The organism is Modestobacter sp. SYSU DS0875 (assembly GCF_054050915.1).
Window position 1 is genome coordinate 57,480 of record NZ_JBJHAH010000008.1, and the last position, 90,404, is coordinate 147,883.

At 75.9% G+C, this 90,404-nt stretch carries 89 protein-coding genes, 1 tRNA gene and 1 riboswitch (1 of these 91 only partly in view); of the genes, 59 read left to right on the forward strand and 31 right to left on the reverse strand.

Annotation, left to right across the window (positions count from 1 at the left end; all coding sequences use genetic code 11):
* Positions 1-9 carry the start of a PAS and ANTAR domain-containing protein gene (locus ACI79Y_RS06560; protein ID WP_457157696.1) on the reverse strand. 717 nt of this gene lie to the left of the window's left edge, so the window shows 9 of its 726 coding nt (coding positions 1-9); the start codon lies at positions 7-9; its stop codon lies beyond the left edge, outside the window.
* A gap of 220 nt (positions 10-229) precedes the next feature.
* On the reverse strand, positions 230-1,678 hold the full coding sequence (yczR, locus tag ACI79Y_RS06565; RefSeq protein WP_457157697.1) for a MocR-like transcription factor YczR: 1,449 nt from the start codon (positions 1,676-1,678) through the stop codon (positions 230-232).
* Positions 1,679-1,738: 60 nt separating this feature from the next.
* Here yczR and ACI79Y_RS06570 point away from each other — a divergent pair, with 60 nt between their 5' ends.
* A complete protein-coding gene (locus ACI79Y_RS06570) occupies positions 1,739-2,056 on the forward strand; it encodes a hypothetical protein (protein ID WP_457157698.1) in 318 nt (105 codons plus the stop codon).
* Here the strand turns inward: ACI79Y_RS06570 and ACI79Y_RS06575 are convergent.
* On the reverse strand, positions 1,942-2,901 hold the full coding sequence (locus ACI79Y_RS06575) for a cobalamin biosynthesis protein (protein ID WP_457157699.1): 960 nt from the start codon (positions 2,899-2,901) through the stop codon (positions 1,942-1,944). The genes ACI79Y_RS06570 and ACI79Y_RS06575 overlap by 115 nt on opposite strands.
* A 45-nt stretch (positions 2,902-2,946) precedes the next feature.
* Between ACI79Y_RS06575 and def the strand changes: the two genes are divergently transcribed.
* The 3 genes from def to cobM all read left to right on the forward strand — a co-directional run bounded on the left by def (position 2,947) and on the right by cobM (position 5,666).
* Positions 2,947-3,504, forward strand: a complete 558-nt coding sequence (def, locus tag ACI79Y_RS06580; RefSeq protein WP_457157700.1) for a peptide deformylase — start codon at positions 2,947-2,949, stop codon at positions 3,502-3,504.
* A gap of 118 nt (positions 3,505-3,622) precedes the next feature.
* Positions 3,623-4,831, forward strand: coding sequence for a precorrin-6y C5,15-methyltransferase (decarboxylating) subunit CbiE (cbiE, locus tag ACI79Y_RS06585; RefSeq protein ID WP_457157701.1), 1,209 nt, complete (start codon positions 3,623-3,625; stop codon positions 4,829-4,831).
* Between the two features lie 91 nt (positions 4,832-4,922).
* Complete coding sequence (cobM, locus tag ACI79Y_RS06590) at positions 4,923-5,666, forward strand: precorrin-4 C(11)-methyltransferase (RefSeq protein WP_457157702.1); 744 nt, start codon at positions 4,923-4,925, stop codon at positions 5,664-5,666.
* Here the strand turns inward: cobM and ACI79Y_RS06595 are convergent.
* Positions 5,663-6,745, reverse strand: a complete 1,083-nt coding sequence (locus tag ACI79Y_RS06595) for a cobalt-precorrin-5B (C(1))-methyltransferase (RefSeq protein WP_457157703.1) — start codon at positions 6,743-6,745, stop codon at positions 5,663-5,665. The two genes, cobM and ACI79Y_RS06595, sit on opposite strands and share 4 nt — an antisense overlap.
* A gap of 17 nt (positions 6,746-6,762) precedes the next feature.
* On the opposite strand from ACI79Y_RS06595, the gene ACI79Y_RS06600 reads away from it, so the two are divergent.
* The 3 genes from ACI79Y_RS06600 (at position 6,763) to ACI79Y_RS06610 (ending at position 9,153) form a co-directional block, all read left to right on the forward strand.
* The gene (locus ACI79Y_RS06600) at positions 6,763-7,488 is read left to right on the forward strand and encodes a cobalt-precorrin-6A reductase (RefSeq protein WP_457157704.1); all 726 of its coding nucleotides are present in this window, start codon (positions 6,763-6,765) and stop codon (positions 7,486-7,488) included.
* Positions 7,476-8,126 (forward strand): HAD hydrolase-like protein, encoded by a 651-nt coding sequence (locus ACI79Y_RS06605; RefSeq protein ID WP_457157705.1) that lies wholly within the window; start codon positions 7,476-7,478, stop codon positions 8,124-8,126. The genes ACI79Y_RS06600 and ACI79Y_RS06605 overlap by 13 nt, the downstream gene beginning before the upstream one ends.
* Before the next feature lie 580 nt (positions 8,127-8,706).
* A complete protein-coding gene (locus ACI79Y_RS06610) occupies positions 8,707-9,153 on the forward strand; it encodes a hypothetical protein (protein WP_457157706.1) in 447 nt (148 codons plus the stop codon).
* Between the two features lie 79 nt (positions 9,154-9,232).
* Here ACI79Y_RS06610 and ACI79Y_RS06615 read toward each other — a convergent pair whose 3' ends face one another.
* The gene (locus tag ACI79Y_RS06615) at positions 9,233-9,805 is read right to left on the reverse strand and encodes a shikimate kinase (RefSeq protein WP_457157707.1); all 573 of its coding nucleotides are present in this window, start codon (positions 9,803-9,805) and stop codon (positions 9,233-9,235) included.
* A 147-nt stretch (positions 9,806-9,952) separates the two neighbouring features.
* On the opposite strand from ACI79Y_RS06615, the gene ACI79Y_RS06620 reads away from it, so the two are divergent.
* Positions 9,953-10,603 (forward strand): maleylpyruvate isomerase family mycothiol-dependent enzyme, encoded by a 651-nt coding sequence (locus ACI79Y_RS06620; RefSeq protein WP_457157708.1) that lies wholly within the window; start codon positions 9,953-9,955, stop codon positions 10,601-10,603.
* Between the two features lie 16 nt (positions 10,604-10,619).
* Here ACI79Y_RS06620 and ACI79Y_RS06625 read toward each other — a convergent pair whose 3' ends face one another.
* Positions 10,620-11,285, reverse strand: coding sequence for an SDR family NAD(P)-dependent oxidoreductase (locus ACI79Y_RS06625; RefSeq protein WP_457157709.1), 666 nt, complete (start codon positions 11,283-11,285; stop codon positions 10,620-10,622).
* A gap of 53 nt (positions 11,286-11,338) precedes the next feature.
* Here ACI79Y_RS06625 and ACI79Y_RS06630 point away from each other — a divergent pair, with 53 nt between their 5' ends.
* The 3 genes from ACI79Y_RS06630 to ACI79Y_RS06640 are packed head-to-tail and all read left to right on the forward strand — an operon-like array spanning position 11,339 to position 15,014.
* A complete protein-coding gene (locus ACI79Y_RS06630) occupies positions 11,339-11,704 on the forward strand; it encodes a VOC family protein (protein ID WP_457157710.1) in 366 nt (121 codons plus the stop codon).
* Positions 11,705-11,733: 29 nt separating this feature from the next.
* The gene (locus ACI79Y_RS06635) at positions 11,734-13,431 is read left to right on the forward strand and encodes an ABC transporter (RefSeq protein WP_457157711.1); all 1,698 of its coding nucleotides are present in this window, start codon (positions 11,734-11,736) and stop codon (positions 13,429-13,431) included.
* Complete coding sequence (locus tag ACI79Y_RS06640; RefSeq protein WP_457157712.1) at positions 13,428-15,014, forward strand: GTPase; 1,587 nt, start codon at positions 13,428-13,430, stop codon at positions 15,012-15,014. Before ACI79Y_RS06635 ends, ACI79Y_RS06640 begins: the two co-directional genes overlap by 4 nt.
* Positions 15,015-15,204: 190 nt before the next feature.
* Here the strand turns inward: ACI79Y_RS06640 and ACI79Y_RS06645 are convergent, their stop codons facing one another.
* From ACI79Y_RS06645 to ACI79Y_RS06670, 6 genes are all read right to left on the reverse strand, one after another.
* On the reverse strand, positions 15,205-15,603 hold the full coding sequence (locus tag ACI79Y_RS06645) for a VOC family protein (RefSeq protein WP_457157713.1): 399 nt from the start codon (positions 15,601-15,603) through the stop codon (positions 15,205-15,207).
* Positions 15,604-15,642: 39 nt separating this feature from the next.
* Positions 15,643-16,881 (reverse strand): MFS transporter, encoded by a 1,239-nt coding sequence (locus ACI79Y_RS06650; RefSeq protein ID WP_457157714.1) that lies wholly within the window; start codon positions 16,879-16,881, stop codon positions 15,643-15,645.
* 73 nt (positions 16,882-16,954) lie between these two features.
* Positions 16,955-18,448, reverse strand: a complete 1,494-nt coding sequence (locus tag ACI79Y_RS06655) for a precorrin-2 C(20)-methyltransferase (RefSeq protein WP_457157715.1) — start codon at positions 18,446-18,448, stop codon at positions 16,955-16,957.
* Positions 18,449-18,485: 37 nt separating this feature from the next.
* Positions 18,486-19,106: a precorrin-8X methylmutase gene (locus ACI79Y_RS06660; protein ID WP_457157716.1), complete on the reverse strand. Its 621-nt coding sequence runs from the start codon at positions 19,104-19,106 to the stop codon at positions 18,486-18,488.
* Positions 19,106-20,311, reverse strand: coding sequence for a precorrin-3B synthase (gene cobG / locus ACI79Y_RS06665; RefSeq protein ID WP_457157717.1), 1,206 nt, complete (start codon positions 20,309-20,311; stop codon positions 19,106-19,108). The genes ACI79Y_RS06660 and cobG overlap by 1 nt, the downstream gene beginning before the upstream one ends.
* A gap of 74 nt (positions 20,312-20,385) precedes the next feature.
* Entirely contained in the window at positions 20,386-21,108 is a 723-nt protein-coding gene (locus ACI79Y_RS06670) for a DUF4383 domain-containing protein (RefSeq protein WP_457157718.1), read from the reverse strand.
* Between the two features lie 191 nt (positions 21,109-21,299).
* Here ACI79Y_RS06670 and ACI79Y_RS06675 point away from each other — a divergent pair, with 191 nt between their 5' ends.
* Complete coding sequence (locus ACI79Y_RS06675; protein ID WP_457157719.1) at positions 21,300-21,629, forward strand: tetratricopeptide repeat protein; 330 nt, start codon at positions 21,300-21,302, stop codon at positions 21,627-21,629.
* 107 nt (positions 21,630-21,736) lie between these two features.
* Here ACI79Y_RS06675 and ACI79Y_RS06680 read toward each other — a convergent pair whose 3' ends face one another.
* Both ACI79Y_RS06680 and ACI79Y_RS06685 read right to left on the reverse strand, forming a co-directional pair.
* Complete coding sequence (locus tag ACI79Y_RS06680) at positions 21,737-23,236, reverse strand: alanine/glycine:cation symporter family protein (protein WP_457157720.1); 1,500 nt, start codon at positions 23,234-23,236, stop codon at positions 21,737-21,739.
* Positions 23,236-23,676 carry a universal stress protein gene (locus ACI79Y_RS06685; protein ID WP_457157721.1) on the reverse strand — a complete coding sequence of 147 codons (441 nt, stop codon included), beginning with the start codon at positions 23,674-23,676 and terminating at the stop codon, positions 23,236-23,238. The genes ACI79Y_RS06680 and ACI79Y_RS06685 overlap by 1 nt, the downstream gene beginning before the upstream one ends.
* Positions 23,677-23,846: 170 nt before the next feature.
* Between ACI79Y_RS06685 and ACI79Y_RS06690 the strand changes: the two genes are divergently transcribed.
* On the forward strand, positions 23,847-24,332 hold the full coding sequence (locus ACI79Y_RS06690) for an FKBP-type peptidyl-prolyl cis-trans isomerase (RefSeq protein WP_457157722.1): 486 nt from the start codon (positions 23,847-23,849) through the stop codon (positions 24,330-24,332).
* A 5-nt stretch (positions 24,333-24,337) separates the two neighbouring features.
* Here ACI79Y_RS06690 and ACI79Y_RS06695 read toward each other — a convergent pair whose 3' ends face one another.
* The 4 genes from ACI79Y_RS06695 to ACI79Y_RS06710 all read right to left on the reverse strand — a co-directional run bounded on the left by ACI79Y_RS06695 (position 24,338) and on the right by ACI79Y_RS06710 (position 27,457).
* A complete protein-coding gene (locus tag ACI79Y_RS06695; RefSeq protein WP_457157723.1) occupies positions 24,338-24,904 on the reverse strand; it encodes a hypothetical protein in 567 nt (188 codons plus the stop codon).
* Positions 24,905-24,945: 41 nt separating this feature from the next.
* Positions 24,946-26,085 (reverse strand): hypothetical protein, encoded by a 1,140-nt coding sequence (locus ACI79Y_RS06700; RefSeq protein WP_457157724.1) that lies wholly within the window; start codon positions 26,083-26,085, stop codon positions 24,946-24,948.
* A complete protein-coding gene (locus tag ACI79Y_RS06705) occupies positions 26,082-26,615 on the reverse strand; it encodes an RNA polymerase sigma factor (RefSeq protein ID WP_457157725.1) in 534 nt (177 codons plus the stop codon). The genes ACI79Y_RS06700 and ACI79Y_RS06705 overlap by 4 nt, the downstream gene beginning before the upstream one ends.
* Before the next feature lie 62 nt (positions 26,616-26,677).
* On the reverse strand, positions 26,678-27,457 hold the full coding sequence (locus tag ACI79Y_RS06710) for a hypothetical protein (protein ID WP_457157726.1): 780 nt from the start codon (positions 27,455-27,457) through the stop codon (positions 26,678-26,680).
* Positions 27,458-27,551: 94 nt separating this feature from the next.
* Positions 27,552-27,627: riboswitch (cobalamin riboswitch) on the forward strand.
* Positions 27,628-27,680: 53 nt separating this feature from the next.
* On the opposite strand from ACI79Y_RS06710, the gene cobN reads away from it, so the two are divergent.
* The 3 genes from cobN to ACI79Y_RS06725 all read left to right on the forward strand — a co-directional run bounded on the left by cobN (position 27,681) and on the right by ACI79Y_RS06725 (position 32,907).
* Positions 27,681-31,412, forward strand: coding sequence for a cobaltochelatase subunit CobN (gene cobN / locus ACI79Y_RS06715; RefSeq protein WP_457157727.1), 3,732 nt, complete (start codon positions 27,681-27,683; stop codon positions 31,410-31,412).
* 134 nt (positions 31,413-31,546) lie between these two features.
* Positions 31,547-32,626, forward strand: a complete 1,080-nt coding sequence (locus tag ACI79Y_RS06720) for an exo-alpha-sialidase (RefSeq protein ID WP_457157728.1) — start codon at positions 31,547-31,549, stop codon at positions 32,624-32,626.
* Positions 32,623-32,907 carry a MoaD/ThiS family protein gene (locus ACI79Y_RS06725; RefSeq protein ID WP_457157729.1) on the forward strand — a complete coding sequence of 95 codons (285 nt, stop codon included), beginning with the start codon at positions 32,623-32,625 and terminating at the stop codon, positions 32,905-32,907. The genes ACI79Y_RS06720 and ACI79Y_RS06725 overlap by 4 nt, the downstream gene beginning before the upstream one ends.
* A gap of 3 nt (positions 32,908-32,910) precedes the next feature.
* Here ACI79Y_RS06725 and ACI79Y_RS06730 read toward each other — a convergent pair whose 3' ends face one another.
* Genes ACI79Y_RS06730 through ACI79Y_RS06740 form a run of 3 tightly spaced genes read right to left on the reverse strand, consistent with a single transcriptional unit; the run spans position 32,911 to position 34,825 of the window.
* Positions 32,911-33,684, reverse strand: coding sequence for an adenosylcobinamide-GDP ribazoletransferase (locus ACI79Y_RS06730; RefSeq protein WP_457157730.1), 774 nt, complete (start codon positions 33,682-33,684; stop codon positions 32,911-32,913).
* A complete protein-coding gene (gene cobU / locus ACI79Y_RS06735) occupies positions 33,681-34,253 on the reverse strand; it encodes a bifunctional adenosylcobinamide kinase/adenosylcobinamide-phosphate guanylyltransferase (protein WP_457157731.1) in 573 nt (190 codons plus the stop codon). The genes ACI79Y_RS06730 and cobU overlap by 4 nt, the downstream gene beginning before the upstream one ends.
* Positions 34,250-34,825, reverse strand: a complete 576-nt coding sequence (locus ACI79Y_RS06740) for a histidine phosphatase family protein (RefSeq protein ID WP_457157732.1) — start codon at positions 34,823-34,825, stop codon at positions 34,250-34,252. Before ACI79Y_RS06740 ends, cobU begins: the two co-directional genes overlap by 4 nt.
* Before the next feature lie 45 nt (positions 34,826-34,870).
* On the opposite strand from ACI79Y_RS06740, the gene ACI79Y_RS06745 reads away from it, so the two are divergent.
* From ACI79Y_RS06745 to ACI79Y_RS06755, 3 genes are all read left to right on the forward strand, one after another.
* The gene (locus tag ACI79Y_RS06745; protein WP_457157733.1) at positions 34,871-35,266 is read left to right on the forward strand and encodes a cupin domain-containing protein; all 396 of its coding nucleotides are present in this window, start codon (positions 34,871-34,873) and stop codon (positions 35,264-35,266) included.
* A 34-nt stretch (positions 35,267-35,300) separates the two neighbouring features.
* The gene (locus ACI79Y_RS06750) at positions 35,301-36,098 is read left to right on the forward strand and encodes an oxidoreductase (protein WP_457157734.1); all 798 of its coding nucleotides are present in this window, start codon (positions 35,301-35,303) and stop codon (positions 36,096-36,098) included.
* 95 nt (positions 36,099-36,193) lie between these two features.
* Positions 36,194-37,183 carry an aldo/keto reductase gene (locus ACI79Y_RS06755; RefSeq protein WP_457157735.1) on the forward strand — a complete coding sequence of 330 codons (990 nt, stop codon included), beginning with the start codon at positions 36,194-36,196 and terminating at the stop codon, positions 37,181-37,183.
* Between the two features lie 47 nt (positions 37,184-37,230).
* Here the strand turns inward: ACI79Y_RS06755 and ACI79Y_RS06760 are convergent, their stop codons facing one another.
* Positions 37,231-38,079, reverse strand: coding sequence for an HAD family hydrolase (locus ACI79Y_RS06760; RefSeq protein ID WP_457157736.1), 849 nt, complete (start codon positions 38,077-38,079; stop codon positions 37,231-37,233).
* A 125-nt stretch (positions 38,080-38,204) separates the two neighbouring features.
* Between ACI79Y_RS06760 and ssd the strand changes: the two genes are divergently transcribed.
* The 7 genes from ssd (at position 38,205) to ACI79Y_RS06795 (ending at position 43,160) form a co-directional block, all read left to right on the forward strand.
* Positions 38,205-39,296 (forward strand): septum site-determining protein Ssd, encoded by a 1,092-nt coding sequence (gene ssd, locus ACI79Y_RS06765; RefSeq protein ID WP_457157737.1) that lies wholly within the window; start codon positions 38,205-38,207, stop codon positions 39,294-39,296.
* Positions 39,293-40,453, forward strand: a complete 1,161-nt coding sequence (locus tag ACI79Y_RS06770) for a TadA family conjugal transfer-associated ATPase (protein WP_457157738.1) — start codon at positions 39,293-39,295, stop codon at positions 40,451-40,453. The genes ssd and ACI79Y_RS06770 overlap by 4 nt, the downstream gene beginning before the upstream one ends.
* On the forward strand, positions 40,450-41,250 hold the full coding sequence (locus ACI79Y_RS06775) for a type II secretion system F family protein (RefSeq protein ID WP_457157739.1): 801 nt from the start codon (positions 40,450-40,452) through the stop codon (positions 41,248-41,250). Before ACI79Y_RS06770 ends, ACI79Y_RS06775 begins: the two co-directional genes overlap by 4 nt.
* Positions 41,247-42,023, forward strand: coding sequence for a type II secretion system F family protein (locus ACI79Y_RS06780; protein ID WP_457157740.1), 777 nt, complete (start codon positions 41,247-41,249; stop codon positions 42,021-42,023). The genes ACI79Y_RS06775 and ACI79Y_RS06780 overlap by 4 nt, the downstream gene beginning before the upstream one ends.
* 142 nt (positions 42,024-42,165) lie before the next feature.
* Positions 42,166-42,399, forward strand: coding sequence for a DUF4244 domain-containing protein (locus ACI79Y_RS06785; RefSeq protein ID WP_457157741.1), 234 nt, complete (start codon positions 42,166-42,168; stop codon positions 42,397-42,399).
* Between the two features lie 9 nt (positions 42,400-42,408).
* Positions 42,409-42,786 (forward strand): TadE family type IV pilus minor pilin, encoded by a 378-nt coding sequence (locus ACI79Y_RS06790; RefSeq protein WP_457157742.1) that lies wholly within the window; start codon positions 42,409-42,411, stop codon positions 42,784-42,786.
* Positions 42,783-43,160: an Rv3654c family TadE-like protein gene (locus ACI79Y_RS06795; protein WP_457157743.1), complete on the forward strand. Its 378-nt coding sequence runs from the start codon at positions 42,783-42,785 to the stop codon at positions 43,158-43,160. The genes ACI79Y_RS06790 and ACI79Y_RS06795 overlap by 4 nt, the downstream gene beginning before the upstream one ends.
* Before the next feature lie 47 nt (positions 43,161-43,207).
* On the opposite strand, the gene ACI79Y_RS06800 is transcribed toward ACI79Y_RS06795, so the two are convergent.
* The 3 genes from ACI79Y_RS06800 to ACI79Y_RS06810 form a co-directional block, all read right to left on the reverse strand.
* On the reverse strand, positions 43,208-43,852 hold the full coding sequence (locus ACI79Y_RS06800; protein ID WP_457157744.1) for a GPP34 family phosphoprotein: 645 nt from the start codon (positions 43,850-43,852) through the stop codon (positions 43,208-43,210).
* A gap of 81 nt (positions 43,853-43,933) precedes the next feature.
* Entirely contained in the window at positions 43,934-44,389 is a 456-nt protein-coding gene (locus ACI79Y_RS06805) for a hypothetical protein (protein ID WP_457157745.1), read from the reverse strand.
* Positions 44,386-44,670 carry a helix-turn-helix transcriptional regulator gene (locus ACI79Y_RS06810; RefSeq protein ID WP_457157746.1) on the reverse strand — a complete coding sequence of 95 codons (285 nt, stop codon included), beginning with the start codon at positions 44,668-44,670 and terminating at the stop codon, positions 44,386-44,388. Before ACI79Y_RS06810 ends, ACI79Y_RS06805 begins: the two co-directional genes overlap by 4 nt.
* A 108-nt stretch (positions 44,671-44,778) precedes the next feature.
* Between ACI79Y_RS06810 and ACI79Y_RS06815 the strand changes: the two genes are divergently transcribed.
* Both ACI79Y_RS06815 and ACI79Y_RS06820 read left to right on the forward strand, forming a co-directional pair.
* The gene (locus ACI79Y_RS06815; RefSeq protein ID WP_457157747.1) at positions 44,779-45,180 is read left to right on the forward strand and encodes an ABC transporter ATP-binding protein; all 402 of its coding nucleotides are present in this window, start codon (positions 44,779-44,781) and stop codon (positions 45,178-45,180) included.
* A 65-nt stretch (positions 45,181-45,245) separates the two neighbouring features.
* The gene (locus ACI79Y_RS06820; RefSeq protein ID WP_457157748.1) at positions 45,246-45,623 is read left to right on the forward strand and encodes a hypothetical protein; all 378 of its coding nucleotides are present in this window, start codon (positions 45,246-45,248) and stop codon (positions 45,621-45,623) included.
* 37 nt (positions 45,624-45,660) lie between these two features.
* Here ACI79Y_RS06820 and ACI79Y_RS06825 read toward each other — a convergent pair whose 3' ends face one another.
* Complete coding sequence (locus ACI79Y_RS06825) at positions 45,661-48,249, reverse strand: DEAD/DEAH box helicase (RefSeq protein ID WP_457157749.1); 2,589 nt, start codon at positions 48,247-48,249, stop codon at positions 45,661-45,663.
* Between the two features lie 196 nt (positions 48,250-48,445).
* Between ACI79Y_RS06825 and ACI79Y_RS06830 the strand changes: the two genes are divergently transcribed.
* From ACI79Y_RS06830 to ACI79Y_RS06865, 8 genes are all read left to right on the forward strand, one after another.
* A complete protein-coding gene (locus ACI79Y_RS06830) occupies positions 48,446-50,707 on the forward strand; it encodes a sodium-translocating pyrophosphatase (protein WP_457157750.1) in 2,262 nt (753 codons plus the stop codon).
* Between the two features lie 123 nt (positions 50,708-50,830).
* Positions 50,831-51,169, forward strand: coding sequence for a hypothetical protein (locus tag ACI79Y_RS06835; RefSeq protein ID WP_457157751.1), 339 nt, complete (start codon positions 50,831-50,833; stop codon positions 51,167-51,169).
* Positions 51,166-52,710 carry an alpha/beta hydrolase gene (locus tag ACI79Y_RS06840; RefSeq protein WP_457157752.1) on the forward strand — a complete coding sequence of 515 codons (1,545 nt, stop codon included), beginning with the start codon at positions 51,166-51,168 and terminating at the stop codon, positions 52,708-52,710. The genes ACI79Y_RS06835 and ACI79Y_RS06840 overlap by 4 nt, the downstream gene beginning before the upstream one ends.
* A 216-nt stretch (positions 52,711-52,926) precedes the next feature.
* On the forward strand, positions 52,927-55,794 hold the full coding sequence (topA, locus tag ACI79Y_RS06845) for a type I DNA topoisomerase (protein WP_457157753.1): 2,868 nt from the start codon (positions 52,927-52,929) through the stop codon (positions 55,792-55,794).
* A gap of 14 nt (positions 55,795-55,808) precedes the next feature.
* Positions 55,809-56,552, forward strand: coding sequence for a class I SAM-dependent methyltransferase (locus ACI79Y_RS06850; protein ID WP_457157754.1), 744 nt, complete (start codon positions 55,809-55,811; stop codon positions 56,550-56,552).
* Between the two features lie 192 nt (positions 56,553-56,744).
* The gene (gene tmk / locus ACI79Y_RS06855) at positions 56,745-59,066 is read left to right on the forward strand and encodes a dTMP kinase (protein ID WP_457157755.1); all 2,322 of its coding nucleotides are present in this window, start codon (positions 56,745-56,747) and stop codon (positions 59,064-59,066) included.
* 14 nt (positions 59,067-59,080) lie between these two features.
* Entirely contained in the window at positions 59,081-60,268 is a 1,188-nt protein-coding gene (locus ACI79Y_RS06860; protein WP_457157756.1) for a DNA polymerase III subunit delta', read from the forward strand.
* A gap of 59 nt (positions 60,269-60,327) precedes the next feature.
* Positions 60,328-60,400: transfer RNA gene (locus ACI79Y_RS06865), tRNA-Thr, on the forward strand.
* Positions 60,401-60,573: 173 nt separating this feature from the next.
* Here ACI79Y_RS06865 and ACI79Y_RS06870 read toward each other — a convergent pair.
* Positions 60,574-61,065: an inorganic diphosphatase gene (locus ACI79Y_RS06870; protein ID WP_457080366.1), complete on the reverse strand. Its 492-nt coding sequence runs from the start codon at positions 61,063-61,065 to the stop codon at positions 60,574-60,576.
* 162 nt (positions 61,066-61,227) lie between these two features.
* On the opposite strand from ACI79Y_RS06870, the gene dacB reads away from it, so the two are divergent.
* The 10 genes from dacB (at position 61,228) to ACI79Y_RS06920 (ending at position 71,534) form a co-directional block, all read left to right on the forward strand.
* Complete coding sequence (gene dacB, locus ACI79Y_RS06875) at positions 61,228-63,672, forward strand: D-alanyl-D-alanine carboxypeptidase/D-alanyl-D-alanine endopeptidase (RefSeq protein ID WP_457157757.1); 2,445 nt, start codon at positions 61,228-61,230, stop codon at positions 63,670-63,672.
* A 38-nt stretch (positions 63,673-63,710) separates the two neighbouring features.
* The gene (locus ACI79Y_RS06880; RefSeq protein WP_457157758.1) at positions 63,711-64,805 is read left to right on the forward strand and encodes a zinc-dependent metalloprotease; all 1,095 of its coding nucleotides are present in this window, start codon (positions 63,711-63,713) and stop codon (positions 64,803-64,805) included.
* 1 nt (position 64,806) lies between these two features.
* Positions 64,807-65,841, forward strand: a complete 1,035-nt coding sequence (tilS, locus tag ACI79Y_RS06885; RefSeq protein WP_457157759.1) for a tRNA lysidine(34) synthetase TilS — start codon at positions 64,807-64,809, stop codon at positions 65,839-65,841.
* Positions 65,842-65,843: 2 nt separating this feature from the next.
* Entirely contained in the window at positions 65,844-66,443 is a 600-nt protein-coding gene (gene hpt / locus ACI79Y_RS06890; RefSeq protein ID WP_457080372.1) for a hypoxanthine phosphoribosyltransferase, read from the forward strand.
* 219 nt (positions 66,444-66,662) lie between these two features.
* Positions 66,663-68,654: an ATP-dependent zinc metalloprotease FtsH gene (ftsH, locus tag ACI79Y_RS06895; protein ID WP_457157760.1), complete on the forward strand. Its 1,992-nt coding sequence runs from the start codon at positions 66,663-66,665 to the stop codon at positions 68,652-68,654.
* A complete protein-coding gene (gene folE, locus ACI79Y_RS06900; RefSeq protein WP_457157761.1) occupies positions 68,651-69,310 on the forward strand; it encodes a GTP cyclohydrolase I FolE in 660 nt (219 codons plus the stop codon). The genes ftsH and folE overlap by 4 nt, the downstream gene beginning before the upstream one ends.
* A complete protein-coding gene (gene folP, locus ACI79Y_RS06905) occupies positions 69,307-70,164 on the forward strand; it encodes a dihydropteroate synthase (RefSeq protein ID WP_457157762.1) in 858 nt (285 codons plus the stop codon). Before folE ends, folP begins: the two co-directional genes overlap by 4 nt.
* Positions 70,157-70,540 carry a dihydroneopterin aldolase gene (gene folB / locus ACI79Y_RS06910; RefSeq protein ID WP_457157763.1) on the forward strand — a complete coding sequence of 128 codons (384 nt, stop codon included), beginning with the start codon at positions 70,157-70,159 and terminating at the stop codon, positions 70,538-70,540. Before folP ends, folB begins: the two co-directional genes overlap by 8 nt.
* Positions 70,537-71,040: a 2-amino-4-hydroxy-6-hydroxymethyldihydropteridine diphosphokinase gene (folK, locus tag ACI79Y_RS06915; RefSeq protein ID WP_457157764.1), complete on the forward strand. Its 504-nt coding sequence runs from the start codon at positions 70,537-70,539 to the stop codon at positions 71,038-71,040. Before folB ends, folK begins: the two co-directional genes overlap by 4 nt.
* Positions 71,037-71,534, forward strand: coding sequence for a DUF3180 domain-containing protein (locus ACI79Y_RS06920; protein WP_457157765.1), 498 nt, complete (start codon positions 71,037-71,039; stop codon positions 71,532-71,534). Before folK ends, ACI79Y_RS06920 begins: the two co-directional genes overlap by 4 nt.
* Positions 71,535-71,610: 76 nt before the next feature.
* Here the strand turns inward: ACI79Y_RS06920 and ACI79Y_RS06925 are convergent, their stop codons facing one another.
* Positions 71,611-72,795, reverse strand: a complete 1,185-nt coding sequence (locus tag ACI79Y_RS06925; protein WP_457157766.1) for an ABC transporter ATP-binding protein — start codon at positions 72,793-72,795, stop codon at positions 71,611-71,613.
* A 29-nt stretch (positions 72,796-72,824) separates the two neighbouring features.
* Here ACI79Y_RS06925 and ACI79Y_RS06930 point away from each other — a divergent pair, with 29 nt between their 5' ends.
* The 3 genes from ACI79Y_RS06930 (at position 72,825) to ACI79Y_RS06940 (ending at position 75,426) form a co-directional block, all read left to right on the forward strand.
* A complete protein-coding gene (locus ACI79Y_RS06930) occupies positions 72,825-73,520 on the forward strand; it encodes an ABC transporter permease (protein WP_457157767.1) in 696 nt (231 codons plus the stop codon).
* A complete protein-coding gene (locus ACI79Y_RS06935) occupies positions 73,517-74,233 on the forward strand; it encodes an ABC transporter permease (protein WP_457157768.1) in 717 nt (238 codons plus the stop codon). Before ACI79Y_RS06930 ends, ACI79Y_RS06935 begins: the two co-directional genes overlap by 4 nt.
* A 143-nt stretch (positions 74,234-74,376) precedes the next feature.
* Positions 74,377-75,426: a glycine betaine ABC transporter substrate-binding protein gene (locus ACI79Y_RS06940; protein WP_457157769.1), complete on the forward strand. Its 1,050-nt coding sequence runs from the start codon at positions 74,377-74,379 to the stop codon at positions 75,424-75,426.
* Between the two features lie 56 nt (positions 75,427-75,482).
* On the opposite strand, the gene ACI79Y_RS06945 is transcribed toward ACI79Y_RS06940, so the two are convergent.
* On the reverse strand, positions 75,483-76,088 hold the full coding sequence (locus ACI79Y_RS06945; protein ID WP_457157770.1) for a DUF1684 domain-containing protein: 606 nt from the start codon (positions 76,086-76,088) through the stop codon (positions 75,483-75,485).
* 173 nt (positions 76,089-76,261) lie between these two features.
* Between ACI79Y_RS06945 and ACI79Y_RS06950 the strand changes: the two genes are divergently transcribed.
* Positions 76,262-77,704 carry a DUF6779 domain-containing protein gene (locus tag ACI79Y_RS06950; RefSeq protein WP_457157771.1) on the forward strand — a complete coding sequence of 481 codons (1,443 nt, stop codon included), beginning with the start codon at positions 76,262-76,264 and terminating at the stop codon, positions 77,702-77,704.
* 28 nt (positions 77,705-77,732) lie between these two features.
* On the opposite strand, the gene ACI79Y_RS06955 is transcribed toward ACI79Y_RS06950, so the two are convergent.
* The gene (locus tag ACI79Y_RS06955) at positions 77,733-78,488 is read right to left on the reverse strand and encodes an SDR family oxidoreductase (protein ID WP_457157772.1); all 756 of its coding nucleotides are present in this window, start codon (positions 78,486-78,488) and stop codon (positions 77,733-77,735) included.
* 332 nt (positions 78,489-78,820) lie between these two features.
* On the opposite strand from ACI79Y_RS06955, the gene ACI79Y_RS06960 reads away from it, so the two are divergent.
* The 8 genes from ACI79Y_RS06960 (at position 78,821) to ACI79Y_RS06995 (ending at position 86,665) form a co-directional block, all read left to right on the forward strand.
* Entirely contained in the window at positions 78,821-79,801 is a 981-nt protein-coding gene (locus tag ACI79Y_RS06960; RefSeq protein ID WP_457157773.1) for a Rossmann-like and DUF2520 domain-containing protein, read from the forward strand.
* Between the two features lie 71 nt (positions 79,802-79,872).
* Complete coding sequence (panC, locus tag ACI79Y_RS06965; protein WP_457157774.1) at positions 79,873-80,739, forward strand: pantoate--beta-alanine ligase; 867 nt, start codon at positions 79,873-79,875, stop codon at positions 80,737-80,739.
* 8 nt (positions 80,740-80,747) lie between these two features.
* Positions 80,748-81,161 carry an aspartate 1-decarboxylase gene (gene panD, locus ACI79Y_RS06970; protein ID WP_457080405.1) on the forward strand — a complete coding sequence of 138 codons (414 nt, stop codon included), beginning with the start codon at positions 80,748-80,750 and terminating at the stop codon, positions 81,159-81,161.
* Positions 81,158-82,849, forward strand: a complete 1,692-nt coding sequence (locus ACI79Y_RS06975) for an L-aspartate oxidase (RefSeq protein ID WP_457157775.1) — start codon at positions 81,158-81,160, stop codon at positions 82,847-82,849. Before panD ends, ACI79Y_RS06975 begins: the two co-directional genes overlap by 4 nt.
* A complete protein-coding gene (gene nadC / locus ACI79Y_RS06980; RefSeq protein ID WP_457157776.1) occupies positions 82,846-83,835 on the forward strand; it encodes a carboxylating nicotinate-nucleotide diphosphorylase in 990 nt (329 codons plus the stop codon). The genes ACI79Y_RS06975 and nadC overlap by 4 nt, the downstream gene beginning before the upstream one ends.
* A gap of 2 nt (positions 83,836-83,837) precedes the next feature.
* Complete coding sequence (locus ACI79Y_RS06985) at positions 83,838-84,635, forward strand: type III pantothenate kinase (RefSeq protein ID WP_457157777.1); 798 nt, start codon at positions 83,838-83,840, stop codon at positions 84,633-84,635.
* 27 nt (positions 84,636-84,662) lie between these two features.
* Positions 84,663-86,168 (forward strand): lysine--tRNA ligase, encoded by a 1,506-nt coding sequence (gene lysS / locus ACI79Y_RS06990; protein WP_457157778.1) that lies wholly within the window; start codon positions 84,663-84,665, stop codon positions 86,166-86,168.
* A 143-nt stretch (positions 86,169-86,311) separates the two neighbouring features.
* On the forward strand, positions 86,312-86,665 hold the full coding sequence (locus tag ACI79Y_RS06995) for a histone-like nucleoid-structuring protein Lsr2 (RefSeq protein ID WP_457080415.1): 354 nt from the start codon (positions 86,312-86,314) through the stop codon (positions 86,663-86,665).
* Positions 86,666-86,896: 231 nt separating this feature from the next.
* Here the strand turns inward: ACI79Y_RS06995 and ACI79Y_RS07000 are convergent, their stop codons facing one another.
* A complete protein-coding gene (locus tag ACI79Y_RS07000; RefSeq protein WP_457157779.1) occupies positions 86,897-87,397 on the reverse strand; it encodes a putative immunity protein in 501 nt (166 codons plus the stop codon).
* 275 nt (positions 87,398-87,672) lie between these two features.
* Here ACI79Y_RS07000 and ACI79Y_RS07005 point away from each other — a divergent pair, with 275 nt between their 5' ends.
* Complete coding sequence (locus ACI79Y_RS07005; protein ID WP_457157780.1) at positions 87,673-90,213, forward strand: ATP-dependent Clp protease ATP-binding subunit; 2,541 nt, start codon at positions 87,673-87,675, stop codon at positions 90,211-90,213.
* Positions 90,214-90,404: the final 191 nt, after the last annotated feature.

Consider the following 90,404-nt stretch of genomic DNA (forward strand, 5'->3'; position numbering starts at 1 on the left):
GGAGGGCATCGACTCGACCGATCTCGACAGTGCACCTGGGTCCTGCCGGTGGGACCCTCCGCACGCCGTGCTTCCGACGGGGGAGCGCCCATCGCCCCGGTGGGCGACCACGCTGGGAAGTTACCGACCTGAGCCGTTCTGCGCACGGGGAGCCGGAGCGGCGTGCTCCAGCACCCCGGTGCCGTCGTGACCAGCCGTGATGGCGCCGCGACGGTCCGGCGGCGGGACGTCAGACGACGGTGCGCGGCGCGGGCGTCCGGCCGCGCTCACTGCGCAGCTCACCGGCGAGCCCGGCCAGCACGTCGACGGCGGTGCGCAGCTGCTCGGCCGGCCGGGTGAAGGGGAGCCGGAGGTGGTCGTCGAAGGCGTGGCCGGTGCCGAAGACCCGCCCCTCGGCCAGCAGCACCCCCCGTGGCGCGGCGGCGGCCGCCAGCGCGGCGGAGCTGAGCCCGGGCGGCAGGGCGCACCACACCGACAGCCCGCCGCCCGGTGGGTGCACCCGCCACTCCGGCAGCTGCTCGGCCAGGGCGGTCAGCAGTGCGGCGCGCTGGCTGCGCAGCTGCTCGCGCCGCTCGGCGAGCACGGCGTCCAGGTCGCGCACCAGCACGGTGGCGGCCAGTTGGTCGAGCAGGCCGACGGAGAGCTGGCGGCGGCCGAGCACCCCGGCCAGCCGGGTGGCCAGGGCGGCGTCGGTGCGCAGCCAGCCGATCCGCAGCCCGCCCCAGACCGCCTTGGCCAGGCCACCGAGGGTGACCGTGGCGGCGTCGGGGAGCCCTGCCGCGTACGGCGGCAGCGGCCCGTCGTCCAGGTACAGCTCGGCGCACACCTCGTCGACGACGGTGAGCACCCCCTGCTGCCAGAGCGTGGCGGCCAGCCGGCGCCGGCCGGCCGCCGACATCCGCGCCCCGGTCGGGTTGGTGAAGTCCGGCATCAGGTAGGCCAGCCGCGGACCGCTCTGCCGGGCCGCCAGGTGCGCGGCCTCGACCAGCGCGTCGGGGCGCTCCGGGTCGACCGCCACCGGCACCAGCCGCGCGCCGGCGCCCTCGACGACGCGCAGCGCACCGGGGTAGCTGGGGTGCTCGACCAGCACCCGGTCGCCGGGCTCCAGCAGCGCCTCGGCGACGACGGCGGCGGCGTCGCCCACCCCGGCGGTGACCACGATCTGCTCCGGGTCGGTGGGCAGCCCGCGGGCGGTGAACCGGTCGGCGATCGCCGACCGCAGCCCGGGCAGCCCGCCGGGGGCGTAGCCGTGCCCGGCGGTGAGGGCGGGCAGCTGCTCCAGCGCCGCCCGGTAGGCCGGCTCGAGCTGGGAGGTCGCGGCGGGTGCGGCGTGGGCGAGGTCGATGTGGCCGGGAGCGTCGGAAGGCAGCCAGTCGCGAGCCGGGGCGCCGCCGGGCGGCTCCAGGACGGTGCCCGAGCCGTGCCGGGTCCGCGCCCAGCCCTCCTCGCGCAGCACCCGGTAGGCCGAGGCGACGGTGACCCGGCTGGTGGCCAGCGCGGTGGCGAGGTCGCGTTCGGCGGGCAGCCGCGTCCCGGGTGCGAGCCGGCCCGCGTCGACCAGCTCCCGGATGCGCCGGGCCAGCCCGGCGTACCGGGGCGTCGGCAGGGTGGTGACCGCCCCGACCAGGGTGGCCAGCTCCTGCGCCGGAGTGGACTGCTCGACGACCCCGGGTGGCATGGCGCCACCATGCCGGATTGGACCGCTTTGCACCAGCCCGGACGGTGCCACTGTCAGCCCATGAGCCCTGCTGGCGGACTGACCGTCCTGATCGTCCTGTTCCTGGCGCTGGGTGTGCTGGCCGGGCACACCCTGCTGGTCACGCTGCGCGGCGGGCTCGGGCCCGCCGACCCGCCGGCCAGCCACCCGCGCGTCGACCCGGCCGGCTTCCCGGTGCCGCCGGAGCCGCGGGGTGTGCTGCCCCGGCACCCGGCGCAGCCGCGTCAGGCGCGCGGCCCCCGCCGGACCCGGCTGATCGCGGCCAGGGTGGCCGCGGTGGTCCACACCGCGCGGGAGAGCCGGGCGGCGCGGCGGATGTCCGCGCGCACCGGCGGCTGACCGTCGCCGAGGGGAGGCCGCTCCTCGGCCCGGCTGCCGTACACGTTGCGCCCGCCCAGCCGGAGGCCCAGGGCCCCGGCCAGCGCGGCCTCGCAGCGCCCGGCGTTCGGGCTGGGGTGGGCCGCGCCGTCCCGCCGCCAGGACCGCCACGCGCCGGTGGCCGACCCGCCGGCGACCGGCGCGGCGGCCACCGTGAGCGCGGCGGTGAGCCGGGCCGGCACCCAGTTGAGGACGTCGTCCAGCCGGGCCGACGCCCAGCCGAAGCGCTCGTACCGGGCCGAGCGGTACCCGACCATCGCGTCCAGGGTGTTGGCCGCGCGGTAGCCGAGCAGCCCCGGCAGCCCGGCCACCGCGCCCCAGAACAGCGGCGCGACGGCGGCGTCGGAGGTGTTCTCCGCGACCGACTCCACCGTGGCCCGGACCAGCTCCGCCTCGCCCAGCGCGGCCGGGTCGCGGCCGGCCAGGGTGGGCAGGTGCCCGCGCGCCGCCGCCAGGTCGCCGGCGTCGAGGTGCTGCGCCATCGTGGCCGCGGCCCGGTCCAGCGAGGTGCCGCCGAGCACCGCCCAGGTGGCCAGCGCGGTCACCGCCGTCCGGGCGGCCGGGGAGGCGGCGGTGCTCCGGGCCAGGGCGGCGCCCAGCGCGGTCGCCGTCCCGACGCACGCGGCGGTGTACGCCGCTCCCGTGCCCCGGCCGTCGCGCCAGATGCGGTGCTCCAGCGCGCCTGCCGCGCGGCCGAAGCCGGCGACGGGGTGGAAGCGGCGCGGGTCGGCGAGCAGCAGGTCGGCCGCGGCGCCCAGCGCCAGCCCCGCGGCGGTCGCGCGGCGGAGGGCTGAGGGGCGGGACATCGCGGCCACTGTAGGGAACCGGGGCATTCCCTAGGATCGACGGTCATGCGCGTGCCCGGCCGTTACGACGGCGTCGCCCGGCCGATCGTCACCTACGGCAGCAACCCCGTGCTGCACCGCCCCTGTGCCCCGGTCACCGTGTTCGACCGCGCGCTGCGGCACCTGGTGCTGGACATGTTCGCCAGCATGCAGGCCGCCGACGGGGTGGGGCTGGCGGCCAACCAGATCGGGGTCGACGCGCGGGTGTTCGTCATCGACTGCCCGGACGCCCACGGCGAGGACGTCGTGGGCTACGTGGTCAACCCGGAGCTGACGATCCTGCCGCCGGTCGACGAGGAACCGGCGACGGAGACAACCGAGGAGGGGTGCCTGTCGGTGCCCGGCCCGTACGCCGAGCTGCCGCGCGCCTTCCGGGCCCGGGTGGACGGCGTCGACGTGCACGGCGACCCGACCTCGATCGAGGCCACCGGGATGGCCGCCCGCTGCCTGCAGCACGAGGTCGACCACCTCAACGGCACCGTCTACGTCGACCTGCTGCCCGAGGAGCTGCGCGAACGGCTGCTGGCCGAGGCCGCCGGCCCGGAGGGCGAGCTCCCCGCGTGACGACCGTCGCCGGACGGCTCCGAACCGCGCCTTCCACGCTCTTCGCACCCTTTCCACGCACTGCAGCACGGGGGAAGCGCGCGAAGAGCGTGGAAGGCGGGGCGGGTGAGGAGGCCCTGTGAGCTGGACCGTCACCGTGGTCGGGATCGGCGCGGACGGCTGGGACGGCCTCTCCCCGGCCGCGCAGCGCGCGATCGCGGGCGCCCAGGTCCTGCGCGGCAGTGCGCGCCAGCTCGACCTCGTCCCGCCGGCGGTCGAGGCGGACCGGGTGCCCTGGCCCTCGCCGATGACGCCCGCGCTGGCCGAGCTGCCGCGCGCACACCCGGAGCGCCGCGTCGTCGTGCTGGCCAGCGGTGACCCGATGCTCTCCGGCGTCGGCACCTCGCTGGTCCGGCTGTTCGGCGCCGACGTCGTCGACGTGGTGCCGCACCCGTCGTCGGTGACCCTGGCCTGCGCCCGGCTGGGCTGGGCGGTGGAGGAGACCACCGTCGTGACCGTCGTCGGCCGCCCGGTCTCGTCGGTCCTCCCGCACGCGACTCCCGGACGGCGGCTGCTGGTGCTGGGCTCGGACACCCGGACACCGGCGGACCTCGCCGTCCTGCTCGCCGGGGCGGGGTACGGCGCCAGCCGGCTCACGGCCCTCGCCCAGCTCGGCGGCCCCGCCGAGCGGCGGTTCACCGGCACCGCCGCCGGGTGGGCGCACCCGGAGACCGACCCGCTGGTGCTCACCGCCGTCGAGGTGGCCGCCGACCCGGGGACCGTGCCGCTGCCGACCGTGCCGGGCCTGCCCGACGACGCCTACAAGTCCGACGGGCAGCTGACCAAGCGCGACGTCCGGGCGGTCACGCTGGCGCGGCTGGCCCCGCTGCCCGGCCAGCTGCTGTGGGACGTCGGGGCCGGCGCCGGGTCGATCGGCATCGAGTGGATGCGCGTGCACCCGACCTGCCGGGCCGTCGCCGTGGAGGCCGAGCCCGCCCGGGCCGACCGCGTCGGGCAGAACGCGGCGCGGCTCGGTGTCCCCGGCCTGCAGGTGGTGCGCGGCCGGGCACCGGAGGCGCTGGCCGGGCTGCCGGACCCCGATGCCGTCTTCGTCGGCGGCGGGGCCACCGTGCCCGGCGTGCTGGACACCTGCTGGACCGCGCTGCGACCGGGCGGCCGGCTGGTGGTGAACGCGGTGACCCTGGAGAGCGAGGCGCTGGTGGCCCAGTGGCGGGCCCGGGTCGGTGGGGAGCTGACCCGGCTGTCGGTGGCCCACGCCGCCCCGGTCGGGAGCTTCACCACCCTCCGCCCCGCCCTCCCCGTGACGATCTGGAGCGTGACCCGATGACGCGCTTTCTCGCGATCAACCACGCGCGCTTTCTCGCGATCAACCACGCGCGCTTTCTCGCGAGAAAGCGCGGCGGGGGAGGGGCGAAGCGATGACGGTGCACTTCATCGGCGCAGGGCCGGGCGCGGCCGACCTGGTCACCGTGCGGGCGGCCCGGCTCATCGCGTCGGCCCCGGTCTGCCTGTACGCGGGCGCGCTGGTGCCGCGGGAGCTGCTGGACACCGCCCCCGCGGGCGCCCGGCTGGTCGACACCGCCGACCTGGACCTCGACGAGATCACCGCCGAGCTGGTCGCGGCGCACGAGGCGGGGCTCGACGTCGCCCGGCTGCACTCCGGCGACCCGTCGGTGTACAGCGCGATGGCCGAGCAGATGCGCCGGCTGGACGCCGCCGGGGTGCCCTACGACGTCGTCCCGGGCGTGCCGGCGTTCGCGGCGGCGGCGGCCAGCCTGAAGCGGGAGCTGACCGTGCCGGGCGTGGCGCAGACCGTCGTCCTCACCCGGACGTCGGCGCGCTCGACGCCGATGCCGCCGGGGGAGGAGCTGGCCGCCTACGCCGCGACCGGCGCCACGCTGGTGCTGCACCTGGCCGTGCAGCGCATCGACGAGCTCGCCCCCGAGCTGGCCGCCCACTACGGCGCCGACTGCCCGGTCGCGGTGGTGGCGAAGGCCAGCCGGGACGACGAGCTCACCCTGCGCGGCACGCTCGCCGACATCGCGCAGCAGGTCACCGACGCCGGGGTGCGGCGCACCGCCGTGGTGATCGTCGGCCGGGTGCTGGCCGCCGGCGAGTTCCCCGACAGCCACCTCTACTCGACGACGAGATGCCGCAGCTAGGCGCGCCCCACCACCGTGCCGGCGCGGTCGATCACCACGACGTCGACCTGCACCGGGGCGCCGAGCAGCACGCCCTCCGCCGTCCGGCGGGCGCCGGCGGCGACCAGGTCGCCCAGCGGCAGCCCGGCGGCCTGGCACTGCCGGAGCGCGTCCAGCGCGGTGTTCGCCGCGCGCACGCCCTCGACCAGCTCCGGCGCGGCCCCGGCGTCGGCCACGAGCTGGGCCAGCGCGGTGAACGACACCTGCGAGCGGGCCGAGTGCAGGTCGAGGTGCCCCTCGGCCAGCTTGGCGAGCTTGCCGATGCCGCCGGCCACGGTCAGCCGGGGCACCGGGTGGCGGCGCAGGTACTTCAGCACCGCCCCGGCGAAGTCGCCCATGTCCAGCAGCGCGTCGTCCGGCAGGCCGTACAGCTCCTGCGCGACCCGCTCGCTGGTCGACCCGGTGCAGCCGGCCACGTGCTCCCGCCCGGCGGCGCGGGCGACGTCGATGCCGCGGCGGATCGAGTCGATCCACGACGAGCACGAGTAGGGGACGACGACGCCGGTGGTGCCCAGCACCGACAGCCCGCCGAGGATCCCCAGCCGCGGGTTCCACGTCCTCCGCGCCAGCTCCGCGCCGTTCTCGATCGAGACCTCGACGACGACGTCGCCGGTGCCCCCGTGGTCCCGCGCCACCGCGGCCACGTGCTCGCGGATGAACTGCCGGGGCATCGGGTTGATCGCCGGCTCGCCCACCGCCAGTGGCAGCCCGGGCTTGGTCACCGTGCCCACGCCCTCCCCGGCGCGGAAGAGCACCCCGCTGCCCGGCTCGCCGTGGCTGACCCGCGCCGAGACCAGCGCACCGTGGGTGACGTCGGGGTCGTCGCCGGCGTCCTTGACCACCGCGGCCCAGGCGGCGTCCGGTGCCAGCTCCTCGCGAGCCAGCGCGAAGGAGGGGTGCCGGTCGTTCGGCAGGGAGATCTCGACCGGGTCGGGGAACTCACCGGTGAGCAGCGCGGTGTAGGCGGCGGTGGTGGCCGCGGTCGCGCAGGCGCCCGTCGTCCAGCCGTGCCGCAGCCCGCTGGCACCGTCCCTGCTCACGGGCACATGGTGCACGGGTGACCGGTCAGGTGCTGGTGCTGGGCGGCACCGGCGAGGCGCGGCGGCTGGCCGCCGCGCTGCTCGCCCAAGGGGTCGACGTCCTGAGCAGCCTGGCCGGGCGGGTCGCCGACCCGGTGCTGCCCGAGGGGCCGGTGCGGATCGGCGGGTTCGGTGGCGCCGACGGGCTGGCCGCGTGGCTGGCCGAGCACCGGCCGCGCGCGGTGGTGGACGCCACCCACCCCTTCGCCGCGCGGATCACCGCCAACGCCGCGGCCGCGGCGACCCGGCAGGGCACCCCGCTGCTGCGCCTGCAGCGCCCCGGGTGGACGCCGGGCCCGGGGGACACATGGCGATTTGTCGACACGTCGACCCAGGCCGCCGAGGCGGTGGCCGGGTACCGCAGCGTCTTCCTCACCACCGGCCGGCAGGGCGTGGGGGTGTTCGCCGGCCTGCCCGGGCGGGTGCTGGTCCGCTCGGTGGACCCGCCCGACGAGCCGCTGCCCGCCGGCGCGACGCTGCTGCTGGACCGCGGGCCGTTCAGCGTCGCCGACGAGCTGGCGCTGATGCGCGAGCACGCGGTCGACGTCGTCGTCACCAAGGACTCCGGCGGGCACCTCACCGAGGCCAAGCTGGTCGCCGCGCGAGAGCTCGGCATCCCGGTGGTCCTGGTCCGCCGTCCGCCGCTGCCGCCGGGCGTCGAGACGGTGGCGACGGTGGAGGAGGCGCTCGAGTGGCTGCGGTGAGGTTGGTGCTCTTCGACCTGGACGGCACGCTGGTCGACTCCACGCCGGGCATCTGGGCGTCGATCCGGGTGGCCGCCGCCGAGCTGGGGCTGCCCGCGCCGACGGAGGCGCAGCTGCGCTCGATGGTCGGGCCGCCGCTCTGGGAGGGGTTCGCCGCGGCCTTCGGCATCGGCGGGGACGACGTCGACCGGGCGGTGGCCGCCTACCGGGCGCACTACACGGCCGGCGCGATCCTCGACGCACCCGTCTACCCGGGCATCGCCGAGCTGCTGGCCGAGCTGACCGACGGCGGTGCCCGGCTGGCGGTGGCCACCAGCAAGCCCGAGCCGTTCGCCGTCCGGATCCTGGAGCACACCGGCCTGCTGCCGCGGTTCGCGAGCGTGCACGGCGCGACGCTGGACGGGCGGGTCCGGCACAAGGAGCAGGTCGTCGCCGCCGCCCTCGCCGCGCACCCGGACGGCGAGCGGCCGGTGCTGATCGGCGACCGGTCGCACGACGTGCTCGGTGCCCGGGTGCACGGGCTGCCCTGCATCGGCGCCGGCTGGGGCCCCGCACCACCCGGCGAGCTGGAGACGGCCGGTGCGGCCGCCGTCGCCGCCACCCCGGCCGACGTCCTCGGGGTGCTCGCCGGGCTCTGACCGGATCGCGATGGGGTCACGGGAATGCCCGTTCTCTGGACCGCAGGGACCGGTCGGGACAAGGTCTCGGGCGTGCGGGAACCCCTGCCGGCCGTGGCCGGGCTCGTCCTGGTCGCCGGCGGCGGCGGTGCGGGCGTCGGGAGCGGTGGGTCGTGCGTCGGCCCGGAGCTCTCGGTCCACCCCGCGCAGGCCCGGGCCGGCGAGCCGGTCGTCGTCTCGGTGGAGTGGCTGCGCGAGGGGTGCCACGACACCGGCCGGGGACTGGAGGAGCGCCCGGCCGTGGCGTCCGCCGTCCTCGTGCAGGACGGGACGGCGACGACGCTCGGGACGCTGACGGGTCGTGGTGAGCGCTTCAGCGACCGGCTCGACGTCACCCTCCCGACGGACGCCGTCCCAGGTCCGGCGTCCGTCGCGCTGGAGACCGGGGACGGCTCGCCGCGGGGTGTACCCGCCGACCTGGTGGTACTGCCGTGGACCCCGGTCGGTGATCAGTTCCAGCCACCCCCGGACGCTGCCGCCCTCCGTGCGGGCGCCGGTCGACCGGCACCGATGGTCTCCTCCGATCATCCAGACTGGCGCCGTGTCCACCCTGGAGCACCGCGTCGACGAGTTCCTGCATGCCCCGTTGGCCGGTGCGTTCCTCGTGCTGGCTGCCCGCAACGACCTGGGCACAGACCAGCTGGCCGACCCCGCCACGGCGTGCACGCTGGCCAGCACTGCCCTGTGCGAGCTGAACCCCTGGAGCGGCGGTCGTCGACCGGCCGCCGTCCGTGCCGACGTCCTGGCGGCCGCGCGACCGGTGCGCCCGCTGCTCGCCGACGTGCTGGCCGACGAGCGCACCAGCTGGTGGGACGCCCCACTGCAGCGCGACGCGCAACTGCTGCTGACCGGCCGGGAGGACCGCCGACCCGGGCCGTTCGACGTGCCCGTGCCCGCCGGGCCGGTCAGCGGGTGGGAGGCGTACGCACAGAAGCCCACGCACGCACTGATCACCTCCCCAGCTGCTGCCCACCGGTGCCGGCGTTGAGGTGCGCGTCAGGTTGCCCGGGGGTGCCCATCCGAGGTCCTGCCGTGTCAGCTTGTAGGCCGATGGCAGCGCGTTCGTGTCAGAGCCGGCTGCGTCGGGTGGGGAGGGCGGCGATGCGGCGCGCGGTGACGTCTGGTGCATCGGACTCGGTGTGCACCACGTCGGTGGCCAGGTGCTCGTCGCGGCCGTCCCCCAGCCAGCGCGCCAGCCAGTCCACCCCGTCGGCCTGCCAGTCGTGACCCTTGTCGAGCAGGCAGCGGGAGCGCAACACCTGCCAGGACCTCTCGGCGTCAGGCGCCGGGCGCAGCAGCACCACCTGGGGGACCGGCGCCAAGGCCTCGGCGACCTCGGCGAACAGCGCCGGGTCCTCGATGTGGGTGTGCCCGGCGCCCAGCGCGAGCACCGCGCGACGGTGGGTGGTCACCAGGTCGACGACGGCGGCGACCAGGGCGACCTCCCACTCGCGGTGGGCGGCGTGGAAGCCGACCTCCGCGGCGCGCCGGCGCAATCGCTGGACGCTCCAGCCGACACGTGCGTAGGAGGGGGCGGCGTGCTCGTCGGCGTCCACGAAGGGGCGATCGGTGATGTCTGCGAGCAGTGCACCGGCCGTGGACTTGCCAGCGGCGGGCGGACCGATCAGGACGCTGAGCACCGACAGAGCCTGACATCGCGGCTCGACCACCGGGGTCGACGGGGCCTGCGGCCAGGTCGCTCCTCCGGTCTCCGACGAGACCGATGACTTCGGCGGGCCGGTGCGGTCTCCCTTCCGGCAGCGACCGATGCGACCGGGAGGACCCCCGTGCCCGACCCCACCCTCACCACTGACGACCTGTGGGCAGCCGTCCACGCCGAGCGCGCCGCGCTGGCGGACGACCTGGCCGGCCTGACCGCGGAGGAGTGGGCACGGCCCTCGTTGTGCGGGCGCTGGAACGTCGAGCAGGTGCTCGCCCACCTGACGGCGGCGGCCAGCACCGGCCGCGGCCGCTGGCTGACCAGCATGCTCGCCGCCCGGTTCGATGCCGACGTGCACAACGAGCGCCGGCTGGCCGAGCAGCGGGGCGCGGACCCCGCCGCCAGCCTGGCGCGCTTCCGGGCGGCCGTCCCCAGCACCACGGCGCCGACCGGGCACACCGCCGCCTGGCTCGGCGAGGTGGTCGTGCACGCCCAGGACATCCGCCGCCCGCTCGGCCTGCCCGGCGCTCCGCCGGTGCCGGTGGTCACCGCGGTGGCGCGGTTCTACGCCGCCCGCGACTTCGCGGTGGACAGCCGGACGGCGGCCCGGGGGCTGCGCCTGCAGGCCACCGACGGCCCGTTCACCGCCGGCGACGGGCCGCTGGTCACCGGCACCACCCTGGCGCTGACCATGGCGATGGCCGGCCGGGTGACCTGCTGCGACGAGCTGACCGGCCCGGGCGTGCCGGAGCTGCGAGCTCGGTGCACCCCCGGCTGACCGAGCCCCGCGGAGCTCAGTTGACGCCGATGTGGTGGCGGAACCGGTCGCGGCGGGTGTGCAGGTCCCACAGCAGGTCGGCGAGCACGGCCGGGTCCTTGTCCGGGCTGCCCGGCTCGATCTTGCCCGGGATCACCAGCTGCGAGACCTGGATGCCCTCCTCGCCGAGGGCCTCGTGCAGCAGTTGGGCGTAGGCGGCCTGGCCGGCGAACGCCACCGACGTCCCGGTGACGGTGCGCCCGGGGGTGACCGCCGAGCCGCCGTTGACGAAGAGGATCGTGCCGCGGTTCCCGCCGAGGAACCGCATGCCGGGCAGCACCTGGTGCACCGCGGCGACCGGCCCGTAGATGGAGAACTCGACCGGGCCGACCAGGTCGGCGGGCGTGGTCTCCAGCACCGGTCGCATGAAGTCCTTCTGCGGCAGCGGGCTGTACTGCAGCACCTCGATCGGGCCGAGCGTCTCGGTGGCCTGCTCCAGCGCGCGGGCCAGCGAAGCCGGGTCCCGGACGTCGGCGGCGAAGCCCCGGGCCTGGACGCCGTCTGCGGCCAGCTCCTCGGCCAGTGCGTCCAGCTTGGGCTGGGAGCGGGAGAGCAGCGCCACGGCGAAGCCCTCCGCACCGAACCTGCGGGCCACGGCCGCGCCGAGCCCGCGGCCGGCACCGATGATCGCGATCGTCGTCATGCCGGGTGCAAGCCGGCCGGACGCCGATCTGTTTCGCACGGCAGGATCCCGGCATGACCAGCCGCATCGCCGTCCTCGCCATCGACGCCGTGCAGCCCCGCCTCATCGCCGACTTCTGGTGCGTGGTGCTCGGCTGGTCGGTCGTGGAGGAGGACGACGGCGTGATCAGCATCGGTGGCGACGGGGGGCAGATCGACGTCTGCCCCGTGCCGGAGGCCAAGACCGTCAAGAACCGGCTGCACCTGGACCTGCGGGCCGACGAGTCGAGCACCGCCGAAGAGCTGGACCGGTTGCTGACCCTGGGTGCCCGGCGGGTCGACGTGGGCCAGGACGACGACGTGAGCTGGACCGTGCTGGCCGACTCGGAGGGCAACGAGTTCTGCCTGCTGTCCCGCACGGTGCAGGAGGCGGAGGAGTGACCGGTGCTCCCGCGGGCTAGATACCGCCGGTGACGAGCCCCCCGCTGACCGATGCGCTGCAGGCACTGCGCGACGAGGTCGCCGCCGCGCCGCTCGGGCTGGCCACCCCCGGGCGGGACGCCGCGGCCCGCACCGCCGCCGACGTCGTGCACCAGGTCGACGACTACCTGCTGCCCCGGCTGCGCGACCTGGACGCCCCGCTGCTCACCGTCGTCGGCGGCTCCACCGGCGCCGGGAAGTCGACCCTGGTCAACAGCCTGCTGCGGGCGCACGTCACCGCCCCCGGCGTGCTGCGCCCCACCACCCGGGCGCCCGTGCTGGTCTGCGCCCCCGCCGACCGGGCGGCCTTCGCCGGCGACCGGGTGCTGCCCGGGCTCGCCCGCACCACCGGCGGTGCGGCTGGGCCGGGCGGGCTGCAGCTGGTCACCCACGACGGGCTGCCGGCCGGGCTGGCGCTGGTCGACGCCCCCGACGTCGACTCGGTGGTGGAGGCCAACCGCGACCTGGCCGGGCAGCTGCTCGCCGCCGCCGACCTCTGGGTGTTCGTGACCACGGCGGCCCGCTACGCCGACGCCGTCCCCTGGGACCTGCTGCGCACCGCCCAGGAACGGGGCACCGCGCTGGCCGTCGTCCTGGACCGGGTGCCCCCGGAGGCGACCGGCGAGGTCGCCGGGGACCTCGCCGGGATGCTCGAGCGCGGCGGGCTGGGCGCCGCCCGGCTGTTCGTCGTGGAGGAGCGGCCGCTGACCGACGGGCTCCTGCCCGAGGACCAGGTCGGTCCGCTGCGCGCCTGGCTGCACGGCCTGGCCGCCGACGCCGAGCAGCGGGCCGCCGTCGTCCGGCAGACCCTCGCCGGCGCGCTGGCCAGCCTCGACGAGCGGGTCGCCCACGTGCAGGCGGGGGTGGTCGAGCAGGCCACCGCCGCGGAGGCGCTGGGAACCGCCGCCGACGCCAGCTACGCCCGGGCTCGGGCCGCGGTCGACGAGGGCGTGGGCAACGGCAGCCTGCTGCGCGGGGAGGTGCTCTCCCGCTGGCAGGAGTTCGTCGGCACCGGGGAGTGGATGCGTTCGCTGCAGGGGCAGGTCGGCCGGCTGCGCGACCGGCTCACCGCGTCGCTGACCGGCCGGCCCAACCCCGCCGACTCGCTGCAGGGCGCGCTGGAGTCAGGCGTGGAGCTGCTGCTCCGCGCGGAGGCCGACGCCGCCGCCGAGCGCACGGTCACCAGCTGGCGGTCGCTGCCCGGTGGGCCGGATCTGCTCGCCGGACGGGAGGCCGAGCTGGAGGGCGTCTCCCCGCGCTTCACCGGTGCGGCGGCCGACGCCGTCCGCGACTGGCAGGGCACCGTGCTGGAGCTGGTGCGGACGGAGGGCGCCGGCAAGCGCTCCCGGGCCCGGCTGCTGTCCTGGGGGGTGAACGGCGCCGGCGCGGTGGTGATGGTCGCGGTCTTCGCCTCCACCGCCGGGCTCTCCGGCGCCGAGGTGGTCGTCGCCGGGGGCACCACCGCGCTGGGCCAGCGGGTGCTGGAGGCGGTGTTCGGCGACGCCGCCGTCCGGGAGCTCGCCGCCCGCGCGCGGGCCGACCTCGACGCACGCGCCGACGTGCTGCTGCGCGAGGAGCAGGCCCGCTTCGACGAGCTGCTGGCCGACGCCGCCCCCGCGGCCGGGGCCGCCGAGCGGCTGCGCGCCGCCGTCGCCGCGCTGGCGACCGCCCGCGGGGCAGCCGCGTGAGGCGGCGGGAGACCTCGCTCGCCGACCGGTTGGGCGCGCTGCGCGAGGCCGTCGAGGTCGCCGAGGGCCGGCTGGAGGTGCCCGAGGTCGGCGCCGCCCGGTCGCTGCTGGCCAAGGCCGGGGCGCGGGAGGCGCTCGGCGACGCCACCGTCGTCGCGCTGGCCGGGGCCACCGGCAGCGGCAAGTCCACGCTGTTCAACGCGCTGAGCGGCAGCGAGGTCAGCACCCCGGGCGTGCGGCGGCCGACCACCGGCATCGCGCACGCCAGCGTCTGGGGTGCCGACGGCGCCGACCGGCTGCTCGACTGGCTGGAGGTGCCCCGCCGGCACCGCGTCGACCAGGGTGACCCCGCACTGGACGGGCTGGTGCTGCTCGACCTGCCCGACCACGACAGCGTGCGGGTGGAGCACCGGCTGGAGGTCGACCGGCTGGTGCAGCTGGTCGACGTGCTGGTCTGGGTGCTCGACCCGCAGAAGTACGCCGACGCCGCCGTCCACTCCCGCTACCTGGCGCCGTTGGCCGGGCACGCCGGGGTGCTCGTCGTCGTCCTCAACCAGGTCGACCGGCTCGACGAGGCCGCCGCCCGCGCCTGCCTGGCCGACCTGCGCGGCCTGCTGGACGCCGAGGGGCTGGCCGGCACGCCGCTGCTGGCCACCGCGGCCCGCACCGGCGCCGGGCTGCCTGAGCTCCGGGCCGAGCTGGCCCGCCGGGTCGGCGCCCGCCGGGCCGCGACCGACCGGCTGGCCGCCGACGCCCGGGGCGCCGCCGCCGGGCTCGCCGCGCACTGCGCGCCCGACGCCGGCCCCGACCGCAGCCGGGACCGGAGCGAGCGGGAGGGGCTGGTCGAAGCGCTGGCCGATGCCGCCGGGGTGCCCGCGGTGGCCACGGCGGTGGAGCAGTCGGCCCGCCGCCGCGGCGCCGAGCACACCGGGTGGCCGGTGCTGCGCTGGACGTCGAAGCTCCGCAGCGACCCGCTGCGCCGGCTGCACCTGGGCTCCGAGGCCGCCCGCACGTCGCTGCCACCGGCCGGTGCGGTGCAGCAGGCGGCGCTCGGCGCGGCGCTGCGCCGAGCCCGCGACGAGGCCGGCCACGGGCTGCCGCAGGCGTGGCGCGACGAGCTGCGGCGCACCGCGGAGCTGTCCCAGGAGCGGCTGGCCGACCGGCTGGACCGGGCCGTGGCCGGCACCGATCTGGGGCCGCAGCGCACCCCGCTGTGGCAGCGGGCCGTCGGCGGGCTCCAGTGGGTGCTCGCGCTGGTCGCGCTGGCCGGGGCGCTGTGGCTGCTCGGCCTCGTCGGGCTGGGGCTGCTGCAGCTGGACGACGTCGTGCCGCTGCCCCGGGTCGAGGGCATCCCGCTGCCCACGCTGCTGCTGGCCGGTGGGCTGGTGGCGGGGCTGCTGCTCGCCCTGGTGGCCCGGCCGCTGGTCCGCGCCGGGGCGAGGCGGCGGGGCCGGCAGGCCCGTCGTCGGCTGCTCGACCGGGTGGCCGAGGTGGCCGACGCGGAGGTGCTCGAGCCGCTGGGGGAGGCTCGCGCCGACCACGACCGGTTCTGCGCCGCCGTCGGCCGCGCCGGAGCCGGCTGACGCGGCGAGACCCGCGCTTGTCCGCGGGAAAGCCCCCGCGCTTGTGCGCGGAGAAGCACGCGCGCTTGTGCGCGGAGAAGCCCCCGCGCTTGTGCGCGGAGAAGCACGCGCGGTTGTGCGCGGGAAAGCACGCGCGGTTGTGCGCGGAGAAGCACCCGCGCTTGTGCGCGGGAAACCGTGCTGAGGGAGGTCAGTCCGGCGTCGTCAGGCGGGACGGCGGGTGCTCGGCGAGGCAGAACAGGTTGCCCTCCGGATCGGTGAGCGTCGACCACTGCACCCAGGGCACCTCGTCGAGCACGTCCCACTGGTGGGTGGCGCCCAGCGCGACCGCCCGGGTGACCTCCTCCTCGCGGCACCCCCACGGCACGGTGAGGTCGAGGTGCTGCCCCGGCCGCTCGGGCCGGGGGCCGGAGCGCGGCTGGAAGAACATGGCGAAACCGTCGGGCTCCCGGGCGGACACGAACACCCGGCCCTCGTGGTCGCCGACCACGGTGCCGCCGAGCAGCTCCGCCCAGAAGCCCGCCAGCGCCCGCGGTGAGGCGGCCTCGACGTTCACCGATCCGAGGCTGATCGCGGTCGTGGCAGGCACGCGCCGGAAGTTACGGACGGGCGCCGGCCGGGACAACCGTCATCTGTCGTGGACCGGTTCCAGCCGCGGCTGCCCCACCGGTGCCGGCGTGATCGCGGGCCGACGGCGGTGCAGCGCGAGCCCGGCGACCGCGGTCAGCGCGAGGACGATGACCACCGCGCCGTAGACCTCGGCGGTGGCCTCCAGGCCCACGGAGTTCGCGGCGGTCCCGGCGGCGATCGCCGGCAGGCTGAACGCCAGGTAGCTGACGGTGAAGACCGCCGAGATCAGCGCCGCCCGCTGGCCCGGGTCGACGCCGGCGGTCACCGTGGCCATCGCCCCGAGGAAGGCGCCGCCGAAGCCGAACCCGGAGACCACCGCGGCTGCGAAGAAGAGGGCCAGCGACCCGGTCCACAGGGCGGCGATCGTGCCGGCGACGCCGGTGGCGAAGACCAGGGCCCCCACGGTCATCCCCCGGGTGGGGGCCAGCGACCGCATGGTCAGCGACCCGATCACCCCGGTGCCGTTGAGCGCGAGGATCGGCAGCGCGCCGGTGACGTGGTCGGTGACCCCGAAGACGGTGGCGGCCAGCGACGGGCTGAGGGAGGCGTAGAGCCCACCCAGCGACCAGGTGGCGATCAGGCACGGCAGCACCAGCAGGAACGCCCGCCGCTGCGGCGCGGGCACGTGCACGCTCGGCACCAGGGAGGCCGCCAGCCCCGGCCGCCGGGGCGAGGTCTCGGGCAGCAGCAGCACCCACGCCGCGGCGGCCAGGCAGAGCACGGTGAGCACCCCGAACACCCAGTCGGTGGGGGCCGGCACGAACTGCACGGCCAGGCCGGCGCCCACCGCGCCGAGGGAGAGGCCCAGTCCGGGGCCCGCGGAGTTGACCAGCGGGCCCAGCGGCCGGTCCGCGCGCTGGGTGTCCAGCAGGGCGGCGCCGAACGCGGCGGTCAGCGCCCCGGTGGCGAAGCCCTGCACGATGCGGGCGACCAGCAGCCACCCCACGCCGTCGGCGGCCCAGAACAGCACCATCGACACCGCCTCGACCAGCAGCGCGACGGCGAGCACCGGCCGCCGTCCGACGTGGTCCGAGAGGCCCCCCACCACCAGCAGGGAGAGCAGCAGCGCGAAGGCGTAGACGCCGAAGACGACGGTCAGCGTGCCCGAGCCGAAGCCGAACTCCTCGGCGTAGACCCGGTAGAGCGGGGAGGGGACACCCGAGGCCGCGAGCATCAGGATCAGCAGGACGGCGACCGACCAGAAGGCGGCCGGGCGGGAGAGCGTTCCTCGGGGCACGAACGGGTGCAAGTCCCAACCAGCCGGTCCTGTTCCCGACGTCACCCGGTCAGGTGGCCGTGGGGGGTGGCGGTCAGCCCGGGTAGCGGCGGCTGGTGAACACCTGGCCGGACGGCGTGACCCGGGTCTGGGTCGAGCCGATCAGCAGCAGGCAGCGCATGTCGACCGTCTCCGGGTCCAGCCCGGCCAGCGTCGTCACCCGCACCGACTCCTCCGCACCCCCGACGTCGCGGCCGACGACCACCACGGTGTCGGGGTCGCGGACGTCGAGCAGCGCCTTCTGCGCCTCGGCCAGCTGGTGCGGCCGGGCCTTGGAGCGCGGGTTGTACAGCGCGAGCACCAGGTCGGCCGCGGCCGCGGCGCGCAGCCGGTCGAGCACGACGTCCCAGGGCTTGAGGACGTCGGAGAGGCTGATCACCGCGAAGTCGTGCCCGAGGGGGGCACCCACCCGCGACGCGACGGCCTGCGCGGCGGTGAGCCCGGGCAGCACCCGCACCTCGACGTCGGGGAAGCCCTCAGCCGCCACCTCGAGCACCGCGGCGGCCATCGCGAAGACGCCGGGGTCGCCGCTGGAGACCACCGCCACCCGGCGTCCGTCCCTGGCCAGCTGCAGGGCGGCGGCGGCGCGCTCGGCCTCCACCCGGTTGTCGCTGGGGTGGCGGATCTGCCGCGGGTTGGCCGGCACCCGGTCCAGGTAGGGGCCGTAGCCGACCAGGTCGTCGGCCTCGGCCAGCGCCTCGGCGACCTCCGGCGTGGTCCAGGACCGCTTGCCGGGGCCGAGTCCGACGACGACGACCTCGCCGGTGCGCAGCGCCTCGTCGTCCGAGCGCTCGGGGGTGTTGCCCGGGCCGGTCAGCGGGCTGGGCAGCAGCGCGAGGGAGAAGTAGGGCACCGTCTCCGGGTCGACCTCGGCCAGTGGGGCGACCCGCTGTCGATCGGTGGTGGCCCGCTCGACGTACCAGGCGCGGTCGAGCACGCCCGCGGCGTCGAAGGCATCGCGCACGCCCGCGAACGTCCGGCCCAGCTTCATCACCGCCGCGGAGTCGGTCGTGGCCAGCCATTCGGCGAGCTCGTCGGGAGGGAGCGTGCCGGGCAGCACGGTGAGCACCTCGTCGCGCTCGACCAGCGGCCGGCCGAGCACGGCGGCGGCGCCGCTGACGCTGGTCACCCCCGGGACCACCTCGGTCGGGTACCGGTGCGCCAGCCGCTTGTGCATGTGCATGTAGGAGCCGTAGAAGAACGGGTCGCCCTCGGCGAGGACGACGACGTCCCGGCCGGCGTCCAGGTGGGCGGCCAGCCGCGCGGCGGCGGCCTCGTAGAACTCGTCGATCGCGCCCTGGTAGCCGCCGGGGTGGTCGGTGGTCTCGGTGGTGACGGGGTAGACCAGCAGCTCCTCGACCTGGCCGGCACGCAGGTACGGCTCGGCCAGCCCGCGGGCCACGGAGCGGCCGTGCTGGGCGGCGTGGAAGGCGACGACGTCGGCGGCGCCGATCAGCCGGGCGGCCTTGACCGTCACCAGCTCCGGGTCGCCGGGCCCCAGCCCGACCCCGTACAGCCGCCCGCTCACGAGCGGGCCCCCAGGGCGGAAATGGCCATCTCTGCCCTCACTCGGCCGTGCTCGCGATCGCGTTGACCGCGGCGGCGGTGATCGCGCTGCCGCCGCGCCGGCCGTGGACCACGAGGAAGTCCAGGTCCGAGGCGGCCAGCGCCTCCTTGGACTCCACCGCGCCGATGAAGCCCACCGGGATGCCGATGACGGCGGCCGGCCGGGGGGCGCCGGCCGCGACCATCTCCAGCAGGTGGAACAGCGCGGTGGGCGCGTTGCCGATCGCCACGACGGCACCGTCGAGCCGGTCGCCCCACAGGTGCATCGCCGCCGCGGTGCGGGTGGTGCCCATCTCGCGGGCCAGGTCGGGGGTGCGCGGGTCGTTGAGCGTGCAGACGACGTCGTTGTCCTTCGGCAGCCGCCGCCGGGTGATCCCCGAGGCGACCATCTGCGCGTCGCAGAGCACCGGGGCGCCGGCGTGCAGCGCCTCCCGGGCCTTCGCCACGACGTTGTCGGACCAGGCCACATCGGCCACCAGGTCGACCTGCCCGCAGGCGTGGATCATCCGGACGGCGACCTGGGCGACGTCGGCGGGCAGCCCGGAGAGGTCGGCCTCGGCGCGGATCGTGGCGAAGGACTGCCGGTAGATCTCGGCGCCGTCGTGCTCGTAGGAGTACATCAGTCCTTCTCGATGAGGTAACCGGTCGGCGTCGCCACGACGTCGACCACGCGGCCGGTCGGGCGGCCGCAGCGGCGGGCACAACCGGCCCAGTGCTGTCGGGCGCCGCCGGCCGGCAGCGTGCCCGCGGCCACGGCGGCGGTGGCGTCGGCCCGCACGTCGGCCAGCGACTTCGCGCAGCCCGGCCGTCCGGCGCAGGCGGTGACCAGCCGCCACGGACTGCTCGGCTCGGTGACCAGGCCGGCACCGGTCAGCGCGGCGGCCGCCTGGTCGGCGTCGGCCAGGTCGGGGACGACGACGGTGCGCCAGGGGGTGACCTCGACCTGGGGTGCGAGGTCGGCGAGCAGTTCGGCCTGCTCGGCGGTGAGCCGGCCCAGCGGCACGACGACGGCCAGCGCGGTGCGGCCGTCGTCCTGCGGCAGTGGGCCGGCCGGCCCGGTGACCGGCGGGCTGACCCGCTCGCGGCCCGGGGCGTCCGGCCGCCGGCCGGTGAGCCGCTCGGTGACCCGCGCCCAGCCGTCGGTGAGCTCGGCCAGCCGCCAGGCGGTGCCGCCCTGGGCGGCCCGCTCGGCGTGGAAGGCCGCGCTTGCGGCCAGCGCCAGGGCGACCGCGTCCCCGGGGCGGGCCCGGACGCCGGAGTCGGTGCCGCCGAGCAGCAGGGCGACGACGTCGGAGGCGAGGGCGAGCAGGGTGACGTCGGCGCCCAGCCCCGCCACGTCACCACGGCCGTCGTCGAAGGCGACCAGGAACCGGCCCGGCAGCTCGGCGAGGGCGGGGTCGGCCAGCAGCGCGCTGTCGAAGGAGCGCACCCAGGGCCGGACGTCGAGGTGCCCGCCCCGCCGGCCGGAGAGGCTGCTGGCCAGCACGTTGCGCACCCGCTCGTGGGTGGCGCTGGGCAGCAGGCCCACCGCGGCCAGCCGCTCGCCCAGCTCGGTCTCGGCTCCGGCGGGCAGGCCGCGCAGCTGGGTATTGCCGCGGCTGGTCAGCTCCAGGTGCCCGTCGCCGAGGTCGCGGGCGGCGGCGGCCAGCGTGCGCAGCTGCCCCGCGGTCAGGCCTCCGCCGGGGACGCGCACCCGGGCCAGGCCGCCGTCGGCGGCGGTGTGGGTCTGCAGCGCACCCGGACACGCGTCGGCCCGGTCCCGCGCCGGCCCGGGGCCGGACGGGGGGAGGGCGGTCTGGGCGGAGGACATCGCGACGGAGGACATGGCGAGGGCGAGGCTACTTCCCCGGACGGGGGGCCCTGCCGGACAGTCGGGGGCCTGTCCGGCAGGGCGGCTGGTCACCGCAGGGCGCGACCGTCCATCTCCATCCAGACGCGGCGGCGGTCGGCGCGGGTGCGCACCTGGGCCATCGCGGTCACCCGGCGCTGCTGCTCCGGGGAGGCCCGGTGCTCCACGACGGCGAGCTCCGCGTCGCGCATGGCCCGCTCGGCGGCGACCTCCGCCGGGCTGGTGGGCAGCTCCTGGCCGGTGTCGTCGTCCCCGTCGGTGGCCGGCCGCTCGGTCCGGTAGGGCGAGTCCTCGGGCAGGTTGCCGCTGACCCGGCCGTAGGTGCCCAGGGTGAGCAGCACCAGGCCGGCGCAGATGGAGAAGATGACGTTGGCCATGGAGAAGGCGAGGACGTTCCAACCGGTCTCCAGCACGGCCAGGTTGGCCAGCGCCGACACCAGGAACAGCGCGCCCACCGCCATCATCACGGTCGAGGCGGTGCGGGAGCTGTGCAGCGCGGCGGCGATCAGCACCGCCGCGGTGACCAGCGAGATGGTCGACAGCAGGCCGTTGGATGACAGGCCGAGGACGCGCTCGCCGTCGGTGGAGAAGTAGTCCAGCCCGTCGACGAGACCGAGCACGCCGAAGACGGCCAGCACCAGGGCGACGACGACGGCGCCGATCCGGTGCACGGCGGGCACCACCCGGGCGGTACCGGTGGCGGGGCTCTCGGCGGGTTCGGGGTGCTCCCCGGTGCCGGGGGAGGAGGGGTGGTGGCGCAGGGAGAGGGCCATGCGGGACTCCGGGAGTGGCAGGGCTGCGAACCGGGGCCACGCTGGCACCGGCCTCGATGGCATACCCAGGCGATAGCGGCCAATCCGGTCGTGGGCGTCCTTTCTCGTTTCGTTGCGTGATGGATCCAGTGCGCAGCGTGGTGGGGAAGCGATGGCCGGGGCCCGGTGTTCGACCGGCCGGAAGGAGCGTCATGACCCAGCCGTTCGAGATCGACCTGCACTCCGAGTACCTGCGCGCCGACCTGTTCTTCGCCATGGGGCAGCCCACCGAGGCCGCCCGGGTCCTGGAGCCGGTGGTGGCCGCCGAGCCGGGCAACCAGGCAGCGCTCGAGCTGCTCGCCCGCAGCTACTACGGCGCTGCCCGGCTGGCCCGGGCCGAGGAGTGCCTGACCCGCCTGGTGGAGCTCGCGCCGGCCAACGGGTGGGCCCGCCGGGCGCTGGCCCGCACCCTGGAGCGCCAGAGCCGAGGTGCCGACGCCGCCGTCCACCACCGCGTGGCCGACGCGCTCGGCGCGAAGTGAGCTGGTCGGGTCCGGCTTGAGCCAGGACACGGCGGGGTGGAGTCGCGTGCGCGCGGCTCCACCCCGCCGTCGGCGGGCCGGCAGCCCCCGCTCGGGGCAGGTGGTCCTCAGCCGCGTTCGGTGACCGGCACGAGCTCGCCGTCGGCCAGCCGCCGGCGGTAGCCGAAGATCTCCGCCTTCACCACCCTGGCCATGATGTAGAGCCCGATGATGTTCGCGAACGACATCGCGAAGATCATGCTGTCGGAGAAGCCGATCACCGCGTCCAGCGTCGACGATGCGCCGATGACGACGAAGATGCAGAAGACGACCTTCCAAGCCCGGTCGACCAGCATCGACTCGCCGAACAGGTAGGTCGCCGCCTTCAGCCCGTAGTAGCTCCAGGCGAGCATCGTGGAGTAGGCGAAGAGGATCACCGCGACGGCGAGCACCACCGGGAACCACGACGCGACCGTCGCGAACGCCGCCGACGTGGTCTGCACGCCGGCGTCGCTGGCGTCATCGGCCCAGGTGCCGGTGATCGTGATCGCCAGCGCGGTCATCGTGCAGATGACGACGGTGTCGATGAACGGCTCCAGCACGGCCACGTGGCCCTCGCTGGCCGGTTCGTTGGTCTTCACCGCCGAGTGCGCGATCGCCGCCGATCCGAGGCCGGCCTCGTTGCTGAAGGCGGCCCGGCGGAACCCCTGGATGAGGACGCCGACGACGCCGCCGAAGCCGGCCTCGGGGCTGAACGCCTGGGAGATGATCGCCCAGATCGCCGAGGGGATCTCGGTGAGGTTGAACAGCAGCACCAGCAGGCACGCGACCACGTAGAAGACCGCCATGAACGGCACGATCTTGTCGGTGACCCGGGCGATGCTGCGGATCCCGCCGATGATCACGGCGCCGACCAGCAGCGCGAGCACCAGCCCGAACACCGCCCCGGCGGCGCCCCCGCCCAGCGGGCCGTCGGCGCCACCGGTGACCGACTGCGCCTGGCTGAAGGCCTGGTTGGACTGGAACATGTTCCCACCGCCGACCGCCCCGCCCAGGGTGAAGATGCAGAAGGCGACGGCGAGCACCTTGCCCAGGCCGCCCATGTTCTTCTCGGCCAGGCCGCGCCGCAGGTACCACATGGGCCCGCCGGAGACCCGGCCGTCGGGGAAGACGTTGCGGTACTTCACCCCGAGCGTGCACTCCACGCCCTTGGTGCACATGCCGACCAGCCCGGCCACGATCATCCAGAAGGTGGCGCCCGGCCCGCCCAGGGAGAGCGCGACGCCGACCCCGGCGATGTTGCCCAGCCCGACGGTGCCGGAGACCGCGGTGGCCAGCGCCTGGAAGTGGGTCACCTCCCCGGCGTCGGCGGGGTCGTCGTACCGGCCGCGGATCAGCTGGACGGCGTGGCCGAAGGCGCGGAACTGGAACCCGCGCAGGTAGATGGTGAAGAAGATGCCGGCCGCCACCAGCCACACGACGATCAGCGGCAGCTCGACGCCCTCGTCGATGAAGTCCAGCGGCACCGCGTAGAAGACGACGCCCTCGATCCAGCCGGAGACCGGGGCGAAGAAGTCGTTGACCGACTCGTCGAAGGTGGCGGCGTGCACGGCTGCGGACGTCGTCATCACGGCACCACCAGGACGGGGACGGGGGAGAGCTGGATGAGGTTGCTCGGCGTGGACCCGAACAGCAGCGTGCGGACCCGGCTCTGCCCGACCCGGCCGACGATGATCCAGACCGCGTCGTACTCCCGGGCCAGGGCAACCAGCGTCTCGGCCGGGTGGCCGTGCCGGACGACGCCCTCCAGCTCGAGGTCCCCGTGCGCCGCCGACAGCCGGGCCGTCACCGGCTGGAGCACCCGCTCGCGCGCGGCGGTGGCCTCCCGTCGTTTCTCGATCGCCCGGCGTTCGTTCTCCTCGGCGCTGCTGAACGCGTAGGGCGACCACGGCACCACGCAGGCCAGCACCAGCCGCAGGTCGTGCCGCCCGGCGGCCTCCGCGGCGGCGTCCGCCGCGCGTCCGCTCGCCTCGCTCCCGTCGAGCCCGACGATGATCGATCTGGACACTGCTGGACCCCCAGGTGTCGCGGACGTTGCCGGAAAGCTAGTGGCCCGCCGGACCTCCGGCCATCCGAAGGCCTGGCGCTCACGGGGTGTGGTGTGCTGGAGCCCCGCCGCGGTGCCAGCAGCCCGTCGGACGGCGCCCCCGACCGACCCGTGCTCGTCCTGGAGACCACATGCACCGCCGCACCGTCCCTGCCGCGTTCCTCGTCCTCGGCCTGTCGCTGGCCGCCTGTGGCAGCGACGACGGGCAGTCGGCGGGCCCCGCTGCGCAGATCAGCACCGACCTCTCCGAGGCACCGGACGTGCCGGCCGCCGGGGAGCCGGCCCCCGACGAGCTGGTGATCGAGGACGTCGTCGTCGGCGACGGCGCCGAGGCGACCGAGGGGTCGACCGCGGAGGTCAAGTACGCGGGCGCCCTCTACGAGGACGGCGAGGAGTTCGACTCGTCCTGGAGCCGCGGGGAGGACTCGACGTTCCCGGTGCCGCTGGGCGAGGGCGCGGTGATCGAGGGCTTCGAGCAGGGCATCGAGGAGATGCAGGTCGGCGGCCGGCGGGTGGTGGTCATCCCCAGCGAGCTCGGTTACGGCCCGCGGGGCCAGGGGCCGATCCCCGGCGACGCGACCCTGGTCTTCGTGATCGACCTGGTGTCGGTGGACTGACGCCGCTACCGGTACCGGTACCACTCGGGGAGCCGGGTGCGGCGGTCCACGCGCTGGCTGACCAGCTGCCGGCCGTCGGCGGCGACGGCCTCCGCGGTCGGTGGCTGCTTGCCGCCCCAGACCACCACCAGGTGCCCGTGCCGCGGCACCCGGATCTCCCGCGCGCCGACGACGACCCGGTCGACCGCCGAGCTCGCCCGCAGCACGGCGTAGGAGACGTACCGGGCGCCCCAGGGCACCAGCCGGCCGGCGCTGCGGTTCGCCGAGCCCCCGCCGGTGACGACGAGATGGCCGCCCAGCACCGAGGCGTCGGGGCGGTCGGCCAGGTCGTCGTCCTCGAAACCGCCCCCACCGCCGCCCAGCACCACCCACTCCTGCCCGCGCCGGGCGAGTGCCCAGGTCTCCTGCGCCACGAAGCCGACGCTGCGCCGGGCGAACATCGTGCAGGCGACGTCGCCATCGACGTCCACCGCCAGCGGGGCGAACCGCCGACGACGGCTGAGCCGCGGTGGGGCCTCCGGCAGACCGTGCTCGAGAAGCGCGACGCTCTCCGCGAGCACGTCGTAGGCCACCGCCGCAGGCTAGGGGCGGGCGCGCGCCGGGGACAGCGGGTTCAGTCGGTGCCGTACCTCGCCAGCCGGGGGTCGTCGGCCGGGACCTGGCGCAGCGACGCGAGCATCTGCTCGAACTCGGTCCGTTCGTCGTCGGGCGGGGTCACCAGCGCCACGGTGCCCGGGGCGGGCTCGACCAGCAGGAACGTCCGCGGCGTCGACCCCGGCGGACCGCCGTCGGCCTCTCCGCCCTGGGGCCGGGCGATGATCGCCGGCCGGCCGCCCAGGGTGGTCAGCCGGTCACCGACGTCCGCCGTGGCCGCCAGTGGGAGCAGGACCGGTCCGGGTACCTCCACGTCCAGCACCCGGGTGATCTCGCCGTCGGTCAGCTCCGTCCACCACGTCGTCACGTTCTGCGGGGTGGTGTACGGCGCGCCCTCGCGCTGGTGGACGACGTCCCAGCCGGGGCCGGCCGCGGGGTCCCAGCTGACCCGGGTGCCGTCGACGAGCACCGCGGCGAGCGCCTGCCGGGCCTCCTCCAGCGGCATCCCGGCAGCCTCCACCGACCACTGCTGGCCCTGGTCGTCGGTCCAGACCCACCGGCGCAGGTCGGTCGTGGAGGCCTGCACGTCGAAGCGGAGCGCCGGGTGGCCGAGCACCGTGTCCGGCACGCTCCCGTCGACCAGGTGTGGCTGGTCGACGCGCGCGTCCACCGGGCCGGTGACCGCGATCCGCGCGGTCACCAGCCCTGCTTCGTCCTGCCGCACGACGGCGAGGGACGGCGGGATGCAGGTGGAGGCGCGGGAGTTGTGGCGCACCATGATCGACCGGTAGGACCAGCCGCTCGGCAGCCGGTCGGGCAGCAGCCGGACCTCGGCGTCCTCCGGCCGCACCGCGCTGGCGTACGCGTTGCCGCAGCTGATCGACCCGTCCGTGGCCACGGCCGGGGAGAGCAGCGTGGGTGCCCCGCCACCGTCGTCCTGGAACGCGCTGATCACCAGGGGGACGGCGGTGAGCGCGGCGGCGGCCGCGGCGATCAGCACGACGCGGCGCGGCCAGGGGGAGCGGTGGCCGCCCGCCGGGGCGGTGGTCGCGCGCTCGGCGTCCACCCGCGCCCGCACCCGGGTGAGCAGGGCCGGGTCGTCGGGATCGTGGCCCGCCGGGTCGGCGGCGCGCAGCAGGGCGTCGGGGTCGCGGGTCACGCGGCACCTCCGGGGGAGTCGGGGCAGGGGGCCGGGACGGGGGCGACGGGGTCCGCGCGGTCGGCGAGCAGCGCGGCGAACCGCCGGCGGGCGCGGTGCAGCCGCACCTTGAGCGCGCCGCGGGTGCAGCCGAGCGCCTCGGCCGCCTCCTCCTGGGTCAGCCCGTCCCAGGCGAGCAGGGTGAGCAGCTCGCGGTCGGCGTCGGAGAGCCGATGCAGGGCAGCGGTCACCTCGTCGTCCGGGCCGGTGACCGGCCAGGCGAGGTCCGCGGCCGGTTGGGCGCCGATCCGCTCGGTGAGCGCGTCCCGGCGGCGGTGCCCGCGCCGGACGTTCGCGCTCACGCCCCGGGCCACGCCGAGCAGCCAGGGCAGCCCGAACGCCGGCACCTCGTCCAGGCGCCGCCAGGCCACCACGAACGTCTCCGCGACCACGTCCTCGACATCGTCCGGGAGCACGTGCCGACGGGCGTACCGGACGACGGCCGGGGCGTGGTCGGTCCACAGCCGGTCGAACCGCTCGTCAGGCGTCACGGGGCTTCCTCAGGGCGCACACCCGGGAAGTGTCCGGACGCCGCCGTCCGGTTACAGCCGGCTCAGTTGATCTCGTCGGCGTCCCAGGTGAGCGAGTCCTCCGGGCGCACCTCCAGCGCCTCCAGCACCGGGTGGGCCAGCAGCTCGTCGACCAGCGCACGGCTGCCGGCGACCAGCGTGGAGTCGAAGTCGATCTCGGTCCCGACGCACCAGGCCCGGTCGGCCGGCCAGCACAGGTTGGGGGACTGCGGGAGGAACCAGCCGACGGTCACCTGGTCGCCGATGAACCGGGCCGCCCCCAGCGGGCCGTGCAGCAGCAGGTAGCCGCGGTCCAGCGGGTGCCGCACCCGCGGCCCCGCGAGCTCCTCGGTCGTGAACGCCGGTGGCTCGGGTCGGGACCGCTCGGCGCTGGGGTGGTAGCCGATGACGCCCCGCCGCGTGTCCACCCAGGCGTAGCCCTCCCACAGACAGAACCAGCAGTCGTCCGGCGTGGTGGTGTGCCCGGCCAGGACGTCGAGCAGTGCCGTCAGCTGTTCGGGGACGAGGTTCCCCTCCTCGGGCCGGCCGTCGGTCCAGTCGCCCCCCTGCGCGTTCAGCGGGTCGTCGGAGCCGACCAGCCGGTGCCACTGCACCAGCGGGTGCACCGCACGCCCGGTCGCCACCGCCACCTCCGCCCAGGACACCAGCCGGTCGCCGACGTCGACCGGGTGGAGCAACCGGGCGTACGCCGCGAAGCCGGTCGGGACGACGCTGCCCACGGTGCCTGGCCGGTCGGCCAGTCGCGGCAGGATCCACGCCGCGGCGGCGACGTCCGCGCTGTACGCCGGGGCCTCGGGGTGCACGGGGACATCGTCGCCGCGGTGTCCAGCGGGTTCTGCCGCCCGTGCCCGCCCCGGGCGCCGGGTAGCGTCTGGCGCACATCACGGCAGCGCGCGCGGAAGCCGGTGCGAACCCGGCGCGGTCCCGCCACTGTGTGCCCCGTCCCGCTGGTCGGCCGGGGTGAGCCAGACACCGCGGCTGTCGTGTCCGACGACCCGGGGCGCGGACCCCGAGGGAGGCACTGCCTTGAGCTCTCGCACCTTCACCCTGCTCTCGACGAGCGACACCGACCTGTTGAGCGCCCGGTCCAGCGCGGCTGACTGGCGGCTGGGCAACCCGGCCCGGCTCGGCGCCGACGGGATGGTGGACCTGGCCGCCGGCAGCGACCTCGTCGTCGTCCGGATCCTGGGCGTACGTCGCCAGTACGAGGAGGTGCTCGCCCCCCTGCTCGCCGGGCCGGCTCCGGTCGTCGTCCTCGGTGGGGAGAACGTGCCGGACGCCGAGCTGATGGAGCTCTCGACCGTGCCGATGGGCGTGGCCACCGAGGCGCACGGCTACCTGGCGCAGGGTGGCCCGGACAACCTCGAGCAGTTGCACCGCTTCCTCGGCGACACCGTGCTGCTCGAGGGTGAGGGCTTCGAGGCGCCGTCGGTCGCACCCGAGTGGGGCGTGCTGGAGCGCTCTCCCGCCGGTGACGGGGGGAAGAGCATCGCAGGGAGCGCCAGCGACCGAGGAGCGGAGCGAGTCCGGAACGGCGACGTCGAGCAGTCGCGGGGGAGTGGCCCGACCGTCGCCGTCCTGTACTACCGGGCGCACCACCTGTCCGGGAACACCGGCTTCGTCGAGGCGCTCTGCACCGCGATCGAGGCGGCCGGCGGCCGTGCGCTGCCGGTGTTCACCGCCTCGCTCCGCACCGTCGAGCCCGGCCTGGTCGAGCTGCTGCGCACCGCCGACGCCCTGGTGGTCACCGTGCTGGCCGCCGGTGGGTCGAAGCCGGCCACGGCGCAGGCCGGTGGGGACGACGGCGCCTGGGACGTCGGCGAGCTCGCCGACCTGGACGTCCCGGTCGTGCAGGGGCTCTGCCTGACCAGCTCCCGCGCCGACTGGGCAGCCAACGACGACGGGCTCTCCCCGCTGGACGTCGGCAACCAGGTCGCCATCCCGGAGTTCGACGGCCGGCTGATCAGCGTGCCGTTCTCCTTCAAGGAGACCGACGCCGACGGGCTGACCTCCTACGTCGCCGACCCCGAGCGGGCCGCCCGGGTCGCCGGGACGGCGGTCGCGCACGCCCGGCTACGGCACACCCCGCCGGCCGAGCGCCGGATCGTGGTGATGCTGAGCGCCTACCCGACCAAGCACGCCCGGATCGGCAACGCCGTCGGCCTGGACACCCCCGCCTCGGTGGTCCGGCTGCTGGCCGCGATGCACGGACAGGGCTACGACATCGGCCCGTTCGACGGCCCCGACGCGCTGCCCGGCGTCGCCGACCTGGACGGTGACGCGCTGGTGCACGCGCTGATCGCCGCCGGCGGCCAGGACGAGAACTGGCTCACCGAGGAGCAGCTCAGCGGCAACCCCGTGCGGATCCCCGCCGCCGAGTACCGCCGGCACTTCGACTCGCTGCCGGCCGAGCTGCGCGAGGCGATGGAGGAGCACTGGGGGCCTGCGCCGGGGTCGCTGTTCGTCGACGGCTCCGGTGACGACCAGGCCATCGTCTTCGCCGCGCTGCGCGCCGGGAACGTCGTGGTGATGGTCCAGCCGCCGCGCGGTTTCGGGGAGAACCCGATCGCGATCTACCACGACCCGGACCTGCCGCCGTCCCACCACTACCTCGCCGCCTACTGGTGGCTGCGCTCGGGTCGGGATGCTGGAGGATTCGGGGCGCACGCGATGGTGCACGTCGGCAAGCACGGGAACCTCGAGTGGCTGCCGGGCAAGACCGTCGGGATGTCCGCGGGCTGCGGCACCGACGCCGCGATCGGGGACCTTCCGCTGGTCTACCCGTTCCTGGTCAACGACCCGGGCGAGGGCACCCAGGCCAAGCGCCGGGCGCACGCCACCCTGGTCGACCACATGGTGCCGCCGATGGCCCGCGCGGACTCCTACGGCGACATCGCCCGGCTGGAGCAGCTGCTCGACGAGCACGCCAACATCGCCGCGATGGACCCGGCGAAGCTGCCCGCCGTCCGGCAGCAGATCTGGACGCTGCTGCAGGCGGCCAAGCTCGACCACGACCTGGGCCTGACCGAGCGCCCCGAGGACGACCACTTCGACGAGATGATCCTGCACGTCGACGGCTGGCTCTGCGAGATCAAGGACTCCCAGATCCGCGACGGGCTGCACGTGCTCGGCACCCCGCCCTCGGGGCAGGACCGGGTCGACCTGGTGCTGGCGATGCTGCGCGCGCGGCAGATCTGGGGCGGCGCCGTGGCCCTGCCCGGGCTGCGCCAGGCGCTCGGGCTCACCGAGGACGGCACCGCGGGGCTGAAGGAGACCGACCGGGTCGAGGCGCAGGCCGAGGCGCTGGTCGCCGGGATGGAGGAGCGCGGCTGGACCGCCTCCGCCATCGCCGACGTCGTCGGCGGCGTGCTCGGCACGACCGACGACGACGTCACCGCCGTCCTGCGGTTCGCCGTCGAGGAGGTCGTGCCCCGGCTGGAGCGCACCACCGACGAGCTGGACATGACGCTGCACGCCCTCGACGGCGGCTACGTGCCGGCGGGGCCGTCGGGTTCGCCGCTGCGCGGGCTGGTCAACGTGCTGCCGACCGGGCGGAACTTCTACTCGGTCGACCCGCGGGCGATCCCCTCCCGGCTGGCCTGGGAGACCGGATCGGCGATGGCCGAGTCGCTGATCGACCGCTACCGCGCCGACCACGACGGGCAGTTCCCGCCCTCGGTCGGGCTGTCGGTGTGGGGCACCTCGGCCATGCGCACCGCGGGTGACGACGTCGCCGAGATCCTCGCGCTGCTCGGCGTCCGGCCGGTCTGGGACGAGGCGTCGCGGCGGGTGACCTCGCTGGAGCCGATCGCCCTCGACGAACTCGGCCGGCCGCGGATCGACGTCACGGTGCGGATCTCCGGCTTCTTCCGCGACGCCTTCCCGCACGTGGTCACCATGCTCGACGACGCCGTGACCCTGGTTGCCTCGTTGGACGAGTCCGACGACCAGAACTTCGTGAAGGCGCACGCCGACGCCGACGTCGCCACCCACGGCGACCGGCGGCGGGCCACCACCCGGGTGTTCGGCTCCAAGCCCGGCGCCTACGGGGCCGGGCTGCTGTCGCTGATCGACTCCCGCGACTGGCGCGGGGACGCCGACCTGGCCGAGGTCTACGCGGTGTGGGGTGGCTACGCCTACGGTCGCGACCTGGACGGCGTGCAGGCCCGCCCGGACATGGAGGCCGCCTACCGGCGGATCGCCGTGGCGGCCAAGAACGTCGACACCCGCGAGCACGACATCGCCGACTCCGACGACTACTTCCAGTACCACGGCGGCATGGTCGCCACGGTGCGCGCGCTGACCGGCTCCTCGCCGGAGGCCTACATCGGCGACTCCACCCGGCCCGAGCAGGTGAAGACCCGGTCGCTGGTCGAGGAGACCTCCCGGGTGTTCCGTGCCCGGGTGGTCAACCCCAAGTGGCTGGCCGCGATGCGCCGGCACGGCTACAAGGGCGCCTTCGAGCTGGCCGCCACCGTCGACTACCTGTTCGGCTACGACGCCACCACCGGCGTGGTCGCCGACTGGATGTACGAGAAGCTCGCCCAGACCTACGTGCTCGACCCGGAGAACCGGGAGTTCATGGAGAAGTCGAACCCGTGGGCGCTGCACGGCATCGCCGAGCGGCTGCTGGAGGCGGTGGACCGCGAGATGTGGGCCGAGCCGGACCCGGCGCTGCTGGCCGAGCTGCAGCAGGCCTACCTGGACACCGAGGGCGACCTGGAGGGCGGGGAGACCCCGGCGCAACAGCCGGTCTGAGCGCCGGTCGACAGGCAGGGGTTCGGGGAGCTTGTGCTCTGCTCACCACCAGTGAGCAGAGCACGAGCTCCCCGGACCACCACTCGGCAGCCCGATGCCGATGAGTTCTGCCGGACCGCGGAGTCCTCTGCTGCATGGCGACGACTCTGCTGGCGATCGGCACGCGCAAGGGGCTCTGGCTCGCGACGAGTGAGGACCGACGGACCTGGTCCCTCTCCGCACCGCACTTCCTGATGACCGAGGTGCCGAGCATCGGCATCGACGTGCGCGGCGGGCGCACCCGGGTGCTGCTCGGCGTCCGCTCGGAGCACTTCGGGCCGACCGTCGTCCACTCCGACGACCTCGGCGCCACCTGGACCGAACCCGAGGGCGGCGCCATCCGGTTCCCCGCCGACACCGGCGCCGCGGTCGAACGGGTCTGGCAGCTGCACCCGGACTCCGCCGACCGGCCCGGGGTGGTGTGGGCCGGCTGCGAGCCGATCTCGGTGTGGCGCTCGGACGACGGCGGGGAGCACTTCGAGCTCTGCCGCGGGCTGTGGGACCACCCGCACCGCGCCGAGTGGGGTGCCGGCTACGGCGGGGCGGCGGCGCACTCCGTCGTCCCCGGGCCCGCCGGCACGGTGCACGTCGCGATGAGCACCGGCGGGGTCTACCGCACGCGGGACGGCGGCGCCTCGTGGCAGCCGCGCAACGCGGGCATCTCCGCGTACTTCCTGCCCGGGCCGCCACCGGAGTTCGGCCAGTGCGTGCACAAGATCGCCCGGGACGCCGCCGTGCCCACCCGGCTGTACGCGCAGAACCACCACGGCGTCCACCGCTCCGACGACGACGGCGACACGTGGACCTCGATCGCCGGCGGGCTGCCCTCGGACTTCGGCTTCGTGATGCTGGCCGACCCGCGCCGCGGCGGGCGGATCTGGGTGGTGCCGCTGGTCGCCGACGGCCGGCGGATCCCGCCGGACGGGCGGCTGGCCGTGCACCGCAGCGACGACGCGGGGGAGACCTGGCAGGAGCTGACCGCGGGGCTGCCGACCGACGAGTACAACGCGGTGCTGCGGGACGCCACCTGCGTGGACGCCGACGACCCGGTCGGCGTCTACGTGGGCACCCGCGGCGGCGAGGTGTACGCCAGCGCCGACGCGGGGGAGTCGTTCACCCAGGTCGCCGGCCACCTGCCCGACGTGCTGTGCGTGCGCGCCGCGGTCCTGCCGTGACGGTCCGGGTGCTGCTGCCGCGGCTGCTGGCCGACTGCACCGGCGGCCGGTCCTCGGTGGCGCTCGACCTGCCCGCCGGGGCGACCGTGGGCGCGGTGCTCGACGCGCTGGCCGCCGACCACCCGGTGTTCGACCGTCGGGTGCGCGACGAGACCGGCGCGCTGCGCCGCTTCGTGAACGTCTACGTCGACGGCGAGGAGGTGCGCCGGCTGAGCGGCCTGGCGACGGTCGTCGGACCCGACGCGGAGGTCATGGTCGTGCAGTCGGTCGCCGGCGGGTGATCCTCAGCCGAGGAGCAGTGCGGTCGTGAGCAGCGTGACCGTGGCCGCCACCTCGCCCATCGCGCCCATCACGTCGCCGTTGACCCCTCCCAGCCGGGTCCGGGCCCGGGAGAGCAGCCCCTCGGACGACCCCAGACCGGCCGCGACGGCGGCGACCAGCACGAGCGCGGCGACGGGGCCGTCGGCCCCGGCCAGCAGCCCGCCGGCGGCGACCGCGACCGCCGTGAGCAGCGCCGTCCCGGCCAGCCACGGCCGGGACACGGTGCCGGCCACCGCCCCGCCGAGGGAGGAGCCCTCGGCGATGGGCACGCCGGGCAGCCCGGTGCGGGCCATCGCCACCCGGGCGGTGACGGTGGCCGCGGGCAGGGCCAGCCACCCGCCGTCCAGCGGGAGCAGGTGCGCGAGGCAGGCGATCTGGAGCAGCAGGGTGAGCACCAGGGTCGCGACGCCGAACGGGCCGACGTCCCCGGCGCGCATCACCGCCAGCGCCTTCTCCCGGCCGCGCAGCGGGCCGAGACCGTCGGCGGTGTCGGCCAGCCCGTCCAGGTGCAGCCCGCGGGTGGCCACGGCGAGGACGACGACCCCGAGCACCGCGCCCACCAGTGGGCTGGCCGCACGGCCGGCGGCCCAGGCCGCCGCGGTGGCCGCCGACCCCAGCACCAGCCCGACCAGCGGCGCCCACGGCAGCGCGCCCCGCACCGACCCGACCGGCGGCATGCGCACCGCGCTGAGCAGCGAGAACGCCTCGACCGGCCCGGACCACCAGCGCCGGCTCATCGCAGCCGCTGCGGCAGCCCCGCCACGACGAACCACACCTCGTCCGCGGTCGCGGCCAGCCGTTGGTTGACCGTGCCCAGGGTGTCGCGGAACAGCCGCCCCGCGCGGGTCTCGGGCACCACGCCCAGCCCGACCTCGTCGCTGACCGCGACCACGTGGGCCGGCGTCATCACCCAGTTGTTGACCAGCGCGTCGCAGCGGGCGGCCAGCCGCTCCAGCGCGGCCTCGGCCCGGCGCCGGTCGGCGGCGTGCGCGCCGCCGGCCTCAGCGCCGTCGTCGGCGGTGTCCCAGACCCCGGTCTCGTCCATGAGCGCGGCCACCCAGGTGGTGATGCTGTCGACCAGCACCGCCCCGCCGCGGACCAGCTCGGAGGGCATCGTCGTCTCCAGCGTCGTCCAGCCCACCGGCCGGCGGGCCCGGTGCGCAGCGACCCGCTGGGCCCACTCGGCGTCGCCGTCGGAGACCTGGCTGGTGGCCAGGTAGGTGACGTCGTGCCGGCCCTCCAGCAGCTGCTCCGCGTAGGCCGACTTGCCCGAGCGGGAGCCGCCCAGCACCAGCACCCTGCTCACGGTTCGGCCCCGGTCAGCTCGAGCGTGGTGACCGTGCCGTTGTGTGGGGTGACCACCGGCATCTCCGCGGGACCCCGGCCGGCGGCGACCGCCTGCGCGGCGCGGATCGTGTCGCCGTGGGTGACCAGCGCGACCACCTCCGCCGGCGGGTCCGCGGTCAGCCGGCCGAGGAAGGCGGCGACGCGGGCGTGCAGCTGGGCGAGGCTCTCCCCACCCTCGGCGGACCAGTGCACGTCGGTCCAGTCGACGACGTCCCACAGCTCGCGCGAGGGGCGGCCCTCCAGCACGCCGTAGCCCTGCTCGCGCAGCTCGGGGGTGGTGGTGACCGGGAGCCCGGTGGCCGTGGCGCAGTGCTCGGCGGTCTGCACCGCGCGCAGCAGGTCGCTGGAGAGCAGGACCCCCGGCCCGGTGCCGGCGGCGGTGCGCGCGGCCAGCTCCGCGGCGGCGGAGGCCGCCTGTCGGTGGCCCAGCTCGGTGAGCGGCACGTGCGCGGTCTGGCCCTGCATCAGGCCCGCGGCGTTCCACTCGCTCTGGCCGTGCCGGACGAGGAGGAGAGTCAGGGGACCGGCCATCGTGGGGAGAGCCTAGGCGGGGCCCGGCGGGGCATCCTGGTCGGCATGACCGCCGCGGAACCCGTCAACGTCACCGACGCCCTGGCCACCTTCGACGAGGTCTACAGCCCGCGCATCGTCGCCCGGGTCAACGACTACGACGTGCGGATCGCGCACACGCTCGGCGAGCACGTCTGGCACACCCACGAGGACACCGACGAGTTCTTCCTCGTCCTCGACGGCCGCTTCGACGTCGCCGTCCGGCAGCCCGACGGCTCGGAGCGGACCGTGCACCTGCAGCGCGGGGACACCTTCGTGGTGCCGCGGGGCACCGAGCACAAGCCCTCCTCGTCCGGCGGGGCGATCCTGATGCTCGAGCCCACCGGCACCGTGACCACCGGGGACGACGAGGGCATCGCCGTCCCCGACCACGTCGACCGAACCGTGGGCCGCCCGCTCTGACCTGCCGCCGGGGGCGACTCGTACCGTCGTCGGCGTGACGATCCCGCTGCGCCCCGGCGCCGGCCGTGCCGCCGCGCCCGCCGCCCGCCCGACCGGCCCCGATCCGCTGGCGCCGCTGCTGGAGCTGCCCGGAGTGGCCGCCGCCGCGGAGGGCGCGCGGGCCGCGGTCGACCGGCTGCTGGGCCACCGGGTGCTGCGCCGGGAGTCGGCGGGGGTGAGCGCCGAGTCGGCGTTGCGCGGGGCCCGGGCCTCGGCCGCGCTGGAGGGCGTCGACGTCCCGCTGCCCGCCGTCCGCGCCGGGGAGGTCAGCGACCCGGTCGTGCAGGGCTCGCTGCGGGTTTCGGTGGGGCTCGGGTCGATGGTGGAGACCTGGGAGCGGGCGCCGGGCCAGGTGCTCGCCCGGCTGCACGTGCTGGCCGCGGCCGACCTCGCCGACCGCGACCAGCTCGGGCGCCCCCACGGCGCGGCCGGTCCGCGGCTGGGCGGGCTCTTCTCGCTCATCACCGGCGCGACCACGGTCCCGGCCGTGGTGGTGGCCGCCGTCGTGCACGGGGAGCTCGCCGCGCTGACCCCGTTCGGCACCCAGGACGGCGTGGTGGCCCGTGCCGCCGGGCGGCTGGTCGGCATCACCCGGGGGCTGGACCCGAAGGCGGTCTCCGTGCCCGAGGTGGGCTTCGCCGAGCTGGGCCTGCCGGCCTACGCCGCCGCGGTGGAGGGGTACCGGTCCGGCGGCCCGGACGGCGTCGCCGGCTGGCTGGTGCACTGCTGCCGGGCCACCGAGCTGGGGGCCGCCGAGGGGCTGGCGGTCTGCGAGAGCCTGCTCCGCGGCTGACGAAGGGCCGCACCCGCACGCTCACGAGCCCGGGGCGGTGCCCTGGAGAAGGGCATGACACTGCGGAGGTCGCGTCCGGCGCCGAGACTGGGCAGATGCGCTTCCTCGAGGTCGACGGTCTGGGACAGGTCAGCCGGGTCGGACTGGGCACGTGGCAGTTCGGCTCCCGGGAGTGGGGCTACGGCGACGAGTACGCGGTGGGGGCGGCGCGGGACATCGTCCGGCGGGCCCGGGAACTGGGCGTCACGCTGTTCGACACCGCCGAGGTCTACGGCTTCGGCCGCAGCGAGAAGATCCTCGCCGAGGCCCTCGGTGCGGACCGGGACGAGGTGGTCGTCGCCAGCAAGGTCTTCCCGGTGGCACCGTTCCCGGCGGTCGTCCGCAACCGGGCGGCCGGGAGTGCCCGCCGGCTGCAGCTCGACCGGATCCCGCTCTACCAGGTGCACCAGGCCAACCCGCTGGTGCCGGACTCGGTGATCATGCCGGGCATGCGTGCCCTCCTCGACGACGGCGTGATCGGTGCCGTGGGGGTCTCCAACTACCGGCTGGAGCGCTGGCAGGCGGCCGACCGTGCGCTGGGCAGCCCGGTGGTGAGCAACCAGGTCCAGTTCTCCCTCGCGCACGCCGGGCCGCTGGCCGACCTGGTGCCCTTCGCCGAGCGCGAGAACCGGGTGGTCATCGCCTACAGCCCGCTGGCCCAGGGCCTGCTGGGCGGCCGGTACTCGGCCGACCACCGCCCCGGGGGCGTCCGGGCGATGAACCCGTTGTTCGGCACCGAGAACCTGAAGCGGGCCGAGCCGCTCCTCCAGCTGCTCCGGGACGTGGCCGCCGCGCACCAGGCGAAGCCGGCCCAGGTGGCCCTGGCCTGGCTCCTCGGCCTGCCGCAGGTGGTCGTGATCCCGGGGGCGTCCAGCGTCGAGCAGCTGGAGTCGAACGTGGCGGCCGCGGAGCTGGAGCTGACCCCGGCGGAGCAGCAGGCGCTGACCTCTGCGGCGCAGGAGTTCCAGCCGGTCTCCACCGGCCGTACGGTCCTGGACCAGGTGCGCGAGAAGGTCGCCGAGGTGCGCAGCCGCGGAGGCCGCTGAGCCATCGACCGCGGAGGTGACCGAGCCGGGGCCGGCCGCGCCGGCGGTCAGGCGCCGCGGCGCCGGCCGCGGCCGTCCGGTGGGGTGACCACCGGCGGGGCCGTGTCCCCGGGGGAGAGGGCGCGCAGCGCCCGCCGGCGGGCGTACCAGGCCAGCCCGGCGACGGCAGCGCCCACGGCGGCGCCGGTCCCCACCCGCGTCCGCCCGCCGAAACGCGACCGCAGCGTCACCGGGCGGGTGAACTCCAGCACCGGCCAGCCGCGCTCGGTGGCGGCGCGGCGCAGGCCCCGGTCGGGGTTGACCGCCGTGGGGTGGCCGACCGCATCGAGCATGGGCAGGTCGGTGACCGAGTCGCTGTAGGCGAAGCAGTCAGCGAGGTCCCAGCCCCGCTCCGCGGCGATCTCCCGCATGGCGGCGGCCTTGTTCTCGCCGTAGGCGTAGAAGTCGATCTCGCCGGTGTACCTCCCGTCGACGGTCACCATCCGGGTGGCCACCACCCGGTCGACGCCGAGCATCTCGCCGATCGGGCCGACCATCTCCGCCCCGCTGCTGGAGACGATGACGATCTCCCGGCCCGCGGCCCGGTGCGCCTCGATCAGGTCGGCGGCCTCGGCGTAGATCAGCGGGTCGACGATCTCGTGCAGCGTCTCGCGGACGATGTCGTGCACCACCGCGACGTCCCACCCGGTGGTCATCGCGGTGATCTGGCGGCGCATCCGCTCCATCTGGTCGGCGTCGGCGCCGGCGAGGGAGAAGACGAACTGCGCGTAGGCGCCCTTGAGGACCGCCCGGCGGTTGATCAGCCCACCCTGGAAGAACGGTCGTCCGAAGGCCAGGGTGCTGGACTTCGCGATGACCGTCTTGTCCAGGTCGAAGAACGCCGCGGCGCCGGTCACGTCCTCCACGGTAAGGGGATCGGCAGCCCCGCCGTCCAGGCGCACCGCCGTCCACACCCCGAGGGGTCATCCACAGTTCGCCGTCACGACTTCCGGACCGGCTCCGGTACCGGTGCGCTGGCCCGGTGCCTGTTGCCCCGCGCCGCGCCGGCGCCCTCCCGTCCGACCGCCGCCCCGTCGTCGCCAGCACCGACGAGGCGCTCCTCGACGACCTGCTGGGGGTGCTCGCCGCCGCCGGTGCCACCGCCGAGCTGACCACCGGCGGGCCGGCGCTGCGCCGGGCCGCCCGCGACGCCCCGCTCGTGCTCGTGGGCGCCGACCTGGTCGACAGCGCAGCGGTCCGCGCGCTGCCCCGGCGGCCGGGCCTGCTCGTGGTCACCGGCAGCGAGCCCGCGCCGGAGGTGTGGGCTGCGGCGGTGGAGCTGGGCGCCGAGCGGGTGGTGGTGCTGCCCCGCGACGAGGCGTGGCTGCTGGAGCGGGCCGCGGCGGCGGTCCGGGCTCCCGCGCGGCCGGGCTGGCTGGCCGTCGTCGGCGGTGCCTGCGGTGGGGCCGGGGCGAGCACGCTGGCGACCGCCCTCGCGGTCGCCGCCCGGGCAGCCGCGGCCGACGAGGTGCTGCTGGTCGACGGCGACGGCTGGGCGGCGGGGCTGGACCTGCTGCTGGGCGCCGAACGGTCACCCGGCCTGCGCTGGCCCGAGCTCTCCGGGCTCAGCGGCCGGGTGTCCGGCGCCGCCCTGGTGGCCGCCCTGCCCGAGGCGCACGGGGTGGCGGTGCTCTCCGCCTCCCGCGAGCACCCCGAGCCGGTCCCCGCCGACGCGCTCCTGGCCGTGGCCCGCGGATCGCGGGACAGCGGTCTGGCCGTCGTCGTCGACCTGCCCCCGCACGACGCGGCGGCCGAGCAGGTGCTGGCCGCCGCCGACCTCGCCGTGCTGGTGGTGCCGGCCCGGCTGCGGGCCGCGGCCGCCGCACGGACCCTGCTGGAGTCGCCGGCCGGCGCCTGGTCCATGGCGCTGCTGGTGAGCCGGCCGGTGCCCGGCGGGCTCACCCGCGCGGAGGTGGCCGACGTGGTGGGGCGGCCGGTCTTCGCGGAGCTCGCCGCCGACCGGGCCGCCGTGGTGCGCAGCGAACGGGGCGAGCCGCCCTCGGTCGCCGCCCGGGCCCCGCTGGGTCTGGTCAGCCGCCAGCTGCTCGGCCGGCTGCCCGGGCGGGCGGCATGACCGGCGCCCCGGCCGCCCCGCTCATCGACCGGGTCCGCTCCCGGCTGGCCAGCGGCCCGGGGGCCGGCGTCCCCGGGGCCGCCACCGTCGCCGCCCTGGTCCGGGAGGAGAGCGGCGGCCTGCTCGGCGACCGGGCGGTGCTGGACGCCGTCCGGCTGGCCACCGACGAGCTGGCCGGTGCCGGCGCGCTCGAGCCGCTGCTGCGCCGCCCCGGGGTCACCGACGTGCTGGTCAACGGGCCGGACGAGGTGTGGGTCGACTGCGGCAGCGGACTGGAGCGGGCCGACGTCCGGTTTCCGGACGAGGCGGCGGTGCGGCGGCTCGCCGTCCGGCTCGCGGCCTCGGCGGGGCGGCGGCTGGACGACGCCGCCCCCTGGGTCGACGCCGGGCTGCCCGACGGCACCCGGCTGCACGCGGTGCTGGCACCGGTCGCCGCCGGGGGCACCTGCCTGTCACTGCGGGTGCTGCGGCGGGCCGCGCTGACCTTCGACGACCTGCACGCGCGCGGCGCCTTCCCCGGCGCGGCCGCCGACCTGCTGCGGGCGGCGGTGCGCCGCCGCCCGGCCTTCCTGGTCACCGGCGGCACCGGCACCGGCAAGACCACGGTCCTCTCCGCGCTGCTCGGCCTCGTCGATCCCACCGAGCGGGTGGTGCTGTGCGAGGACGCACCCGAGCTCGCCCCCGCCCATCCGCACGTGGTGCGCCTGCTGACCCGGCCACCCAACGTCGAGGGCGCCGGCGCGGTCACCCTGCGGGACCTGGTCCGGCAGGCGCTGCGGATGCGCCCGGACCGGCTGGTGGTCGGCGAGGTGCGGGGCGGGGAGGTGGTCGACCTGCTGGCCGCGCTCAACACCGGGCACGACGGCGGCTGCGGCACGGTGCACGTCAACCGGGCCGCCGACCTGCCCGCCCGCCTGGAGGCGCTCGGCAGCACGGCCGGCCTGGACCGCGCGGCGGTGCACAGCCAGGCGGCCGCCGCGCTGGCGCTCGTCGTCCACCTGCGCCGCGGGCCGGGCGGGCGGTCGGTCGACGAGCTCGGCGTCGTCCGACGGCGGGGCGACCTGATCGAGGTGGTGCCGGGCTGGCGGGCCGAGGGCGGGGAGTGCGCCGCCCGGACGGAGCTGGCCGGGCTCCTCGACTGCCGGGTGCCCGGATGAGCGTGCCGACCCTGCTGTGCCTGGCGGCCGCGCTGCTCGCCTGGCCACCGCCGGCCGGTGCGGTGCGGCGACTCGCACCGGGGCCGCGTCCGCGGTGTCGGCTGCCCCGCCCCGGCTCGGTGGCGCACCGGTGGGCCCTCCGGTCCGGGCCGGCGGTCGTGGCGGGCTTCACCGGGGTGCTGCTGTCCACGCCGGTGGTCGCGGTCCTCGCGGCGGTCTGTGCGACTGCCGGAGCGCGGGTGGTGCGGAGCCGGGCCGGGGCGCGTGCCCAGGAGCGGCGCACCCGGGCGCTGGCGGAGGCGCTGGGCGTGCTGGTCGCCGAGGTCCGGTCCGGACGGCCGCTGGCCGATGCCGCCGGCGCCGCCGCGGCGGGCTGCCCGGACCCGGCCACCGCGCGGGTGCTGGAGCCGGTGCTGCGGCTCGGGGAACCGCCACCGGTCCGGCCGGGTGACCCGCTCGGTCCGGCGCTGCTCCGGCTGGCGGCGGCCGTCCGGCTCAGCGGGCGCACCGGGTGCTCGCTCGCCGCCGTCGTCGGTGCGGTGGAGGACGACCTGCGGGCGCGGCTGCGCACCGCGGCCGAGCTCCGCTCCGCGGTGGCCGGGCCGCGGGCGAGCGCCACCGTGCTGGCGGGCCTGCCGGTGTTCGGGCTGCTGATGGGCGCCGGCGTCGGAGCCGACCCGTGGCGCGTGCTGACCACCACCGCGCCGGGCACCGTGCTGCTCGCGCTGGGCGTGGGGCTGGAGGTGGCCGGGCTGGCCTGGTCGGCCCGCCTGGTCGGCCGGGTCGTCCAGGGATGACCGGCGCCGCGCAGGCCGCGGTGGCGCTCGCGGCGGCGCTGCTGGTCTGGGTGCCGCCCGACGCCGCCCGTCGGGCCCGGATCCGGGCGGTGACCGGGCCGCCCGGTCAGGGGTCTGCCGCACCAGGACCCGGCGGCCGGCTGCGCCGGGCGACCGGGTCCCGGGCAGGGGGTCCACCGGGCCCGGCGCGGCGACGGGTCGAGGCGGCGGCGGGTGCGCTGGCGGTCTTCGTGCTGCTCGGTGGCGGGCTCCCGGGCGCGGTCGGGGCGCTGGTCACCGGCGGAGCGCTGGACCGGGTGCTGCGCCGCACGGGGAACGAGCCGGAACGCGCCGGTGCCGCCCAGGTGCGCGCCGATCTGCCGGTGGCCTGTGACCTGCTGGCGGTCTGCCTGGCCGCGGGGACGCCGGTGGGGGAGGCGCTGGCCGCGGTCGCGGGCTCGGTGCCCGGACCGCTGGGCGACCGGCTGGCGCGGGTCGCGGCGCTGTACCGGCTGGGGGCGACGCCGCAGCGCGCCTGGGCCGGGGCCGGGCCGCCGGTCGATGCGCTGGCCCGGACGGTGGTGCGCGCCGGGGAGTCCGGCTCGTCGGTGGTGCCGGCCCTGCAGCGGCTGGCCGTCGACCTCCGCGGCGACGAACGGGTGCGGGTCGACGCCGCCGTCCGGCGGGCGGGGGTCTGGGTGCTCGCCCCGCTCGGGCTCTGCTTCCTGCCCGCGTTCCTCTGCCTCGGCGTCGTCCCGCTGGTGCTGGGCATCGCGGCGGACGTCTTCGGCTGAGGCACGGCCGGGCCCTGCTCCGCCGGCCGGTGTCCACAGCGGGACCGGATCTCCACAGTCCCGGCGAGCGTCTGGGCGGGGGCCCGCCGGGTCGGGAGGGTCGGGTCGACGGGCCGAGGGCCGGCCCGCGGGAGGGAGCGAGATGACTGCGCAGGACGACGGGGGACGACGGGGCGGACGGCTGTCGGCGGCGCTGCGCCGGCGCTGGGCGGCGGTGCGGCAGCCGGGGGAGGAGGGGATGAGCACCGCGGAGTACGCGGTCGGCACCGTGGCGGCCTGCGCGTTCGCCGCCGTGCTCTACCAGGTGGTCACCGGTGGGTCGGTGCTCGCCGCGCTCGGTCGCCTGGTCGAGTCCGCCCTGAGCACGCTGTCCTGAGGAGTCGCCGTGCGCCGCAGGTCCCGCCCGGGGCGGGAGGACGGGATGGTCACCGCGGAGACCGCGGTGGTGCTCCCCGTGCTCCTGTTCGTGCTGGCGGGCGCGGTCGCCGCGGTGGTCGTGGTCGCCGGGCAGCTGCGGTGCGTGGACGCCGCCCGGGAGGGGGCCCGGGCGGCGGCGCGCGGGGAGCCGGCCGCCGTGGTGCAGCGGGTCGCCGGTGCCGCCGCCCCCGACGGCGCCGCGGTCGGCCAGGGCGGCAGCGGGGACACGGTGACGGTCACGGTCGCCGCGGTGGTCGCCCCGCTGGGCCCGGTGCCCTGGCGGGTCACCGTGACCGCGACGGCCACCGCCGTGCTCGAACCCGCTGCCGGCGGGGGCGGGCCGTGAGCCGGCGGCCGGGCGGCGAGGGGGAGCGGGGCTCGGCCACGGTGTGGGTGGTGGCGCTCGCCGGGCTGCTGGCCGCGCTGGGCGTGGCCGCGGTGCTCGTCGGCGCGGCGGTCGTCGCCCGCCACCGGGCCACGGCGGCGGCGGACCTCGCGGCGCTGGCCGCCGCCGGCGCCGCGGTGCAGGGAGACCCGGCGGCGTGCACCGTGGCCGGCGGGGTGGCGGCCGCGAACGGTGCCGCGGTGACCTCGTGCACGGTCGGTGCCGGGGCGGTGGTGGAGGTGCACGTCCGGGTGCCGGTGCGGCTCGGCCCGCTGGGTGTGGTCGACGCCCGCGGGCGGGCCCGCGCCGGTCCGGTGGAGACGGGGCCGCGGTGACGGTGCCGGCCGTCGGGGACGGACCTCGGGTGGAGGCTGCCGGGTGCTCAGTCGCTGATCACGGTCGTGTAGAGGACCGTGACCATCGCCAGGTCGACCGCGCTGAGGGCGGCCGGTGCCGGCGTGGTCGAGGGGGCGCGCTCGGCGACCTCCTCGAGTCGGGCGCGCTCGTCCCCGGCGAGCCCGTTGCGCAGGTGCAGCCGCGACCTCACCAGCAACCGGGCGAGGACGGCGGCGCGCGGGTCGGTCTCCGCACCGGGACCGGTGAGGTGGTCGACCAGTCGCTGTCGGACGGCGCGGTCGACGGTGTTGGTCGAGTAGGGGAACAGCCCGGCCAGTCGCTTGCGGCCCTGCGTCAGGACGCCACGGGCCGCGGCCTCCGCCTGCTGGGTGGGCAGCGCACCCTCGCGCCGCTTGACCCAGGTGGCGACGTCGGTGGGGTGGCCGGCCAGCTCGGCGGTCACGTCGCGGATCCAGGTGCGGTCGCCGGTGGCGGGGGCGTCGACGACGAGCCGGCCGCCGTCCCGGTCCTGGACGCGGGCGTGGTCGAGGACGAGCAGTTCGGCCAGCTCGGCGGCGGCGGTGAGGGCTCCGGGCCGGACCGACTCGTAGGGCCGCCCGTTGCGGGCGTGCAGGAAGGCCATCAGGGCCTCGGGCAGGGTCAGTTCACGGATGGCGACGTGCGGGCTCATGGCGGGACGCTCCTTCGTCGAGCGGGTCGACCTGGTCGTCGTGCGGATGTGCCGTGGTGCAGGTCGGTCGGGCCGCCCCGGCTACTCGCCGGGGTCGGGCTGGTCCCGCAGCCGCCAGGCCACGAGGAACGTGGGGCCTGCGGCGGCGGGCAGGAAGGCGGCCAGCACGAGCTGGTGCGCCTGCAGCAGGAGCTGGTCGTGGCCGCGTTCGGCGAGCTCGCCGGCCACCGACAGCACCAGGTAGAGCACGAGTGCGGCGAGCAGCGCGGCGACGTAGCCGGCACTGCGGGCGGTGTTCCGCTGGGCCAGCTCGTACTCGTCGACCTCGCTGGCCCGCCGCTCGGCGATGTCCCGGACGAGCACCCGGGCCCCCACCCAGGCCGCGCCGATCACGGCGAGGCTGAGCACCCACGCCCAGGAGTACGCCTGCGCGGAGACCGTCAGGAGCAGGAACACCAGCCATGCGACGACGCCCACGACGACGGCGGCGGTCGCCCGGCGGGCGGCTGGGTGCGGTGCCTCGCTCCGGGGGGTCACTGGTCACCTCTCGGGTCGGTCTGGCGGTAGGCGGCGGTGATCGAGCGGAACGGCTGCCGGCTGAACAGCGCCTCGACCGGGAGGTCGAAGACCTCGCAGATGCTCATCGCCAGCTGGAGGCTCGGGTAGTGGTCACCGCGCTCCAGCGCGCCGATCGTCTGCGGGTTCACCCCGACCAGGCGGGCGAGCTCGGCGCGTGACATGCCGGCCTCGGCGCGGGCCACGTTGATCCGGTTGTGGATGGGGCGCGCCCCATCGTCACGCCGCGTCCGTCCAGCCATGTGTGCACGCTAACTCCCATATCGGCAGGACGACAAGACGGATCTATGGGTAGTCCCCGCAATCTGTTGTGTTTGTACAACACGTCGACCTATGACCTTTACCCGACCATGCGGGTCCAGCAGCAGCTGCAGTTCTCCGCCGAGCTGCGGGGCGTCTCGCGCCAGGACGCCGAGCGTGCCGCGTCCTCCTGGCTGGAGCGCCTCGGCGTCGGCTCCCGCCGGGACAGTGCGCTAGAGGACCTCAGCCTCGGCAACCAGCAGCGCGTCCAGCTGGCGGCCGCGCTGGTGCACGGCCCCGACGCGCTGGTGCTCGACGAGCCGCTCTCGGGGCTCGACCCCCTCGCGGTCGAGGTGATGTCCGAGGTGCTGCGGGAGGAGGCCGATCGCGGTGTCCCGGTCGTCTTCTCCAGCCACCAGCTCGACCTGGTGGAGCGCACGTGCGACCGGGTCGCCGTCCTGCACGGCGGCAGCCTGGTCGTCGTGCTCTGGGGCATCCCGCTGGCGCCCTGAGCGGCGCACTGCCCGGCGTCCGCGGGTTCTCCTGGGCCGTGCTGTCCGCCGGGGCGGTCGGTCTCGTGTTCAGCGTCGTCACCTGCACCACGCTCATGGCCGGACTCGCCGCCCGGGTGGAACGGCAGGAGGACCTGAGCAGTGTTCTGCAGCCCGCCCTGGGCCTGGCGCTGGTCCCGATGGCCGCCGCCGCGTACCTCGTGTTCGACTCCTCCGGGACCCGCTGGCTCGACCTGGCGTCGGTGGCGCCGGTCCTCGCCACCTTCGTCATGCCGGCCCGCCTCGCCGTCGAGCCGGTGCCCGCCTGGCAGCTGGGCCTCGCGCTCGTCGTCCCGCTGGCGACCGCGGTCGTGGCATTCGCCGTCGCCGGCCGTGGCTACGCCGGCGCCGTGCTCCGCTCCGGTGGCAGGGTCCCGCTGCGCGAGGCGCTGCGGAGAGGCTGATGCCTCCCCGCGAGGCGGGGAGGGGTGGCCGGCCGGCTCAGAAGACGAGGTCGTCGGCCGGGCGGCCGGAGGGCTCGTCGCCCTCGGCCGGGCCGGGCGCGTCGTCCTCCGGCGCGGTGCCCGTGGTGGGCGGAGCGGTCAGCCGCGCCCGGCGGCGGACCGCCCGCGCATGCGCCGTCGAGGTCGCCACCCGGGCCTCGACGGCCAGCGCCGCCGGAGTGTCCGGCTCGTCGGCGTGGTCCGCGCCGGGGGCGTCCTCGGCGGGCAGCTCGGGCGCGGCGGCCAGCTCGTCGAGCACCACGTCGAGCACCCGGACGGCACCGCGCTTGTCCAGCGGGTCGTTGCCGTTGCCGCACTTGGGCGACTGCACGCAGGAGGGGCAGCCGGACTCGCACTCGCAGCTGGCCACGGTGGCCCGGGTGGCCTGCAGCCACTCCCGCAGCACCGCATACCCGCGCTCGGCGAAGCCGGCCCCGCCGGGGTGGCCGTCGTAGACGACGATCGTGGCGGCGCCGGTGTCCGGGTGCAGGGCGGTGGAGATGCCGCCGAGGTCCCACCGGTCGCAGGTGGCCAGCAGCGGGAGGATGCCGATCGAGGCGTGCTCGGCGGCGTGCAGCGAGCCGGGCAGCGCGGCGTCGTCGACGTCGGCGCGGCCCACGGCCCGCTCGTCGAGGGTCAGCCAGACCGCCCGGGTGCGCAGCTGCCGGGGTGGCAGGTCCAGCGGGAACTCTGCCAGCACCTCCCCGGTGCCCAGCCGTCGGCGCTGGTAGGCCACCACCTGGTTGGTCACGTCGACCACGCCGGTGTGCGCGGTCACCGCGCCCAGTCGGCGGGTCCGCTCGATCGAGACGATCGACAGGTCGACGGTGTCCCGGGCGACCGTCGTCCACTCCGGGCTCTCGGCGTGCACCACCGCGCAGGCGTCCTCGTCGTCGAACTCGTCGACCACGAAGGTCTCCCCGCGGTGCACGTACAGCGCACCGGTGTGCACCGTGGCGTGCGAGGCGTCCCCGTCGACGGTGCCCAGCAGCCGCCCGGTGTCCCGCTCGATGATCGACACCGGGGCCGCGCCGCTGCCCCGGATGTCGATGTCCGGCCGCCCGCGGCCGGCCCAGTACCAGCCGGTGGGGCGGGCCCGCAGCTGCCCGGCGGCCACGAGCTCGGCGATCTGCGCCTCGGCCACCGGCCCACCGAAGTCGGCCAGCTCCTCGGGGTGCAGCGGCAGCTCGGCGGCCGCGCAGCACAGTTGCGGGCCGAGCACGTACGGGTTGGCGGGGTCGGTGACGGTCGCCTCGACCGGCCGCCCGAACACCGCTCGCGGGTGGTGGGCCAGGTAGTGGTCCAGCGGGTCGTCGCGGGCGATGAAGACGACCAGCGACTCCCGCTGCGCCCGCCCGGCCCGGCCGGCCTGCTGCCACATCGACGCCAGCGTCCCGGGGTAGCCGGCCAGCACGACCGCGTCCAGGCCGGCGATGTCGATGCCCAGCTCCAGGGCGTTGGTGGTCGCCACCCCCAGCAGCTCGCCGCTGGAGAGCGCGCGCTCCAGCTCCCGCCGCTCCTCGGGCAGGTAGCCGCCGCGGTAGGAGTCCACCTTCGCGGCCAGGTCCGACCGCCCGCGCGAGCGCAGGATCGCCCGGGCCTGCTCGGCCACCGTCTCCGCGCCGCGCCGGGAGCGGACGAACGCCAGCGTCCGGGCGTCCCGCTGGACCAAGTCGGCGAGCAGGCCCGCGGCGTCCGCGGCGGCCGACCGGCGCAGCGGGGCGCCGTGCTCGCCGGTCCGCTCGGTCAGCGGCGGCTCCCACAGGGTGAACGTGGCGCCCGGCCGCGGGGAGCCGTCCTCGGTCACCGCCGTCACCTGGGCGCCGACCAGCCGGGTGGCGGCCGCGGCGGGGTCGGCGACGGTCGCCGAGGCCAGCACGAACACCGGCTCGGCGCCGTAGCGGCGGCAGACCCGGCGCAGCCGGCGCAGCACGTGCCCGACGTGCGACCCGAAGACGCCGCGGTAGGCGTGGCACTCGTCGATGACGACGTAGGCGACCCGGCGCAGCGTGCTGGACCACTTCTGGTGCGCGGGCAGGATCCCGCGGTGCAGCATGTCCGGGTTGGTGACGATCCACCGCGAGTGGCGTCGTACCCACTCCCGTTCCTCGCCGGGGGTGTCGCCGTCGTAGGCGGCCGGCCGCACCGACGGGCCGGCCAGCGCCGCGACCGAGGCCAGCTGGTCGCGGGCCAGCGCCTTCGTCGGGGCCAGGTAGAGCACGCAGGCCCGGTCGTCCTCGGCGAGCGCGGTCAGCGCCGGCAACTGGTAGGCCAGCGACTTGCCCGAGGCGGTCCCGGTCGCGACGACGACGTGCGCGCCGCTCCGGGCCAGCTCCGCGGCGGCCACCTGGTGGCTGAAGGGGGCGGTCACCCCGCGGGCGGCCAGCCGGTCGCGCACCTCCGTGCTCACCCAGTCCGGCCACGCCGACACCCGGCTGGGGCGGGCGGGCAGCCGGTGCACGTGGGTGACCGGGTCCTCGTCCTCCGCGGTGCCGGCCAGCAGCGACTCCAGCAGCTCGTCACCCGGCAGCGCCGCGGGCTCGGCGCCGGCGTCCGCGCGGGGCGGGGCGGGGCGGAGCGACGTCACGCCTCCCACTGTCACACCGGAGTGCAACCCGCCCGGCCGGCGACCAGGACGAACAGCAGGGAATGTGCCCCAGATCACAGAAGCTCTGGTGGAACCGCTCGGGCTGCGGCACAGTGCGTGCCACGCCGGGACCCTCCCCGAGCGCGAGCCCGGGGGTGGCCGGCCGGTGCGTGCCCACCTCGCCGTGGAGGCCCCCATGCCCGACGCCGACCTGTCCGGAGGAGACCTCGCCCTGGTGGCGGTCGTGCTCCTCGTCTCCCTCGCCGCGCTCGGCTTCGCCGCCTGGCTGGTCCGCGCGGTGCTCGCCGCCGACCAGGGCACGGCGTCGATGCAGGAGATCGCGACGGCGATCCAGGAGGGGGCGGGGGCCTTCCTGCGCCGCCAGTTCCGCACGCTGGCGGTCTTCGCAGTGATCGTGTTCCTGCTGCTGCTCCTGCTGCCGGTCACCGACGGGGGGCTGGGCACCCGGCTGGGCCGGGCGGCGTTCTTCCTGGTGGGGGCGGCCTTCTCCGCCAGCGTCGGCTTCATCGGCATGACCCTGGCCACCCGGGGCAACGTGCGGGTCGCGGCCGCCGCGGCCGCCGGCGGGCACCGCCCGGCCTTCCGGATCGCGTACCGCACCGGCGGCGTCTGCGGGATGATCACCGTCGGTCTCGGCCTCTTCGGCGCGGCGCTGGCGTTGCTGCTGTTCCAGGAGACCGCACCGGTGGTGCTCGAGGGCTTCGGCTTCGGCGGGGCGCTGCTGGCCATGTTCATGCGGGTCGGCGGCGGCATCTTCACCAAGGCCGCCGACGTCGGGGCGGACCTGGTCGGCAAGGTGGAGGCCGGCATCCCCGAGGACGACCCGCGGAACGCGGCCACCATCGCCGACAACGTGGGCGACAACGTCGGTGACTGCGCGGGGATGGCCGCCGACCTGTTCGAGTCCTACGCGGTCACCCTGGTCGCGGCGCTCATCCTCGGCCAGGTCTTCCTCGGCCCGGTCGGCATGGTGTTCCCGCTGGTGGTCGCGGCCATCGGGGTGATCGCCTCGATGGTGGGCATCCTGGCCAGCAACCCCCGCGGCGGCGACCGGTCCTGGATGACGCCGGTCAACCGGGGCTTCTTCACCTCCGCGGCCGTCTCGCTGGCGCTGGTCGCGGTCGCCTCGTTCACCGTGCTGCCGGCGCTGTCCGGCGGGCTGGACGTGCCGGTCAGCCCGCAGGTGCTCGGGTTCCTGTCGGTGCTGATCGGGATCGTGCTGGCCGCGGCGATCCAGCAGCTCACCGGGTACTTCACCGAGACCTCCCGGCGTCCGGTGCGCGACGTGGGCCGCAGCTCGCTGACCGGCCCGGCCACCGTCGTCCTCTCCGGCATCTCCCTCGGCCTGGAGTCGGCGGTCTACGCGGCGCTGCTGATCGGCGGGGCGGTCTACGGAGCGTTCCTCATCGGCGGAGCGGCCGCCCTCTACGCCGTCGCGCTGGCCGGCTGCGGCCTGCTCACCACCGCCGGCGTCATCGTCTCGATGGACACCTTCGGGCCGGTCAGCGACAACGCGCAGGGCATCGCGGAGATGTCCGGGGACGTCGACGAGGCCGGCGCCCAGGTGCTCACCGACCTCGACGCGGTCGGCAACACCACCAAGGCGATCACCAAGGGCATCGCGATCGCCACCGCGGTGCTGGCCGCCACCGCGCTGTTCGGCTCGTACAACGCCAGCATCGGCGACGCGCTGGACGACGCCGGGGCGGCCCTGGGGGACGCCCTCACCCTGGTCTCCCCGAACAACGTCGTCGGCGCGGTCATCGGCGCCGCCGTCGTCTTCCTCTTCTCCGGGCTGGCGATCAGCGCCGTCTCCCGGGCGGCCGGGCGGGTGGTGTTCGAGGTGCGCGAGCAGTTCCGCACCCACCCCGGGATCATGGCCGGCACCGAACGCCCCGACTACGGCCGCGTGGTCGACATCTGCACCCGCGACTCGCTGCGTGAGCTGACCACCCCGGGGCTCCTCGCGGTGCTCGCGCCGGTCGCCGTCGGTTTCGGGCTCGGGTTCGGCCCGCTGGCCGCCTACCTGGTCGGGGCCATCGCCACCGGCACGCTGATGGCGGTCTTCCTCGCCAACTCCGGGGGCGCGTGGGACAACGCCAAGAAGATGGTGGAGGACGGCGCGCACGGCGGGAAGGGCAGCGAGGCGCACGCCGCCACCGTCATCGGCGACACCGTCGGTGACCCGTTCAAGGACACCGCCGGGCCGGCGATCAACCCGTTGATCAAGGTGATGAACCTGGTGGCCCTGCTCATCGCCCCGGCGGTCGTCGGCCTCTCGGTGGGCGACGACCAGAACGACACGGTGCGGGTGCTGATCGCGATCGGCGCCACGCTCGTCATCGTCGCGGCGGTGGTGGTCAGCAAGCGCCGCTCCGTCGTCGTCGGTGACGAGACCGACACCGCGGCTCCCACGCTGAGCACCAGCGCCCCCTGATCCGCCCGCCGGTGTGGACGACGCCCGCGGCTGTGGACGACGGCGCACACGGCACCCGCACCGCCACCCAGCATCGTCTCGCCGGTCCCACCCGGGGGCCGCACGAGAGCGGGGGAGGGTGCGGTGTCCGGACTCGTCTCCGTCCAGCTGGACGCGCTCGGGCAGCTGCGCGGCGAGCTGGCCGGGCTGGGTGCGGAGCTCGCGGACGACGCCGGGCTGAGCGGTGCCACCGGACGCTCACTGGCCACCGCGCTGCCCGGGCCGGTCGGGGAGACGGCGGCCGGCGCCGGCGTCCGGTGCGCGGAGCTGGCCGGTGCCCTCGCCGACCGGACGGCGGCGGTGGCCGCGGTGCTCGACGCCGCGCTGACCGCCTACCGGGCCGCCGACGCCGGGCTGGCCGCCCAGCTGGCCGCCCTCTCCCCGCCGGTCGACCCGCCCGGCGGGCCGCTGGTGCCGCGGTGAGCGCGCCCCTGCTGGAGCAGATGGCCGCCTGGGACCTGCCCCAGCTGCGCGGCTGCGTCGGCACCCTGGCGCTGGTCGCCGACCGGCTGACGCCCTGGCGGGTGCGGCTGGACGCCCTGGGCCGGCAGCTGGCCACGGCCGAGTGCTGGTCGGGTGATGCCGGGACGGCGGCCGCGGGTGCGCTGCTCGAGCTGTCCGGCGTGGCCAGCGGCGTCGGCCGCCGCGTCGACGACGCCCTGGCCGCGCTGCACCGGCTGGTCGGCGCCGCCACGGAGGCCGCCGAGCACGCCGCCCGCGCGCTGGCCGTCGCCGGCTGGGCCGGGCTGCTGCTCGACGACGACGGCCGGGTCACCGGGCTGCCTCCGCACCCGCACCCGGCGATGGCCCCGGACCAGGCGGCGGAGCTCGCCGCCCACCGGTCGACCGCGGAGCACGCTGCCGCGCTCGCGGCCGGCCTGGCCGGAGAGGCGCGGACAGCGGGGGACCGGGCGCTGGCCGCCGCCGTCGCCGCCGGCGAGGCGCTGGCCGACCTGGCGCCTGGCCCGGCGGTGGTCACCTTCGCCGACCTCCTGCCGCGGCTGGCCCCGCAGGGCCCGGTCGTGGCCCCGGCACCGCCCGGGGCCGACCCGGTGGCCGCCGCCGCGTGGTGGACCGGGTTGAGCGCGCCCCAGCAGCTGGTCGCCATCGCGGCCCATCCCGACGCCGTCGGCGCGCTCGACGGGCTGCCGGGGTGGGCCCGCGACCGGGCGAACCGGCTCCGGCTGCAGGCGGCGCTGGCCGACCTGCCGCCCGGTGCGGCCCGGGAGGCCGCCACCGCGGTCGCCGCCCAGCTGGCTGCCGGGGACGGCGGCCCCCTGCCGCTGCAGCTGCTGGTCTTCGACCCCGGGCAGGGGCTGGCGGCGCTGTCGGTCGGTGACCTCGATGCCGCGCAGGCGGTCGCCGTCCTCGTGCCCGGCATCCTCACCACGGTCGCCGACGACCTTCCCGGACTGGCCGGCGCCGCCGCGGACGTGGTGTCCGCGGCGACCGCGGCCGCGCCCGGGCTGGCCGTGGCGGCGGTGGCCTGGCTGGGGTACCGCACCCCCGGGCTGCTCGGCGCCCTGCAGCCGGTCACCGCGGTGCAGGCCGGGCGGGTGCTGGACCGCACGCTGGACGGGCTCGCCGCGGCCCGCGGCGGCCCGGGGGCACCACCGGCGGCCCGCACCACGGTCGTGGCCCACAGCTACGGCACGCTGGTCACCGGGCAGGCCGCGCGGGCGCCCGGCCGGCTCGCCGCCGACGCCGTCGTCCTGCTCGGGAGCCCCGGCACCGGCGGGGGCCGGGCGTCCCGGCTGGAGGCCGAGGAGGTCTACGGCGCGTGGACCCCGGTCGACCTGGTCAGCATCAGCGGGTACTACGGCCCCAGCCCGGCCGACCTGGGCTACGGCGACATCCCGCTGCCCACCGACCCCGGCCAGGGTCACACCGAGTACTACGACCGCGACCGCCCGACGCTGGCCGCCGTCGGCGCGGTCGTGGCCTCCGCCGGCCCGGTCAGGTGACCGTCCTGCCGCCCGGCGGAAGGGGCCCGGGGGCCCGGGAACCGCAGCGTGCGCCGACCGTTGACCGGGCAACGGCGCGCCCGGATCCGCTCGCCGCCCGGCCCGGTGTCCGGGCGGTGGCCTACCGTGGCGCCTGCCGAACGGGTGCAGCTCCGCCTGCCCCGTGTGCGCCGGGCGCGAGCCCGGCGCCTGCACCAGCACCCTGACAGGAGTCCCGTGCCGCCCTCCAAGCCCACGAAGTCCGCCACCAGCACCGGCGCCCGTGCGCCGCGCAAGCGCGCTGCCGCCGCCGGGTCCCGGCCGCTGGTCATCGTGGAGTCGCCCACCAAGGCGAACAAGATCGCCGGGTACCTGGGCGGCGACTACGTCGTGGAGGCCAGCGTCGGGCACATCCGTGACCTGCCGCGCAACGCCGCCGACGTGCCGGCCGCGCACAAGGGGGAGTCCTGGGCGCGCCTCGGCGTCGACGTCGACCACGGCTTCGAGCCGCTCTACGTGGTCAGCCCCGACCGCAAGCAGCAGGTCACCCGCCTGAAGCAGCTGGTCAAGGAGGCCAGCGAGATCTACCTCGCCACCGATGAGGACCGCGAGGGCGAGGCGATCGCCTGGCACCTGATCGACACCCTCAAGCCGTCGGTCCCGGTGCGCCGGATGGTCTTCCACGAGATCACCCCGGAGGCGATCGCCCGGGCGGTGGCCAACCCCCGCGAGCTGGACACCGCGCTGGTCGACGCGCAGGAGACCCGCCGGATCCTCGACCGGCTCTACGGCTACGAGGTCTCCCCGGTGCTGTGGAAGAAGGTGCTGCCCAAGCTCTCGGCCGGTCGCGTGCAGTCGGTCGCCACCCGCATCGTGGTCGAGCGCGAGCGCGAGCGGATGGCCTTCACCTCCGCCGACTACTGGTCGCTGGAAGGCACCTTCGCGGTGCCCCGCGCCGCCGGCGCGGACGAGGGGGAGCCGACCACGCTGCGGGCGCGGCTGGTCAGCGTCGACGACAGCCGGGTCGCCACCGGGCGCGACTTCGACGCCGCCACCGGCCGGGTCACCGGCGACGTGGTGCACCTGGACGAGGCCGGTGCGCGTGGCCTGGCCGCGCGGCTCGAGGGCCGCCAGGTCGCCGTCAGCCGGGTCGACGAGAAGCCCTACCGCCGTCGCCCCTACGCGCCCTTCACCACCTCGACGCTGCAGATGGAGGCCGGCCGCAAGCTGGGCTGGTCCTCCGCGCAGGTCATGCGGGTCGCCCAGCGGCTCTACGAGAACGGCCACATCACCTACATGCGGACCGACTCGACCAACCTGTCCGACGAGGCGATCAACGCCGCGCGCCGGCAGGCGCGGGAGCTGTACGGCGACGCGTTCGTCCCCGCCGAGGCCCGCCGCTACAAGAGCAAGGCCAAGGGTGCCCAGGAGGCGCACGAGGCGATCCGCCCCGCCGGTGACTCCTTCCGCACCCCGGGCCAGCTCGCCGGGCAGCTGGGCCGGGACGAGTTCCGGCTCTACGAGCTGATCTGGCAGCGCACCGTCGCCTCGCAGATGGCCGACGCCGTCGGGCAGACGGTGAGCATCCGGCTGGCCGGCCGCTCCACCACCGACGAGGCCGTCGAGTTCACCGCGTCGGGGCGCACGATCACGTTCCCGGGCTTCATGCGCGCCTACGTCGAGTCCCGTGACGAGGGGGCGGCGGCCGGGGGCGACGACGACCACGGCAGCGACGACGCCGAGCGCCGGCTGCCCCGCGTGGAGCGCGGGCAGCAGCTGGACACCACGGCGCTGGACCCGAAGGGCCACACCACCTCGCCGCCGGCCCGGTACACCGAGCCCAGCCTGGTGGCCCGGCTGGAGGAGCTGGGCATCGGCCGGCCCTCGACCTACGCCTCGATCATGCAGACGATCCAGGACCGCGGGTACGTGTGGAAGAAGGGCTCCGCGCTGGTGCCCTCCTTCGTCGCCTTCGCGGTGGTCAACCTGCTCGAGCAGCACTTCTCCCAGCTGGTCGACTACGACTTCACCGCCTCGCTGGAGAACGAGCTGGACGAGATCGCCCAGGGTGACCTGGGCCGGGTCGACTGGCTCACCGAGTTCTACTTCGGCGGCGAGGGCCGGCACGCCGGGGCGATCGCCCGGTCCGGCGGCCTCAAGCAGGTCATCGGGCAGCGGCTGGAGGAGATCGACGCCCGCGGCGTCAACTCCATCCCGCTGCGCGCGGTGGCACCCAACGGCGACCCGGTGGTCGTGCGGGTCGGCCGGTACGGGCCCTACCTGCAGGCCGGTGGCGAGGACGGCGCCCGGGTGAGCATCCCGGAGGACATCGCCCCCGACGAGCTGACCAGCGAGAAGGTCGCCGAGCTGCTCGACGCCCCCAGCTCGGACCGCGAGCTGGGCGCCGACCCGGAGTCCGGCTTCCCGGTGGCGGTGAAGGCCGGCCGCTACGGGCCCTACGTCACCACCCTGGTGCCCGAGGGCAGCAAGGAGCAGCCGCGCACCGCGAGCCTGTTCAAGTCGATGGCGCCGGAGACGGTGACCCTGGAGCAGGCGCTGCAGTTGCTGACCCTGCCGCGGACGGTGGGCACGGACGCCGACGGCGAGGAGATCCAGGCGCTCAACGGCCGCTACGGGCCCTACCTCAAGAAGGGCACCGACTCCCGCTCGCTGGAGAGCGAGGACGCGCTCTTCACCATCACCCTCGACGAGGCGCTGGCAATCTTCGCCCAGCCCAAGCAGCGCGGCCGGGCGGCGGCGAAGGCCCCGCTCAAGGAGCTGGGCCCGGACCCGGTCAGCCAGGGGCAGGTCACCGTGCGGGAGGGCCGCTTCGGGCCCTACGTCACCGACGGCGAGGTCAACGCCAGCCTGCGCAAGGGCGACGACGTCGAGACGATCACCCTGGAGCGGGCCGCCGAGCTGCTCGCCGACCGCCGCGAGCGGGCGCCGGTGAAGAAGAAGACGGCGAAGAAGACGGCGGCCAAGAAGACGGCGGCCAAGAAGGCGCCGGCGAAGAAGGCCGCCACGGCGACCGCGAAGAAGACGGCGACGAAGGCGGCTCCGGCAGCCGCCGACGTCGCCGAGCCGGTCACCGCGAACAGCTGAGGCGGGGCAGCGCGGTGGAGGGGTGGGACCAGCGCCGGACGTCGTTCGGCGCGGTCGCCGCCGAGTACGCCGCGCTGCGCCCGTCCTACCCGGCCGACGCGGTCGCCTTCCTGCTCGGGCCCCGGCCGCTGCGGGTGCTCGACCTGGGCGCCGGCACCGGGCTGCTCACCGACGTGCTGCTGGCGGCCGGGCACGAGGTCGTCGCCGTCGACCCGACGCCGGGCATGCTCGACCAGCTGCGCGCCCGGCTGCCACAGGTCGAGGCCGCCGTCGGCGGGGCGGAGGCCATCCCGCTGCCCGACGGCGCCGTCGACGCGGTCCTGGCCGGGCAGGCCGCGCACTGGTTCGACGTCGTTCCTGCGGCCGCCGAACTCCGCCGGGTGCTGCGCCCGGGCGGCGTCGTCGGGCTGGTCTGGAACACCCGGGACGAGCGGGTGCCCTGGGTGGCCGCGCTCGGGCAGCTGCTCGCCGCCGAGGCGCGGGACCACGAGGCCGACCAGGGGGTCGTCGCGCGGTTCGCCGCAGAGCTCCCCGCCGACGTCGCGGTCGCCGACTCCGGCATCGTCCAGGAGGTCACCGCCGAGCAGGTCGTGGCCGGGATCGGCACCCGCAGCTACGTGGCCACCATGGACGCCGCCCACCGGGCGGAGTTCCTCGGCCGGGTGCGGGAGCTGCTGGCCGAGCACCCCGGCACGCGCGGCCACGATGTCCTCCAGCTGCCGTACACCACCCGGGCGTACCGGCTCACCCCTCACTGAGGCCCCGGGAACCCGCCGTCCGGGCCCGGAACCGGGCCGTTCCGTCGTTCCCGACCGGTACGGTGACCCCGCCGCCCGTGGCCCGACCGCCACCGTTCCCACTCACCTCCGGGAGTCCCGATCAGCTCCGACCCGACGGGTCACCGTCCTCCGGACGGCCCGTCCGCCGACACCCCGTCCGCCGATGGCGCGGTGGCCGCACCCGGCGCGGGCCTCGACGGCGCCACCAGCGACGGTGTCGCCGATCCCGCACCCGCGGTCCCGGCCGACGGGCTGCCGCCCGCGGGTGTGCCGACCCCGGAGGACGCTGCAGCTCCGCCGCTGGCCGGGCTGGACGACGGACTGCCGGCGGAAGGCCCGCAGCCCTCCGGCGCCGAGGCGCCGCCGGACGAAGCAGGGCAGGACGAGTCGGCGCAGGTCGGCGGTGGCGAGGTCGGGCTGGGGGCCAGGATCCGGGCGGTGCTCCGGGTCCGCGACTTCCGCAAGCTGTGGCTGTCCATGTCACTGTCCAGCTTCGGTGACTGGCTGGGCCTGCTGGCCATCACCGCGACCGCGACCACGCTGGTCGACGGCTACATGGCCAGCAACCTGGCCCTCAGCGGCGTCCTGCTCTTCCGGCTGCTGCCGGCGCTCGTGCTCGGGCCACTGGCCGGGGTCTTCGCCGACCGGTTCGACCGCCGGAAGACGATGGTGGTCACCGACATCATGCGGTTCGGCCTGTTCGCCTCCATCCCGCTGGTCGACAACCTGATCTGGCTGTTCATCGCCCAGTTCCTGATCGAGGTGATCAGCCTGTTCTGGACTCCGGCCAAGGACGCCGCGGTCCCGAACATGCTCCGCAAGGACCAGTTGGAGCCGGCCAACCAGCTGTCCCTGGTCACCACCTACGGGATCACCCCGGTGCTCGCCGGTGGCGTCTACGCAGTGCTGAACACCTCGGGTGGCCGGCTGAGCCAGCTGTTCCCCGGGCTGGACCAGATCGCCCTGGCCCTGTACCTGAACGCGCTGACCTTCCTCGTCGCGGCCTTCGTGATCTGGAACCTGCCCTCGATCAGCGGTCGCCGGGCCGCGCGACCCGAGGCGCCGCAGGAGAGCTTCATCGGCTCGCTGAAGCAGGGCTTCTCCTTCGCCGGCCACACCCGGCTGGTCCGCGGGCTGATCCTCGGGATCACCGGGGCCTTCGCCGCTGCTGGCGCGATCATCGCGACCGGGCAGTTCTACGTGAGCGCACTCGGTGGGGGGCAGGCGGCGTACGGGCTGCTGTTCGGGGCGGTCTTCGTCGGCCTCGGCCTGGGCATCGCCCTGGGTCCCAGCATCGCCCACGACCTGGCCCGGGAGCGGATCTTCGGGGTCGCCATCGTCGGCGCCGGGATCGTGGTTCTGCTCATGGCGTGGACCGTCACGCTGTGGGTGGCGCTGCTGCTGGTCGTGCTGATGGGCTTCTTCGCCGGCATCGCCTACCTGGCCGGCTTCACCCTGCTCGGCACGGAGGTCGAGGACGAGATCCGCGGCCGCACGTTCGCGATCGTCCAGTCCCTCGTCCGCGCCTCGTTGATCCTGTCCCTCGCGGTGGTGCCGATCGGCGTGGGCGTCGTCGGCCAGCGCGAGGTCGACGTGGGCGTCCTGACGTTGGCGGTCACCGGGGAGCGGGTCATGCTGTTCGTGGCCGGGCTGCTGGCCGTCGTCGTCGGGGTGGTCGCCTACCGGCAGATGGACGACGGCCGCCCGGTGCCGCTGCTGGCCGACGTCGTCACCGCCCTGCGCCGGGACACCACCGCGCGTCGCCGGCTGGCCGGGGGTGGCGTGCTCATCGCCTTCGAGGGCGGCGAGGGCGCCGGCAAGTCGACCCAGGTCCGCCGCCTGCACGAGTGGCTGACCGAGGAGGGGCTGACGGCCCGGACCACCCGCGAACCGGGCGGGACGGCGCTCGGCGGGAAGATCCGGACGCTCCTGCTGGACCCGACCAGCGCCGGGCTGTCGCCGCGGGCGGAGGCGCTCTTGTACGCCGCGGACCGGGCCCAGCACGTCAACGACGTGCTGCGCCCGGCGCTGGACGCCGGGGAGGTGGTCATCACCGACCGCTTCGTCGACAGCTCGCTGGCCTACCAGGGCGCCGGCCGCACGATCCCGATGGACGACGTGCGCTCGATCTCCCGCTGGGCGACCCAGGGCCTGCAGCCGGACCTGACCGTGCTGCTGGACCTGACCCCGGAGGTCGGGCTGGCCCGCGCCCGCGGGCGGGCCGCCGCCGACCGGATGGAGTCGGAGTCGCTGGAGTTCCACCAGCGGATCCGCCAGACCTTCCTCGCCCTGGCCGAGGCCGAGCCGGACCGCTACCTGTTGCTCGACGCCCGGCAGTCGCCCGACGAGCTGGCCGCCGCGATCCGCAGGAAGGTCAGCGTCCTGCTGGAGGGGATGCCCCTCCAGCAGCCGGTCAAGCTGCCCGCGCCGCGCGGGCGGCGGGGGAACGAGCACGGCGTGCAGACCGGCACGACCCCCCAGTTGCACCCGTGAGCGAGAGTGGGCCGGTGACCACTGTCGCCCCGCCCGCCGGCGTCTGGGCCGACGTCGTCGGCCAGCCCGCGGTCGTCGCCGAGCTGCAGGCCGCCGTCGCCACTCCGACGGCGATGACGCACGCCTGGCTGTTCACCGGCCCGCCCGGCTCGGGGCGCTCGGTGGCCGCCCGCGCGTTCGCCGCCGCCCTCCAGTGCCCCGCCGGCGGTGACGGCACCTGCCACGAGTGCCGCACGGTGCTGGCCGGCAGCCACGCCGACGTCCACCGCGTGGTGCCCGAGGGCCTGTCCATCGGGGTCGCCGAGGTGCGGCAGATCGTCCGCACCGCCGGCCGCGCGCCGTCCGGGGGCCGGTGGCAGGTGGTCGTCGTCGAGGACGCCGACCGGATGACCGAGCAGGCGTCCAACACGGTGCTGAAGATGCTCGAGGAGCCGCCGCCGCGCACGGTCTTCCTGCTGTGCGCGCCCTCGCTGCACCCCGACGACGTGCCGGTGACCATCCGGTCGCGCTGCCGGGTGGTCGCGCTGCGCACCCCTCGGATCGACGCGGTCGCCGAGGTGCTCACCCGGCGCGACGGCATCGACCCAGCGCTGGCCGCCTGGGCGGCGGCGGCCGCCGGCGGGCACGTCGGCCGGGCCCGGCACCTGGCCCAGGACGAGTCGGCCCGGCTGGTGCGCAAGTCGGTCCTGGACATCCCGCTGTCGCTGGTCTCGCTGGCTGCCTGCCTCAACGCCGCCGACGATCTGGTGGCCGCGGCCAAGGACGAGTCCGACCGGACCACCGCCGAGGTCGACGCGGTGGAGACCGACGCGGTGAAGGCAAGCCTCGGCGTGGGCGCCCGTGGACCTGGGGTGGCTGCGGCCAGCCGGGGCGCCGGTCAGCTCAAGGAGCTGGAGAAGCGGCAGAAGTCCCGGGCCACCCGGCTCGGCCGCGACTCGCTGGACCGCGCGCTGGTCGACCTCGCCGCCCTCTACCGGGACGCGTTGGTGATCAGCTCGGCCGGGGGAGCGGCCGACCCGGGCGTGCCGCTGGCGCACCCGGACCGGCGCGCGGACGCCGTGGAGCTCGCCCGGCGGATCGGCGCGGAAGGCGCGTTGCGGCGCATCGACGCGGTGCTGCGTGCGCGCACGGCGCTGGAGCAGAACGTCAAGCCGCAGATCGCGGTGGAGGCGCTGACCGTGGCGCTGCGGCTGCCGGCCTGACCCACCGGGGGCTGCGCGGCACCGGCTCACCGGTGCCGTAAGCTCTCCGACGCACGCCCGCCGCCTTAGCTCAGTCGGTAGAGCATCTCACTCGTAATGAGAAGGTCGTCGGTTCGATTCCGACAGGCGGCTCTCTGTTCCCCTCGGTCGGGCCCCGGTTCCGGCTCGCCTCCGCTCCCGCGCTATGACGCGGTCGCGCGGAACTCACGACCAGACGCCGACGGCGGCGCACCCGGGTGGGTGCGCCGCCGTCGGCGTGCGTGCTCGGCGATCCGGCCGGAGCCGGCGTCAGGAGTGGACAGGGGTCAGTGGCCGCCGGCCTCGAGGGCCCGCTTCCGGGAGGCCTCGATCTCGGCCTCGGCCTCGGCGCGCCCGACCCACTCGGCGCCCTCGACCGACTTGCCCGGCTCGAGGTCCTTGTAGGTCTCGAAGAAGTGCTGGATCTCCAGCCGGTCGAACTCCGAGACGTCGCCGATGTCCTGCAGGTGGGCCACCCGCGGGTCGGTCGCGGGCACGGTGAGGACCTTGTCGTCGCCACCCGCCTCGTCGGTCATCCGGAACATGCCGATCGCCCGGCAGGTGATGAGGCACCCGGGGAAGGTCGGTTCCTCCAGCAGGACGAGCGCGTCGAGCGGGTCACCGTCCAATCCGAGGGTCTCCTCGATGTACCCGTAGTCCGCCGGGTACCGCGTCGAGGTGAACAGCATCCGGTCCAGGCGGATGCGTCCGGTGGCGTGGTCCAGCTCGTACTTGTTCCGCTGGCCCTTGGGGATTTCTACCGTCACGTCGAACTGCACGCCGATAGTGTGGCGCACGAACGTCCGCCGTGTGGGCGGAGGTCACTCCGGGGGGTGGGGGAGATCTCGTCGAGTCCGCAGGACGAGCCGTCGGACCAGCCGTCGGAGGCGGGTGACGGAGCGGCCCCGACGGGGGCGCAGCCCTCCGGGGGGACAGCCCCTGTGACGGTTCCGGACGACACCGCGGCGCCGCCGCCGGCGGAGGCCGACGAGCCCCGTGCGGACGCCGAGGCGGCAGAGGCCGTCCCGGACACGCCCCCCTCGGGCAGCGACGAGCCGGGCACCGACGAGCCGCCGGCAGACGTCGCACCCGAGCCCACCGCCGCCGAGCAGGCGGCCGCCGCCGAGCAGGCGGTCGAGGACGCCGCCGCGGAACGCGTCGCCGCCGACCAGCTGGCCGCCGAGTCCGCCGCGGAGGCGGAGGCGCGACGGGTGGCCGCCGCGCAGGCCGCGGCCGATCTCGCCGAGGTCAAGCGCTGGATCGCCGAGCGCGCCGCCGCGGAGCAGGCCGCCGCCGAGGAGGCCGCGCAGCTCACCGCGGAGGACGAGGAGGCCGCTGCCGCCGCCAAGGCCGCCGCGGACCTCGCCGAGGTGCGCCGCTGGGCCGCGGAGAAGGCGGCCGCCGAGCAGGCCGCCGCGGAGCGGGCCGCCGCCGAGCAGGCGGCGTTCGAGCAGGCCGAGGCCGAGCGCGCGGCCGCGCTGCAGGCGGAGGCCGACCGGATGGCCGCCGAGCGGGCCGAGGTGGAGCAGACGGTGCTCGCCGAGGCGGCCGCCCGGCGCGCCGCGGAGCAGGAGGCGGCCGCCCGCGCCGCCGACGAGGCGGAGGCCCGCCGGACGGCGGAGCGCGAGGAGGCCCGCCGGGCTGCCGAGCAGGCGGAGGCTGACCGGATGGCCGCGGAGCGCGCCGCGGCCGACCGGGCGGCTGCCGCACGCGCCGACGAGGAACGGGCCGAGGCGGCGCGGGCCGAGGCGGCGCGGGCCGAGGCGGCGCGGGCCGAGGCCGAGCGACCAGCAGCCGGCCCGCGGCCGGATCCCGGTCCCGCCGCGCCGGGCGCCACCCCGCTGGCGGCCCTGCCCGGCCAGCCGGCCACCGGCGCCCGGCCCACTCCCGGACCCCGCCCGACACCCGCGCCGCGCCCCGCTCCCGCGCCGAGGGCCGCCCCGGAGTCCGCCCCCGCCGGCGCAACGGCTGCCGCACCGCCCACCCGTCGTGGCCGCCGGGCCGGTGCCCGCCGCCGGGCCAGGGCGCTGGTGGCCGCGCTGCTGGCCCTGGTCGTCGCGGCCGTGGCCGTGGTGCTGGGGCTCCAGTTCCTCGGTGACCGAACCGGTGGCGACCTGGCCGGGGGGGCCGAGCAGGTGCCCGACGCCGTCCTCCCGGTGCTCACCGACCCCTCGCCGGTGCTGACCGAGCTGTCCGGCAGCGCCCCGCTGCCCGACCCCGCCGTGCTCAGCGGCGTGCTCACGCCGCTGCTGGCCGACCCGGCGCTGGGCAGCGGCCTCTCCGCGCAGGTGGTCGACGTCGCGACCGGCGGCGTCCTGTTCGACCTGGCCGGCACGGATCCGGGAACCCCCGCCTCCACCGCGAAGCTGCTCACCGCGCTGGCCGCACTCACCACCCTCGACCCGGTCGACACCCTGACCACGACCGTCGTCGCCGGGGCCACCCCCGGAGAGGTCGTGCTGGTGGGCGGGGGTGACCCCACCCTGTCGACCACCGAGCCGTCGCAGAACTACCCGGGCGCGGCCACCGTCGCCGAGCTGGCCGCCGAGGTCCAGCAGGCGCTGGGTGGCACCCCGGTCACCCGGGTGGTGGTCGACAACTCGCTGTTCACCGGCCCGCTCACCGCCCCCGGCTGGGGGGCCGGTGACGCGCCGTCCACGTACGCGGCGCCGGTCACCGCGACCGCCGTCGACGGCGCCCGGGTCGACCCCGACGGGCCGATGCGCAGCGGCGCCCCCGGTACCGACGCGGGCCGGGCGCTGGCCGCCGCGTTGGGCGTCCCGGAGGCCCCGGTCGCGCTGGGGGAGGCGCCGGCCGGCGCCCGCACCCTCGGCAGCGTCGAGTCCGCCCCGGTGGTGCGGCTGGTGGAGCAGGCGCTCACCGAGTCGGACAACCTGCTGGCCGAGTCCCTGGCCCGGCACGTGGCGGTCGCCCGGGGCCTCCCGGCCGACTTCACCGGCGCGGCCCAGGCGGTCACCGACGCGGTCGCCGACGCCGGCCTGGACACCACCGGCGTCGCCCTCAGCGACGGCAGCGGGCTCTCCGACGCCGACCTGGTGCCCGCCCGGCTGCTCACCGACCTGCTGCGCAGCGTCGCCGACGGCAGCATCCCCGGCACCGGTGGCCTGCTCAGCGGCCTCCCGGTGGCCGGGTACGACGGCACCCTGGCCGAGCGCCCCGGTGCCGGCGCCGGTCAGGCCGGGGCCGTCCGGGCCAAGACCGGCACCCTCGACGGCGTGCACGACCTGGCCGGGACGGTGCTCACCGACGACGGCCGCCTGCTGGCCTTCGCCGTGCTCGCCGACGGGGCGACCGGGGGCCTGGTCGCCGCCGAGGCGGCCCTGGACGACGTCGCCACCGCCCTGGCCGCCTGCGGCTGCCGCTGAGCCGGACGCCGAGCGGTCCCGGTGAGTACGGTGAACCGATGAGCCGCTCCTCGTCCCTGGTCGACTGGGACCTCGCCGGCCGCACCGCCCGCCGCCTCACCTCCTCGGGCCCGGAGACCTCCCGGGAGGAGGCCGCCGACGTCGTCGCCGAGCTGCACCGCGCCGCCGCGACCGCCGTCGCGCACGTCGAGGGGCTGACCGGCCTGCACCCGGTGCCCGGTGGCCCCGAGCCGGTGGTCGCCGTCGTCGACCGGCCCGGCTGGGTCGACGCCAACACCGTCGGCATGGCCGCGCTGCTCGACCCGCTGACCGAGGGTCTGCGCGCCGCCCAGGGCGGCACCCCGCCCGGGCCGCTGGCCACCGCGATCGGCTCCCGCGCCACCGGCGTCCAGGCCGGCGGGGTGCTGGCCTTCCTCTGCACGCGCGTGCTCGGCCAGTACGAGGTGTTCGGCACCGGCGGCCGGCTGTTGCTGGTCGCCCCCAACATCGTCGACACCGAGCGGCGGCTGGGCGTCGACCCGACCGACTTCCGGCTGTGGGTCTGCCTGCACGAGGTCACCCACCAGCTGCAGTTCACCGCCGTCCCGTGGCTGCGCCCCTACCTCGAGGAGCAGGTGCAGGCCTTCGCCTCGGCCACCGACCTCACGCCCGACGTGCTGCGCGAGCGGCTCACCGACCTGCTGCGCAGCCTCGGCGACGCGGTCCGCGGCGGCGCCGACGACGGCGCCCCGCAGGGACTGATGGCGCTGGTCCGCGGCCCGGAGCAGCGCGCGGTGCTCGACCGGGTGACCGCGGTGATGAGCCTGGTCGAGGGGCACGCCGAGTTCGTGATGGACGGCGTCGGACCGGACGTCGTCCCCTCCGTGCGCACGCTGCGCAAGCGGTTCGCCCAGCGCCGCAAGGGCCGCGGCCCCATCGACCGGGTGCTGCGCCGGCTGCTCGGGCTGGAGCAGAAGATGCAGCAGTACGCCGACGGCCGGGTCTTCGTGGCCGGCGTGGTCGAGCTGGCCGGCATGGACGGGTTCAACCAGGTGTGGGCCGGCCCGCAGAACCTGCCATTGGTCGAGGAGCTCACCGACCCCGCCCGCTGGGTGGAGCGCGTGCTGGGCAGCCGCCCGGCCGTTCCCGCCTGAGGTGGCCGGGCCGCCGCCGGCGGTCGCGGTCGTCCGGCACGCCGTCCGCGCCGGTCTCCGCCGCTCGTACCGGCCGGTGCTGGTCGCCTGCAGCGGGGGAGCGGACTCGGTGGCGCTGGCCTCGGCGCTGGCCTTCGAGGCGCGCGACGCCGGCGTCCGGGTCGGTGGCGTGACCGTCGACCACGGGCTGCAGCCCGGCTCGGCCGCCCGCGCCGACGCCACCGCGCACCTGCTGCGCGGGCTCGGCCTCGACCCGGTGCTGAGCGTGCGCGCCGAGGTGGGGGGCGACGGCGGCCCGGAGGCCGCCGCCCGGGCCGCGCGCTACGCAGCCCTCACCCGGGTGGCCGGCGAGCACGGCGCCCGGGTCGCGCTGGGCCACACCCTCGACGACCAGGCCGAGACGGTGCTGCTCGGGCTGGGCCGCGGGTCGGGCCCGCGCTCGGTGGCCGGCATGGTCGCCGAACGGGTCGCGGACGGCGTCCCCTGGTGGCGGCCGTTCCTCGGCGTCCGGCGGGCCACCGCCCGGCAGGCCTGCGCCGACCAGGACCTGCCGGTGTGGGACGACCCGTGGAACACCGATCCGGCCTACACCCGGGTGCGGCTGCGGACCGAGGTGCTGCCCCTGCTGGAGGAGGTGCTCGGTGGTGGGGTCGCCCCGGCGCTGGCGCGCACCGCCGGGCTCCTGCGGGAGGACCTGGAGGCCCTCGACGAGCTGGCCGGCTCCCGGCTCGCCGCGCTGCTCGTGGACGGCGGGCTGCCGGCCGGGCCGGTGGCCGAGCTGCCCGACGCGCTGCGCCGGCGGGTGCTGCGCGGCTGGCTGCGGTCCGCCGGCGTCCCCGATCTGCAGGCGGTCCACCTGCGCGCGGTCGACGCCCTGCTCACCCGGTGGCGCGGTCAGGGCCGGGTGGACCTACCCGGTGGCGCGGGGGTGCTGCGCTCGTCTGGCAGGCTGGTGCTGCGGTCCGGCGCCGGGCACCCCACCGCCCAGCACCGCACCGCCACCCCCCGCGCAGCCGAACTCTCAGAGGAGCCCTGACCGTGAGCGAGCCGACCACCCCCGGAGCGCAGGGCACCGGGCAGTTGGGCCCCGACCACGGCTACGGCCCCGACATCGACCACGTGCTCCTGTCCGAGCAGCAGATCCAGGACAAGATCGAGGAGCTGGCCGCGACGATCGCCGCGGACTACGCCGGCCGGGAGGTGCTCCTGGTCGGGGTGCTCAAGGGCGCGGTGATGTTCATGTCCGACTTCGCCCGGGCGCTGCGGCTGCCCACCCAGATGGAGTTCATGGCCGTCTCCTCCTACGGCAGCGCCACCAGCTCCTCGGGTGTGGTGCGCATCCTCAAGGACCTCGACCGGGACATCAGCGACCGGCACGTGCTGGTGCTGGAGGACATCATCGACTCCGGGCTCACCCTGTCCTGGCTGCTGAAGAACCTGGGCGGCCGGCGGCCGGCGAGCCTCGAGGTGTGCACCCTGCTGCGCAAGCCCGACGCGGTGAAGGTCGACGTCCCGGTGAAGTACATCGGGTTCGACATCCCCAACGAGTTCGTCGTCGGCTACGGGCTCGACTACGCCGAGCGCTACCGCGACCTCCCCTACATCGGCACGCTCAAGCCCGAGGTCTACTCCTCCTAGCAGGAGGACCCCGCTGCCCCCGACGCTCGCACGCTCGCGGCGGGCCCCTGCCGCGGGGCGGGTCGCGACCAGCGGGTGCACGGGTACGGCGGTGTACCGTCGTGCCAACGACGTCGCCCCGCGGCGGGCTGCCGCCTCCGTCCGCGTGCGGCGTCCTTGCGACGATCAGGAGGGTCGACGGGCGGGCCGGGCACGTCCCGGGTGGCCCGGCATCGGTGTATGGAACGTAAGAAGATCTTCCGCTCGGTCTGGTTCTGGGTCCTCGTCGTCGTCGCGCTGGCCTTCATCGGCTCCAGCTTCTTCCGGGGCAACGACGGCTACGACGAGGTCTCGACGTCGACCGCGCTCGCCCAGATCGAGACCGGGAACGTCACCTCCGCGACGATCAACACCACCGAGCAGACGGTCGACCTCGACCTCGAGAACCCGGTGGAGGGGAGCCAGCAGGTCAGCGCCTCCTACCCGGTGGCGCTCGAGGAGGACCTCGTCGGCCTGCTGCGGGACGCCGACGACGAGTTCGACACCACCGTCACCCAGACCAGCCTGCTCACCAGCCTGCTGGTCAGCTTCCTGCCCTTCCTGATCCTCCTGCTGCTGCTGTTCTGGCTGTTCAACTCCATGCAGGGCGGCGGCCGGGGCGTGATGGCCTTCGGCAAGTCCAAGGCCAAGGTGGTCAGCAAGGACTCCCCGAAGACCACGTTCGCCGACGTCGCCGGCGCCGACGAGGCGATCGAGGAGCTGCACGAGATCAAGGAGTTCCTGCAGAACCCGGTGAAGTTCCAGGCGATCGGCGCCAAGATCCCCAAGGGCGTGCTGCTGTTCGGGCCGCCCGGTACCGGCAAGACGCTGCTGGCCCGCGCGGTCGCCGGTGAGGCCGGCGTGCCGTTCTACTCGATCTCCGGCTCGGACTTCGTCGAGATGTTCGTCGGCGTCGGCGCCAGCCGGGTCCGCGACCTGTTCACCCAGGCGAAGGAGAACGCCCCGGCGATCATCTTCGTCGACGAGATCGACGCCGTCGGGCGGCAGCGCGGCGCCGGCATGGGTGGCGGGCACGACGAGCGCGAGCAGACGCTCAACCAGATGCTGGTGGAGATGGACGGCTTCGACGTCAAGGGCGGGGTCATCATGATCGCCGCCACCAACCGGCCGGACGTCCTGGACCCCGCGCTGCTGCGCCCGGGCCGCTTCGACCGGCAGATCGCCGTCGACCGCCCCGACCTGGCCGGCCGCGTCGCCGTGCTCAAGGTGCACGCCACCGGCAAGCCGCTGGCCGATGACGTCGACCTGGAGACCGTCGCCCGCCGCACCCCCGGCTTCACCGGCGCCGACCTGGCCAACGTGCTCAACGAGGCCGCGCTGCTCACCGCCCGGCACGACGGCACGGTGATCACCGACGCCGCCCTCGAGGAGGCGATCGACCGGGTCATCGCCGGCCCCGAGCGCAAGACCCGGGCGATGAGCGAGAAGGAGAAGAAGGTCACCGCGTACCACGAGGGCGGCCACGCCCTGGTGGCGCACGCGCTGCCGAACACCGACCCGGTGCACAAGGTGACGATCCTGCCGCGCGGCCGCTCGCTGGGGCACACCCTGGTGCTGCCGACCGAGGACAAGTACACCCAGACCCGCTCGGAGATGATCGACACCCTGGCCTACGCGCTGGGTGGCCGGGCCGCCGAGGAGCTGGTCTTCCACGAGCCCACCACCGGTGCCGGCAACGACATCGAGAAGGCCACCGCGATGGCCCGTTCGATGGTCACCCAGTACGGCATGAGCGCCAAGCTCGGCGCGGTCAAGTACGGCAGCACCGACTCCGAGCCGTTCCTCGGCCGGGACATGGGCTCGCGGCCGGACTACTCCGACGCGGTCGCCGCCGACATCGACGGCGAGGTGCGGGCGCTCATCGAGGCCGCGCACGACGAGGCGTGGGAGATCCTGGTCGAGTACCGGGACACCCTCGACCAGCTGGTGCTCGAGCTGATGGAGAAGGAGACCCTCTCCCGCGAGGACATGGCGCGGATCTGCGCCGGGGTCGCCAAGCGGCCCTCGCTGGCGCCGTACAACGGCTTCGGCAAGCGGACGCCGTCCCAGCGCGGTCCGGTGCTCACCCCCGCCGAGCAGGCGGCGGCGCAGAACGGGCACGTCAACGGCAGCTCGACGCAGGGCACCCCGAACCCGGTCGGGGACGTGGGCGCCCCGGCGCAGGGCCGGTGAGCGTCCGGCAGACCGGGGGCGGGCGCGCGGTCGACGGCGTCGGGCAGGACCGGGTCACCGGCGACGTCGTCGGCGACCTGCGCCCGGGCCGGATCGACTCCGCGCGGGCCGAGGCCGCCGTCCGGGAACTGCTGCTCGCCATCGGCGAGGACCCGGACCGGCCCGGCCTGGTCGACACCCCGGCCCGGGTGGCCCGGGCCTACGCCGAGGTGTTCGCGGGCCTCGACCAGGATCCCTACGACGTCCTGGCGACGACGTTCGCCGAGGACCACGACGAGATGGTGCTGGTCAAGGACATCCCGATGTACTCGACCTGTGAGCACCACCTGGTGCCCTTCCACGGGGTCGCGCACGTCGGCTACATCCCGGGCCCCGACGGCCGGGTGACCGGGCTGTCCAAGCTGGCCCGCCTGGTCGACGTCTACGCCCGCCGGCCCCAGGTGCAGGAACGGCTCACCCGCCAGGTCGCCGACGCGCTCCACGACGTGCTCAAGCCGCAGGGCGCGATCGTGGTGATCCAGGCCGAGCACCTGTGCATGTCGATGCGCGGCATCCGCAAGCCGGGGTCGTCGACGATGACCTCGGCCGTGCGCGGGGTCTTCCGGGACAGCGCGGCCACGCGCAGCGAGGCGATGAGCCTCATCCTGCAGCGGTGAACCTCGCGCTGCCGCGCCCCGGCCGGTGCGTGGTGATGGGCGTCCTCAACGTCACGCCGGACTCCTTCTCCGACGGCGGCACGTTCGCCGACCGGGACGCCGCGATCGCGCACGGCCTGCGGATGCACGCCGTCGGCGCCGACTACGTCGACGTCGGCGGTGAGTCGACCCGGCCCGGCGCCGACCGCGTCGACGCCGAGGAGGAGTGCCGCCGGGTCGTGCCGGTGGTCCGCGAGCTGGCCGGCGCCGGCGTGCGGGTGAGCGTGGACACCACGCGCGCGGAGGTCGCCGAGGCGGCCCTGGACGCGGGTGCCGTGCTGGTCAACGACGTCAGCGGGGGGCTGGCCGATGCCGGCATGGCCCGGCTGGTCGCCGACACCGGCGTCCCGTGGGTGCTCATGCACTGGCGGGGGCACAGCCGGGAGATGCACGCGGCGGCCCGCTACGGCGACGTCGTCACCGAGGTCGCCGCCGAGCTGACCGCCCGGGTGGAGGACGTCGTGGCGGCCGGCGTCGACCCGGCGCAGCTGGTGCTGGACCCGGGACTGGGGTTCGCGAAGAACGCCGAGCACAACTGGGCGCTGCTCGCCGGGACGGACCGGCTGGTCGCCCTCGGCCTGCCGCTGCTGGTGGGCGCCTCGCGCAAGACGTTCCTGGGCCGGCTGCTGGCCGGCCCGGACGGCGCCGTCCGGCCGGTCGAGGGCCGGGAGGCGGCGACGACGGCGATCTCCGTGCTGGCCGCGCAGGCCGGGGCGTGGGGAGTGCGGGTGCACGACCCGGTGCAGTCGCTGGATGCGATCAGGACGGTGGCGGCCGTGCAGGCCGCCCGTGGCGGAGGGACGCACCATGGCTGACCCGACCCGAGCCGTCCCCGACCGGATCACCGTGCACGGGCTGACCGGGCACGGCTTCCACGGGGTGTACCCCGAGGAGCGCGAACGCGGGCAGACGTTCCGGGTGGACGCCGTGCTGGAGCTGGACACCGCCCCGGCGGCGGCGACCGACGACCTCACCAGGACGGTCAACTACGCCGAGCTCTCCCAGCGGTTGCACGCGCTCCTCGTCGGCGAGCCGGTCGACCTGCTGGAGACCCTCGCCCAGCGGCTGGCCGACCTCTGCCTCGGGTACGGGATCGTGCAGGCCGTGGAGATCACCGTGCACAAGCCGCAGGCCGACCTCGGCGTCCCCGCCGACGACGTCACGGTCGCGATCCGGCGCGAGCGCACATGAGCCGCGCCGTCCTCTCGCTCGGCGGCAACCTGGGTGACCGCGCGGGCACGCTGCGCCGCGCGCTGGAGTCGCTCGCCGGGCAGGGGCTGGTGGCCCGCTCGGTGCTGTACGAGACGCCGCCGTGGGGGCCGGTCGAACAGCCGCCGTACCTGAACGCGATCGCCGTCGTGCGGGGCGACCGGGACGCCGCCGGCTGGCTCGCGCTGGCCGCCGAGCTGGAGCAGGCGGCCGGCCGCACCCGCGAGGTGCGGTGGGGCGCACGCACGCTGGACGTCGACGTGGTCACGGTGACCGCCGACGACGGCACCCCGGTGCTCTCCGACGACCCGGAGCTGACGCTGCCGCACCCCCGGGCGCACGAGCGGGCGTTCGTGCTGGTGCCGTGGCTGGCGCTGGACCCCGGCGCCCAGCTGCCCGGCCACGGGGCCGTGGCCGACTTGCTCGCCGCGCTGCCGGCCGACGACGTCGCCGCGGTGGTCCGTTGGGAGCAGCTGGCGTGAGCCCGGTGCGCCGGCGTGACCTGCTGGTCCTCGCCGTCGGCCTCGCCGTGGCGTCCTGGCTGGTGGTGCGGGCCGCCTACGGCTCGCTCCCCGTCCTGTCCTGGTGGCTGCCGCTCCCGCTCGGGGTGCTCGCGGTCGCGGAGGCGTTCGGCGCGCGCACGCTGCGGGCCCGGCTGAGCGCGCAGCGGGAGCGCCGGCCGTCGCCGACCGGGTCGGCCCGCCCGGTGGAGCCCCTGCTGGTCGCCCGGCTCGCGGTGCTCGCCCAGGCCAGCGCCTACGTCGGTGCGGTCTTCGCCGGGGTCTGGGGCGGGCTGCTGCTGCACACGCTGCCGGCGCTCGGGCAGCTGCGCGCCGCCGCGGGCGACTCGGTCACCGGCGCGATCGGCGTCGTCCTCGCGGCCGGGCTGGTCGCCGCCGCGCTGTGGCTGGAGCACGTCTGCAGGATCCCGCCCGACCGCGACGACGAGGGCACCCCCGGCGGCGCCCGCGCGTAGTGGATCGGTCGGCCAGGTGGCCCCGTCCAGAGGCTCGTCCCGAGCGTGCGAGGGGTGAGGAGGACGGGGTCCTTTCTCAGACCCGGGCGGCCCCGGCCACCTCGGGCGCCTTGCCCTCCACCGAGCGGCGCAGCGCCGCGTGCAGCGACTCGGGGGTCAGCACCCCGCAGAACCGGTCGCCGTCCAGCACCGCCACCCAGCCGGCCTCCAGCTGCAGCATCGTGGCGAACGCGGTCTTCAGCGTGGCGTCGACCGGCACCCAGGCCTCCATCCGCCGCGCCTTACCGCGGACCGTGCCCGCCCCGGCGGCGCGGTCGGCGGAGATCCAGCCGTGCAGCCGCTGAGCGTCGTCCAGCACGACGGCCCAGCGGGCCCCGGCGTGCGCCAGCGCCGCCCGGGCGTCGGCCAGCCCGTCATCGACGTGCACCACGGGGGGCTGCTCCAGGTCCCGGAGGTCGATCCCGGTGACCGCCAGCCGCTTGAGCCCGCGGTCGGCGCCCACGAAGTCGGCGACGAACGGCGTGGCGGGGGCGCCGAGCAGCTCCGCGGGCGGGGCGAACTGCTCGACCGTCCCCCCCTCGCTCATCACCGCGATCCGGTCGCCGAGCCGCACGGCCTCCTCGATGTCGTGGGTGACGAAGACGATCGTCTTGCGTACCGCCTGCTGCAGCCGGAGGAACTCCGTCTGCAGGCGCTCCCGCACGATCGGGTCGACGGCGGAGAAGGGCTCGTCCATCAGCAGGACGCCGGGGTCGGCGGCCAGCGCCCGGGCCACCCCGGCCCGCTGGCGCTGCCCGCCGGAGAGCTGGTGGGGGTAGCGGTCCCCGAAGGTGGCCGCGTCCAGCCCGACCAGCTCCAGCAGCTCATCCACCCGGTCGCGGGTCCGGCGCTTGTCCCAGCCGAGCAGCCGCGGGACGGTGGCGACGTTGCGCCGCACGGTCTGGTGCGGGAAGAGGCCGACGTTCTGGATGACGTAGCCGATCCGCCGGCGCAGCTGCACCGGGTCGACGGAGGTGACGTCGTCGTCGCCGAGCAGGATCCGCCCGCTGGTCGGCTCGATGATCCGGTTGATCATCTTCATCGTGGTGGTCTTCCCGCAGCCGGAGGGGCCGACCAGCACGCTGAGCTCGCCCGCGGCGAAGGTCAGGTCCAGCTCCCGCACCCCGACGGTGCCGTCGGGGTAGCGCTTGCCGACGCCGTCGAGCCGGATCTCCTCGGCTCGCGAGGCTGCGGGAGGTCCGGACCGAGCAGTAGCGTCCACGAGGTGGCCTTCCTGGCAGGCGCCCGGTGGTGAGCGCGGCGAGCGATCTCGTGCGTGCGGTCGATGCGGCGCCGAACCCCTGGTTCGACCCCTCCTACGTGACCCGGAACTGGGACACCATTGTGGACCTGGCGGGCGAGCACGTCAGGCTGACCGTCGCCGCCGTGCTGCTGGGGGCGGTGATCGCGCTGCCGCTGGCGCTGCTGGCCCGGCGCAGCCGGTGGCTGGCCGGCCCGGTGCTGGGCCTGTCCACGCTGATCTACACGATCCCCTCGTTGGCGATGTTCGCCTTCATCGCGCCGGTCACCGGGCTGACGGCGACCACCGTGCTGGTCGGGCTGGTGCTGTACTCGCTGGTCATCCTGGTCCGGAACTTCCTCGCCGGCCTCCGGTCGGTGCCGCCGGACGTGCGGGAGGCCGCGCAGGGCATGGGCTACGGGCCGGCGCGGCTGTTCTGGCAGGTGGAGCTGCCGCTGGCGCTGCCCTCGTTCGTCGCCGGGCTGCGGGTCGCCACCGTCTCCACGGTCGCGCTGGCCACCGTCGGGGTCATCGTGGGGCACGGGGGGCTGGGGCAGCTGATCGTCGGCGGCTTCAACGCGAACTTCTACCGGGCGGAGATCGTCACCGGCGCGGTGGGCTGCGTGCTGCTGGCGCTCTTCGCCGACCTGCTGCTGGCGGTGGCCGAACGGCTGCTCACGCCCTGGACCCGGCAGGCCACGGCGTGAACCTCTGGCAGGAGGCTCTGCAGTACCTCAACGACCCCTACAACTGGACGCGGCCGAGCGGGATCCTGGACCTGCTGGTCGAGCACCTGCGGATCTCCGGCGTCGCGGTGCTCGCGGCGGTCCTGCTGGCCGTGCCGCTGGGCGCGCTGCTGGGGCACACCGGCCGGGGCGGCGGGTTCACCGTCGCGCTGTCCAACGTCAGCCGCGCGGTGCCGACCCTGGCGCTGCTCACGCTCTTCGCGGTCACCCCGATCGGCTTCGGACCGACGGCGACCACCATCGCGCTGGCCGTCTTCGCGTTCCCGCCGGTGCTGACCAACACCCACATCGGCTTCCGCGGCGTCGACCGGGACGTGGTGGAGGCGTCCCGGGCGATGGGGATGAGCGAGCGGCAGGTGCTGCTGCGGGCCGAGCTGCCGCTCGCCACCCCGCTGCTGATGACCGGGGTGCGCACCGCCGCGGTCCAGGTGGTCGCCACGGCGACGCTGGCCGCGCTGGTCGCCGGGGGCGGGCTGGGCCGGATCATCAACCTGGGGTTCGGCCAGCAGGACTACGGCACCGTGCTGGCCGGGGCGCTGCTCGTGGCCGCCCTCGCGGTGCTCACCGAGGTGGTGCTCGCGGGGCTGAGCTGGGCGCTGACCCCCGGGGAGCGGCAGCTGCCCTGGACCCGGCTCCGGGTGCGCCGCCGGGCGCAGGCGACCTCCCCGCTCTGACCGCGGGTCACGGAACGGCAACGGGTTCCCCGTGCGGTTGCGGTGTCGGTCCCCGGCGAGTTGGGTTGTGCGCTGCGGGTTCTTCCCGCCAGACACGCGTGGCCGTCCAGCAGGGGCGCCACGGGACACAGAAGGCGGAGCCGATGCGCACGCGTCCCCGTTCGTTCACCCATCTCGCCGTCACCGCGGCAGCCGCGGCGCTGCTCGCCACGGCCGCCTGCGGGGAGTCCGGCTCGTCCGGCACCGGCGGCGGCTCGCAGGCCGGTGGCTCGGCCAGCGGCGACGCCTGTGCGCCGGTGCCCGGCGACCAGCTGGTCGTGCTGGAGGACGACCAGGAGCTGCAGAACGCCGACAACATCGTGCCGGCTGTCGACGCCGAGGCCGCCGCGGCCGACCCGGCGCTGCTGCCGGCGCTCGACGCGGTCTCCGCGGAGCTGACCACCGAGGACCTCATCGCGATGAACGCCGCGGTCGACGTGCAGCGGCAGAGCGCCGAGGACGTCGCCCAGGGGTGGGTCGAGGAGCACGGCAGCGTGACCCAGGGGCTGGCGCAGGGCAGCGGTCCGATCACGGTGGGCGGCGCCAACTTCACCGAGTCCACGGTGCTGGCCAACGTCTACGCCGACGTGCTCGACGCCGCGGGGTTCGACGCCACGGTGCAGACGGTCGGCAACCGCGAGCTCTACCTCCCGGCCCTGGTCCGCGGTGAGATCCAGGTGTTCCCGGAGTACCTGTCCACGGCGACCGAGTTCATCAACCGGGCGGTCAACGGCGAGGACGTCGAGCCGGTCGCCTCCGGTGACGTCGAGGCCACCCGGGAGGCGCTCGACGGCCTGGCCGGGCAGATCGGGCAGGTGTACGACCAGCCGACCGGGTTGGTGTTCGGCGAGCCGGCCCAGGCCGCGGACCAGAACGCGTTCGCCGTCACCACGGAGTTCGCCGACGCGCTGGGCGTGAGCACGCTGTCGGAGCTGGCCGAGGCCTGTGGGGACGGCTCACTGGTGCTGGGCGGCCCGCCGGAGTGCCCGGAGCGGCCCTTCTGCCAGCCCGGCCTGGAGGAGACCTACGGGCTGGACTTCGCCGGCTTCCGCGAGCTGGACGCCGGCGGTGCGCTGACCAAGGCCGCCATCCAGCAGGGTGAGGTCTCCCTCGGCCTGGTGTTCAGCTCCGACGGCGCCCTCGCCGAGCAGTAGGCCGCCTGCAGGGTCCCGCCGCGAGCGTGCGAGTGGCGGGTGGCAGGGAATCCTTCTCACCAGCCGCCGGGGGGCAGCTGCTCCCCGGCGGCGACGGCGACGTCGACCCGGTTGCCCTCCGGCGCCAGCGGGCAGGTCCACGCCGGGTCGTAGGTGCACGACGGGTGGTAGGCGAAGTTGAGGTCGACCACCAGCCGCCCGTCGTCCCCGCCGAGGTCGGCGCCCTTCACCGTGTCCAGCAGGTACCGGCCGCCGCCGTAGGTCGCACCGCCGGCGCTGCCGTCGCGCAGCGGCAGGAACAACCCGCCGCCGTACCCGGCCAGCCACCACACGTCCAGCCGGGCGACGTCGCCGAGGGTCACCCGCCCGACCCGCCGCAGCACCACCCCGCCCTCGTCGGTGGTGGGCACCCCGAGCCGCACCGGCTCCACGTCGGTGTCGAGCCGGACGTCGAAGCGCAACGCCGGGTCGTAGCCGGCGAACGGGAGCCCGGGAAAGCCCGGGCGGGCGCCCGCCGGCAGCGGGGAGTCGGGGTGCTCGGCGAACAGCGCGTCGCGCCCGGCCCGCCAGCCCCGCCAGCCCTCCTCGGGATCCGCGGCGGTGCGGGCCGCCGCGTAGAGGGCGGCCATCCGGCGTCGCCAGTCCAGCAGGCTCAGCGTCATCCGCCCAGCCTGCCACCGCACCCCGCGCCGACGCCGCGCCGTGACCGCCTGACGCCGTTCGGTGGCCTTATGGTGGGCGCATGGGAGGTCGCCGGGACGACAGCGCGCCCGGGTGGCCTGTCCCCGCGGGCCGTCCGCCGGTCCCACCGCCGTCCCGTCCGGGTGCTGCCCGCGTGGGGTCGACCGCCGCTCCGGCCCGCCCGCTGCCCGCGCTGGACGAGCCGGTCGAGAACCGCGCCGGGTCCCGGGGGCGCGCCCTCTGGGCAGGCGCCGGCGTCGGCCTGGCGGTGCTGGTCACCGTTGCGGTCGTGCTCACCGACAACCCGGTGTACCTGCGCGTGCTGCTGCTCGCGGTCTGCTGGGCGGTGGTCGCCGCCGGCCTGCTGCTCGGCGGCCGCGGCGGCGTCCCCGAGCCGGGTGACCGGGCGGCGGCGGACCGGGAGGCGGAGCTGCGGCACTCCTACGAGCTGGAGCTGGCCCGGGAGGTCGCGGCGCGGCACGAGTACGAGGCGGAGCTGGAGGGCCGGCTGCGGCGGGAGGCCGAGCAGACCATGCGCGCCGAGCTGGCCCAGCTCCGCGGCGAGCTGGCCGGCCTGGCCCAGGTGCGGGAGGAGCTCGCATCGGTCAGCCGGCTCCGGGATGACCTGACCGCGCTGGACCAGCTGCGCTCGGAGGTCGCCGCGCTGGGCTCGCTGCGCCAGGAGCTGAGCGCTCTGGGTCAGCTGCACAGCGAACTGGCTGCCCTGGGCGAGCTGCGGACGGACCTGGGCCGCATGCGCGCGGAGCTCACCGAGCAGCTCTCCGGCGAGCTGCTGGTCGAGCGGATGGTCATGCGCGCCCAGTCGGTGCGCGGGCCGGCGGCCGCGCTGCCCGAACAGCGCAGCACGGACGGCGAGTCGTCCGGCTGGCCGACCTCGTCCGGGTGGGACACCGGCTTCCTGACGGCGGTCGATGCGGAGCCGGTCCAGCGGCCGCTGCCCGAGGCCCTGTCCACGCCGGTGCCCACGCCGGTGCCCACGCCGGTGCCCACCCCGCCCCCGGCTCCCCGTGCCGTCGAGCCCCCGCCCTCGCCGCGGGAGTGGCTCCGCGCGAAGGCCCTGGTCGACCAGCCGGCCGCCGAGCCCGCCCCCCGGCGGCACCGCCGAGCCGCCGAACCCGACAACGACGCCCCGGCCGCCGGCCGGCACGGACGGGCCGTCGAGCCGGGGCACCCCGACCGGCCGACCGGCCCGGCGGAGGCGCCGGGCGACGCCGAGCTGGGCGCCTGGACGAGCGAGCCCTACGGCACCGGCACGTTCACCGGGTCCAGCTGGTCCGCCGCCGCACCGGCCGGGGAGCCGGCGAGCTCCTGGCCCACGGGTCCGGCGCGGTCCCGGTGGGCCGGGGGAGAGCCGGCTCGCGGGGTGCCCGAGCAGTCGGCGACGTCCGGGGACGCCCCGGCACCCCGGCCCGCCCCGGCACCCCGGCCCGCCCCGGAGCCGCAGGGACACGCCCGGCTGGAGCAGATCCTCGCCGAGAGCGGTGTGCCGGCGCCGAGCGGTCGCCGTCGGCGCCGCTACCGCGACGAGGACGACAGCGGGGACGACGTGCTGGCCCGGGTGCTCCGCGGCGAGTAGCCGGGCGCTCCGGGAACGAGGTCCCTCCTCAGCCGATCGGGCCGCGGGAGAGCGCGCCGCCGTCGAGCACGAGCGTCTGCCCCGTCACCCAGCCGGCCTCGTCGGACAGCAGGTAGGCGGCGGCCGCGCCGATGTCCTCGGGGGTGCCCAGCCGGCCCACCGGGTACTGCGCGGCGACCTGCTCCTCGCGCCCGGTGAACAGCGCCTCGGCGAACCGGGTCTTCACCACCGCCGGCGCGACGGCGTTGACCCGCACGGTGGGCCCGAGCTCCACGGCCAGCTGGGTGGTCAGGTTGACCAGCGCCGCCTTGCTGACCCCGTAGGCGGCGATCCCCTCGCTGGACCTCAGCCCGGCCACCGAGGCGACGATCAGCACCGAACCGCCGTGCTCACCCAGCCACGCCCGCCAGGCCTCCTGCACCAGGCCGAGGCTGGCCACGACGTTGGTGTCCAGGATCTTGCGGACGGCGTCCAGCGGCGCGTCCATCAGCGGGCCGTAGACCGGGTTGATGCCCACGTTGCCGACCAGCACGTCCAGGCTGCCGAAGGTGTCGATCGCGGTGCGGACGGCGGCGGCGCGGTGCTCGGCGTCCCCGACGTTCCCCGCGACGGCCACCGCCTTCTCCGGTCCGCCCAGGGCCTCGACCGCCTCGGCGAGCGCCTCCGGCCTGCGGGCGGTGACCACCACCCGGGCGCCCCGGTCGACCAGTGCCCGGGCGATGGCGAGGCCGATGCCCCGGCTCGCCCCGGTGACCAGTGCGGTGCGTCCCTCGAAGCTGCTCACCGTGCTCCTCCCGCTCCGGCACCGGCTCCGCTGCCGGCGCGCGCCTCAACGTATCCAGCGCCGGGTGGTCCCGCGGGACCACCCGGGTGAGCCAGGACACAGCGGTCGGCCGTTGCCCGGGGCGCCGGCCGGTAACAGACTCGATGCCGACACGTCACCTGCGTGACACGCCTCCGGGCGGTTGCAGCGGGCGGGGTGCCCCGCACGACAACCACAGCACAGCACGACCGCAGAGCACGACCGCACAGCACGACTCCGGCCCACGACGACGTGGGACGACGCGACCTGAGTCCGGTACCCGCCAGGGACTGGAACGAGAGGGTGCACCCGGGATGTCGATCCGTCCCTCCCGCGCGGGAGATCCCGCGCCCACTGACCTGCCGCACGTCCTGCCCGCCGCCGGGCTCGCCCCGGCCGCCGAGGCCCCCGCCCGTCTCCGCGTCGGCGTCATCGGCGCCGGCCGGGTGGGCGCCGTGCTCGGTGCCGCGCTCGCCGCCGCCGGCCACGACGTGGTAGCCGCCGCCGGGCTGTCCGCCGCCACCCGCGAGCGCGCCGCCCGCCTGCTGCCCGGGGTGCCGCTGCGCCCTGCGGACGAGGTCGTCGCCGGCAGTGACCTGGTGGTCCTCGCAGTCCCCGACGACACGCTGGCCGGGCTGGTCGCCGGCCTGGCCGAGACCGGCCGCTGGCGCCGCGGCCAGCTGCTCTTCCACACCTCCGGCGCCCACGGCCTGGCCGTGCTCGAGCCGGCCGAGCGGGCCGGTGTCCTGCCGCTGGCCCTGCACCCGGCGATGACCTTCTCCGGCGGGCCCGAGGACGCCCAGCGGCTGACCGCGAGCCCGTTCGGGGTGACCAGCCGGCCCGAGCACCGGCCCGTGGCCGAGATGCTCGTGCTGGAGATGGGCGGCGACCCGTTCTGGGTCGCCGAGGCCGACCGGCGGCTGTACCACGCGGCGCTGGTCACCGGCGCCAACCACCTGGTCACCCTGGTCGCCGAGGCCGCCGACCTGCTCCGCACCGCTGGGGTCGACGCACCCGCGCGGGTGCTGGGCCCGCTGCTCACCGCCGCCCTGGACAACGGCCTGCGCCGCGGTGACCGCGGGCTCACCGGACCGGTCAGCCGGGGCGACGTCGGCACCGTCCGCGACCACCTCGACACCCTCACCGAGCGGGCCCCGGACTCGGTCGACGCCTACGTGACGCTCGCCCGGCGCACCACCGAGCGGGCGCTGGCCGCCGGGCGGCTGAAGCGGCACGAGGCCGAGCCCCTGCTGGAGCTGCTCGACGGCGCGCGGCAGAACGGCGTAGCTCGATGACCGCTGGTCGGCCTCCTTCCGGGTTCCCTCGCGAGCGTGCGAGCGGAGGGGAGAAGGGGGTCCTTCCGCCGATGACCGTGACCACGCGCCCGGCTGTCGCCGCGACCACCGCCGAACTGCGCACGCTCCGCGCCGCCCTGCCCGGCCCCGTCGTCCTGGTGCCCACGATGGGCGCGCTGCACGAGGGCCACCGCACGCTGGTGCGCGCCGCGCGTGCTCGCGGCGGCAGCGTCGTCGTCTCGGTGTTCGTCAACCCGACCCAGTTCGGGCCCGGCGAGGACTTCGACCGCTACCCGCGCACCTGGGACGCCGATCTGGCCGCGCTCGCCGAGGAGGGCGCCGACGTCGTCTTCCACCCGCCGGTCGAGGAGGTCTACCCGCCTGGTTCGGTGGGCGTCACCGTGCAGCCCGGGCCGCTCGGTTCGGTGCTGGAGGGCGCCGTCCGCCCCGGGCACTTCGCCGGCGTGCTCACCGTCGTGGCGAAGCTGTTCGGCCTGGTCCGCCCGGACGTCGCCGTGTTCGGGGAGAAGGACTACCAGCAGCTCACGCTGATCCGGGCGATGGCCCACGAGCTGGCGCTGGGCGTGGAGGTGGTGGGCGCGCCGACCGTCCGCGAGCACGACGGCATGGCGCTGTCCTCCCGCAACCGCTACCTCGACCCGGAACAGCGGGCCACCGCCGCCGCGTTGTCCAGGGCACTGCGCGCCGGGGCCGCGGCCGGGCCGCTGGGCGCCGACGCGGTGCTCGCCGCCGCCCGCACGGTGCTCGACGCGGCCCCCGGCCTGCTCCAGGACTACCTCGAACTGACCGATCCCCAGTTGGGCCCGGCACCGGTGGCCGGACCGGCCCGTCTGCTGGTCGCCGCCCGTGCCGGCAGCACCCGGCTCATCGACAACACCGCGGTCCTCCTGGCCCGCCCGATCGGAGACGACCGATGATGCGCACGATGCTCAAGAGCAAGATCCACCGGGCCACGGTGACCCAGGCCGACCTGCACTACGTCGGCTCGGTGACCATCGACGAGGACCTGCTCGACGCCGCCGACCTGCTGCCCGGTGAGCAGGTGGCGATCGTCGACGTCACCAACGGCGCCCGGCTGGAGACCTACGTGATCCCCGGCGAGCGCGGGTCCGGCGTGATCGGGATCAACGGCGCCGCCGCGCACCTGGTGCACCCCGGCGACCTGGTGATCCTGATCAGCTACGGCCTGATGGACGAGACCGAGGCGAAGTCGTACCTGCCGAAGGTCGTGCACGTCGACGGCGCCAACCGCGTCGTCGAGCTCGGCGCCGACCCGTCCGCCCCGGTGCCCGGCGCCCCCGACCAGCAGCGCAGCGACCGCGGCGTCCCCGTCCGGTGACCGCTGCCGCAGAGATGGTCATTTCTGCGGCAGCGCCTGCGCGGCTGCCGTTGCGGTTGTCGGCGCCGGCCCCCGGCTGGGAGCTGACCGCCGACGTCTGCGTCGTCGGCTCCGGGGTCGCCGGGCTGTGCGTCGCGCTGCACGCCCGCGCCGCCGGGCTGTCGGTCGCCGTCGTCACCAAGGTCGAGGTCGACGACGGCTCGACCCGCTGGGCGCAGGGCGGGATCGCCGCCGTGCTCGACCCGGCCGACACCCCCGCCGCGCACGCCCGGGACACCGAGGTCGCCGGCGTGGGGCTGTGCGAGCCGGCCGCGGTCCAGGCGCTGGTCACCGAGGGGCCGGAGCGGCTGCACCAGCTGATCAGCTGGGGCGCGGCGTTCGACCGCGACACCGCCGGCCGGCTGCTCCTCACCCGCGAGGGCGGGCACTCGACCGACCGGATCGTGCACGCCGGCGGCGACGCCACCGGCGCGGAGGTGCAGCGGTCGCTGGTGCAGGCCGTCGCCGCCGACCCCGGCATCACCCTGGTCGAGCACGCGATGGTGCTCGACCTGATGACCGACGCCACCGGGCGTGCCTGCGGGGTGACCCTGCACGTGCTGGGGGAGGGCAGCGCCGACGGCGTCGGCGCGGTCCGCGCCCGGGCCGTGGTGCTCGCCACCGGTGGCATGGGGCAGGTCTACGCCTCGACCACCAACCCCTCGGTCTCCACCGGCGACGGCGTGGCCCTCGGCCTGCGCGCCGGAGCGGTCGCCACCGACCTCGAGTTCGTCCAGTTCCACCCCACCGCCCTGTACCTCGGTCCCGGCGCGCGCGGGCAGCAGCCGCTGGTCTCCGAGGCGCTGCGCGGTGAGGGCGCGGTGCTGCGCGACGGCGCGGGGGAGCGGTTCCTGGTGGGCGTGCACGAGCTCGCCGAGCTCGCGCCCCGCGACGTCGTCGCCAAGGCGATCACCCGGGTGCAGCTGCGCGACGGCGTCGACCACGTCTGGCTCGACGCCCGGCGCGTCCCCGGCCTGGCCGCCCGCTTCCCGACGATCGTGGCCAGCTGCCGGTCGCACGGCATCGACCCGGTCACCGAGCTGGTGCCGGTGACCCCCGCGGCGCACTACGCCTCCGGTGGGCTCGTCACCGACCTGGCCGGGCGGACGACGGTGCCCGGGTTGTACGCCTGCGGGGAGGCCGCCTGCACCGGCGTGCACGGCGCGAACCGGCTGGCGTCGAACTCGCTGCTGGAGGGCCTGGTCTTCGCCGGCCGGATCGGCGAGGCGCTGGCGCGCGAGCTGCCGGTGCCCGGCACCCCGGCCGGGGCCGACCTCCGCCCGGCGGGCCTGCTGGACGCCGACGTGCGGAGCGCGCTGACCGCGGCCATGTCCGCGCAGGTGGGCGCGCTGCGCAGCGGCGCCGGCCTGGCCGCCGCCGGAGAGCGGATCGCCGCCCTGGCCGCGCGGGCCGGCGACGACGTCGAGCCGGGCGTGCCCGGCTGGGAGACCACCGACCTGTTCACCGTGGCCACCGCGATCACCGCCGCGGCCACCGCCCGCGAGGAGACCCGTGGCTGCCACTGGCGCGAGGACCACCCCGACGCCCACGCCGACTGGCGGGTGCACCTGGACGTGCGCCTGGGCGTCGACGGCGGGGTCACGGTGACCCGCCGCCCGGTGGGCACACCGGTGGAGGTGGAGTGGTGAGCGAGCAGCGGAGCGGACCAGCGAGCGAACCGGGGCATGACGTGGTGAGCGACGACCTGCTGCGTGCCGCGACGGACCTGGCCGGCACCGGCCTGGACGCGGCGTGGGTCGACGAGCTGGTCGAGCGGACGCTCACCGAGGACCTCACCGGTGGCGCGCCGCTGCCCCGGCAGCCCGACGTCGCGGTCGGCTACGACGTCACCAGCGCCGCCACCGTGCCCGGCGACCAGTTCGGGACGGCGGACCTGGTGGCCCGCGCGGACGGCGTCGTCGCCGGGGTGCCGCTGGCCGCCCGGGTGTTCGCCCGGCTGGCCCCCGGTGCCACCCTGACCGCCTCGGTCACGGACGGCGACCGGGTGCGCCGTGGCGACGTGCTGCTCACCGTGCGCGGCCCGGTGCGGGCGCTGCTGGCCGCCGAGCGCAGCGCGCTGAACATCGCCAGCCGGGCCAGCGGCATCGCCACGGCCACCCGCGCGTGGGTCGATGCGGTGGCCGGCACCGGCGCGGTCGTGCTGGACACCCGCAAGACCACCCCGGGGCTGCGGCCGCTGGAGAAGTACGCGGTGCGCTGCGGCGGCGGGTCGAACAAGCGGATGGGCCTCTACGACGTCGCGATGGTGAAGGACAACCACGTCGCCGCCGCCGGTTCGGTCGCCGCCGCCGTCGCCCTGGTGCGGGAGCGGGCGCCGCGGATCACCGTGCAGGTCGAGTGCGACACCCTGGAGCAGGTCGCCGAGGCGGTGGCCGCGGGTGCGGACTTCCTGCTGCTGGACAACATGACCCCCGACCAGCTGCGGCAGGCCGTCGCGCTGGTCGGGAACCGGGAGGTCGAGCTGGAGGCCACCGGTGGGCTCACCCTCGCCGTGGCCGCGGAGGTCGCCGCGACCGGCGTCGACTTCCTCTCCGTCGGGGCCCTGACCCACTCGTCGCCGATCCTGGACCTCGCCCTCGACCTGCGGGCGCCGGACCCGCGCGCCGGGGGCTGACCGTGCTGCTCACCGTGGACGTCGGCAACAGCCACACCGTGCTGGCCACCTTCGACGGCGACCGGCGGGTCGGGGGCTGGCGGGTGACCACCCGGTCGCGGGCCACCGCCGACGAGCTGCTGCTCCTCTGGCGGGGGCTGCTGCGCGACACCGAGGTCACCGGGGTGGCCGCCTGCTCCACGGTGCCCGCGCTGCTGCCGGCGCTGCGCCAGCTGCTGGACTCCCTCGCCGTCCCGGTCACCCTGATCGGGCCGGGCGTGCGCACCGGCGTGCCGCTGCACGTGGACAACCCGCGGGAGGTGGGCGCCGACCGGGTGGTCACCGCCCTGGCCGCCCACGAGCTGTACGGCCGCCGGCCCGACGGCAGCGGCCGGCCGGTCGTCGTCGTCGACTTCGGCACCTCCACCAACGTCGACGCCGTCGGCCCGGGCGGGCAGTTCCTCGGCGGCGCGCTGGCCCCCGGGGTCGAGGTGAGCCTGGACGCACTGGCCACCCGGGCGGCGCAGCTGCGCTCGGTGGAGCTGACGGTGCCCGCCCAGGCGATCGGGAAGAACACCGTGGCCGCGCTGCAGTCCGGCCTGGTGCTGGGCTTCGCCGGGCTCGTGGACGGCCTGGTCGACCGGATCGCGGGGGAGCTGGTGGCCCAGTTCGGCGCCGCGCCGGTGGTGGTCGCCACCGGAGGGCTGCACCGGCTGGTCGCCGACAGCTGCCGGTCCATCGCCGAGCGTGACCCGGACCTCACCGTGCAGGGCCTGCGGCTGGCCTTCGAGCGCCACCAGGGCGGTACCGCCGAGCGCTGACCGGCGCCCGCCGTAGGCTGGGATCCCGTGAGCGAGGAACCCCCCGGCAACGCCGACGACGAACTCCCCGAGCAGCTGCGGGTCCGGCGGGCCAAGCTGGACCGGCTGCGCGAGGCCGGGATCGACCCCTACCCCGTCACGGTGGCCCGCACGGCGAGCCTGGCCGACGTGCGCGCCGAGCACCCGGACCTGCCGCCGGACACGATGACCGGTGCGCGGGTCGGCGTGACCGGGCGGGTGATCTTCTCCCGGAACACCGGCAAGCTCTGCTTCGCGACGCTGCGCGAGGGCGACACCGAGCTGCAGGTCATGCTGTCGATCGACCGGGTCGGCGAGGAGCTCCTGGCGGCTTGGAAGGCCGACGTCGACCTCGGTGACCACGTGCTGGTCACCGGTGAGATCGGGACGTCGCGCCGCGGCGAGCTGTCGGTGTTCGCCGACTCCTGGCAGCTGGCCGCCAAGGCGCTGCGCCCGCTGCCGGTGGCGCACAAGCCGATGAGCGAGGAGCTGCGGGTCCGCCGTCGCTACGTCGACCTGATCGTCCGGGACGAGGCGCGGCGCACCGTGCAGGAGCGCGCCGCGGTGATGAGCGCATTGCGTTCCGGACTCGCCGGGCGCGGTTTCCTCGAGGTCGAGACGCCGATGCTGCAGACCGTGCACGGCGGCGCGGCGGCGCGTCCATTCCGGACGCACATGAACGCTTTCGACCTGGACCTCTACCTGCGCATCGCGCCGGAGTTGTTCCTCAAGCGCTGCATCGTCGGTGGCCTGGACCGGGTGTTCGAGATCAACCGGAACTTCCGGAACGAGGGTGCCGACTCCTCGCACTCCCCGGAGTTCGCGATGCTGGAGTTCTACGCGGCCTACGGCGACTACTCCGACGGTGCCCGCATCACCCGTGAGCTCATCCAGGAATGCTGCGCGGCGCTGTTCGGTGACCACGTCGCGCGGCACCACGACGGCACGGAACTGGACCTGTCCGGCGAGTGGCCGCAGCGGCCGCTGTACGCACTGGTCTCCGAGGCGGTGGGGGAGGAGGTCACCCCGCAGACGCCGGTGGAGCACCTGCGCGCCCTCGCCGAGCGGCACGAGGTCGGGGTCGACCCGGCCTGGCTGCCCGGCAAGGTCGTCGAGGAGCTGTTCGAGGCGCTGGTCCAGCACACGCTGCAGAGCCCGACGTTCGTCGTCGACTACCCGCTGGACACCTCGCCCCTGACCCGCGCGCACCGCACGGAGCCCGGGCTGGCCGAGAAGTGGGACCTCTACATCGGCGGCATCGAGCGGGGCACCGGCTACTCGGAGCTGGTCGACCCGGTCGCGCAGCGCGAGCGGTTCACCCAGCAGGCGCTGCTGGCGGCGGCCGGTGACCCCGAGGCGATGGTGCTCGACGAGGACTTCCTGGAGGCCCTCGAGTACGGCATGCCGCCCACGGCGGGCGTCGGCATGGGCATCGACCGGCTGATGATGACGCTCACCGGACTCGGCATCCGGGAGACGATCCTGTTCCCGCTGGTGCGGCCACTGCATTCCTGACCTGCGTTTTCCCCACACTTCCGCATGAAAGACGTGGGCGGATTGGGGAAATGGCGGGCAATGTGGTGCAATGGTGCTGGCCGACCTCCGGGTCGGGTAATTGCACTGGCCACGGGGGCTGACGCAACAGGAGTGGAACAACAATGGCTCGCAAGGTCCAGGTGATCCTCAGTGACGACCTCGACGACGGCATTCCCGCCGACGAGACGGTGACCTTCGCCCTCGACGGGACGACGTACGAGATCGACCTGTCGGAGAAGAACGCCGCGGAGATGCGCGACGTGTTCGGCAAGTACGTCTCGGCGGCGCGCAAGGTGAGCAGTCGCGGCACCCGGGCCTCCGGTGCCGGGCGTTCCCGGGCGACCGGTGGCGGTGGCCGGATGGACCGCGAGCAGGCCGGCGCCATCCGCGACTGGGCCCGCAAGAACGGCCACGAGGTCAGCGACCGCGGCCGCATCCCGGCCAGCGTCGTCGAGGCCTTCGAAGCGGCTCACTGAAAGAGGACCCCGTCCTCCTCACCCCTCGCGAACTCGGGGCGAGCCTCTGGACGGGGCCACCTGACGGCGCCTGCGAGGGGGCCGTTCCAGCACGTCGCCACGGCCCGGCTCCCCACGGAGGGAGCCGGGCCGTCGGCGTCTCCAGGTCCGGCGGCTGCGCCCGGGAGCACCTGTCAGGTGCGTCGGGAGGGTGCTCCCTCGCGCCACGGCGCACGGACGGCGCCGCGGCGCTCAGCAGTCGAACACCGACCAGCAGATGTCGTTGCGCAGCCGCTGGTCGTCCAGGACCAGCTCCCGGACCGCCGCCGGGAGCTGGTCGCGCTGCCACCGGCACTCGCGTCGCCCGGCAGCCTCCGCCTCGCCCTCCGGCGCAGCCGCTCGGGCGGCCTTGATCGCGTAGGCGGCCGCCCCCAGGTCGTGCGCAGCCACGTGCGCCACCGCCGCGGCCTGGCCGGCGGCGTACGCGGCGTGCCGGGGTGCCCCGGTCAGGTCCCGGGCCGCGCCCATGGCGTGGCCGCCCGCCGCGCGCGCCCGCATCATCGGGACCTCGCCGCGCACCCAGGCGCGGGCGTGCTCGATCGCCCGGCGCGGTCGCGGGTCCGCCGGCCGGGCCGCCTCGAACAGCGGGAGCACGTGCTCCGCGCACGACGCCGCCCACAGGGCGAGCAGGTGGTGGTCGGCGTCGGTGAGCGTCCCGCCGCGGCGGACCGTCACCAGTCGGGGGTCCGGCACTCTCGGGAGGATCACGGTGGAGCTCCTGTCCGCTCGGGGCGTCCGCTGACGGCGTAACGGCGGCACGGGGGCGGCGGAACACCGTCAGTGGGACGACAGTTGACTCTCACGAGCCCCCGATCAGGTCTGACGGCCTCGTCTCGGCGCAGGTCGGGCGGTGCGAACTACAGTGGAACGACCGGTGCCCCAGCGCGCCGACGTACGTCGGGTGTCCACCGTCCCCTGCCGGGGACACGAGCACAGCAGGTCCAGCCGGTCAGAGGGAGATACAGCAGATGTTCGAACGGTTCACCGACCGAGCCCGTCGGGTGGTCGTCCTGGCCCAGGAAGAGGCCCGGATGCTCAACCACAACTACATCGGCACCGAGCACATCCTCCTGGGTCTGATCCACGAGGGTGAGGGCGTCGCTGCCAAGGCGCTCGAGTCCCTCGGCATCTCGCTGGAGGGTGTCCGGCAGCAGGTGGAGGAGATCATCGGCCAGGGCCAGCAGGCCCCGTCCGGGCACATCCCCTTCACCCCCCGCGCCAAGAAGGTGCTCGAGCTGTCCCTGCGCGAGGCGCTGCAGCTCGGCCACAACTACATCGGCACCGAGCACATCCTGCTCGGCCTGATCCGCGAGGGCGAGGGCGTGGCCGCCCAGGTGCTCGTGAAGCTCGGCGCCGACCTCAACCGCGTCCGCCAGCAGGTCATCCAGCTGCTCTCCGGCTACCAGGGCAAGGAGCCGGCCGCTGCCGGTGGCCCGGCCGAGGGCACGCCGTCGACCTCGCTGGTCCTCGACCAGTTCGGCCGCAACCTGACCCAGGCTGCCCGCGACTCCAAGCTCGACCCGGTCATCGGGCGGGCCAAGGAGATCGAGCGGGTCATGCAGGTCCTGTCGCGGCGGACCAAGAACAACCCGGTCCTGATCGGTGAGCCCGGCGTCGGCAAGACCGCCGCCGTCGAAGGGCTGGCCCAGGCGATCGTCAAGGGCGAGGTGCCCGAGACGCTGAAGGACAAGCAGCTCTACACCCTCGACCTCGGCGCCCTGGTCGCCGGTTCCCGCTACCGCGGTGACTTCGAGGAGCGGCTGAAGAAGGTCCTCAAGGAGATCCGCACCCGCGGCGACATCATCCTGTTCATCGACGAGATCCACACCCTCGTCGGGGCGGGCGCTGCCGAGGGCGCGATCGACGCCGCCAGCATCCTCAAGCCGATGCTGGCCCGCGGTGAGCTGCAGACCATCGGCGCCACCACGCTGGACGAGTACCGCAAGCACCTGGAGAAGGACGCCGCGCTCGAGCGCCGCTTCCAGCCCATCCAGGTCAGCGAGCCGACCCTCGCCCACACGGTGGAGATCCTCAAGGGCCTGCGCGACCGCTACGAGGCCCACCACCGGATCAGCATCACCGACAGCGCCCTCGTGGCCGCGGCGACGCTGGCCGACCGGTACATCTCCGACCGCTTCCTGCCGGACAAGGCGATCGACCTGATCGACGAGGCCGGTGCCCGGATGCGGATCAAGCGGATGACCGCTCCGCCGGACCTCCGCGAGTTCGACGACCGGATCGCCGGCGTCCGCCGCGAGAAGGAGTCGGCGATCGACGCGCAGGACTTCGAGAAGGCGGCCTCTCTCCGCGACAAGGAGAAGCAGCTGCTGGGCGAGAAGGCCGAGCGGGAGAAGGCGTGGAAGGCCGGCGACATGGACGTCGTCGCCGAGGTCGACGACGAGCAGATCGCCGAGGTGCTGGCCAACTGGACCGGCATCCCGGTCTTCAAGCTCACCGAGGAGGAGACCTCACGGCTGCTCCGCATGGAGGACGAGCTCCACAAGCGGATCATCGGCCAGGAAGAGGCCATCAAGAGCGTCAGCCAGGCGATCCGGCGCACGCGGGCGGGCCTGAAGGACCCCCGTCGTCCCGGCGGCTCGTTCATCTTCGCGGGCCCCTCGGGTGTCGGTAAGACCGAGCTGGCCAAGGCGCTCGCGCAGTTCCTCTTCGGCGAGGACGACGCCCTCATCCAGATCGACATGGGCGAGTTCCACGACAAGTTCACCGTGTCGCGGCTCGTCGGTGCGCCTCCCGGCTACGTCGGTTACGACGAGGGTGGCCAGCTGACCGAGAAGGTGCGGCGCAAGCCGTTCTCGGTGGTCCTCTTCGACGAGATCGAGAAGGCGCACGCCGATGTCTTCAACACGCTGCTCCAGGTGCTGGAGGACGGCCGACTGACCGACGGCCAGGGCCGGATCGTGGACTTCAAGAACACGATCCTGATCCTGACCACGAACCTCGGGACGCGGGACATCTCCAAGGCCGTCGGCCTCGGCTTCCAGGCCGGGAACGACAACCAGAGCAACTACGAGCGGATGAAGCTCAAGGTCAACGAGGAGCTCAAGCAGCACTTCCGGCCGGAGTTCCTCAACCGCATCGACGACATCGTCGTGTTCCACCAGCTGACCGAGGACGAGATCGTCCACATCGTGGACCTCATGCTCGGCCGCCTGGAGACGCAGCTGAAGAACAAGGACATGGCGATCGAGGTCACCCCGGCGGCGAAGAAGCTGCTGGCCGCCCGGGGCTTCGACCCGGTGCTGGGTGCCCGCCCGCTGCGGCGGACCATCCAGCGCGAGATCGAGGACGCGCTGTCGGAGAAGATCCTCTACGGCGAGCTGACCAGTGGTCAGATCGTGGTGGTCGACGTCGACGAGTCCGACGAACCGACCAAGTCGACCTTCACCTTCCGCGGTGAGGCCAGGCCGATCGACGTGCCCGACACGCCGCCGGTGGCGCTCTCCGGTGCGGACGGCGACGACGAGGGCCCGGCCACGCAGGCCGAGTGACCCGTAGGTCTCCACAGGGGCCGTCTCCCACCCGGGAGGCGGCCCCTGCGTCATGTCCGTGCCCCCGGCTCCCGGGATCAGCTGACCTGATCGTGGGGGGGGGGGGGGGGGGGGGGGGGGGGGGGGGGGGGGGGGGGGGGGGGGGGGGGGGGGGGGGGGGGCGGGGGCCCGGGGGGGGGGGGGGGGGGGGG

Bases quoted from the DNA above. Each gene is read 5' to 3' on its own strand.
- def (WP_457157700.1), top strand. From the start codon at position 2,947: ATGCGCGTGCCCGGCCGTTACGACGGCGTCGCCCGGCCGATCGTCACC.
- ACI79Y_RS06670 (WP_457157718.1), bottom strand. From the start codon at position 21,108: ATGGCCCTCTCCCTGCGCCACCACCCCTCCTCCCCCGGCACCGGGGAG.
- ACI79Y_RS06730 (WP_457157730.1), bottom strand. From the start codon at position 33,684: ATGAGCCGGCGCTGGTGGTCCGGGCCGGTCGAGGCGTTCTCGCTGCTC.
- ACI79Y_RS07005 (WP_457157780.1), top strand. From the start codon at position 87,673: ATGTTCGAACGGTTCACCGACCGAGCCCGTCGGGTGGTCGTCCTGGCC.
- ACI79Y_RS06940 (WP_457157769.1), top strand. From the start codon at position 74,377: ATGCGCACGCGTCCCCGTTCGTTCACCCATCTCGCCGTCACCGCGGCA.
- cobM (WP_457157702.1), top strand. From the start codon at position 4,923: ATGACGGTGCACTTCATCGGCGCAGGGCCGGGCGCGGCCGACCTGGTC.
- ACI79Y_RS06960 (WP_457157773.1), top strand. From the start codon at position 78,821: ATGTCGATCCGTCCCTCCCGCGCGGGAGATCCCGCGCCCACTGACCTG.
- ACI79Y_RS06570 (WP_457157698.1), top strand. From the start codon at position 1,739: ATGAGCCCTGCTGGCGGACTGACCGTCCTGATCGTCCTGTTCCTGGCG.
- ACI79Y_RS06740 (WP_457157732.1), bottom strand. From the start codon at position 34,825: ATGGCCGGTCCCCTGACTCTCCTCCTCGTCCGGCACGGCCAGAGCGAG.
- ACI79Y_RS06690 (WP_457157722.1), top strand. From the start codon at position 23,847: ATGCACCGCCGCACCGTCCCTGCCGCGTTCCTCGTCCTCGGCCTGTCG.
- ACI79Y_RS06630 (WP_457157710.1), top strand. From the start codon at position 11,339: ATGACCAGCCGCATCGCCGTCCTCGCCATCGACGCCGTGCAGCCCCGC.
- ftsH (WP_457157760.1), top strand. From the start codon at position 66,663: ATGGAACGTAAGAAGATCTTCCGCTCGGTCTGGTTCTGGGTCCTCGTC.
- panC (WP_457157774.1), top strand. From the start codon at position 79,873: ATGACCGTGACCACGCGCCCGGCTGTCGCCGCGACCACCGCCGAACTG.
- ACI79Y_RS06745 (WP_457157733.1), top strand. From the start codon at position 34,871: ATGACCGCCGCGGAACCCGTCAACGTCACCGACGCCCTGGCCACCTTC.
- folK (WP_457157764.1), top strand. From the start codon at position 70,537: ATGAGCCGCGCCGTCCTCTCGCTCGGCGGCAACCTGGGTGACCGCGCG.
- ACI79Y_RS06680 (WP_457157720.1), bottom strand. From the start codon at position 23,236: ATGACGACGTCCGCAGCCGTGCACGCCGCCACCTTCGACGAGTCGGTC.
- folB (WP_457157763.1), top strand. From the start codon at position 70,157: ATGGCTGACCCGACCCGAGCCGTCCCCGACCGGATCACCGTGCACGGG.
- yczR (WP_457157697.1), bottom strand. From the start codon at position 1,678: ATGCCACCCGGGGTCGTCGAGCAGTCCACTCCGGCGCAGGAGCTGGCC.
- ACI79Y_RS06830 (WP_457157750.1), top strand. From the start codon at position 48,446: ATGCCCGACGCCGACCTGTCCGGAGGAGACCTCGCCCTGGTGGCGGTC.
- ACI79Y_RS06810 (WP_457157746.1), bottom strand. From the start codon at position 44,670: ATGGCTGGACGGACGCGGCGTGACGATGGGGCGCGCCCCATCCACAAC.
- ACI79Y_RS06575 (WP_457157699.1), bottom strand. From the start codon at position 2,901: ATGTCCCGCCCCTCAGCCCTCCGCCGCGCGACCGCCGCGGGGCTGGCG.
- ACI79Y_RS06775 (WP_457157739.1), top strand. From the start codon at position 40,450: ATGAGCGTGCCGACCCTGCTGTGCCTGGCGGCCGCGCTGCTCGCCTGG.
- ACI79Y_RS06945 (WP_457157770.1), bottom strand. From the start codon at position 76,088: ATGACGCTGAGCCTGCTGGACTGGCGACGCCGGATGGCCGCCCTCTAC.
- ACI79Y_RS06880 (WP_457157758.1), top strand. From the start codon at position 63,711: ATGAGCCGCTCCTCGTCCCTGGTCGACTGGGACCTCGCCGGCCGCACC.
- ACI79Y_RS06625 (WP_457157709.1), bottom strand. From the start codon at position 11,285: ATGACGACGATCGCGATCATCGGTGCCGGCCGCGGGCTCGGCGCGGCC.
- ACI79Y_RS06755 (WP_457157735.1), top strand. From the start codon at position 36,194: ATGCGCTTCCTCGAGGTCGACGGTCTGGGACAGGTCAGCCGGGTCGGA.
- ACI79Y_RS06995 (WP_457080415.1), top strand. From the start codon at position 86,312: ATGGCTCGCAAGGTCCAGGTGATCCTCAGTGACGACCTCGACGACGGC.
- ACI79Y_RS06675 (WP_457157719.1), top strand. From the start codon at position 21,300: ATGACCCAGCCGTTCGAGATCGACCTGCACTCCGAGTACCTGCGCGCC.
- panD (WP_457080405.1), top strand. From the start codon at position 80,748: ATGCTCAAGAGCAAGATCCACCGGGCCACGGTGACCCAGGCCGACCTG.
- ACI79Y_RS06720 (WP_457157728.1), top strand. From the start codon at position 31,547: ATGGCGACGACTCTGCTGGCGATCGGCACGCGCAAGGGGCTCTGGCTC.
- ACI79Y_RS06785 (WP_457157741.1), top strand. From the start codon at position 42,166: ATGACTGCGCAGGACGACGGGGGACGACGGGGCGGACGGCTGTCGGCG.
- ACI79Y_RS06770 (WP_457157738.1), top strand. From the start codon at position 39,293: ATGACCGGCGCCCCGGCCGCCCCGCTCATCGACCGGGTCCGCTCCCGG.
- ACI79Y_RS06660 (WP_457157716.1), bottom strand. From the start codon at position 19,106: ATGTACTCCTACGAGCACGACGGCGCCGAGATCTACCGGCAGTCCTTC.
- ACI79Y_RS06800 (WP_457157744.1), bottom strand. From the start codon at position 43,852: ATGAGCCCGCACGTCGCCATCCGTGAACTGACCCTGCCCGAGGCCCTG.
- ACI79Y_RS06780 (WP_457157740.1), top strand. From the start codon at position 41,247: ATGACCGGCGCCGCGCAGGCCGCGGTGGCGCTCGCGGCGGCGCTGCTG.
- ACI79Y_RS06815 (WP_457157747.1), top strand. From the start codon at position 44,779: ATGCGGGTCCAGCAGCAGCTGCAGTTCTCCGCCGAGCTGCGGGGCGTC.
- cobG (WP_457157717.1), bottom strand. From the start codon at position 20,311: ATGTCCTCCGTCGCGATGTCCTCCGCCCAGACCGCCCTCCCCCCGTCC.